Source organism: Sivoneniella epilithica UHCC 1019, from assembly GCF_040830845.1.
In the GTDB taxonomy this organism is placed as follows: Bacteria; Cyanobacteriota; Cyanobacteriia; order Leptolyngbyales; family Leptolyngbyaceae; genus ULC077BIN1.
In genome coordinates this window covers 48,319-159,161 of record NZ_JBFPDP010000005.1, presented here as the reverse complement: position 1 = coordinate 159,161, position 110,843 = coordinate 48,319, and the positions used below count along the sequence as shown (strand labels likewise).

General features: G+C 47.3%; 120 protein-coding genes, 1 tRNA gene and 1 other annotated feature (1 of these 122 running past the window's edge). Of the genes, 59 read left to right on the top strand and 62 right to left on the bottom strand.

The genetic code is table 11. The features are described from left to right. Positions 1 to 315, bottom strand: partial view of a retropepsin-like aspartic protease family protein gene (locus AB3R30_RS05390; RefSeq protein WP_458648119.1) — the 5' end (the start) only. The gene continues 567 nt to the left of window position 1, outside the view; the window shows 315 of its 882 coding nt (coding positions 1-315); it begins with the start codon at positions 313 to 315; the stop codon falls past the left edge of the window. A gap of 140 nt (positions 316 to 455) precedes the next feature. On the opposite strand from AB3R30_RS05390, the gene AB3R30_RS05385 reads away from it, so the two are divergent. Continuing rightward, positions 456 to 1,442 carry a DNA-methyltransferase gene (locus AB3R30_RS05385; protein ID WP_458648118.1) on the top strand — a complete coding sequence of 329 codons (987 nt, stop codon included), beginning with the start codon at positions 456 to 458 and terminating at the stop codon, positions 1,440 to 1,442. Beyond that, complete coding sequence (locus tag AB3R30_RS05380) at positions 1,423 to 2,235, top strand: PmeII family type II restriction endonuclease (RefSeq protein WP_458648117.1); 813 nt, start codon at positions 1,423 to 1,425, stop codon at positions 2,233 to 2,235. Before AB3R30_RS05385 ends, AB3R30_RS05380 begins: the two co-directional genes overlap by 20 nt. Positions 2,236 to 2,276: 41 nt before the next feature. Here the strand turns inward: AB3R30_RS05380 and AB3R30_RS05375 are convergent, their stop codons facing one another. After that, the gene (locus AB3R30_RS05375; RefSeq protein ID WP_458648116.1) at positions 2,277 to 2,627 is read right to left on the bottom strand and encodes a DUF790 family protein; all 351 of its coding nucleotides are present in this window, start codon (positions 2,625 to 2,627) and stop codon (positions 2,277 to 2,279) included. Between the two features lie 237 nt (positions 2,628 to 2,864). Between AB3R30_RS05375 and AB3R30_RS05370 the strand changes: the two genes are divergently transcribed. The 3 genes from AB3R30_RS05370 (at position 2,865) to AB3R30_RS05360 (ending at position 7,138) form a co-directional block, all read left to right on the top strand. Then, positions 2,865 to 3,836 (top strand): LysR family transcriptional regulator, encoded by a 972-nt coding sequence (locus AB3R30_RS05370; protein WP_458648115.1) that lies wholly within the window; start codon positions 2,865 to 2,867, stop codon positions 3,834 to 3,836. Positions 3,837 to 3,849: 13 nt separating this feature from the next. Next, entirely contained in the window at positions 3,850 to 4,917 is a 1,068-nt protein-coding gene (locus AB3R30_RS05365) for an anthranilate phosphoribosyltransferase family protein (protein ID WP_458648114.1), read from the top strand. Between the two features lie 277 nt (positions 4,918 to 5,194). After that, positions 5,195 to 7,138: a PAS domain-containing sensor histidine kinase gene (locus tag AB3R30_RS05360; protein WP_458648113.1), complete on the top strand. Its 1,944-nt coding sequence runs from the start codon at positions 5,195 to 5,197 to the stop codon at positions 7,136 to 7,138. 3 nt (positions 7,139 to 7,141) lie between these two features. On the opposite strand, the gene AB3R30_RS05355 is transcribed toward AB3R30_RS05360, so the two are convergent. Beyond that, positions 7,142 to 8,443, bottom strand: coding sequence for an ABC transporter substrate-binding protein (locus tag AB3R30_RS05355; RefSeq protein ID WP_458648112.1), 1,302 nt, complete (start codon positions 8,441 to 8,443; stop codon positions 7,142 to 7,144). A 240-nt stretch (positions 8,444 to 8,683) separates the two neighbouring features. Here AB3R30_RS05355 and AB3R30_RS05350 point away from each other — a divergent pair, with 240 nt between their 5' ends. Both AB3R30_RS05350 and cysE read left to right on the top strand, forming a co-directional pair. After that, complete coding sequence (locus AB3R30_RS05350) at positions 8,684 to 9,223, top strand: hypothetical protein (protein WP_458648111.1); 540 nt, start codon at positions 8,684 to 8,686, stop codon at positions 9,221 to 9,223. A 158-nt stretch (positions 9,224 to 9,381) separates the two neighbouring features. Then, a complete protein-coding gene (cysE, locus tag AB3R30_RS05345; protein ID WP_458648110.1) occupies positions 9,382 to 10,182 on the top strand; it encodes a serine O-acetyltransferase in 801 nt (266 codons plus the stop codon). Between the two features lie 26 nt (positions 10,183 to 10,208). Here cysE and AB3R30_RS05340 read toward each other — a convergent pair whose 3' ends face one another. Further along, complete coding sequence (locus AB3R30_RS05340; protein WP_458648109.1) at positions 10,209 to 11,261, bottom strand: aromatic ring-hydroxylating dioxygenase subunit alpha; 1,053 nt, start codon at positions 11,259 to 11,261, stop codon at positions 10,209 to 10,211. Between the two features lie 201 nt (positions 11,262 to 11,462). Between AB3R30_RS05340 and AB3R30_RS05335 the strand changes: the two genes are divergently transcribed. Then, positions 11,463 to 12,071, top strand: coding sequence for a hypothetical protein (locus AB3R30_RS05335; protein WP_458648108.1), 609 nt, complete (start codon positions 11,463 to 11,465; stop codon positions 12,069 to 12,071). Here the strand turns inward: AB3R30_RS05335 and AB3R30_RS05330 are convergent. Genes AB3R30_RS05330 through AB3R30_RS05320 form a run of 3 tightly spaced genes read right to left on the bottom strand, consistent with a single transcriptional unit; the run spans position 12,054 to position 14,563 of the window. Next, positions 12,054 to 12,734: an HAD family hydrolase gene (locus tag AB3R30_RS05330; protein ID WP_458648107.1), complete on the bottom strand. Its 681-nt coding sequence runs from the start codon at positions 12,732 to 12,734 to the stop codon at positions 12,054 to 12,056. The two genes, AB3R30_RS05335 and AB3R30_RS05330, sit on opposite strands and share 18 nt — an antisense overlap. Before the next feature lie 37 nt (positions 12,735 to 12,771). Beyond that, positions 12,772 to 13,605, bottom strand: a complete 834-nt coding sequence (locus AB3R30_RS05325) for a carbohydrate ABC transporter permease (RefSeq protein ID WP_458648106.1) — start codon at positions 13,603 to 13,605, stop codon at positions 12,772 to 12,774. Beyond that, positions 13,589 to 14,563: a LysR substrate-binding domain-containing protein gene (locus tag AB3R30_RS05320; protein WP_458648105.1), complete on the bottom strand. Its 975-nt coding sequence runs from the start codon at positions 14,561 to 14,563 to the stop codon at positions 13,589 to 13,591. Before AB3R30_RS05320 ends, AB3R30_RS05325 begins: the two co-directional genes overlap by 17 nt. A gap of 417 nt (positions 14,564 to 14,980) precedes the next feature. Here AB3R30_RS05320 and AB3R30_RS05315 point away from each other — a divergent pair, with 417 nt between their 5' ends. Continuing rightward, positions 14,981 to 15,382, top strand: a complete 402-nt coding sequence (locus tag AB3R30_RS05315) for a fasciclin domain-containing protein (protein WP_458648104.1) — start codon at positions 14,981 to 14,983, stop codon at positions 15,380 to 15,382. 154 nt (positions 15,383 to 15,536) lie between these two features. After that, complete coding sequence (locus AB3R30_RS05310) at positions 15,537 to 17,144, top strand: family 10 glycosylhydrolase (RefSeq protein ID WP_458648103.1); 1,608 nt, start codon at positions 15,537 to 15,539, stop codon at positions 17,142 to 17,144. Between the two features lie 36 nt (positions 17,145 to 17,180). Here AB3R30_RS05310 and AB3R30_RS05305 read toward each other — a convergent pair whose 3' ends face one another. Together AB3R30_RS05305 and AB3R30_RS05300 are read right to left on the bottom strand one after the other, a co-directional pair. Then, on the bottom strand, positions 17,181 to 17,414 hold the full coding sequence (locus AB3R30_RS05305; protein WP_458648102.1) for a hypothetical protein: 234 nt from the start codon (positions 17,412 to 17,414) through the stop codon (positions 17,181 to 17,183). 326 nt (positions 17,415 to 17,740) lie between these two features. Beyond that, the gene (locus tag AB3R30_RS05300) at positions 17,741 to 18,382 is read right to left on the bottom strand and encodes a Uma2 family endonuclease (RefSeq protein WP_458648101.1); all 642 of its coding nucleotides are present in this window, start codon (positions 18,380 to 18,382) and stop codon (positions 17,741 to 17,743) included. Here AB3R30_RS05300 and AB3R30_RS05295 point away from each other — a divergent pair. The 8 genes from AB3R30_RS05295 (at position 18,372) to AB3R30_RS05260 (ending at position 21,315) form a co-directional block, all read left to right on the top strand. Further along, positions 18,372 to 18,500, top strand: coding sequence for a hypothetical protein (locus AB3R30_RS05295; RefSeq protein ID WP_458648100.1), 129 nt, complete (start codon positions 18,372 to 18,374; stop codon positions 18,498 to 18,500). The two genes, AB3R30_RS05300 and AB3R30_RS05295, sit on opposite strands and share 11 nt — an antisense overlap. 164 nt (positions 18,501 to 18,664) lie before the next feature. Continuing rightward, positions 18,665 to 19,165, top strand: coding sequence for an SH3 domain-containing protein (locus AB3R30_RS05290; protein ID WP_458648099.1), 501 nt, complete (start codon positions 18,665 to 18,667; stop codon positions 19,163 to 19,165). A 109-nt stretch (positions 19,166 to 19,274) separates the two neighbouring features. Further along, positions 19,275 to 19,424 (top strand): hypothetical protein, encoded by a 150-nt coding sequence (locus AB3R30_RS05285; protein WP_458648098.1) that lies wholly within the window; start codon positions 19,275 to 19,277, stop codon positions 19,422 to 19,424. A gap of 80 nt (positions 19,425 to 19,504) precedes the next feature. Next, a complete protein-coding gene (locus AB3R30_RS05280) occupies positions 19,505 to 19,750 on the top strand; it encodes an AbrB/MazE/SpoVT family DNA-binding domain-containing protein (RefSeq protein WP_458648097.1) in 246 nt (81 codons plus the stop codon). After that, the gene (locus AB3R30_RS05275; RefSeq protein WP_458648096.1) at positions 19,737 to 20,126 is read left to right on the top strand and encodes a PIN domain-containing protein; all 390 of its coding nucleotides are present in this window, start codon (positions 19,737 to 19,739) and stop codon (positions 20,124 to 20,126) included. Before AB3R30_RS05280 ends, AB3R30_RS05275 begins: the two co-directional genes overlap by 14 nt. A gap of 225 nt (positions 20,127 to 20,351) precedes the next feature. Further along, positions 20,352 to 20,915, top strand: a complete 564-nt coding sequence (locus AB3R30_RS05270; protein WP_458648095.1) for a Uma2 family endonuclease — start codon at positions 20,352 to 20,354, stop codon at positions 20,913 to 20,915. Positions 20,916 to 21,067: 152 nt separating this feature from the next. Next, entirely contained in the window at positions 21,068 to 21,190 is a 123-nt protein-coding gene (locus tag AB3R30_RS05265) for a YqiA/YcfP family alpha/beta fold hydrolase (RefSeq protein WP_458648094.1), read from the top strand. Further along, positions 21,166 to 21,315: a hypothetical protein gene (locus AB3R30_RS05260; RefSeq protein WP_458648146.1), complete on the top strand. Its 150-nt coding sequence runs from the start codon at positions 21,166 to 21,168 to the stop codon at positions 21,313 to 21,315. Before AB3R30_RS05265 ends, AB3R30_RS05260 begins: the two co-directional genes overlap by 25 nt. 227 nt (positions 21,316 to 21,542) lie before the next feature. Here AB3R30_RS05260 and petA read toward each other — a convergent pair whose 3' ends face one another. Both petA and petC read right to left on the bottom strand, forming a co-directional pair. Continuing rightward, the gene (petA, locus tag AB3R30_RS05255) at positions 21,543 to 22,484 is read right to left on the bottom strand and encodes a cytochrome f (RefSeq protein ID WP_458648093.1); all 942 of its coding nucleotides are present in this window, start codon (positions 22,482 to 22,484) and stop codon (positions 21,543 to 21,545) included. Positions 22,485 to 22,670: 186 nt separating this feature from the next. Beyond that, entirely contained in the window at positions 22,671 to 23,210 is a 540-nt protein-coding gene (gene petC / locus AB3R30_RS05250) for a cytochrome b6-f complex iron-sulfur subunit (protein WP_458648092.1), read from the bottom strand. 225 nt (positions 23,211 to 23,435) lie between these two features. Between petC and AB3R30_RS05245 the strand changes: the two genes are divergently transcribed. The 3 genes from AB3R30_RS05245 to AB3R30_RS05235 all read left to right on the top strand — a co-directional run bounded on the left by AB3R30_RS05245 (position 23,436) and on the right by AB3R30_RS05235 (position 26,622). Next, positions 23,436 to 23,750, top strand: coding sequence for a DUF3067 family protein (locus AB3R30_RS05245; RefSeq protein WP_458648091.1), 315 nt, complete (start codon positions 23,436 to 23,438; stop codon positions 23,748 to 23,750). A 12-nt stretch (positions 23,751 to 23,762) separates the two neighbouring features. Beyond that, the gene (locus AB3R30_RS05240; protein WP_458648090.1) at positions 23,763 to 25,136 is read left to right on the top strand and encodes an FAD-binding oxidoreductase; all 1,374 of its coding nucleotides are present in this window, start codon (positions 23,763 to 23,765) and stop codon (positions 25,134 to 25,136) included. A 127-nt stretch (positions 25,137 to 25,263) separates the two neighbouring features. After that, entirely contained in the window at positions 25,264 to 26,622 is a 1,359-nt protein-coding gene (locus AB3R30_RS05235) for a (Fe-S)-binding protein (protein ID WP_458648089.1), read from the top strand. A gap of 143 nt (positions 26,623 to 26,765) precedes the next feature. Here AB3R30_RS05235 and AB3R30_RS05230 read toward each other — a convergent pair whose 3' ends face one another. From AB3R30_RS05230 to AB3R30_RS05215, 4 genes are all read right to left on the bottom strand, one after another. Beyond that, on the bottom strand, positions 26,766 to 26,978 hold the full coding sequence (locus tag AB3R30_RS05230) for a hypothetical protein (protein WP_458648088.1): 213 nt from the start codon (positions 26,976 to 26,978) through the stop codon (positions 26,766 to 26,768). Between the two features lie 53 nt (positions 26,979 to 27,031). Continuing rightward, positions 27,032 to 28,495 (bottom strand): phosphoglucomutase/phosphomannomutase family protein, encoded by a 1,464-nt coding sequence (locus tag AB3R30_RS05225; protein ID WP_458648087.1) that lies wholly within the window; start codon positions 28,493 to 28,495, stop codon positions 27,032 to 27,034. A gap of 99 nt (positions 28,496 to 28,594) precedes the next feature. Then, on the bottom strand, positions 28,595 to 29,419 hold the full coding sequence (locus tag AB3R30_RS05220; RefSeq protein WP_458648086.1) for a TPM domain-containing protein: 825 nt from the start codon (positions 29,417 to 29,419) through the stop codon (positions 28,595 to 28,597). 96 nt (positions 29,420 to 29,515) lie between these two features. Further along, on the bottom strand, positions 29,516 to 29,914 hold the full coding sequence (locus AB3R30_RS05215; RefSeq protein WP_458648085.1) for a single-stranded DNA-binding protein: 399 nt from the start codon (positions 29,912 to 29,914) through the stop codon (positions 29,516 to 29,518). An 86-nt stretch (positions 29,915 to 30,000) separates the two neighbouring features. Between AB3R30_RS05215 and AB3R30_RS05210 the strand changes: the two genes are divergently transcribed. From AB3R30_RS05210 to AB3R30_RS05200, 3 genes are all read left to right on the top strand, one after another. Next, the gene (locus AB3R30_RS05210) at positions 30,001 to 30,954 is read left to right on the top strand and encodes a 50S ribosomal protein L11 methyltransferase (protein WP_458648084.1); all 954 of its coding nucleotides are present in this window, start codon (positions 30,001 to 30,003) and stop codon (positions 30,952 to 30,954) included. Positions 30,955 to 31,346: 392 nt separating this feature from the next. Then, a complete protein-coding gene (locus tag AB3R30_RS05205; RefSeq protein ID WP_458648083.1) occupies positions 31,347 to 32,048 on the top strand; it encodes a pentapeptide repeat-containing protein in 702 nt (233 codons plus the stop codon). Continuing rightward, on the top strand, positions 32,032 to 32,361 hold the full coding sequence (locus AB3R30_RS05200; RefSeq protein ID WP_458648082.1) for a Uma2 family endonuclease: 330 nt from the start codon (positions 32,032 to 32,034) through the stop codon (positions 32,359 to 32,361). Before AB3R30_RS05205 ends, AB3R30_RS05200 begins: the two co-directional genes overlap by 17 nt. Before the next feature lie 42 nt (positions 32,362 to 32,403). Here the strand turns inward: AB3R30_RS05200 and AB3R30_RS05195 are convergent, their stop codons facing one another. Next, on the bottom strand, positions 32,404 to 34,365 hold the full coding sequence (locus tag AB3R30_RS05195) for an ABC-F family ATP-binding cassette domain-containing protein (RefSeq protein ID WP_458648081.1): 1,962 nt from the start codon (positions 34,363 to 34,365) through the stop codon (positions 32,404 to 32,406). Between the two features lie 80 nt (positions 34,366 to 34,445). After that, positions 34,446 to 34,622, bottom strand: coding sequence for a twin-arginine translocase TatA/TatE family subunit (gene tatA / locus AB3R30_RS05190; protein WP_458648080.1), 177 nt, complete (start codon positions 34,620 to 34,622; stop codon positions 34,446 to 34,448). 262 nt (positions 34,623 to 34,884) lie between these two features. Here tatA and AB3R30_RS05185 point away from each other — a divergent pair, with 262 nt between their 5' ends. The 3 genes from AB3R30_RS05185 (at position 34,885) to AB3R30_RS05175 (ending at position 37,660) form a co-directional block, all read left to right on the top strand. Further along, a complete protein-coding gene (locus AB3R30_RS05185; protein WP_458648079.1) occupies positions 34,885 to 36,078 on the top strand; it encodes a chromate transporter in 1,194 nt (397 codons plus the stop codon). Positions 36,079 to 36,220: 142 nt separating this feature from the next. Beyond that, a tRNA-Leu gene (locus tag AB3R30_RS05180) sits at positions 36,221 to 36,302 on the top strand. 221 nt (positions 36,303 to 36,523) lie between these two features. Continuing rightward, positions 36,524 to 37,660 carry a DegT/DnrJ/EryC1/StrS family aminotransferase gene (locus AB3R30_RS05175; RefSeq protein ID WP_458648078.1) on the top strand — a complete coding sequence of 379 codons (1,137 nt, stop codon included), beginning with the start codon at positions 36,524 to 36,526 and terminating at the stop codon, positions 37,658 to 37,660. A gap of 43 nt (positions 37,661 to 37,703) precedes the next feature. On the opposite strand, the gene AB3R30_RS05170 is transcribed toward AB3R30_RS05175, so the two are convergent. After that, entirely contained in the window at positions 37,704 to 37,850 is a 147-nt protein-coding gene (locus AB3R30_RS05170) for a DUF3368 domain-containing protein (RefSeq protein WP_458648143.1), read from the bottom strand. A gap of 333 nt (positions 37,851 to 38,183) precedes the next feature. Here AB3R30_RS05170 and AB3R30_RS05165 point away from each other — a divergent pair, with 333 nt between their 5' ends. Continuing rightward, positions 38,184 to 38,366, top strand: a complete 183-nt coding sequence (locus tag AB3R30_RS05165) for a hypothetical protein (protein WP_458648077.1) — start codon at positions 38,184 to 38,186, stop codon at positions 38,364 to 38,366. Here AB3R30_RS05165 and AB3R30_RS05160 read toward each other — a convergent pair. After that, positions 38,356 to 39,138 carry a DUF4230 domain-containing protein gene (locus AB3R30_RS05160; protein ID WP_458648076.1) on the bottom strand — a complete coding sequence of 261 codons (783 nt, stop codon included), beginning with the start codon at positions 39,136 to 39,138 and terminating at the stop codon, positions 38,356 to 38,358. The genes AB3R30_RS05165 and AB3R30_RS05160 overlap by 11 nt on opposite strands. Positions 39,139 to 39,433: 295 nt before the next feature. Here AB3R30_RS05160 and mtnA point away from each other — a divergent pair, with 295 nt between their 5' ends. After that, entirely contained in the window at positions 39,434 to 40,504 is a 1,071-nt protein-coding gene (gene mtnA / locus AB3R30_RS05155) for an S-methyl-5-thioribose-1-phosphate isomerase (protein ID WP_458648075.1), read from the top strand. A 113-nt stretch (positions 40,505 to 40,617) separates the two neighbouring features. On the opposite strand, the gene AB3R30_RS05150 is transcribed toward mtnA, so the two are convergent. Next, on the bottom strand, positions 40,618 to 42,180 hold the full coding sequence (locus AB3R30_RS05150; RefSeq protein WP_458648074.1) for a hypothetical protein: 1,563 nt from the start codon (positions 42,178 to 42,180) through the stop codon (positions 40,618 to 40,620). Between the two features lie 273 nt (positions 42,181 to 42,453). Between AB3R30_RS05150 and AB3R30_RS05145 the strand changes: the two genes are divergently transcribed. Beyond that, entirely contained in the window at positions 42,454 to 43,527 is a 1,074-nt protein-coding gene (locus AB3R30_RS05145) for a Gfo/Idh/MocA family oxidoreductase (protein WP_458648073.1), read from the top strand. Positions 43,528 to 43,610: 83 nt separating this feature from the next. Here AB3R30_RS05145 and AB3R30_RS05140 read toward each other — a convergent pair whose 3' ends face one another. From AB3R30_RS05140 to AB3R30_RS05125, 4 genes are all read right to left on the bottom strand, one after another. Continuing rightward, the gene (locus AB3R30_RS05140; RefSeq protein ID WP_458648072.1) at positions 43,611 to 44,060 is read right to left on the bottom strand and encodes a pyridoxamine 5'-phosphate oxidase family protein; all 450 of its coding nucleotides are present in this window, start codon (positions 44,058 to 44,060) and stop codon (positions 43,611 to 43,613) included. Between the two features lie 198 nt (positions 44,061 to 44,258). Further along, positions 44,259 to 44,588 carry a cupin domain-containing protein gene (locus tag AB3R30_RS05135; RefSeq protein ID WP_458648071.1) on the bottom strand — a complete coding sequence of 110 codons (330 nt, stop codon included), beginning with the start codon at positions 44,586 to 44,588 and terminating at the stop codon, positions 44,259 to 44,261. 25 nt (positions 44,589 to 44,613) lie between these two features. Further along, positions 44,614 to 45,120 carry a hypothetical protein gene (locus tag AB3R30_RS05130; protein ID WP_458648070.1) on the bottom strand — a complete coding sequence of 169 codons (507 nt, stop codon included), beginning with the start codon at positions 45,118 to 45,120 and terminating at the stop codon, positions 44,614 to 44,616. A gap of 402 nt (positions 45,121 to 45,522) precedes the next feature. Further along, positions 45,523 to 47,295: a YncE family protein gene (locus AB3R30_RS05125; RefSeq protein ID WP_458648069.1), complete on the bottom strand. Its 1,773-nt coding sequence runs from the start codon at positions 47,293 to 47,295 to the stop codon at positions 45,523 to 45,525. A gap of 218 nt (positions 47,296 to 47,513) precedes the next feature. On the opposite strand from AB3R30_RS05125, the gene AB3R30_RS05120 reads away from it, so the two are divergent. Both AB3R30_RS05120 and AB3R30_RS05115 read left to right on the top strand, forming a co-directional pair. Then, a complete protein-coding gene (locus AB3R30_RS05120; RefSeq protein ID WP_458648068.1) occupies positions 47,514 to 47,654 on the top strand; it encodes a hypothetical protein in 141 nt (46 codons plus the stop codon). Positions 47,655 to 47,772: 118 nt separating this feature from the next. Continuing rightward, on the top strand, positions 47,773 to 48,834 hold the full coding sequence (locus AB3R30_RS05115) for a hypothetical protein (RefSeq protein WP_458648067.1): 1,062 nt from the start codon (positions 47,773 to 47,775) through the stop codon (positions 48,832 to 48,834). A 14-nt stretch (positions 48,835 to 48,848) separates the two neighbouring features. Here the strand turns inward: AB3R30_RS05115 and AB3R30_RS05110 are convergent, their stop codons facing one another. From AB3R30_RS05110 to tmk, 6 genes are all read right to left on the bottom strand, one after another. Next, a complete protein-coding gene (locus tag AB3R30_RS05110; RefSeq protein WP_458648066.1) occupies positions 48,849 to 49,058 on the bottom strand; it encodes a hypothetical protein in 210 nt (69 codons plus the stop codon). A gap of 22 nt (positions 49,059 to 49,080) precedes the next feature. Beyond that, positions 49,081 to 49,275, bottom strand: coding sequence for a hypothetical protein (locus AB3R30_RS05105; RefSeq protein WP_458648065.1), 195 nt, complete (start codon positions 49,273 to 49,275; stop codon positions 49,081 to 49,083). 192 nt (positions 49,276 to 49,467) lie between these two features. Further along, entirely contained in the window at positions 49,468 to 49,842 is a 375-nt protein-coding gene (locus tag AB3R30_RS05100; protein WP_458648064.1) for a hypothetical protein, read from the bottom strand. A gap of 150 nt (positions 49,843 to 49,992) precedes the next feature. Continuing rightward, positions 49,993 to 50,190, bottom strand: coding sequence for a hypothetical protein (locus AB3R30_RS05095; RefSeq protein ID WP_458648063.1), 198 nt, complete (start codon positions 50,188 to 50,190; stop codon positions 49,993 to 49,995). A 49-nt stretch (positions 50,191 to 50,239) separates the two neighbouring features. Continuing rightward, a complete protein-coding gene (locus AB3R30_RS05090; RefSeq protein ID WP_458648062.1) occupies positions 50,240 to 51,214 on the bottom strand; it encodes a DNA polymerase III subunit delta' in 975 nt (324 codons plus the stop codon). A gap of 88 nt (positions 51,215 to 51,302) precedes the next feature. After that, positions 51,303 to 51,977, bottom strand: a complete 675-nt coding sequence (gene tmk, locus AB3R30_RS05085) for a dTMP kinase (protein ID WP_458648061.1) — start codon at positions 51,975 to 51,977, stop codon at positions 51,303 to 51,305. Between the two features lie 119 nt (positions 51,978 to 52,096). On the opposite strand from tmk, the gene AB3R30_RS05080 reads away from it, so the two are divergent. Then, positions 52,097 to 52,444 carry a hypothetical protein gene (locus AB3R30_RS05080; protein ID WP_458648060.1) on the top strand — a complete coding sequence of 116 codons (348 nt, stop codon included), beginning with the start codon at positions 52,097 to 52,099 and terminating at the stop codon, positions 52,442 to 52,444. Between the two features lie 18 nt (positions 52,445 to 52,462). Here the strand turns inward: AB3R30_RS05080 and AB3R30_RS05075 are convergent, their stop codons facing one another. The 5 genes from AB3R30_RS05075 to malQ all read right to left on the bottom strand — a co-directional run bounded on the left by AB3R30_RS05075 (position 52,463) and on the right by malQ (position 60,229). Beyond that, the gene (locus tag AB3R30_RS05075; RefSeq protein WP_458648059.1) at positions 52,463 to 52,921 is read right to left on the bottom strand and encodes an FHA domain-containing protein; all 459 of its coding nucleotides are present in this window, start codon (positions 52,919 to 52,921) and stop codon (positions 52,463 to 52,465) included. A 644-nt stretch (positions 52,922 to 53,565) separates the two neighbouring features. Continuing rightward, a complete protein-coding gene (locus tag AB3R30_RS05070) occupies positions 53,566 to 54,063 on the bottom strand; it encodes an FHA domain-containing protein (protein ID WP_458648058.1) in 498 nt (165 codons plus the stop codon). A 121-nt stretch (positions 54,064 to 54,184) separates the two neighbouring features. Continuing rightward, positions 54,185 to 56,764 (bottom strand): heavy metal translocating P-type ATPase, encoded by a 2,580-nt coding sequence (locus tag AB3R30_RS05065; protein ID WP_458648057.1) that lies wholly within the window; start codon positions 56,762 to 56,764, stop codon positions 54,185 to 54,187. Between the two features lie 67 nt (positions 56,765 to 56,831). Next, positions 56,832 to 58,538: an iron uptake porin gene (locus tag AB3R30_RS05060; protein WP_458648056.1), complete on the bottom strand. Its 1,707-nt coding sequence runs from the start codon at positions 58,536 to 58,538 to the stop codon at positions 56,832 to 56,834. Between the two features lie 152 nt (positions 58,539 to 58,690). Further along, entirely contained in the window at positions 58,691 to 60,229 is a 1,539-nt protein-coding gene (malQ, locus tag AB3R30_RS05055) for a 4-alpha-glucanotransferase (RefSeq protein WP_458648055.1), read from the bottom strand. A 263-nt stretch (positions 60,230 to 60,492) separates the two neighbouring features. Between malQ and AB3R30_RS05050 the strand changes: the two genes are divergently transcribed. The 3 genes from AB3R30_RS05050 (at position 60,493) to AB3R30_RS05040 (ending at position 61,969) form a co-directional block, all read left to right on the top strand. After that, on the top strand, positions 60,493 to 60,921 hold the full coding sequence (locus tag AB3R30_RS05050; protein WP_458648054.1) for an NUDIX domain-containing protein: 429 nt from the start codon (positions 60,493 to 60,495) through the stop codon (positions 60,919 to 60,921). After that, positions 60,899 to 61,414, top strand: a complete 516-nt coding sequence (locus AB3R30_RS05045) for a RidA family protein (protein ID WP_458648053.1) — start codon at positions 60,899 to 60,901, stop codon at positions 61,412 to 61,414. The genes AB3R30_RS05050 and AB3R30_RS05045 overlap by 23 nt, the downstream gene beginning before the upstream one ends. Before the next feature lie 84 nt (positions 61,415 to 61,498). After that, the gene (locus AB3R30_RS05040; protein WP_458648052.1) at positions 61,499 to 61,969 is read left to right on the top strand and encodes a DUF4079 domain-containing protein; all 471 of its coding nucleotides are present in this window, start codon (positions 61,499 to 61,501) and stop codon (positions 61,967 to 61,969) included. A gap of 107 nt (positions 61,970 to 62,076) precedes the next feature. Here the strand turns inward: AB3R30_RS05040 and AB3R30_RS05035 are convergent, their stop codons facing one another. After that, entirely contained in the window at positions 62,077 to 62,826 is a 750-nt protein-coding gene (locus AB3R30_RS05035; RefSeq protein ID WP_458648051.1) for a S1C family serine protease, read from the bottom strand. Between the two features lie 284 nt (positions 62,827 to 63,110). Here AB3R30_RS05035 and AB3R30_RS05030 point away from each other — a divergent pair, with 284 nt between their 5' ends. Then, positions 63,111 to 63,794: a hypothetical protein gene (locus AB3R30_RS05030; RefSeq protein WP_458648050.1), complete on the top strand. Its 684-nt coding sequence runs from the start codon at positions 63,111 to 63,113 to the stop codon at positions 63,792 to 63,794. A gap of 271 nt (positions 63,795 to 64,065) precedes the next feature. Further along, positions 64,066 to 64,926 (top strand): peptidoglycan-binding protein, encoded by an 861-nt coding sequence (locus AB3R30_RS05025; protein ID WP_458648049.1) that lies wholly within the window; start codon positions 64,066 to 64,068, stop codon positions 64,924 to 64,926. Positions 64,927 to 65,001: 75 nt separating this feature from the next. Here the strand turns inward: AB3R30_RS05025 and AB3R30_RS05020 are convergent, their stop codons facing one another. Together AB3R30_RS05020 and AB3R30_RS05015 are read right to left on the bottom strand one after the other, a co-directional pair. After that, on the bottom strand, positions 65,002 to 65,829 hold the full coding sequence (locus AB3R30_RS05020) for a S1C family serine protease (RefSeq protein ID WP_458648048.1): 828 nt from the start codon (positions 65,827 to 65,829) through the stop codon (positions 65,002 to 65,004). 92 nt (positions 65,830 to 65,921) lie between these two features. Continuing rightward, complete coding sequence (locus AB3R30_RS05015) at positions 65,922 to 66,683, bottom strand: DUF1997 domain-containing protein (protein ID WP_458648047.1); 762 nt, start codon at positions 66,681 to 66,683, stop codon at positions 65,922 to 65,924. Between the two features lie 261 nt (positions 66,684 to 66,944). Between AB3R30_RS05015 and AB3R30_RS05010 the strand changes: the two genes are divergently transcribed. Continuing rightward, a complete protein-coding gene (locus AB3R30_RS05010; protein WP_458648046.1) occupies positions 66,945 to 67,604 on the top strand; it encodes an SDR family oxidoreductase in 660 nt (219 codons plus the stop codon). Between the two features lie 24 nt (positions 67,605 to 67,628). Here the strand turns inward: AB3R30_RS05010 and AB3R30_RS05005 are convergent, their stop codons facing one another. Continuing rightward, positions 67,629 to 67,988, bottom strand: coding sequence for a metal-sensing transcriptional repressor (locus AB3R30_RS05005; RefSeq protein WP_458648045.1), 360 nt, complete (start codon positions 67,986 to 67,988; stop codon positions 67,629 to 67,631). A 242-nt stretch (positions 67,989 to 68,230) separates the two neighbouring features. On the opposite strand from AB3R30_RS05005, the gene AB3R30_RS05000 reads away from it, so the two are divergent. Continuing rightward, the gene (locus AB3R30_RS05000; RefSeq protein WP_458648044.1) at positions 68,231 to 69,457 is read left to right on the top strand and encodes an HhoA/HhoB/HtrA family serine endopeptidase; all 1,227 of its coding nucleotides are present in this window, start codon (positions 68,231 to 68,233) and stop codon (positions 69,455 to 69,457) included. 146 nt (positions 69,458 to 69,603) lie between these two features. Here the strand turns inward: AB3R30_RS05000 and AB3R30_RS04995 are convergent, their stop codons facing one another. Next, entirely contained in the window at positions 69,604 to 71,100 is a 1,497-nt protein-coding gene (locus AB3R30_RS04995) for a FecR family protein (protein WP_458648043.1), read from the bottom strand. 408 nt (positions 71,101 to 71,508) lie between these two features. Between AB3R30_RS04995 and AB3R30_RS04990 the strand changes: the two genes are divergently transcribed. Further along, complete coding sequence (locus AB3R30_RS04990) at positions 71,509 to 72,873, top strand: hypothetical protein (RefSeq protein ID WP_458648042.1); 1,365 nt, start codon at positions 71,509 to 71,511, stop codon at positions 72,871 to 72,873. Here the strand turns inward: AB3R30_RS04990 and lpxB are convergent. From lpxB to purC, 6 genes are all read right to left on the bottom strand, one after another. Further along, positions 72,870 to 74,117, bottom strand: coding sequence for a lipid-A-disaccharide synthase (gene lpxB / locus AB3R30_RS04985; RefSeq protein ID WP_458648041.1), 1,248 nt, complete (start codon positions 74,115 to 74,117; stop codon positions 72,870 to 72,872). The genes AB3R30_RS04990 and lpxB overlap by 4 nt on opposite strands. 63 nt (positions 74,118 to 74,180) lie before the next feature. After that, a complete protein-coding gene (lpxA, locus tag AB3R30_RS04980) occupies positions 74,181 to 75,005 on the bottom strand; it encodes an acyl-ACP--UDP-N-acetylglucosamine O-acyltransferase (RefSeq protein WP_458648040.1) in 825 nt (274 codons plus the stop codon). Positions 75,006 to 75,072: 67 nt separating this feature from the next. Further along, on the bottom strand, positions 75,073 to 75,609 hold the full coding sequence (gene fabZ, locus AB3R30_RS04975; protein WP_458648039.1) for a 3-hydroxyacyl-ACP dehydratase FabZ: 537 nt from the start codon (positions 75,607 to 75,609) through the stop codon (positions 75,073 to 75,075). A 68-nt stretch (positions 75,610 to 75,677) separates the two neighbouring features. After that, complete coding sequence (gene lpxC, locus AB3R30_RS04970) at positions 75,678 to 76,598, bottom strand: UDP-3-O-acyl-N-acetylglucosamine deacetylase (protein WP_458648038.1); 921 nt, start codon at positions 76,596 to 76,598, stop codon at positions 75,678 to 75,680. Beyond that, positions 76,598 to 78,952, bottom strand: a complete 2,355-nt coding sequence (locus AB3R30_RS04965; RefSeq protein ID WP_458648037.1) for a BamA/TamA family outer membrane protein — start codon at positions 78,950 to 78,952, stop codon at positions 76,598 to 76,600. Before AB3R30_RS04965 ends, lpxC begins: the two co-directional genes overlap by 1 nt. A 166-nt stretch (positions 78,953 to 79,118) precedes the next feature. Next, positions 79,119 to 79,844 (bottom strand): phosphoribosylaminoimidazolesuccinocarboxamide synthase, encoded by a 726-nt coding sequence (gene purC, locus AB3R30_RS04960; protein ID WP_458648036.1) that lies wholly within the window; start codon positions 79,842 to 79,844, stop codon positions 79,119 to 79,121. Positions 79,845 to 79,990: 146 nt separating this feature from the next. On the opposite strand from purC, the gene AB3R30_RS04955 reads away from it, so the two are divergent. Continuing rightward, complete coding sequence (locus AB3R30_RS04955) at positions 79,991 to 80,887, top strand: 4-hydroxybenzoate solanesyltransferase (RefSeq protein ID WP_458648035.1); 897 nt, start codon at positions 79,991 to 79,993, stop codon at positions 80,885 to 80,887. A gap of 87 nt (positions 80,888 to 80,974) precedes the next feature. On the opposite strand, the gene AB3R30_RS04950 is transcribed toward AB3R30_RS04955, so the two are convergent. Further along, complete coding sequence (locus tag AB3R30_RS04950; RefSeq protein WP_458648034.1) at positions 80,975 to 81,760, bottom strand: RNA polymerase sigma factor SigF; 786 nt, start codon at positions 81,758 to 81,760, stop codon at positions 80,975 to 80,977. A gap of 315 nt (positions 81,761 to 82,075) precedes the next feature. Here AB3R30_RS04950 and AB3R30_RS04945 point away from each other — a divergent pair, with 315 nt between their 5' ends. The 7 genes from AB3R30_RS04945 to AB3R30_RS04915 all read left to right on the top strand — a co-directional run bounded on the left by AB3R30_RS04945 (position 82,076) and on the right by AB3R30_RS04915 (position 87,123). Continuing rightward, the gene (locus AB3R30_RS04945; RefSeq protein ID WP_458648033.1) at positions 82,076 to 82,762 is read left to right on the top strand and encodes a Bax inhibitor-1/YccA family protein; all 687 of its coding nucleotides are present in this window, start codon (positions 82,076 to 82,078) and stop codon (positions 82,760 to 82,762) included. 216 nt (positions 82,763 to 82,978) lie between these two features. Continuing rightward, positions 82,979 to 84,092, top strand: a protein-coding gene (prfB, locus tag AB3R30_RS04940; protein WP_458648032.1) for a peptide chain release factor 2 whose coding sequence is annotated in 2 segments (ribosomal slippage) — positions 82,979 to 83,050 and positions 83,052 to 84,092 — 1,113 coding nt in all. Because the reading frame shifts where the segments join, the coding sequence is not laid out codon by codon here. 83 nt (positions 84,093 to 84,175) lie between these two features. Further along, entirely contained in the window at positions 84,176 to 84,376 is a 201-nt protein-coding gene (locus AB3R30_RS04935; RefSeq protein ID WP_458648031.1) for a DUF3285 domain-containing protein, read from the top strand. A 1-nt stretch (position 84,377) separates the two neighbouring features. Beyond that, complete coding sequence (gene ybeY / locus AB3R30_RS04930) at positions 84,378 to 84,932, top strand: rRNA maturation RNase YbeY (RefSeq protein ID WP_458648030.1); 555 nt, start codon at positions 84,378 to 84,380, stop codon at positions 84,930 to 84,932. Between the two features lie 176 nt (positions 84,933 to 85,108). Next, positions 85,109 to 85,597, top strand: coding sequence for a diacylglycerol kinase family protein (locus tag AB3R30_RS04925; RefSeq protein ID WP_458648029.1), 489 nt, complete (start codon positions 85,109 to 85,111; stop codon positions 85,595 to 85,597). 53 nt (positions 85,598 to 85,650) lie between these two features. Next, complete coding sequence (locus AB3R30_RS04920; protein ID WP_458648028.1) at positions 85,651 to 86,253, top strand: anthranilate synthase component II; 603 nt, start codon at positions 85,651 to 85,653, stop codon at positions 86,251 to 86,253. A 90-nt stretch (positions 86,254 to 86,343) separates the two neighbouring features. Continuing rightward, the gene (locus tag AB3R30_RS04915; protein ID WP_458648027.1) at positions 86,344 to 87,123 is read left to right on the top strand and encodes an MBL fold metallo-hydrolase; all 780 of its coding nucleotides are present in this window, start codon (positions 86,344 to 86,346) and stop codon (positions 87,121 to 87,123) included. A 130-nt stretch (positions 87,124 to 87,253) separates the two neighbouring features. Here AB3R30_RS04915 and rplL read toward each other — a convergent pair whose 3' ends face one another. The 7 genes from rplL to AB3R30_RS04880 all read right to left on the bottom strand — a co-directional run bounded on the left by rplL (position 87,254) and on the right by AB3R30_RS04880 (position 91,286). Next, positions 87,254 to 87,646 carry a 50S ribosomal protein L7/L12 gene (rplL, locus tag AB3R30_RS04910; RefSeq protein ID WP_458648026.1) on the bottom strand — a complete coding sequence of 131 codons (393 nt, stop codon included), beginning with the start codon at positions 87,644 to 87,646 and terminating at the stop codon, positions 87,254 to 87,256. 81 nt (positions 87,647 to 87,727) lie between these two features. Further along, complete coding sequence (rplJ, locus tag AB3R30_RS04905) at positions 87,728 to 88,267, bottom strand: 50S ribosomal protein L10 (protein WP_458648025.1); 540 nt, start codon at positions 88,265 to 88,267, stop codon at positions 87,728 to 87,730. A gap of 73 nt (positions 88,268 to 88,340) precedes the next feature. Continuing rightward, positions 88,341 to 88,492: a sequence feature (ribosomal protein L10 leader region), on the bottom strand. A 13-nt stretch (positions 88,493 to 88,505) separates the two neighbouring features. Then, the gene (gene rplA, locus AB3R30_RS04900; RefSeq protein WP_458648024.1) at positions 88,506 to 89,219 is read right to left on the bottom strand and encodes a 50S ribosomal protein L1; all 714 of its coding nucleotides are present in this window, start codon (positions 89,217 to 89,219) and stop codon (positions 88,506 to 88,508) included. A gap of 52 nt (positions 89,220 to 89,271) precedes the next feature. Continuing rightward, the gene (rplK, locus tag AB3R30_RS04895; RefSeq protein WP_171575032.1) at positions 89,272 to 89,697 is read right to left on the bottom strand and encodes a 50S ribosomal protein L11; all 426 of its coding nucleotides are present in this window, start codon (positions 89,695 to 89,697) and stop codon (positions 89,272 to 89,274) included. Between the two features lie 3 nt (positions 89,698 to 89,700). Further along, on the bottom strand, positions 89,701 to 90,387 hold the full coding sequence (nusG, locus tag AB3R30_RS04890; RefSeq protein ID WP_458648022.1) for a transcription termination/antitermination protein NusG: 687 nt from the start codon (positions 90,385 to 90,387) through the stop codon (positions 89,701 to 89,703). Beyond that, positions 90,384 to 90,611, bottom strand: a complete 228-nt coding sequence (secE, locus tag AB3R30_RS04885) for a preprotein translocase subunit SecE (RefSeq protein WP_458648021.1) — start codon at positions 90,609 to 90,611, stop codon at positions 90,384 to 90,386. The genes nusG and secE overlap by 4 nt, the downstream gene beginning before the upstream one ends. A gap of 237 nt (positions 90,612 to 90,848) precedes the next feature. After that, the gene (locus AB3R30_RS04880) at positions 90,849 to 91,286 is read right to left on the bottom strand and encodes a hypothetical protein (protein WP_458648020.1); all 438 of its coding nucleotides are present in this window, start codon (positions 91,284 to 91,286) and stop codon (positions 90,849 to 90,851) included. A 165-nt stretch (positions 91,287 to 91,451) separates the two neighbouring features. Between AB3R30_RS04880 and AB3R30_RS04875 the strand changes: the two genes are divergently transcribed. The 5 genes from AB3R30_RS04875 to sigC all read left to right on the top strand — a co-directional run bounded on the left by AB3R30_RS04875 (position 91,452) and on the right by sigC (position 99,161). Continuing rightward, on the top strand, positions 91,452 to 94,055 hold the full coding sequence (locus AB3R30_RS04875) for a bifunctional diguanylate cyclase/phosphodiesterase (RefSeq protein ID WP_458648019.1): 2,604 nt from the start codon (positions 91,452 to 91,454) through the stop codon (positions 94,053 to 94,055). 90 nt (positions 94,056 to 94,145) lie between these two features. After that, entirely contained in the window at positions 94,146 to 95,363 is a 1,218-nt protein-coding gene (locus tag AB3R30_RS04870; protein ID WP_458648018.1) for a methyltransferase domain-containing protein, read from the top strand. A 149-nt stretch (positions 95,364 to 95,512) separates the two neighbouring features. Next, complete coding sequence (gene lipA / locus AB3R30_RS04865; protein WP_458648017.1) at positions 95,513 to 96,406, top strand: lipoyl synthase; 894 nt, start codon at positions 95,513 to 95,515, stop codon at positions 96,404 to 96,406. 17 nt (positions 96,407 to 96,423) lie between these two features. Continuing rightward, positions 96,424 to 97,386 carry an NAD(P)H-dependent glycerol-3-phosphate dehydrogenase gene (locus tag AB3R30_RS04860; protein WP_458648016.1) on the top strand — a complete coding sequence of 321 codons (963 nt, stop codon included), beginning with the start codon at positions 96,424 to 96,426 and terminating at the stop codon, positions 97,384 to 97,386. Positions 97,387 to 97,910: 524 nt separating this feature from the next. Next, positions 97,911 to 99,161 carry an RNA polymerase sigma factor SigC gene (gene sigC / locus AB3R30_RS04855; protein WP_458648015.1) on the top strand — a complete coding sequence of 417 codons (1,251 nt, stop codon included), beginning with the start codon at positions 97,911 to 97,913 and terminating at the stop codon, positions 99,159 to 99,161. A 76-nt stretch (positions 99,162 to 99,237) separates the two neighbouring features. Here the strand turns inward: sigC and AB3R30_RS04850 are convergent, their stop codons facing one another. Then, positions 99,238 to 100,341 (bottom strand): hypothetical protein, encoded by a 1,104-nt coding sequence (locus AB3R30_RS04850; protein ID WP_458648014.1) that lies wholly within the window; start codon positions 100,339 to 100,341, stop codon positions 99,238 to 99,240. 393 nt (positions 100,342 to 100,734) lie between these two features. On the opposite strand from AB3R30_RS04850, the gene AB3R30_RS04845 reads away from it, so the two are divergent. Both AB3R30_RS04845 and AB3R30_RS04840 read left to right on the top strand, forming a co-directional pair. Further along, complete coding sequence (locus AB3R30_RS04845; protein WP_458648013.1) at positions 100,735 to 100,944, top strand: hypothetical protein; 210 nt, start codon at positions 100,735 to 100,737, stop codon at positions 100,942 to 100,944. Next, positions 100,934 to 101,725: a fatty acid desaturase gene (locus AB3R30_RS04840; protein WP_458648012.1), complete on the top strand. Its 792-nt coding sequence runs from the start codon at positions 100,934 to 100,936 to the stop codon at positions 101,723 to 101,725. The genes AB3R30_RS04845 and AB3R30_RS04840 overlap by 11 nt, the downstream gene beginning before the upstream one ends. A gap of 151 nt (positions 101,726 to 101,876) precedes the next feature. On the opposite strand, the gene AB3R30_RS04835 is transcribed toward AB3R30_RS04840, so the two are convergent. The 4 genes from AB3R30_RS04835 to AB3R30_RS04820 all read right to left on the bottom strand — a co-directional run bounded on the left by AB3R30_RS04835 (position 101,877) and on the right by AB3R30_RS04820 (position 105,071). After that, positions 101,877 to 103,052, bottom strand: a complete 1,176-nt coding sequence (locus AB3R30_RS04835) for a zinc-dependent alcohol dehydrogenase (protein ID WP_458648011.1) — start codon at positions 103,050 to 103,052, stop codon at positions 101,877 to 101,879. A gap of 130 nt (positions 103,053 to 103,182) precedes the next feature. Beyond that, positions 103,183 to 103,662 (bottom strand): SRPBCC family protein, encoded by a 480-nt coding sequence (locus AB3R30_RS04830; RefSeq protein ID WP_458648010.1) that lies wholly within the window; start codon positions 103,660 to 103,662, stop codon positions 103,183 to 103,185. A gap of 21 nt (positions 103,663 to 103,683) precedes the next feature. After that, positions 103,684 to 104,532 (bottom strand): MBL fold metallo-hydrolase, encoded by an 849-nt coding sequence (locus tag AB3R30_RS04825; protein WP_458648009.1) that lies wholly within the window; start codon positions 104,530 to 104,532, stop codon positions 103,684 to 103,686. 158 nt (positions 104,533 to 104,690) lie between these two features. Further along, on the bottom strand, positions 104,691 to 105,071 hold the full coding sequence (locus AB3R30_RS04820; RefSeq protein WP_458648008.1) for a hypothetical protein: 381 nt from the start codon (positions 105,069 to 105,071) through the stop codon (positions 104,691 to 104,693). A 585-nt stretch (positions 105,072 to 105,656) separates the two neighbouring features. On the opposite strand from AB3R30_RS04820, the gene AB3R30_RS04815 reads away from it, so the two are divergent. Further along, positions 105,657 to 106,178 carry a DUF2231 domain-containing protein gene (locus AB3R30_RS04815; RefSeq protein WP_458648007.1) on the top strand — a complete coding sequence of 174 codons (522 nt, stop codon included), beginning with the start codon at positions 105,657 to 105,659 and terminating at the stop codon, positions 106,176 to 106,178. A gap of 67 nt (positions 106,179 to 106,245) precedes the next feature. Then, positions 106,246 to 106,383, top strand: coding sequence for a hypothetical protein (locus AB3R30_RS04810; RefSeq protein WP_458648006.1), 138 nt, complete (start codon positions 106,246 to 106,248; stop codon positions 106,381 to 106,383). Between the two features lie 61 nt (positions 106,384 to 106,444). Here AB3R30_RS04810 and AB3R30_RS04805 read toward each other — a convergent pair whose 3' ends face one another. Beyond that, positions 106,445 to 106,588 carry a hypothetical protein gene (locus AB3R30_RS04805; protein WP_458648005.1) on the bottom strand — a complete coding sequence of 48 codons (144 nt, stop codon included), beginning with the start codon at positions 106,586 to 106,588 and terminating at the stop codon, positions 106,445 to 106,447. 214 nt (positions 106,589 to 106,802) lie between these two features. On the opposite strand from AB3R30_RS04805, the gene AB3R30_RS04800 reads away from it, so the two are divergent. Continuing rightward, complete coding sequence (locus AB3R30_RS04800; protein ID WP_458648004.1) at positions 106,803 to 107,642, top strand: DUF2259 domain-containing protein; 840 nt, start codon at positions 106,803 to 106,805, stop codon at positions 107,640 to 107,642. Positions 107,643 to 107,679: 37 nt separating this feature from the next. Here the strand turns inward: AB3R30_RS04800 and AB3R30_RS04795 are convergent, their stop codons facing one another. Both AB3R30_RS04795 and AB3R30_RS04790 read right to left on the bottom strand, forming a co-directional pair. Then, positions 107,680 to 109,236 carry a glycoside hydrolase family 1 protein gene (locus AB3R30_RS04795; RefSeq protein ID WP_458648003.1) on the bottom strand — a complete coding sequence of 519 codons (1,557 nt, stop codon included), beginning with the start codon at positions 109,234 to 109,236 and terminating at the stop codon, positions 107,680 to 107,682. Then, positions 109,226 to 110,473 (bottom strand): MGDG synthase family glycosyltransferase, encoded by a 1,248-nt coding sequence (locus AB3R30_RS04790; RefSeq protein WP_458648002.1) that lies wholly within the window; start codon positions 110,471 to 110,473, stop codon positions 109,226 to 109,228. Before AB3R30_RS04790 ends, AB3R30_RS04795 begins: the two co-directional genes overlap by 11 nt. Positions 110,474 to 110,843 lie beyond the last annotated feature (370 nt).

The following is a 110,843-nucleotide window of genomic DNA, read 5'->3' as shown; positions in this document are numbered from 1 at the left end:
AGGCAACGATTTGAGTAGGGAGATCGCCTGCTTCCAGCGGCTTGCTACTAGCGTCCAGTCATCTTCCGTCAGCGCAGTTTGACTAATATTTTTGGCACTGCTTGCTTTTTCCAGCGCCAGCTTATAAGCCGCTTGCATCGCCGCCGGGTCGGTTGTCGGAGGATTTGGCGGAGTTGCGGTTGCGATCGGCGATGAGGCAGGTGATGGAAGAGGGGCGATCGGCTGACTCGCTTGCTCACCACGGCATCCAGCAATTCCTGCTATCCCAATAGCCAAAGCAAATAGCACCGTCTGAAACTGAGAACGTTTAAGCATGGATGACTAGAGCCAGAAGGAAACCGAAAGCAGCCACAATTCAGCTATCTCATCCAGTTTAACTCTATTGTCTTAGTTCTCTGCCGCTATGATGAGCTATGTAAAATGGAGTGAGCTTAAACGTTTAGGGGATATCACAAGTGGATTGGAGCCTGGAATCACGAGAAGATAAATTTAGTGTTCAGTCGGCAAATGTCATTTCTAGTGTTGCTTGTAGTAGTTCCACTGATTCAAAATATCCTACTGACCTAGTTGAGCAGAAAGCCAACGAATTTTTAGATCGAATTTATTGCAGCGATTGTCTTGCCTTTCTTCCTTCTTTGCCTGCTCAGTCAATTGACTTAATTGTGACTTCTCCCCCTTATGCAGATCAGAGAAAGAATACCTATGGTGGTATTCATCCTGATAAATATGTTGAGTGGTTTTTGCCAATTAGTAGTGAATTAAAGCGAGTTCTTAAGCCAACTGGATCATTTGTTTTGAATATCAAGGAGCGAGTTGTTAACGGAGAACGTCATACTTACGTTTTAGAACTGATTTTGGAAATGCGTAAACAAGGATGGTTATGGACAGAAGAATATATATGGCATAAGAAAAATTGTTATCCAGGAAAATGGTCAAATCGATTTCGTGATTCTTGGGAAAGATGCTTACATTTCAACATCAATAAAAAATTTGCAATGTATCAGGAATCAGTAATGGTTCCAACAGGTAACTGGGCAAATGCGCGCCTAAAAAAATTAAGTGCCACCGATAAACAACGTGATGAATCAAAAGTTGGCAGTGGCTTTGGCAAGAATATTTCAAATTGGGTCGGTCGCGATTTAGCCTATCCAACTAACGTTTTACATATGGCGACAGAATGTGGCAATAAAAATCATAGTGCTGCCTTTCCATCTGAGTTGCCTATATGGTTCATGAAGTTGTTTACTCAACCCAATGATGTCGTTTTAGATCCATTTATGGGTAGCGGAACAACAGCGATCGCTGCTCAAAAATTATCCCGCTACTTCATCGGGATTGAGATTAATGAAGAGTATTGTGTGCAAGCACAAGAACGACTGGGTACTTTAAAGCAGTTAGAACTTCCCTACAGCAATAAAATTGATGCCACGTCTTTCGATTAATCCTGATGATTTAGAAGATCTCATTCAAGAGCGACTGCGAGTATTCTATGACTGTCGAATTCAAATTCTTAAGAAGTTAAAGCTTGAAGAGCTTCTCTCTAAAAATCTTTACTTGTTTCGATCTATGGGTGTAGTAACGGCTGCACAACTTATTGAAGAGCTAATGAAGTCCCGTCTTATTAAGTCCGATGAGACAATTTTTGGCAAGCAGTTTTTTGAGGCGATCGCACAGAAAGTTGGAGGAGGTGAAGAAGCTAATCAGCTGGGTATGGATGTTGTGATTGAAACCGAGGATACTTATACCGTGATTGAAGTTAAATCAGCTTCTAATTGGCAAAATGCTCGGATGGGTAGAGGTGTAAAAGCTGATTTTGATAAAGCTTATGAGCGGTTTCTGTCTAAAGGTCTTCAAAAACAATTTGTTGGTATGTTGGGTCAGGCTACAGGACGTGTGAATTGTGATGCGGATGTGGATTCTGGCAGAATTTATGTAATTCGCTCTGGACAAATGTTTTGGCAGGAGATCACCGACGATCCAGATTTTTATTTAAAGCTGATTCGTCTAATGAAGGATTACCCATTGCGATTACGTCCTGACTACACAGAAGCTTGGGCAAACACAGCAAACAAAATGCTGAAACAGTTCTCTGATGTCTATATCAATTCAACAGGTGAAATTCATTGGGAATTGCTGATTCAAGTCAATAGTGGCTCTACACCCATTCAGGCTGAGTCTAAGTTGGTTGAGGAACAACTGAAAATTGAAAAATTTGAGGCTGAATCAGAGATATAAATTTGGAGAGAATTTTGTTAGTGCAAATTGCTTTCCACCCGCTATTCTCTACCCACGACTTCCAGTACCGCTTTTAGACTCAATTGATCCTTAAACCAGACTAACCGAGCCGGAGTTTGGCTAAAATTGACTCCGGCTTTTTCCAAATTGAGCCTCTCCGAGATTGCTAACACCAAATCATCTCGCCCCGACTGCTGCACTTGATAGAACTTTTTTTGCAAGTATTCGGGTAGCAAGGCGCTGTAGGGTGGCGGTGGTGGCGATCTGATGGCACGATGCAAATCGAAATGAAGCTCCACAGGCACGGTTACCAAACTTGCATACTCTGCAATCAATTGCGATCGCGCTGAAACTGAAAGTGGTATCAGTTGAGTGGCTTGAACGGGCTGCATAAATCAAATCCTCAGTCGTTCAGAAGGATAATAGACTATCTCTACACTTGGTACTCTTTTTTTAAGGTGAGTCTTTTTAAGGTGAGTTTCGACTGCGTTCAACGTATGCTTAGTCCTGATAATTTGTTTACTGTGCATATTGAACTCATAAGCTGTATCAACTCTTACGGAAGTCGCTGGCAAGAATCCGATAAGGTCACTTCAAGCTTAGAAGTGTGACCCCAGTACACGGATTTCATGCGTTTAGAACAGTTGCAAGCATTTTTAGCCGTGGCAGAAACGGGTAGTTTTCAAAAAGCTGCTCAATGTTGTGGTGTGACTCAATCTGCCATTAGCCGCCAAATTCAGGCATTAGAGGCAGATTTGGGTGCGCCCTTATTTCATCGCACGGCTCAGGCAAAGCTAACGATTTCGGGCGATTTACTGTTGCCCCGTGCCAAAAAAATCTGTCAGGAGTGGCAAAATGCAACGCAGGACGTGGCGCAACTGGTGGCAGGAAAGCAACCAGAACTCTGTGTGGCGGCGATTCACTCTATCTGCTCTCATCACTTGCCTCCCATTTTGCAGCAGTTTTGTCGAGATTATCCCGATGTGCAACTGCGCGTGACGGCGTTAGGCAGCGATCGCTCTCTCAAAGTGTTGAAAGATGGCTTAGTTGATTTGGCGATCGTCATGAACAATCGCTTTCTAACCATGAGTCCTGAGATGGTTGTGCAGGTGCTTTATGAAGAACCGATCAACGTATTGATTGCCGCCGGACATCCCCTCGCTGCCTATGCTGCGATTCCCTGGGCAGAACTGACTCAGTATCCTCAGGTCGTGTTTAAGGATGGCTACGGGATGCAACGCATTGTCCAAGAACAGTTTGAACGGCGCGGCGCAACCCTCAAAGCGGTGCTAGAGTTAAACACCCCCGATGCGTTTAGAGGGATTGTGCGCCAGGGTGAATTGGTTGCGCTGTTACCTGAATCTGCATTAATAGATGCTTACACCGATCCCGCTTTGGCAGTGCGTCCAATTGCATCGGGCTACAGTGGCATTGACACAGAGTCGTTGACTGATCCACCCTTAACACGTCAGGTTGTTATGGTCACTACCCGCGATCGCCTGCAAATTCCACCTATTCAACACTTTTTCAGCTTGGTAGTTGATCATCTTGCCCAATCTGCAACTGTTTTACCCTTAACACCTGTCGGTCGTGACGCTTAATTGAGAGAACACTATGAGCCATGCCTTTAGAGAACTTCTCCGCAAAATTGGCAGCGGTCCTCATACAGGACAGAACCTAACGCGACTAGAAGCCCACGCCGCGACCAGAATGATGTTATTGCAAGAGGCAACCCCTGCCCAAATTGGCGCGTTTATGATTGCCCATCGGATTCGTCGCCCGACTGGAGAAGAACTGGCAGGAATGCTAGATGCCTATGAAGAACTGGGTCCTATGTTGCAGGCAATCGCGGCTTCTTACCCTACCTTGGTGTTTGGAATGCCCTACGACGGCAGAACGCGCACGATGCCAATTGTGCTACTGACAGCGTTGATCTTAGCGGCAGCCGGGTGCCCGGTGGTGCTGCATGGGGGCGATCGGATGCCAACTAAAGAAGGTGAGCCATTGAGTCTTTTTTGGTATGGATTAGGCATCGATTGGACAATGCCCTTGTCGCAGGTGCAAGCCACATTTGAACAAACAGGCATTGGTTTTGTTTATTTGCCAACCCACTTTCCCCTCGCTCAAGGACTCGTGCCCTATCGCGAGCAAATTGGCAAGCGTCCACCGTTTGCGACGATGGAGTTGATCTGGTGCCCGTATGGGGGGAATGCCCATGTTGTGTCTGGGTTTGTGCATCCTCCCACCGAAACCATGTTTCAAAATGCCCTTGCTTTAAGACGAGTTCGCCAATTTACTACTGTTAAAGGGTTGGAGGGAAGCTGCGATTTGCCCAGAGAGCGAACCGCCATCATAGGGTTAGGGACTGTGAATGTTGCAGGTGAAGTAGCGTTGGAACGACTCTGTTTGCCGCCGCGCGAGTTTGGATTTGAGGGAGCCAATGTTCCGTTAGACACACCTGAAACGGCGATCGCTGCCATGCAGTCTGTTTTGGCAGGGCAACCCTCGGAGCTAATGAAATCGGCATTATGGAACGGCGGCTTTTATCTGTGGCGCTGCGGCATTAGCGCTTCCATTCAAGCTGGCATCATGCAAGCAGAACGATTATTCACCACCGGACAAGCCAAGCAAAAACTGCAAGAGCTTCAGCAAGCTACCACCGCGATCGCTGTCATTCGTTAGCTTAACCTCTGCACTCCGTACTCTACCCACTCCGCACTTTTTTTTACACTGTTGCTTGCTTTGTGTAACGCAATGGTTCTCTGTTTTTGGGGTAGGGCATACTGAAGCCACCCAATCGATTGACACCCGTGAAATATTTATTGATAGGCTAGGGTGGCGGGGAGCATTTCTAACCCGTTCTGGCTGCTGGCATTGGACAGCGCAAATGCTTAGTTAGGGCGGGTTAAAGGGACTTTTTATTGATTTAGCAGCTACCATAAATCTCTTTTTTTTAATCATGACAGCCACCTCTTTAGAGCAAGAAATAAAATTTTTACGTCAACAAAATGCTCACTTAAAGCAGCAACTCCACACAATAACGCAGGCGAGTTTAAAGTCGGTAGAGAACGCAGAACATGCCACAACGGAGGTTTTAACTGAACAGTTGGAACTGCGGATTGAAGAACGAACGCAAACCTTGCAGATGGTGATTGCCCAATTACAGGCGGAAATTCGCGATCGCCACGAGGCAGAAATCGCCCTAGCTGCCAGCGAAGCAAAATTTCGTAGCCTGGTTGAACATGCTAATGGGGTGATTTTTGAACTTGCTCTTGATGGCACTTTCACCTATCTTTCGCCCCATTTCACCAATGTTTGGGGCTTTGAAATTTCTGAAGTGATGCACGAGTCGTTTGCCCACTGCATTTATCCAAAAGATTTATATGCCTGCCAATCCTTTCTTAAAAAGATTGCGATTACAGGGGAAAAACAGTCTGGGCTGGAGTTTCGGGCGCAATGCAAAGACAGCAGCACCCCTTGGATGATGAGTAATGCGTCTCCGATGTATGGCAGTAAGCGGCAACTCATTGGATTTCAGGGCATTGCGTTTGATATTAGCGATCTGAAGCAGGCTGAAGCGGCTTTACGTGAAAGTGAACAGCGGTTTCGAGATGTCAGTGAGGCGGCTGGCGAATATCTCTGGGAACTCAGTGCAGACGGCATTTATACCTTTGCCACCGAAAAATCAAAATTTGTTAAAGGATACAAACCTGCCCAACTGATCGGGCGATCGCCGTTTGAGTTTATGCCCACAACCGATAGCGTCAAGGTGAAAGCAATCTTGAAAGATGCCTGTGCCCACAAAAGAAGCTTTACCCTAGAATATCGCAATATCACCCCGTCTGGAGAAATTGCTTGGGAAAAAGTGAATGGACTGCCGCTGTTGGATGAGGCGGGTGAGATTGTTGGCTTTCGAGGAGCAGGACTGAGCATTACCCAACAAAAAGTTGCAGAAGAAGCGTTGCGGTCTAGCGAGCAGGAACTTCGTCAAAAAGCTCAAGACTTAGAACGTACCCTCAAAGAACTCCAGCACACTCAGTCGCAATTGATTCAAAGCGAAAAAATGTCTTCCCTCGGACAACTGGTTGCGGGTGTGGCTCACGAAATCAATAACCCAGTGAACTTTATCTTTGGCAATCTGTTTCACGCCAATGAATATGCTCAAGATTTAATGCGGCTGATTCAGGTTTACCGACAGGCGTATCCCAATCCAGTCAGCAGAGTGCAAGCTGAGGCAGACGAGATCGACCTGGATTTTGTGCTTGAAGATTTGCCCAAACTGCTGTCATCCATGCGGGTGGGGGCTGAGCGTATTCAAAAAATTGTTTCATCACTGCGAACATTCTCCCGCATGGATGAGGCAGACTTCAAAGCGGTGGATATTCATGAAGGGATTGATAGCACGTTGATGATTTTGCAAAGCCGACTGAAAGGACGCAGCGATCGCCCCGAAATTACGGTCACCAAGCACTATGGCACCTTGCCCCAAGTGGAATGCTACGCCGGACAACTCAACCAAGTGTTTATGAATCTCTTAAGCAACGCGATCGACGCGATCGACGAGCAGATTGAAAACCATGCGTCAAGTTCTGCGCCTAATGCCATACAAGCTCTCTCGCCTCTCGCCTCTTGCCCCTTGCCTCTAATCACCATCCACACCGAACTGACCCATTCTAATCACATCCGCATCCGCATTGCTGATAATGGATCAGGCATTCCCGCAGCGGTTCGCGATCGCTTGTTTGATCCCTTTTTCACCACCAAGCCTGTTGGTAAAGGCACCGGCATGGGATTATCCATCAGCTATCAGATTGTGACCGAACGGCATCACGGAACATTACACTGCAACTCGTCACCGGGGCAAGGCTCAGAATTTGTGATCGAAATCCCCGTGAAACAATAGGCGCTAGGACTGACTGTTCCATTCATTTGCCGCATCGTTAATCGCTTGATCTACCGTTTTTTGTTCCAGCATGGCAGCTTGCAAATTGTCGTAAATCACTTTTTGCAATTTTTTGACGTTTTTCATCGCAGGAACTAGGACTTCTGCATCTTTCATCTGCGTCGCACTGATGACCCTGGCTTTGTCAACCGGAGTAGCATTTGTCGGAGTTGTGCTGAAATAGGAATCTTGCAGCGCTTTTACGGTGGAAGGCAAGACATTCGCTGCTTTCGCAAAGGCAAGTTGGTTTACGTCATTGGTGACATAGAGGGCAAATTTGAGCGCCCCTTCCGCCACGTCCGTATCTTTGGGAACAACCAAGTTCATGACTGCAACATTTTTTTTGCCCGTGTCGCCTGTGATTTGTGCGGCTGAGGCAGAGGATTTGGCGATCGTGGGAGCATTTGTGGCAATATTATTCAAAAATTCAGCACCCGATGCCAAAACCGCCGTATCTCCCCGCTGATAGAGGTCGATCGCGTGGCGGTGTCCCTCTGTTAGCACTTCTTTAGGAATCAAGCCATTTTTGTACAGATTCACCCAATACTCAAACGCAGTCTTGCCTTGGGGCGTATTAAATGCCGCCTTACCATTGGTATCAACCAAACTCACACCCATTTGCACAAATGATTCCAGCACTTCTCCAGAATCTCCAGGCACCACTGTGGCAAAAAAGGCATATTTTCCCGTTTTATCCTTCAGCGTTTTGGCAGCGGTTGCCAACTCTGCATAGGTAGCAGGCGGCTGATTCATGCCCGATCGCCGGAAGGAATCCGTGTTATAGATCGTCACTCGCGTCGTTAAGTACCAAGGCAAGCCAAAGGTTTTGCCATTCAGTGTACTCGCCTTCCAAATATTGGGTAAATAAAGCTGCTTCACCTCTGCCGGAATCTTCTCATCCAGTTCCATCCAGGCATTGCGCTCTGCAAGTTGCGAAGCAAACCCAGGATTCAAATTCACCACATCGGGCGCAGTTTTAGCAGAAACAGCAGTCAAAATTTTGCGCTCCATATCCGCCCAAGGCACATCTACCCAGCGCACCGTGTAAGCCGAATTTTCTTGCTCAAATTGGGCAATTAGTGTGTTGAAATAATCCGTAAATTCTGGCTGAAGCTGCATCGTCCAGAATTCAATTTCCTGTTTGCCAGCAGCGGTGTTTGCTGGAGGGCTATTGGAAGGAGTGCCGCCACAGCTTGCCAACCAACTGAGCATAATCCCACAAAGAGCAAACAAAAACGCTTTTTTCCAACGAGAAATCCGATTCATTGTAAGTAGAAATAGGGGACAGAAAATGGGGTAAGGATCGGCAAAGACTGCCCTCACCCTAGCCCTCTCCCGATGGGAGAGGGAACAAGAAACGTCCGAAAGCCCTTCTCCTTGGGGAGAAGGGTTGGGATGAGGGCAAATTAGCTGCACATTGCGTAAAAATCATACTGGCACAAGTTAACTCAAGAAGCAGATAGCAAAGTTCGTAGAATATAACTATTAAACCAAGGGTGAATCTGAATGAATAGCACGATCGCAGTTCTCTACAAAATACTGGGTGGCAAATTAGGAACACTGGCAATCATCACCATAGTTGCAAACCTGACAGTTTCAAACCTGCCCACGATTGCCCAAGAGTCAAACTTTGGCAAGATATCTCTTAGCACAGCCAATCCAGTTGGTAGACTTTCTGGCTCCACAGGAGGCTCCATCTCCTTACCTGCGATTATCAGTAACATGGATTACCGGAACAATCGCTGTCTAGGCTTTGGCGACTCTAAACCAGATCACATCCTCACCTTAGAACAAAACTTTCCTAGTTTGAGTATTCAAGTCACCAGTGGAGCAGATACAACCCTTGTGGTGCAAGGCTCGGACGGAATAGTACGGTGCGGCGATGATACGGGTGCCCAAAAAGATGCCAGCATTGTAGATACCAACTGGAAAGCAGGCGTATATCGCATCTGGGTCGGCTCGGCGGCTCCTGGAACTCAACGCGACTACAGACTGACGATTCAACCAGTTACACCTCAACCATTTCCTTTCACAGTTCAATTTTAAGCCTCACGGTGTAGTCTCAATGATTCAGGACCAATAAGGTATGCTGATTTTTTATGTACCCTTCTAGAGCATTTTCAATCCGCCTTATTGGAGGATGCTAGATAGGGCACGTCCAGCGCTAAAATGAGTAAGTTCATCATTGCCGAGGGGCATCCATCGTGCTTTCGATCCTTCTTGCAGATTTCCGCATCATTTTTGAGCGCGATCCGGCTGCTCGCAACTGGCTAGAAGTGCTATTTTGCTATCCCGGCTTGCAAGCACTTTTGATGCATCGCTTTGCTCATTGGCTCTATCGATTAGGGCTGCCATTCGTGCCTCGGTTGATTTCTCACTTAGCGCGCTTTTTCACCGGAATTGAAATTCATCCCGGTGCCCAGATTGGGCGGGGTGTGTTTATTGATCACGGCATGGGCGTAGTCATTGGAGAAACGGCGATCGTTGGAGATTATGCGCTGATTTATCAAGGCGTAACCCTAGGTGGAACGGGCAAAGAATGTGGCAAACGTCACCCAACCTTAGGCGAAAACGTGGTGGTGGGTGCCGGAGCAAAAGTTTTAGGCAATTTGTTAATTGGCAACAATGTTCGCATTGGTGCGGGATCGGTGGTACTGCGCGATGTGCCGTCAGATTGCACGGTGGTTGGGGTGCCGGGTCGGATTGTTTATCGCTCAGGCGAACGGGTAGAACCTTTGGAGCATGGTCGTTTACCTGATTCGGAAGCGCAGGTGATTCGGGCATTGGTTGATCGCATCGAAAACTTAGAGCAACAGGTACAAAGCTTACAACCGGCTGAACCTAGAGTGCTTGAACCCGCGATCGCGGCGATGTCAGCCTCATTCAATGGTGCGGCATCTAATGGCAAATCTACGATTCCAGCCACTTGGTTACCCACAACCGCTGCCAACTGTCGCATTCGAGATCGCGTTATTGAAGAATTTTTGGATGGCTCAGGCATTTAGATCTGCCAGTTAGATAGATCTGCCAGTTAGATCTGTGCTTGACTTTGAATCAAACGCTGAACACTGATTAGCGCTCGGTTTAATTCGTAAGGGCGGCGATCGGGATTTTCTACATATGCCTGCTGCTCATCTTCAATCATCGGCACATCCTGCAATACCAAGCCATCCAGCAATTTTTGAGCAGAACCAAACAGCCGATTTTTCAAGAAAAGTCGCAATTTTGGAGATAGCTTATGCAAATTTGGGAAAGCATTCAGCGAGGTGAAATGCACTAGGTAAGCGCGGGTATGGGTTTCATCCACGGGGCAAAACAGGCAGTAGATTTTGAAATCGTCTCCCAGGCGAGAAACCCAATGCGGATACACATAACTAACATCAAGTGGTTCTGGATGCAACTGTCGTAGTTGAGGGATAAACAGTTGAGCAACAGACCAAATTTTGTCAATCCGGTAGTAGCTTTGGGCGCTGTAGTGGGCATCAATCCGGCTAGCGGTTTCCTCAATCGTGTCTAGTTCTGCCGATGCCCAAGCTTGCAGATCATGGTGCAAATGCCCATGGTACATGTCCATCAGGTTTTCAATCAGGTAGGAAAAATGGGCGTTGGCATCGATTACCGAAACCGTGGCAATGTAGTTGAGATGATCCCATTCAGGTAGCGCCAGCGGTGGAATTTTTTCTGCCAAACTTGTATCTCCTGGAAACACCCAAACGAAGCCATCTTGCTCTTTCACGGGATAGCGCCGAACACGGGTATTCGGCAATTTTTGATTCGCTTCTAAATAGGGAACTGCGCTGCACTGTCCTTGGGCATTGATCCGCCAACCGTGATAAGCGCACTCTAGCTCACCTTCGACAACACAACCCCGACTCAGCTTGACGAACCGATGCGGACACCGATCTGCCAATGCCTGGATTTGTCCCTGCGAATCTCGAAAAAGCGCGATCGCTTGTTTCCATATCATCACCCCCATAGGCTGGTCAGTAACTTCACTACTCCGGGCAACCCCATACCAATGATTCGGATTGATGCTAGCTAACCGAATATCAAACCGAGGCGATGCTGAAACAGGAGCATTCATAGACCAACTCACTCACACCCAATAAGCTCACACTCAAGATTGTAGCTTTGTAGCGATCGAACCACCGTATTCCAAAATTAAGGAGAAACCCCTGCATAAAGTTTTGCTGAGAGCGCCATAAACTATTCGGAAACTATTCGGACTTATTTGAAGCAGGGTTGTAGATTTTTAAGAGGAACCCTAAGTCGCGAGAGGAGAATCATGAAACAACATCTTTGGAGAATCGGTTTAGGGTTGGGTTTGACAATTAGCACGGCAGCGGCAGCGATCGCGATCGATCCGGCTCCGGTCACCCAATCCTCAAAAGTGGAATGGTCGCAGGTGGTCAGCGATCGCTTTGATGGCAATCTTGTTTACGACAAAAATTTTGATGGCGGCGGCACTTTTGTCTTTGTTAGTAGCTGGTCACCCCAAGGCATTCGCGCTACTTATACCGAATATCGCTCAGAAGTAGTGGACTACAAAACGGTTTGGCGGAGCAAATGGGTGACTGAAAATGGGAAACGCCGCGAAGTGCAATATCGTGAGCGAGAGCCGATCTATCGCAAATATCAAACGGAGCGATCGCCCAAAGCCATTAAGTTTGCCATCAACAACCAGATTTACACTTATGAACAGGGCACCGTTCCCACTGAACTTGCTGCTGCTTTGGCTAGCGCCCCTTTAGAAAATATGACCATTCGCCTAGTCTGGGAAAACGGCGCAACTACTGATACTGCGATCGGCAAAGGCACCGTTGCCGCTTGGAAAACGGTGTTCAAACCAAGCGCGCAGTTTGGCACCAATCAGCCTTTAGCCCCCAATCCCTAGGGGTTGCTCAAAGGTGCAGTTCAAAAAATTATAGAGTGTGCGATCGCTAAAATCAGTCACAACTAAGGTTGCACCGACTGCATACAACTCTTCTGGCAAATGGGTTGAAGCAATGCCCACGGTCAAAATCCCTGCCCCAACCGCAGATCGAATGCCAGAGGGCGAATCCTCAAAGGCGATCGCGCAGTTGGCGGCGGCACCCAAGCGGTCTAATCCAACCTGGTAAGCCAATGGATCAGGTTTAGCACGTTCTAAGGTTTCTGCCAGCACAACGGTTGCAAACTGCTGAGTTAATTCCAACACTTGCAGCATAAACTCAGCGTTTTCCGGCGGCGCATTGGTCACTACCGCTTGCTTCAACTGCCGCTCATTTGCCCATGCCAAGACTTCAGTTAAGCCTGCGATCGGCTGCAATTCACCGGTTGCTTGTCTGCGGAACGCTGCCTCTTTTTGATTACCCAACTGCCGACTTTTTTCAACACTCAAATGGGGCAGCAACTGGTTTAAGATCGCCGCGTTGGTTCGTCCACTAAAATTATTTTCATAAAATGGGCGGTCTATCTCTAGCTCATAGTCCCGCAATATCTCTTTCCAGGTTTGGAAGTGAATCGGATCGGTGTGGGTTAGGGTGCCATCTAAATCAAACAGCAAAGCAGTCAGCATCAAAGGCTCCTTGCATCATCTGCGCCAAGTCTAGCGATTATCCTTTAACTCCGCTAGCGGCTTCGGTCGGCACAATGTAGCGCTGCATCAGCAAGAAAAATAGGATAATGGGCGCAATGGAAATCACCGAACCTGCGGCGATTAAGCGCCAATCAAGCGAAAAGGTGCCTGCTAGGGATGCAACGCCGAGGGGCAGCGTGTAATATTCTGGGCGATCGAGGACGATCAGGGGCCACAAAAAATCGCTCCAAGAACCAATGAAAACAAAAATTGCCAGGGTGACCAAGGCGGGACGAATGGACGGCAGCATCACATACCACCAGATGCCAAGCTCGGTGCAGCCATCAATCCGCGCCGCTTCTTCCAGTTCTTTGGGCACCCCTTGAAACGCTTGCCGTAATAGGAAAATGCCAAAGGCAGAGGCGATCGCCGGAAAAATAATTCCTAAATAGCTATTCCGTAAGCCCAACTGCACCGCCAGCACATACAGCGGAATCATCACAATCTGAAACGGGATCATAATCGTTGCCACGATCGCGGTGAAAATCGTCTCTCGTCCGCGAAACTGAAGCCTCGCCAATGGATACGCCGCCAAGGAACAAAACAGCAAATTCAGCGCCACGGTTAGCACCGAAACAATCACGCTATTGGTGATGTAGCGCCCAAACGGATGGGATTTCCAAACCGTGACAAAGTTTTGCAATGTCGGCTGGCTAGGAATTAAGCGCGGCGGAAACTGAAAAATATCCTCCGTCGGCGACTTCAGCGACGTGCTGACCAGCCAAACTAAGGGAATCAACATCGCGATCGCGATCGTTCCCAACAGGGCATATATCCCCAAAGTTTTCCAAATTTCAAAGCGTTGTTTCATCCTTATCATGTCCATTGGGCTTGCGTCCCTGGCTAAAAACGCCTTGAAAAGCGGTTTGTTCCGCAATAGTTTTACCTTCATTGAGCAAATAATCAAAAAATGTTTGAGCGATCAAAGACAATTGCTTACCAGCAGGATAAATCACATACCAGTACCCTTGAATTGGAAAGTTTTCCACATCCAAAATGGTGAGTTGGCTATTGGTGCCTTCTAAGGCAAGCGTATGGAGAGAAAGCACAGAAACCCCCAGCCCGCCCGCGATCGCCTGTTTAATCGCTTCATTACTGCCCAAATCCAACTTCACTTTCAAGGGCAGACCACTTTCATCAAACACTCTTTGAATAGCTTTGCGCGTTCCAGAACCAGGTTCTCGCATGATGAAGGTTTCCTCTGCCAATCGTTTTAGCGGAATATCTACTTCACTCGCTAAAGGATGATTTCGCCATGCCAGCACGACTAGCGGATTCTCCAAAAACGGCTGAACGGTAACATCCAACTCCTCTGGTAGCTGGCTAAGAATGTATAAGTCGTGGCGATTATTTGCCAAACTGTCAATCACATATTCATGGTTCGTCACCATCAGCGAAACATCGATTCCTGGATAACGTTGACAAAAGGGTCCCAACAGTCGAGGAATCACATACTTCGCAGTAGTCACCACGGCTAGTTTCAGTGCCCCTTGCTTTAGCCCTTTAATGTCCGAGATCGCAGTCTCAAACTGGGACAATCGCTCAAAAATCTCACGGCAAGTTGTATGAAGTTCTTTACCCGCATCCGTCAAATATAGCCGTTTGCCCACTTGCTCAAATAAGGGAAGTCCAACGGCTTTAGAAAGTTGCTTCACCTGCATTGAAACAGTCGGCTGAGTTAAAAATAGTTCCTCAGCAGCGCGCGTAAAACTATTATGGCGAGCGACGGCTTCAAAAACCTTAAGCTGATGGAGGGTAGCTTGCCTCAAAAGTTGATCTCCCAAACACTGTAAGAATCATAGATTAGATTCAATTATTTTAATCGGAAACAATGATTTTTGTTTATGGACTCGCACGTTATCATAATTTTCAAGAGTCTATGCTCCCTTCCAAAACAGCGTTGCACAGGTAGGTAGGCAGCAAAGTTCCTACGAACGCAAGCGGTTTTCTTTTAGAAAAACTAAACAATGCTAATTTCTACTGTGTGCAACGCCTATTTAAACTGTTTAGGGCTACTGACAATACCATTCAATCAGGTGTTTTTGTTATCGAATATTAAACCAGAAACTTACTGCCTCCCAGAATTTTTTTGGTTGCGATCGCACAATGATATCTTTTAATCTAAACAATGAGAATACGCTAATTAAAATCTCCCTTTTTCCTATCACCTATTACCTACTACACCCATGCCCGATATTGTTGATATTGCAGTAGGTGCTGGCTCATTTAGCACACTAGTGGCTGCTGTCCAAGCAGCCGATTTAGTTGAAACGCTCAAAAGCCCAGGACCGTTTACAGTGTTTGCCCCCAACGATGACGCATTTGCTAAACTTCCACCCGGAACCATTCAAACATTGGTTCAAAATATCCCTCAGCTTGCACGTATTCTTACATTTCATGTTGTTTCGGGAAAATTAACAAAAGCTGACTTAGCTCAATTGGGAACCGTAACTTCAGTTGAAGGATCTGCCATTCCGATTGATTGTTCAGACACTTTTGAAGTTAAAAATGCAACTGTTTTAGCAGCAGACATAGAAGCAGATAATGGCATCATTCATGTCATTGATACCGTTATGTTAATGGGATAGCTATCCACTTTAGCAAGCAGAAGGGCTATCTTAACCCATCAAAAAATCAAGTTTGAAAGTAGACTTTTTAGCCTAGCTGCTTGAGTTTTTGTGCCAAATTTGAGATCCTGCATTAGCCTGGTAAGGCAGATTTTTGATCTTCCTGATTTGTGCCATGGCTTCTAGCGGTTCTAACACTGTGCATGTGACAACGCAGTCCTCATCTGAACAACGATCCTTAGCGCGGATGTTTGGTCAGCGATCGCGCCTTATTTTTTGTCGTACTGTTATCACTGGCATCACGGCAGGATTAGTCAGTGCTGCATTGCCATTGCAGCCTGCCGAAGCCGCAAATACGCCCTACTGCCAACAAACGGCTGCCGCGATCGCCCAAAAGGAAAAACTGCGCGTTGAAGCAGTGAAAGGTAACGCAGATGCACAGAAAAAATATAAGGCAATACTGGTGCAACAGGGCGATCGCCTACGGGCTTGCCGCACCCAAACGTGGCCCCAAAATCAAGCCATCTGGATTCGGCTCTATGCCTGTGATACTAAACCCGGTGTTCTAGAGGCAGTGTTAGATCGCATCGTGGATCGCGGCTATAACCAGGTCTACGTTGAGGCATTCTACACGGGTCGGGCGCTGCTGCCTGTTAACCAAAACGCCACTCCCTGGCTGTCTACTCTGGCAGGTTCGGGTGCCGATAATGTAGATTTGCTGGCACAAGCCATTCAAAAAGGACGGGCGCGTGGATTGAAAGTGTATGCCTGGATGTTTGGCATGAATTTTGGCGCAAACTATGTCCGTCGTTTCGATCGCCAGCAAACCTTAGCGAAAAACGGGTTAGGTCAAACGAGCTTAACTGCGAATGTGTTGCCGGGACTCAGCACCGAGCTAGGAAAACTGAATCCCGATGAAGTCTTTGTCGATCCCTACAGCCCGCAAGCCCGACAAGATTATTCATCGCTGATTTCGGCGATCGCCCAGCGCAAACCCGACGGCATCCTGTTTGACTACATTCGGTATCCCCGTGGCAGCGGCGGTGCTTCAGTCGCTAGCAAAGTTCAAGACCTCTGGGTGTATGGCGACGCATCCCAACAAACCCTTTTGCAGCGCGCTCAGAATGCTAGCGGCGTGGAACTGCTCCGGCGTTTTTTGCAATATGGCTTTCTCAAAGCGGATGATTTGAAAGAAACCAATAGCGTTAAGAATCTGACAACCGCCCCACTGCCAGAACAGCGCCCCGTTTGGCAAGGAATTGACACCTCGCGGATTCCTGCCAACCTGCCCACCGCAAAGCAAGCCACGCTGTTTCAAGCAGAGCTTTGGCGATTAGCCGTTGCCCATGCGGGTCAAGGAGTGATTGATTTTGTCAACGAAGCCACTGGCAATGTGCAAAATCGAGGGATGTCAACTGGAGTGGTGTTTTTTCCCGATGGCAACCTGACGATTGGACAGGGCTATGATTCCCGACTGCAACTGTGGGATCGTTTTCCAACTACGGCAGAGTGGCACCCCATGGCGTATGGGGTCTGCGGCAATACTAGTTGCGTGATGCAGCAAATTCAGCGAGTGTTAAGCCGTGCCCCAGTGGGTGTGCAAGTGAAACCCGTATTAGCTGGAGTTTGGCAAAAATCGGTAGGTAATCGTCCGCCGTTGGAAGCCCAAATGCAGGTGCTTTATCGGATGGCACCGCAACTTAAATCGGTGAGCCACTTCGCCTACTCCTGGCAAGAACCCGGCTCAGATCGCGATCGCAAAGCCTGCACCGTTCGTCCTTAGATCGTGCGGCATTGATATTCAAGATCTATAGCTTTACTAGTCTTGCTTGGGCATCAGCCAATCGGTTGTTTCCAGCACTAGCTTTACTTCCGCCGTGCCCGTGTTCACATACTCAATTACCTTAAAGGTGCAGTCATATTCCCAGCCGGTGGCATCGGTGATAACTTTGGCGATCGCCTGCTCCAATGCTTTAGTGTTCACCTCTTTCAGCTTGTTTTCTAGTTCCATAATTCCCTTTTGCGTGAGCCGCCAATCTTCTATCGCCTGCATTGTAGGCTGTTTTGACCTGCTATTTCTGATAGGCTGCGGGTTAGATTACCGTCTCAACCTTTATCGTGCTGATTCTCGGCAAGCCTGCTCTTCTTGAAACGTTGTCACTGGTTGCTACCTATACCGCTGCATTCTTCTTTGCGAAAGCATCCACTTGAATTCACCTGATTAGGTTGGTTGTTCCACAATACCTCCATTACCGCGATCGCCTTTCTTGCGTAATGCGATCGCTGATGTCACAAATGGGTACTTGGTCATAGCCAGGTTAGTAGAACGCTGAAATATATCAATATGACCCTGCCACTTTGGAGTTTTAATTCCCCTATTCACGCCTTTGCCATTTGATTTCGCAGGTTTCGCAGCATTGTGCTGGTTCCCTGCTGAAATGCCTGCTGCACCAATTGAGGGATTATTTCGGCGATCGCTACATCGGGGAAGGTGGGGCTAACGATAGATTCCTGATACTGATCGTTTTGCAACAGGTGAATCTTCAGTTTGCCGTTGTCGTAAATCCATACTTCCGGCACTTGCAGCACGGCATAGGCTTCTAGGGTTGTTTTAGAGGTGACATCGGTTTCAATCGCTAAATCTGGCGGCGGGTCTTGAGCCATATCCATCCGCAGGAAATCGCGCACCCGTTCCGCATTTTGAATGTAAAAGCAAGTATCCGGCTCTAATCCTGCTCGCTTCAATTTCTTAAATGTGGTGGAGCCAAAATCTTCCCACTCCCGCCCCTGCGAATCTAACAGCAGTTTAATAATGTCGGAAATAATCCGATGAGGGCGCTCATGAGCGGGTAAAGGCGACATCAGTTCTAACGTTCCATTGCAATAGTTGATTCGGGGAATGCGGCGTTCTTCCCCCAATTCTGCCAGCAAGTCTTCGTACTGTTCCCAAGTCACATTCGGAATGAGCAGGTGACTGCCAGGAGAGAGCGCAATCGTTTTAATCGGTGTTGTGACCGTCATAGAGTCTCTTCAATTAAGAGCTATTGCTGGGAATGTGCCTAGTTCACGCAGTCGGCGATCGCCTGAATCCCACAAACTGATGATTTCCACCCATTCTACAGCGATCGCATTACGCTAGGAGTTGCGATCGCTGACAGCTATACACATCTGAAATCTGAAAATAGTCGGAAAGATTCTAACTATCTACCCAAAATGGCGTGTTACACGGAAAAAGTCCTGATAATCCCTAGCTCTTGAAAATATATAGAAAAAATCCTGACAATCTCCGATCTGATGGTTATTATGCGGAAACAGTCCGATGAATTAATTGTTCAATCACAAATTAGTTATTTTCCACTAAGCATCACAAAGATGAAAAAACTTGTTGCTTGTATTGCCTGTCTCACAATTGCCCTAAGCTTGAATCCTAGTATTGCGAATGCTCAGCGGGGTAATCGTTCACTTTGGAACGCCTTTGTAAAAGAAGCTTCAAGGCAGTTTGGACCACAAATTACACGGACAATTTTAGATTCATTGTTTGGTTCAAGTGCCAAGGCAGAAGTTGCTCGGAAATCACAAAGACCAATTATCTGTGCTGTTACCGATCCAACTGGCACACCTCTCAACGTTAGAGCAACACCTAATGATCCGGCGGTTCTGGCAAAATTGCCTAATGGAGGGAGAGTAACTCCTTATAGGATTGGATATGATGAGAAAAATCGTTATTGGGTTCTTGTAGGAGATTCTAAACGCCCTTGGGGTTGGGTTTTTAGAAATTATGTATCATGCTCCTTGGATTCTTGACTTTAGCAGATAGTTGGTAAAGTGAGCGGCTAATGCATTCCTTGAAGCGAGTCTAGGATGCGATAGCAATAGATACAATAAACGATGCAGTTGAAACAAGGTCAAGCTAATGACAGTTCGACAACCCCGCTACAGCAAAGAAGAGTTTGCCCATCGAGGTGGTGAGATTTATGAGTTGCGGGTGCGATCGCGTCCAGACTTGCAGACTCTAGCGGATAAGCGCTTCAGCCGTTCCCAAGGCACTGGCACTGTTGTCTAGGACTAGTTGTGTCAGTTTTTGGGGTACTGTGTTGGCTCAGTTAGAATCGTGGTAAAAACTCACTTGCGGCAATCCTAACTATGCTCAGTACAACACTTACCAATACCGGACAAATTACCCTACCTGAAGAAATTCGGCAGCATCTCAAGCTAGTGAGCGGCAGCCGAGTCGAGTTTGTGATCGATGAAGACGGTCAAGTCAAAATTTTCCCCCTTAACGTTGCCGTAGAAACCTTATCTGGCATCCTCTATCGACCCGACATTCAACGAATTTCCCTTGAGGATATGGAAACTGCCATTTCCGAGGGCGCGAATGATTGGACTTGATACCAACATCCTCGTTCGATACCTTACTAGAGATGATGAGCAACAATGGCAACAAGCTGTCAGCGTTATTCAACAGAATCAGCCTTGCTTTATCACCAATATCGTTCTGTGTGAGCTGGTTTGGGTACTCAGAGGGACAAACTATGGCTTTCGCAAAAACGAGATCATCAATGTGCTAGAGGCTATGTTGCATAGTGCAGCCTTTGAATTTGAAAACCGATCGACGGCTGACCAAGCCTTACAGCAATATAAGCAGGGCAAAGCTGATTTTTCTGACTATTTGATTGGGGCGATATCTCGACAGGCGGGTTGCACAGAAACCGTAAGCTTCGATGGCAAATTGAAGAGTGAACGGGGATTTCAGTGCCTGAAGTAGCAGAGCCAGCTAACACTGGGTGGAAGCGGGCGAGCGAAAACTACTGGTGTGGTTCTCAAGGCTGTCTGCCGCCGTTGCACTTCACCGTTGAATCTTCTTCCAGTCCAGTTTAGGGTTAGATTCAGATGGTTATAAGCGGCAGAGTGTTGCTTAGCGGAGATGGGGTGAGTCGGGGCGATCGCGTACCATAAAGAAGCACAATCTCTAGCATCGCCATTGCGTCCTATGACACAAGCTTCTGACCGGGTTCGCTGGACAACCGAAGATTTAAAACTCCTGCCTGATAGCAGCAGTCGCTATGAAATTATTGACGGACATTTGCTGATGACTCGTGCGCCCCACTGGAAACACCAAAAAGCGATCGTCAAGGCTTCCAGAATTTTGGACACTTGGTCAGAGGCAAGTCAGTTAGGAGAAACCGTGGCAACACCAGGGGTAATTTTTGACGATGCGGATAACGTAATTCCTGATGTAGTCTGGATTAGCTACCAGCGATTAGCAGCAGGAGTAGATGAGGAAGGGCATTTCACCATCGCGCCCGAACTGATCGTTGAGGTGCTGTCTCCAGGAACGCAGAATGAGCGGCGTGACCGTGAAACTAAGCTGAAACTTTATGCAGAGCGTGGAGTGCAAGAGTATTGGATTCTAGATTGGCGCACTCAACAACTTGAAGTTTACTTTCGTCAAGATGCTTTTCTAAGGCTTGCTGCAACGCTGTTTTCTTCAGATGTGCTTACCTCTGCTATCCTGCCAAACTTTAGCTGCGCGGTTGCTGAATTCTTCCGTTAATCATCGGCATCTACTTCGTATTCGGCAATTTAGCTTATGAAGCGTTCAAAAAGCGCACTCCGCTTGTCCCATTAACAGATGTAGCTAGGCGAACTGTGCCGCCCTTTCAGGATTGCTAGAGTCAAGCGGTGAGCCGATTGGTTATGGTTTGAATGACCTTAAATAAAAAAACAATGCCCCAATATTTTTATCTTCATGGGTTTGCCTCCAGCCCTCAGTCGGTTAAAGCGAAAAGCTTGAGCGATCGCAGGTGGTACAAACCGTTGAGGAGATGAGTGTGGATGGAGGCAAAGTGCGACTGCGAACCCCGCAAGGAGAGCCGAGTGAATGGCGAGATTACAAAGCTGTGAATCTGCACCAATGCTGTGTGAGTGATTTTTCCAGGAGAATTCAAGCTTAACGGCAAACAAGTTGGGCAACCCATGAAGCTAGCAGGAGCGCAATGGAAAAAGGACAATGTTCCGCAGGTGCTTCTCCAGCATACTGCTTACCTCAATGGGCAATTCTCAAAATAAGTCTTGCAAGACTGGGATACTCTCGGGCGACATCATCAATTCTATGCAAATAAAACAAGGGATCTAATGAACCAGATCCCTTGTTTTACGGATATTTAGAGAGACTGGAAAATCAAAATTCCATTTCCGCCTCTTGCACTCGCTCCACCTGCTTCTTCTTCAAGACCAGCATGATTTGAGCTAAGGTGACGATCGCAAAGAATGCTAGCAATCCAAGAATACGATTTGGATCTTGCAGGACGATCTCAGCATCCACTTGACCAAAGCCGCCCACATTAGGATTGCTAGTCAACGCATCCCCAGCAGCGACTTCTTGTCCTTCAGCTACTAGCAACTCAGGACCCGCCGGAATCGTATCCACTGCGGACTTGCCATCGCTTGACTCAATGGTTACGGCATAGCCGCCATCGTCTGCTTTAGCAACTTGAGTCACTTTACCTGCCAAGGAGGCGTTATAAACTGTGTTGTTGCTCTTGTCACCCGTAGGATAAATTTGTCCACGACCGCGATTGCCACCCACATGAACAGAATATTTCCCAAAATGAATGGATTTATCCTGATTGGGATTGGGCGACAGGATAGGAAACACAATTTCCTGATACTGCTCACCGGGCAACGGACCCACCACAATCATATTTTGTTGGGTGTCGCTGTAAGGCTGGAAGTAAACATCCTGCACTTCTTCTTTAATATCTTCAGGAATGCGGTCTTCAGGCGCCAAGGTGAACCCTTCCGGCAACATCAGCACTGCACCGACGTTGAGCGGACCTTTTTCTCCACCAGCAACCACTTGTTGAACGGTGGTGTCGTAAGGAATTTTGACGATCGCCTTAAACACCGTGTCAGGTTTGACAGATTGAGGCACCTCGACTTCGGTGGGCTTTTGGGCTAAATGACAGTTAGCACAGACAATGCGTCCGGTTGCTTCCCGTGGGTTTTCGTAGGCTTGTTGAGCAAAAATTGGATATGCAGCGGCTGTTTGGGGAAGAGCCAAGCTGCCTGCCAAAAAGATCATAATCGCAGCGATCGCCCCTAGGGAAGATCGTCTTAGCAAATTAGCTCCGAGCAGACGGGTGTTAGTAAAAAAACAATTTCTCATATTTATCAGCGTTAGCAGGGGAATCGGCAGAATGGCAGCTTCACCAAAAGGTTTAGCAGAATTGGTTGAGCGGGATTGTCTTAAAAAGCAACGGTAACGGCTTAACGTTGTGGCTCAGAATCGTGAAAGCCATCACTCGTTTTAAGCCCACCAAGGAGCTTCATCGGTTCGGAAATCGGTCTCAGTCCAAGGAGTAAACGCGATCTTATCCTCTTCAACAGCCGCATGAACGAGTGCCAGAGAGAGCGGTGCCGGACCGCGGACGACCTTTCCTTCACTGTTGTATTGAGACCCATGGCAAGGGCACATGAATTTGTTCTCATTCGGGTTCCAAGGAACAACGCAACCCAAGTGAGTACAAATAGCATTCAAACCAAAGTTCGCGATCGATTTATCTTCCTGCACAATCATATAGGTTGGATCACCCTTAAGCCCCTGAGCCAAAACGTGATCGCCGGGATTGTGGGTTGATAGAAAATCGGATACAACCACTTCATTGCCTAGGGCATCTTTAGCCGTAACACCACCACCCCCGCCACCGCTGGACGGAGGAATGAAATAATTGATAACGGGGTAAAGCATTCCGGCTACTGCCCCACCACCTGCGCCCACTAGCAACAGGTTCATAAATTGACGACGACCCAAATCGGGCACGTCTGAAGATCCAGATAGTTGAGTCATGACGAATACTAAGCGATATTTAGGATCGGTCTTTCAAGGAATTCACAGAGGTTCTACGTAATTATTACATTCTGTTAGCATCCTTAAAAACTGAGAAGTGAATTCAAAATAATACGAAATGTTAAGCTGACTCGATTTGAATGAGGATGAAGTGCAGAGTGCGGAGTACAGAGAGGGAATGATTGGTTCGTGCCTCCGTCCTAGCTGTGGGATACTAAAGCTCTTATGATTGGACAGGATCTTCAGCAGCTTTTACTAATGAAGTGGGGGCGATCGTACGATATCCAGCTACGGCGTACCCAGGGGAAAATTTTCGCTTTAGTCATGTGGAAGTATTTGGAGCAAGCTTCCTTTCCCATGACGGAGGCGGAGTATTTGGAGCATCTCAACGCAGTTGTTAGCTATATCCAGGAATGGGATGCATGGGCGCAGGTGCAGATGTTTGTTTCGCGGACTCGTGAACGTCCGCGCCAAGGAAAGGCGGTCAGCATTCCCTTAGATCTGGGAGAGCGAGCCTCGGAGTGGATTTTGGATGAATAGGACGATTGACTGATGAATACTAACTCGATGCAAAAAGACTCTGCTCAAATTCAGGCGATCGCGCCAAAACTACAGCAGGTTATCGGAGCCGCTTACGTGCATCCATGGAGCCAGATCGAGCAGCCTTGGCAAAATCGGATTTCCCAAGCGATCGCTCCTACATCTGAAGTTGCCTGCCTCGCCTTCCCCCAAACCGCCACCGAACTCGCCGATATTGTCACCTGCGCTCACCAAAACCACTGGGGCATGATTCCCGCTGGTTCCGGTAGCAAACTTCACTGGGGCGGCTTAATCCAGCCCTCATCTCTCGCCCCTCACCTCTCGCCTTTTATCACACTCAGCACCCAGCGACTCAATCAACTCATTGATCATGCCGCCGGAGATTTAACGGTGACCGTGGAAGCCGGAATGCGCTTTGCAGAATTGCAGACCCTTTTAGCCAAAGCGAATCAGTTTTTGGCGATCGACCCTAGCTATCCCCAAGAGGCAACCATTGGCGGGATGGTGGCAACAGCAGACACAGGTTCTTTTCGCCAGCGCTATCAAGGTGTTCGCGATATGCTGCTCGGAATTTCCTTTGTCCGGGCAGATGGGAAAATGGCGAAAGCGGGCGGCAGGGTGGTGAAAAATGTGGCGGGCTATGACCTAATGAAGCTATTCACTGGCTCCTACGGCACTTTGGGCGTGATCACTCAGGTGACTTTGCGAGTGTATCCGCTGCCAGAAGCTTCTCATACGCTGATTCTCAGTGGCGATGATGGCGCGATCGCCGAAGCCACAAGCCTATTACTTAAGTCTGCCCTCACCCCCATCCATGCTGATGTTGTTTCGGGCACTGTGATGGCAGCGTTGGGATTAAAGTCGGCAATGGGTTTAGCAGTGCGGTTTCAAAGCATCTTGCCCAGTGTGAAAGAGCAAATGAGTCGCTTAGCTGAGGTAGGGCGATCGCTCAGCCTATCGTATGCCTCCTATCTAGATGACGAAGATGTCATGCTATGGGAACGATTGCAAACGCGAATGACTGTGGCTCCCCAATCCAATCAAATTGCCTGCAAAATAGGAATACAGCCCTCCAAAGCGATCGCCCTTTTACAGGAACTTCATCAGCTTTCGTTCCCATTCTGGTCTGCCCAAATTCATAGCGCTAGTGGCTTAGGACGATTTATCTGCGCTAGTGACTTCCCGTCCAATCACTTGCTCAAACTGCGCGATAGTTGCCAAACACACGGCGGCTTTCTATCGATATTGCAAGCGCCCACTGCCCTAAAACAGCACATTGAAGTCTGGGGCTACTCCGGAAATGCCTTAAACGTCATGCGATCGCTCAAACACCAGTTTGATCCAAACAATTTGCTGAGTCCCGGTCGATTTGTCGGAGGAATTTAGCAGGAGTTAGGGGCGAAGTGAATGACGAATGCAGAATGGCGAAGGGGGACGGTAAAACGCAAAATTTCCACTCCCTAAACTCAAAATTCAAAACTCAAAACTTAGAACTTTTCCCCAAAAGAGCCGTATGACCACCGATTCCCCATCCGCCGAACTTCAAACTCCGAACTCCGAACTTCTTCTTAGCTTCGACTTCCGCAACCCTCCCGATCCCAAGCTAATTGATAGCTGCGTTCACTGTGGATTTTGCCTATCCACTTGCCCCAGCTATCGAGTAATTGGCAAGGAAACTGATTCGCCACGCGGACGCATTTATTTGATGGATGGGGTGAATGAAGGAACCATTCCGCTGTCGTCTGCCACCGTGGAGCATTTTGATTCCTGTTTGGGTTGTCTTGCCTGCGTCACCACCTGCCCGTCGGGAGTGCAATACGACAAGCTAATTGAAGCAACCCGGATGCAGGTCGAACGCAATCATGGGCGATCGCTGCCCGAAAAACTGCTGCGTCAACTGATCTTCTCGGTGTTTCCCTACCCCAATCGGCTACGACTGCTGCTGCGACCGTTGGGGCTGTATCAAAAAACGGGCTTACAAAAACTGGTGCGATCGCTGGGCGTGATTCAACAAATTTCACCCCAGCTAGCCGCAATGGAAGCCATGCTGCCCCCCATTTCCGCCAGCGCCTTTCAAGATCCTATTCCCGCTGTCATTCCCGCTCAAGGCAAGCAGCGTTACCGGGTGGGAATGCTGCTAGGCTGTGTGCAACGGCTCTTCAACCCGGATGTCAACACTGCCACGGTAAACGTTTTAACCGCCAATGGCTGCGAAGTCGTCGTGCCCAAGCTGCAAGGCTGCTGTGGTGCCCTAACCCACCATCAGGGACAGGAAGAGCAAACTAAAACCTTAGCGCGTCAACTAATCGACAGCTTTGCCGCTGCCAACGTCGAGTTTATCTTAGTCAACGCCTCTGGCTGCGGACATACGCTGAAGGAATACGGGCACATCCTGGCAAATGATCCGATTTACGCGAACCGAGCCAAAGAGTTTGCTGGCAAAGTGCGCGACGTGCAGGAGTTTTTGGCAGACGTGGGGCTAACGGCAAAACTCTCGCCCCTGCAAGATCAGCCGCTAACGATGGTTTATCAAGATGCTTGTCATATGCTGCATGGGCAAAAAATTAGCGTCCAACCGCGCACGTTGCTAAAGCAGATTCCGGGTGTGCAACTGCGTGAACCTGTGGATGCGGCGTTGTGCTGTGGCAGTGCCGGAGTTTACAACATCTTGCAGCCAGAAGTCGCCGCAGAATTGGGACGACAAAAAGTCCAAAATCTCACGAATACGGGTGCATCCCTGATTGCATCAGCCAACATCGGCTGCTTCGTGCAAATTAGTAAACATTTGGAACTGCAAGATAAAACCGTTCCCGTGCTTCACCCAATGCAACTCCTCGACTACTCCATTCGCGGCGTTAAACTTAGCGATTAAAATAGACAATATCCAGGTTGGCGATTTAGAACCTCCCGAAACGGGAATGAACCATTCTCAGGCAATGAACCGTCAGCACCCATAGGCAGAGGTAATCGTTGAAGATATTGAATCGTGGCTATTCTACTCTTCATCCAACAAACTCAAGTCGGCAAAAATTTCGGCGAGAGGAACGGTGAAGCCAGGAATGATGGTTTCACCACACTAGAAAAGTGTCCATGCTCCATGCCTGAGTTGCCCACGATGAACAATTGTTCATTTACCAATTCGTAGCGATCGCCATCCGGCAACGCCATGAACTCCTCATCCGTCCAATTGCGTTTCTCTGAAATGGTTTTATCTGAAGCGATCGCCATACTCTAGCTCCCTATTCCCTATCATCCACTCGCCACTCGCCACTCGTCATTCCCTACGCCTTATTTGCCCATTCTCGCGCCCAATCGAGGGTTTCGTGGACTTGCTCCAAGGTTTTTGCTTCGGAATACAGCCGCAAAACGGGTTCTGTACCGCTGAAGCGAATCAGTAGCCAGCGTCCATCTTCCAGGCGAAATTTGTAGCCATCGATCGCCAAGACATCCACCACTTTTTGTCCGGCGATTTCAGTCAGCGGTTGGCTTTCTAATTGATTCAACAATCGCGCCCGTGCTTCCATGCCAGACAACGGTAAATCAATGCGATCGTAGTTGGAAAAGAAATCAGCGCGGGTTTGCAAGTCATGATAAATGTCGCTGAGGTCGGCGTTGAACTTGACGATCGCTTCTAGGACATACAGCGCTGACAGTAGGGCATCTCGTTCAGGAATGTGATTGCCATAGCCAATGCCGCCAGACTCTTCGCCACCGATTAGCACCGAGGTTTCTAACATGCGATCGGCAATATATTTGTAGCCAATCGGCGTTTCATAAACGGACAAGTTATGCAGTGCTGCCACTTTGGGCATTAGGTCTGAGCCGCTGATGGTTTTGATAAATTCACCCGTGAAGCCGCGATGGATCACGAGATGCTCTAGCAAAATGGGGATGAGAATTTGAGAACTGAGGAAATTTCCTTGTCCATCGACTGCCGCAATCCGATCGCTGTCGCCATCAAACACCACCGCCACTGCTAACCCGGTCGGGTGCTGTTGTCGATAGCTGTGAACCTGATGAAATAGCTCAGACATATATTTTGGCAAGGGTTCCGGTGCGCCACCGCCAAACAATGGATCGCGATCGCTGTTCACTTCATGAATGGCAGTGCCCAACAGTTGCTCCAAGCCACCCGCTGCGGCACCGTGCATCACATCGGCAAACACCGTCAGTTCACCCGTTTCAATCGCTGACCGAATCATGGCAATATCCACCTTCGTCCGCAACCCCTCGCAGTAGCTTGTCCAGGGATTGAAGAGAGTAAGGCTGCCGGGAGTAGGGGCAGGGGTAAAGCCTTGGGGCAAGCGGGCTTCAATTTGTTGGGTAATTGCGGGGGCAACCGATCCGCCAAACGCTCCTTTCACTTTCAAGCCGGAATATTTGCCAGGATTGTGGCTGGCGGTGATTACCAAGGCTCCAAGGGCGTTCTGTTGTTTGGCTGCCCAGCTAAAGGCGGGTGTGGGTGCGTAGCCATCAGACAACAGCACGTCAAAGCCAACCTGCTGAACTGATTCTGCCACTGCTGCCGCAAATTCTTCTGACAAAAAGCGGCGATCGTAACCCACAATAATCGTGCGGCTGTTGTTGGTTTCACTGCTGTAGTTTTCGGCTAGGACTTGTGCCGCGATCGCTGCCACATATCGCACCCGTTCAAACGTAAACTCTGCCGCAATCACACCCCGCCAACCATCTGTTCCAAACTTGATGCCGTCAATTAATGCCGCAGCCGGAGTGGATTGAGTCATAAACCAAGTTGCCTCACGTTTTTGAATAGGATTCCCCTCACGAGTGTATTCGCAACCGAAGGCGATCATCTACCTCTAAATCATGACCTCATCAAATCCTTACCAGCTATCGCCCGCCCCACCGCCATCGCTGCTGCCCCCGCCAAAATCGCTGCTGGAGCTTGAGGAACTAGAGGAACTGTCACTTGAGTTGGATGAACTATTGCTGCTAGGAGTATCGCTGGTAAAACTAGAACTAGAGGAACTGTCAGCCGAATCCCATGACTTGCTGGAACGGTGATCAGTCTTTTTAGGGCTGCTTCTCACACCGATCAAATTTCTCAGCCCTTTTATAGTTGCAGAAACAACGGAATAGATCGTGAAGAAAGAAGTAGTCACAAGTCCTCCCACTAAAATCCACAGGAGGATTCTAAATGCGGCATCCGATAGGGCTGACGGTTGGGACAATTCGACGGGCGATTCTGATAATGCTTGGGAGATCGCTCTCGTTCCTGCCAAAGTCCCTTCGTTAAAGTTGCCCTGTTTATATTGAGGGCTGACTGATTGAGTCAATATTATTTCTACTTTAGAACTGGGCAGTAGCGCTGTTAATCCAGTGCCAGTCTCAATTTCGGTGCGGCGATCGCCCTTGGAGATCAAAAACAGCACCCCGTTGTTTTTACCCTGCTTGCCAATTTTCCAAGTATTAAATAGTTGCGTGGCAAAGGCTTTTGAAGAGGCAGAAGGCTTAGTCGTTGGCACAGTGACCACAGCAATCTCGCTGCCGTTTTTTGCTTCCAGTTCTGTGGCAATGCGATTGATCTCTACTTCTGTTTGGGGTGTGAGCAACTCTGCCGTATCCGCCACCCAACTGTTCATCCGCCGAGGATTGGGCACCTCTTGAACCGTAACCGCAAGGGCGATCGCGGATTGACTGAGAACCATAAAACTCATCCATCCAATCGCTGTTGTTGGTTTAAGCATTTGCGGTTGCGCTCTCAGGTATAAAGCTACTAGTGCCTTCACGCAATCTATCCCATTTTACGGATGGGAAATTGCTCGATTGACTCGCTCCGGAATAGGTTCCACTTCACCGGCTTTTTTGAAGGTGATTAGGCGTTCATAGCGAGTGTTGCCATCGTCATCTTTGCCGACACTGCGGCTAAACCAGATGGCTTCCCCAAATTTGTTCGTGGGCGATCGCCGGGTAAACTGCTGCCCACTCCATTCCACGATCGCCGCTCCCGATGGGTCAGACTGCACCACGATCGCCCCGATTTTTGACCAATCAAAGCCACGAAACTCGTCCAGCGTTTTTTGATAGTTGGGCGCTTGCTGATTAGTCGGGGCTAACCGTTCCAACGATGTAGCAATGCGCTCCAACGCGGTAGTTTGGCGCTGCTGAATCTCTAGCCATTGCTGCCACTGTTCTTGATTCATATCTAGTCGATTGAATGGATAATTCCATTTTCGCGCCTATGGAAGGTGTTTAGTAGGATTGGAAAGGTCTATTGGGCGAAAAAATCATGGCGTGGATTGAATTGAGCTTAAATATGACTTCCGAAGCGGTGGATTGGGTCTGCACACTGTTGTCCGACACTCCGACGGTAGAAGATTTGCATATTGCACCCTATCAGATAGCGCAAAAAGAGCCATTGGATCAAGAAGCAGCGTGGGCATTTACGCTCTGTTTCTACTTGCCTTACGATCGCCAATCTCGATCTCGAGTGGATGCGATCGCCCAACTCCTCTCACCGCTGTATCGCACAGGTTTAACCACAGAATTAGAAACCTCTGTAGTGGAAACCAAATCGCCAGCATCCCAAAATTCCCCAATCCATCGCATCGGACGACGATTTGTGGTGTTGACAACTGATGCCGTTTATCAACCCAGCCCGGATGAAATTCTGCTGCGACTAGAGCCAAGTCTTTCCTTTGGCAGCGGCTTACATCCCGCGACGATGCTAAGTTTGCGCTTGCTAGAACGATACGTGACTCCTGACATGAAAGCGCTGGATCTGGGATGTGGATCAGGCATTTTGAGCGTGGCGATCGCGAAACTAGGGGCGCAGGTGTTGGCGCTGGATAATGACGCGATCGCGGTGCAGGCAACCCAGGCAACCATTCAAAACAATCAAGTGGAAGCTCAAGTTACGTTACAGTGCGGCAGTTTGGGCGACGGCAGCAAGTTAGGACACTGGATGAGCGGCACTCTCACCCAAGAGGTTTCCACCATTCAAGTCTCTGACCTCGATCTAATCGCGGCAAATATTCTGGGACGCATCCACATCAAACTTGCCGCCGATTATCGCAATGCCCTGCGCCCCAATGGACTACTAATCACAGCGGGCTTCACCACCGATCAAGAAGCTGAAGTCGTGGAAGCACTGCAAACCGTGGGATTTGAGGCACTGGAGTATGAGCGATCAGGAGATTGGGTCGCGATCGCTCACCGACTTCTACCCAAGTCTGGCTTGTAGAGCAATGACGTTTAGCTGAACCTCAATCGCAGACTTTGAGGCGGTTTCCTTGAGCAGGCGCAGAGCCAAATTTGTGTAACCCGATTGCATCAACCGCTCCTCAAAATCGATCGCAGGACTGTTTCAAGGGTTTGGTTTCAGGAGAGCCTGAGCAAACTTAACGAAAAGCCCTCAGATTTCAACTGGCTCAGAGTTGGTAATACTGGTCTAATTCTATGAGACAAGGGATGTGGCTGGCTTGTAGACAATTTTTCTGGGCGATGGAAAAATCTCAGTCTAAACTTTAGTAAGTGACAACATAGGCTACCCTAAAATGTATTTGTGATTCTGCCGTTACCTGATTGCAATGCTTGATTTAGACTGAACCTGACAAACCTTGGGAGAACAAAAGCATGGATGCAAACCAACTATTGGAGCGCTACGCCGCTGGCGAACGAGATTTCCATGAAGCAATCCTAAGGGATGTGAACCTAGAAGGGGCAATTCTCCCGGACATTAATCTAATCAACGCAGATTTACGCGAGGCTTATCTCAAAAATACTGACCTCAGAGGAGCAAAATTAGGATTTGCTAATTGCCGGGGCGCTAACCTAAATGAATCCAACCTAATTGGAGCCAACCTAATCAGCGTAGATTTGTCTTGGGCAAGCTTGATTTTGGCAGATTTGTCTTGGGCAAACCTGTACATGGCGATCCTCAAAGGCTCGAATCTGATTGGCACAAATTTAATCGGTTCGACGATGCAATCTGCTAACTTGACCGATAGCAAACTGATTGCAGCAGATTTGCAGGCGGCGGATTTGCAAGACGCAAATCTTAGTGGATCTAATCTGACGGGTGCAAAATTTATTCGAGCAAATCTGGAGCGGGCGAGGTTGATTGAATCGAAACTGATGGGTGCGAATTTCAAGGGGGCTAACCTTAAAGATGCAAGCTTGCGAAATTCCAATCTGCACCTGGCAAACCTCAGTCAAGCAATCCTGATTGGCACAGATTTGAGTGAAGCCATTCTGTGTGAAGCTTGGTTAGAGGGGGTTAATTTAGACCAAGCCATTTTGGAAGATACCATCACAGCTTTTGTGCGGATGTCTTAAACAATATGCCTACCCGGATGTGATGGTGGTTGCAGGTGAGTTGCAACTTCAAGAGGGGCGCACTGACACGATCGCGAAACCGGTGATGATTGCGGAGGTGCTGTCAGGTTCTACTCAAGGGTATGACCGGGGTGACAAGTTTGCTGCCTATCGCACGATTTCAACGCTGCAAGAATATCTGCTGATCGATCAACATACGCTGCACGTTGAGCAGTATGCCAGAACCGATGCGAATAAGTGGATTTTCGCCGAATACGCGATGGACTGGAGACGACATTTTCGCTGGTTTCGGTGCCCTTCAACGTTGAGCTAGCGGACATTTATGACAAGGTGAATTTTGCAACAGAAGCGTAAACTAGCCGATTAGTTCTGCCAGTTCCATCCAGCGTTCGGTTGAGTTGTCAATTTCCTGGGTGACTTCTGCTAAGCGATCGCTGAGCTTACGAACATCGACAAAGCCGCTACTTGAGCCGCCATACAATACTTTTTCGATTTCTGCTTTTTCGATTTCTAGCTGAGGAATTTTTGCCTCCAAGGTTTCATACTCGCGCTTTTCTTTGAAGGAGGGCTTTTTAGAAGAGTTTTGAGTTTTAAGTTTTGAGTTTTGAGTTGTGGATGAGGAGTTGGGCTGTTGGGGTTTGCTTTCGTTAGCGGCGTTTTGCTTTTTCGTTTTTTGAATTCCTGCCTCCGCTTGTTTTTTGTCGTCTGTTTCGTCTTTTTTGAAGTCTAAGTAAACGGAGTAGTTGCCGGGATATTGTTTTAGGGTGCCGTTGGGTTCAAAGGCGAAGATGGTTTCGACGGTGCGATCGAGGAAGTAGCGATCGTGGGAGACGACGATGACGCAACCATTAAAGTCTTCAAGATATTCTTCTAGCACTGCCAGGGTTTGCACATCCAGGTCATTGGTTGGTTCATCCAAAATTAGGACGTTGGGCGCTTCCATCAGCACTTTCAGCAAAAACAGCCGTCGTTTTTCGCCGCCGGAAAGTTTGGAGATCGGGGAATATTGTTGGTCGGGGGGGAACAAGAAGCGCTCTAGCATCTGAGAGGCGGTGATGACGCTGCCATCGGAGGTTTTAACCAGTTCGGCAACGTCTTTGAGATATTCGATTACGCGCTGGCTGTCGTTCATGCCGACATCTTCAGAGTGCTGATCGAAGTAGCCAATATGAATCGTGGTGCCAATCTCAACAGTGCCAGAATCGGGCTGGATGCGTCCGGTGATGATGTCCATCAGGGTCGATTTTCCGGCTCCGTTGCTGCCAATGATGCCGATGCGGTCTTCGGGGGTGAACAGGTGAGTGAAATCTTGGATTAAGGTGCGATCGCCGTAGGCTTTACACACATCCGTAAGTTCAATTACCTTTTTGCCAATCCGTCGCCCGACTGTGGTGATGTCTACTTTGCCATTGGTCTGCTTAAACTCTTGATCTTGCATCTCACGAATGCGATCAATGCGGGCTTTTTGCTTGGTGCTACGAGCTTTGGGTCCCCGTTTCAACCATTCCAACTCGCGCCGCAAGACTCCGGTATATTTGCGCTGGGTACTGGCGGCGGAATCTTCTTCAAGGGCTTTTTTCTCCAGGTAATAGGCGTAGTTGCCGGAATAGGAGAATAAATCGGCGCGATCGATTTCGATGATGCGATTGGTGACGCGATCCAAGAAGTAGCGATCGTGAGTGATTAGCAGCAAGGCACCGCGAAACCGATTCAGGTAGCTTTGCAGCCATTCTACGGAGAGGGCATCTAGATGGTTAGTCGGCTCATCCATCAGCAGCACATCGGGTTCAGAGAGGAGTGCAGTGGCGATCGCGATGCGTTTGCGATATCCCCCCGACAAGCCGCCGATCTTCGCCTCAAAATCGTGAATTCCTAGCTTGGTCAAAATGGCTTTGGCATTGGTTTCTAGTTCCCATGCGCCCAAGGTATCCATGCGCTCGGACACACTCGATAGCTTAGACAACAGCAGGTCAGTGTCGCCGTCGCCATGCGCCAGTTTATCCGAAATGGCTTCATACTGCTTCACTAGCGCCAGTTGTTCACCGCTGTCGGCAAAGACTTGCTCTAGCACAGTCAAGCTATCATCCAGGTCAGGTTGCTGCGGCAAATAAATAATTTTGGCGCTGGAATTGACCCACAGTTCACCGCCGTCGATCGGTTCCAATCCAGCGATCATTTTTAGCAATGTGGATTTGCCGGAACCGTTAGTGCCAATCAGCCCGACCTTATCGCCCTCATCCAGGCTGAAACTGGCATCCCGCAGAATTTCCTTAATGCCAAAGTCTTTTTTGAGCGATCGCAGCGAAAAGAGAGCCATAAATCATGCCATGTCTTGCAACCCTATTGTAACGGAATTGTTAAACATCCTGGCAGTTGCGCCCTCTGGATGAATGCGCCTTAGCGATCGTCTTCGTCGTGATCAAGATCTTCGTCCTCTGGCTTACTCATCTCATCCTTAAAGCCCCGGAGGGTTTTGCCAATAGTGCCGCCCAGTTCGGGGATCTTTTTAGGACCAAAAATCAGCACCGTGACCACACCAATAATAATGACTTCGGGCCATCCTAAACCAAACATAAACCGTCTCCAGAAAGATTCTAAGACCCTCACCCTAGCCCTCTCCAACTGGGAGAGGGAACAAAATTAGGCTTTACTCCCCTCTCCTTCTGGGAGAGGGGTTGGGGGTAAGGGCAATATATTCATACAAAACATAGGGTATAGCGTACAGGCAAATTGGGCACCGTGTCAGAAACCAGGTTAGAACTTGTGTCCAAAACACTTTATTAAAAAATCCTGATTTGATAGGCTCGATGGGCAAACTTAGCCTTCTAGCGACTTCATGGAGAACCGAGACTCTACTTATTCTGAGCTATCTCCTACTCAACAGCGGCAACGCCTTAAAGAACTGGCAATCGTTTTTTTGAAATTGGGCGCGATCGCTTTTGGGGGTCCGGCTGCTCATATCTCCATGATGGATGAGGAGATTGTGGAGCGGCGACAGTGGATTAGCCGTGAGAAACTGCTGGATTTATTGGGAATTACCAATCTGATTCCGGGTCCTAACTCGACTGAACTAGCGATTCACATTGGCTATGAGCGCGGCGGCTTGTGGGGATTGGCGATCGCCGGATGCTGCTTCATTTTGCCTGCCATGCTGATTGTATGGGGATTGGCGGCAGTCTATGTCCAAACTCAGGCAATTCCGCAGGTGGGCTGGTTGCTCTATGGCATTAAGGCGGTGATTGTGGCGATCGTAGTACAGGCACTATGGAAGTTGGGACAGAAGGCGCTGAAGGATACGCCGACAATCGTTGCCGCGATCGCTGTTACGATTGCCTCTTTCTTAGGAATCAACGAAATTTTGCTGTTGCTGCTGGGTGGGATTGCCGTGATGCTGTTTAAGAACTGGAAGCGTCGCCGCAACCTGGGGAATATGGGGGCGTGGATGGTGCCGATGAGCGCGATCGCTCAGGTGACTACTGTTCCGTCCGCTACGCCAGCCCCAACTGGATTAAGCATCTTTTTGTTCTTTCTCAAAATTGGCTGTGTGCTTTATGGCAGTGGCTATGTGCTGCTGGCATTTCTGCAAACTGGGTTAGTGGATCAGCGGCAGTGGTTGACTTCTCAACAATTGCTCGATGCGATCGCCATTGGGCAATTCACGCCGGGTCCAGTGTTCACTACGGCAACTTTCATTGGTTATTTGCTTGGCGGAAATAGCGGCGCGATCGCGGCAACAGTCGGAATTTTTCTACCTGCCTTTGTGTTAGTGGTGCTGGTCAATCCTTGGGTGCCAAAACTGCGCCAATCTTCCTGGGCAAGCGGTTTTTTGGATGGAGTGAATGCTGCATCCATGGGGCTGATGGCAAGCGTTACCTATGTGCTGGCGCGCACTGCTTTAGTAGATTGGGTGACGATTGCCGTTGCGATTCTTAGCGCGATCGCAGTCTTTCGCTTCAAAATTAATTCCGCTTGGCTAGTGTTTGTAGGCGGAATGATTGGCTTTTTGGCGAAACAACTGCTGCCTGTTTAAGGAAGTTTCGGGTTTAAGAGGGCGGGTTTCAGGTTTAAGAGGCGGTTTCAAATTGACTCTCACAAAACTTTTTTATCCAATCACAGTTGCTGAAAAATTTGCTCCCTGCCTAATTTACCTGATATACTCAATAAGCGAATCTGGGCGGGTGGCGGAATTGGTAGACGCACCGCACTCAAAATGCGGCGAAGAAATTCGTGCGAGTTCGAGTCTCGCTCTGCCCATATCTCAATCTAATCAAGCAGGCATCAGAATGAATGATGGCTGCTTTTTTAATGGAACCCGTCTATACTGCATTTTTTGGCTCTTTGCGATCGCTTTTCGACTATGCACTTCTCAAAAAGATAGCCGAGAACACTTTCAATTCCGTATGCGTCAAGCCAAAAAGGTTCCATTTCAGGACATAATCTAGTTTGATTGATGACAAAACTTACGGTGTCGGTGAGTGAACAAGATTCCACCCTTTGATTTATCCGAACAATTTAAGCAAATTGGTGAAACAATTAATGCCGCAGTCTTGGAAGTGTTGGCTTCGGGACGGTATATCGGCGGCTCTGTGGTTGAAGAGTTTGAACAGCAATTCGCTACCTATATTGGCACATCAGACTGCGTGAGTTGCAACTCTGGCACAGATGCCCTATTTCTAGCACTAAAAGCCTTGGAGATTGGTTCAGGCGACGAAGTGATTACGACACCCTTTACATTCGTGGCAACGGCTGAGGTGATTAGTGCAGTTGGCGCAACCCCTGTTTTTGTCGATATTGAGTTAGATACTTTCAATCTTGACCTGACTCAAGTTAACGCAGCAATTACCGATCGCACTCGTGCAATTATTCCGGTGCATTTGTTTGGGCAACCCACCGACATGACCCGACTGATGGCGATCGCCCAAACCCATAACTTATTTGTCGTTGAAGATTGCGCTCAATCCACGGGTGCAGAATGGCAAGATAAACGAGTTGGCAGCATTGGGCATATTGGCTGCTTTAGCTTTTATCCCACCAAAAATCTGGGCGCGTGCGGCGATGGTGGCGCAATTGCCACAAATGATGGTGCTTTGCGCGATCGCTTGCGTCGCCTGCGCGATCACGGTCGTCGAGGTGCCTACTATTACGAAGAGTTGGGCATAAACAGTCGCTTAGATGCAGTGCAAGCTGCTATTTTGCAAATCAAGCTCCGCTATTTAGACCAATGGAATCAACAGCGTCAGGCAATCAGCGATCGCTATCAACAACTTTTGAGCCTTGTTCCAGGTATCGTTTTACCTCAAGAAATCCCTGGCGGAAAAAGCGTCTGGAATCAATACACCATTCGCGTCACTCAGCAATCTGAGCTAGGAAACACTGAACCGTTTCGGGACACCTTGCGAAGCCGCTTGCAAGACAGAAATGTCCTATCAATGGTTTACTATCCGCTTTGCTTACACCTACAAGCTGCCTACAAAGAGTTGGGCTATCAACCGGGTCAGTTGCCCAACAGCGAACAGGCTTCTCAAGAAGTTCTGTCTCTGCCCATGTTTCCAGAACTCCACCCCGATCAACAAGCGCAAGTCGCCTACACCCTCAAAGATTGCTTAGTTTAAAGGACTCAGATCGCTTATTAGAGTTTAAGCCTACGCCTGCAAGTTATGAGACGTTATTTTTACTCGCTAACTTTAATACTGACTGACGAGTTGCAATATCAATGTGAAAGCGAAGTTCGTTTAGTTCTTCGAGAATAGGAGCGATCGCCCCTATAAAACCAAGTTCTTTTGCGTTGAACAATACCTCCAACGTGCCTGTAAAGCGTTTTTCTAGCTGATGGGCATATCTTCTTGCCAGTCCATCACCCCTCAACAGTTTGGGGAATAATCCAGGATTACGTCAGGCAATCGTTGCTCGATGTCTTCAAGTTGCCTGCGATCGCAATACCAGTGCTGCGATTCGAGACTTTAATTCGAGACTTTAAACAGCGCTTAGACAAAGAAAATTAGAGTAAGTAGCGGCAAATCTACTCTAACCATCTCCGATTTTTTATCATAATTCTGAAAAAATTGATCCAATCTGCATAATCTTGGGTCGTTCAGCCGTAAAGGTCAATAAGCCCCCAAACAGGATATTGACATCATGAACGCCATTGCCAAAGTAACGCTTAACGCCTTGATGATTGTTGCAGTTGTTTCGCCTTTTGTTATTGCCACCTTTTCACCTACCGCAGAAGTTGCTCGTCCTAGCGGCAAACCTGGACGTTTGGACCCTGGTGGATCTCGTGCGGTGACTCAGAATTGGCTCCAGGAATTTAAGGGCTAGGGAAAACAGAAGGTTGTGCATTGATTGGAGCGATCGGGTTAGGAGCCATAGATTCACCCGGTTGATTGATTGAAGCCAAACAGTCACTTACTGGAACAGGCAAAGCCTCAACAGTCACCGCTTTATAGCCTGCGGTGTTGAGCAACTGGGTAACTACAAACTTGGCGCGATCGCTCGCTTTTTGCAAGATGCCTTCTTCGCAAGCTGCCTGCACAATTTTTTGAAGTGCTTCTTGTTGCGCCTTGGTTTGCAAATCCGGTGCAACATCAGGTCCCAAGCCTAAAAATCCCCGATTATAATCATAAACCTGAGATTTATTGACATCAATTTTGCTATTCAATAGTTTGGGCGGCGGTAGCTGAATTTGCATCGTATCGCCGCTAGCCTGCACACTTTGCTCAGTCAGTTGGCTGAGATCCACGCCTGCTTGCACTTCGCCATAGGCAACATAAAGCAGTTTGGTCGTGCCAATGGTGAAACCACTCAAGGTGGCATCTTGCTCAGTCGGCACAACGGCTTGCATGGTGAAGGATGCTGTGGTCAACTCACTAGCTTCCCGCACTTTTTGAATCATGAGCGATCTCACATCCACTTTAGGCGCAGGTTGGGGTGGATTGATCAAGATCTTGAAGACGGAAAGCAAGCGATCGCCCCATTGCCACTGACTAAACCCAATCAGCAATGCGGCAGTCAAAGCGCCGCCCGACAGCATCCACAGCAAACCGCTGAGCCAACTGTCTCTACGGCGATAGTGAGGCTCATCCTGTCTCATAGGGGACAACTGGACCTAAAGTAATACAGTTCCTAAGTACTATTTTTAAGTACGACGTTAGTATTCAATACTAACTTTGACACTTGCCTGAAGAAAAAGATTCCATGAAAAAAGCCCTTGGGCGTCTGTCCGTGTTTCGACTCCAAGGGCTTTTTTCTTTCGATTCAACTCCTCACATCGCTATAATCCTACAAATCGTTTGAAATGTCTAGTCCTTTGTGCCAGATCCAAAAGTGCCTAAATGATTGGGGACAAATTCAGGGATAATTTCTTTAGTTTCTAGCGTATGTTTCCGATGGCTCAAGCAAATCCCGTTTATCCGGTTATCTGGCAAACCGACCATGTGCTACTGATTGACCAAACTCGTCTGCCCAACGAATACGATAGTGTGGAGGTTCACCGCTCTGAAGAAATGGCGATCGCGATCGAAACGATGATTGTGCGTGGTGCCCCAGCAATTGGAGTTGCCGCCGCCTATGGCGTGTATTTGGGCGCACGGGACATTGAAACGGGCGATCGCGCTGAATTTTTGACCCAATTGGAGCAAATCGCCGAACGCCTCCGAGCCACTCGCCCCACAGCGGTCAATCTATTTTGGGCGATCGACCAGATGATGAAGGTTGCCTATTACACTGAAGGTTCTGTGGATGCCATCAAAACAGTTCTGCTAGAAACAGCGCGCACGATCAATGCAGACGATATTCGCACTTGTCAGCAAATCGGCGACCACAGCTTAAGCATTCTGCCATCGACTCCTGCCAAACTGCGAATTTTAACTCACTGTAATGCTGGCGCGTTGGCAACTGCGGGCTATGGCACTGCTTTGGGCGTAGTGCGATCTGCATGGACAGCAGAACGACTGGAGCGAGTTTACGCTGATGAAACCCGTCCTCGCTTGCAAGGTGCAAAGCTGACCGCCTGGGAGTGTGTGCAGGAAGGCATTCCCGTTACGGTGATCACTGACAATATGGCGGCGCACTGCATGAAGATCGGCATGATTGATCTGGTCATCGTGGGAGCCGATCGCATTGCAGCAAATGGTGACGCAGCCAATAAAATCGGCACCTATAGCCTGTCCCTCGTTGCCAAAGCCCACAATATCCCGTTCTATGTCGCGGCTCCGCTCTCCACCATTGATTTTGCGATCGCCGACGGTGCCCAAATCCCAATCGAAGAACGCAACCCCAACGAAGTCTACCAAATCGGTGACACCATCCTCTGCCCTACCACCGGAGTCGAATTCTACAATCCCGCCTTTGATGTCACGCCTGCTGAATTGATCACCGCAATCATTACTGAACATGGCGCGATTGCTCCAAGTGAACTGCGCGATCGGCTAAAAGCAAAATCGGCTATTGAGATCTAGCCGTCCACTCAATCTAACAGTGATTGATTAGGGACTACATCAACTTGAAAAACTGGATTATAGCGATCGCTCACCCATCGTTTACTGACCAACAAATGCGAGAGGAATTTACCCTAATAGGAAAGCGGGATTGGCGTTAGGGGATCGATCGCAGGAGTCTGTAGTTTCGGCTGATTTTTTGAAGAGACGGGCTTGAGCGACTGCACAGAATTTGAACGTTTCACCATGGCTGCCCGTACCAAGGGACTCTTTTTCTTCATCGGGCGATTGGCAACCACGGTTTCAAGAGTTTCCAGCGAGATCGGCTTTTTCTCATCCCCCGGCACATCCACCACAATCAAATAGCCTGCAAAGTTTTTGCCGCCCACCATTTGCAATGTCTGCAAGATTTTGGGCATATCCGCATGAAGCAATTTTCCCTTTTCGTTATAAAGTTCCTGAGCAGACAAACAGCCCAATGTGGGGTTCCAGTTATAGCTATCGGGATAGTTTTTGTCTTTACCTCTAAAAAAGTCAGCAGATTCGCCAGAGCCATGAATCCGGAATAAACTGCGTCCTGCTTTACCTGCCCAATAGCTTTGCTGGAGGGGACGGTAGGTGCGCCATGACGGAGGTAACAGCGCTCGATACTGGTTTAAACTGCCACTAAATGTTCCAGGTGTGCCAGGGATAAACTGTTTGGCACCCGCTTCAAAGGGCACAAACAAATTAACTAAGTCAAACTGCCCATAGGCGCGAAAGAATTCATCCTCTGCGGCGGGCACGACACTTTCAACCCGGTAGATGCCTTGAGGAGTTTGCCCCCGCGTAAAATTCCAACTCAATCCATGAATAGATTCTAGAAGTAAAGGAACTGACCAAAGTTTTCCCTCTTGCCTCACCCATTGCCCGTTACGATCTTTGAGGACGGCGCGGCATAAAATCCGGCGATCGCGGCGGCAAAGCGCATAAAGATGTAACTGCTGATCTGCCACTTCCCATTTTAATAAATCCTTGAGGGGCGGCAAAGATTGAGCATCTGTAGAGTTGGCAATATCCATCAACGTTGTTTGCAGAAAGATATTGTTTGCCCATTGAGGAAACCGAGCTTTAGTTTTCTCTGCAAGGCGTTGGAGTTCGCTGGGCTGCATTCCTCCTTTTGCCAGAGAGGAAAGTGATTTGGCAACCCATTCAGGATCGGGACTCTGCTCAATGGTGTCCAAAAATCGTTGTCCTAGTGCGCTATAGAAGGCAGGATTTCCTAGATAAAGCTGGTTTCCTACTTTCATTGCCATATCCACCGTGCGAGTTTGAGCATCCGTTAGCCCCGATCGCGTGGTCATTGCCAAAATCTGATTCAGCGCTTCCACCACAAAAGGCTGTTTCGGTTCAACGATCGCAGTTGTCCACAATAAATGTTTCCAGTGCTGTTCGTGTTCTGCACCGACTGGAAACTGCTCAAAATTGTAATTTTCAGGACGAACTTGGCGCTCTTGCTTGTGACGCTGCAAAATCCGAGCGGTAGAGGTTGCCTGCACTTTTTTTAGCTCATTTGGGATAGTGCTGATGCTGCGAGCATTGGAGCGAGTCGCAGGTTTGAGCGTCAATCCAGCTAGAGAAAGTAAGCTAACTAGGGCGATCGCTTCAACTTTTTTGCGAGTTGAAACATCCTGCCAACGAGATAAAAAGCGTCTCATGTTTAACTGCTAAAACTCATAAGAAAGAACAACCCTCCTAAGATGGTTCCCTACTTTCTAGCATTCCTAAACTGACTAGCCAACTTCTGATGAAACCGAATTAAAAACGTAGAAACATGACTCAAAACAGTTTGCGCTTACAGGAACATCTCCTGCACTTTGGAATTCTTTATAAAGATAGTCACTGTGGTACTATCTGGGTGGCTAATCAGGCATATGGCAACGAACTAGCCCTTTTTGGTGGTGGAGGAGATGACAGGAGTGCAAAATAGTATGTCGGCAGGTTCCCAAAACTCCCAGTTACAGCGGAACCAGCCTGAACCAATTCGTGTGGGAGTGATTGGGGTCGGCAACATGGGACAGCACCATACTCGCGTCCTCAGTATGTTAAAGGATGTTGAGTTAGTCGGAGTGTCTGACATTAACATGGAGCGCGGCATCGATACCGCTAGTAAGTATCGAGTTCGTTTTTTTGAAAACTATCACGATTTACTGCCACACATTGATGCGGTCTGTGTGGCGGTGCCAACGCGCCTCCACCATTCTGTCGGTCTAGCGTGTCTCCAAGCAGGGGTGCATGTATTGATTGAAAAACCGATCGCCGCTAGCATCATTGAAGCGGAATCACTTGTGAATGCCGCCGCAGAATCGCAGTGTATCCTTCAAGTGGGGCATATTGAGCGCTTTAACCCGGCATTTCAAGAACTCAGCAAAGTCTTAAAAACAGAAGAATTGTTGGCGTTAGAAGCCCATCGCATGAGTCCCTACAGCGATCGCGCCAATGATGTGTCCGTCGTCCTGGATCTAATGATTCACGACATTGACTTGTTATTGGAACTGGCAGCGGCTCCGGTGATCAAGCTAACTGCTAGCGGCAGCCGAGGATCAGGTGGTTCTAGCTATTTAGATTATGTAACCGCCACGCTCAATTTTGCCAATGGCATTGTGGCAACGCTGACCGCCAGCAAAGTCACCCATCGGAAAATTCGCCGGATCGCCGCGCACTGTAAAAATTCGTTGACCGAAGCCAACTTTTTGAACAACGAAATTTTGATTCATCGTCAAACCACCGCCAACTATATGACCGAGTATGGTCAAGTGCTATATCGGCAAGATGGCTTGATTGAAAAGGTGCATACCAGCAATATTGAGCCGCTGCACGCCGAGCTAGAGCATTTTGTTAGCTGTGTTCGAGGTGGTAATCAACCTTCCGTGGGCGGTGAGCAGGCATTAAAAGCACTGCGACTTGCCAGCATGATTGAGCAAATGGCGCTAGATGGTCAACCCTGGTTGCACAATCAATCACTGGAAGCGAATGCTGTCAACCCTTCTGTGGTTACAGTTTAGGGGTTGCGGTTTAGGAATGAGTTCGCCGGGTAAGGGTAAGTTTTATCAGAGGCGTATACAACAACCCTAATTATTTCTAAGCCTCACTGACTGCTGACCCCATCAGTCGTCCGTCCGCTCATCTCACGGGGATGAATGCGGTAGATTACGACTACTTCCTCTCGTCCCCAAGCGTCAATCCAGGTTCGGTTGATGGCAGGTGAAAGCGTCGGATTCTGCTTTTGGATAAATTGCCGCGCATGATCGATGTCCGGCTGCTCCGTAAGCTGTTCAGCTTGACCCGTCACAATGACGCTGCTCCAGTGAAGCGGATCGTCAACTTTTTCGACCTGCAAACAGACTTCTGGATTTACATCTATGTCATGAGTCTTCATGCCTTTAGTTGTAAACAAATAAATGTCTGAATCTTCGAGATAATAGTGCATTGGCATCACGTAAGGCTTTCCTTCATGTATGTAGCCAAGATGACCAAACCCTACGTTCTGTAGGACTTTGTGTATTTCATCGTGTCCCATTTCATCAATGTCTAACATCACCGATCTCCTTCTAAAAATTCAAAAGACAAATTCCATTTCATATGCTTTAATTTCTGCGGTAACAGTTAGCGAAACTTCAGCATTCGCGATCGCCAAACCTCAACATTGAGAACACCGAGATAGAAAGCAGCGCAGTAATCCGCTTTGTACCGTCAGGTAGACAACACCTAAAGGTCAATGCTCAGAGTCAGAAGCTCATTCAGAAAACGTCAATAAAAACGTTAGGTTTGTCATTGCTTTGAGGGCATGAGGTGTGGCAGCAGGCATGAAAACAAAAACTCCTGATTCGAGGACAATCTCTTTACCTTCAAGGGTTAACGTTCCCTGTCCTTCGATCACATTTACCGTGGCATTCCGGGGAGATGTATGTTCAGCAATCTCCGTTCCGGCTGCCAAAGACAGTAGCGCATATTGACAATTAGCATCTTCTAAAAGAATTTTGCGCTTCAATCCGGTTTTGGGATATTCAATCACGTCGGCTAGATGAGTTACGATCGCCTTCAACGGCGGTACAGTTATAGACATAGGATTACACCTGAGTATTGGCAAATCATGGAAAAACGATTTTGGCGATCGGTGAATGTCCCAGAAAAAGATAGGCAGCCGATCTCAGTACACTTTCGGAGTAAAGAATCTTCTGAACATCCAAGCTGGGCGCACGTTTGGCGGTGGCATTATAGGTTGCGATTTCTCCTTCCAAACTAAAGTCACTATTGGTCAGATAGTGATCATCATCGTGAACTGCCTGAAAAATAAAGTTGTAGATAGGATTGAGTCCTAGGGTGGTGTCGTAATTTTCGGCAGACACCCAAAGATGATTTTGCTTAATATCCGCAAACATCTCTGCGACGCTGCTGTAGCGCTCATACCATGAGAACTCTAGGTTTAATGAGAGACTCTGGAACTCCTCCCAAAGCCAGTCGCAGAATTGGGAGATCGTGGTGTCTGAGATCTCAGCAGGATTGCCGTCTATGTAAAGCTTGGCAAGAATCTCGACTTTAGCTAGTTGTACGCTTGCTGGGATGCTCTGAGGCGGATTATCTACGTTGAGAACCATATCGCGACCTTCATCGACCCGTGTACTTTAATACTGACATGTCTTTGTAATAGGTGCCTTGATCTAGCTCAGATCTCATCCTTTTGATGAACAGTACCGACATTCCTAACTATCAGGCGAGGGGCTTAATGGAGATAGTCACGGCTGAGCAATAACCCCAGTGTTACAGACTCCTATAACCTAATCAATGAATGTGTAGCAGATGACCCGGAATTTAGGGCGTTGCTGAATCGAGATATGAAATTCGTAGGGGCAATCCCTTGTGGTTGCCCTTCATCTCCGTCAGGGTAGACACAAGACCTACCCCTACAGTCAAAAATCATGCTTCTATTCAGCAACGCCGAATTTAGACGCGATCGCCTTGGTTAAATCGTAAATCTGACATAAATTGCCTGGACTTTCCTAATCTTGAAACACTTGGATGCTGCCAGAGTAGGCGGCAACCCAAATTTGCTGGGTGTCGTTGTCGTAGGTGATGCCGATCGGGGCTGAATTGACCGCGATCGCTTGCACCACTTGCATATCTGCGGTACGAACTTTGCTGATGGTGTCTGAGTCGTAGTTGACCACGTATAAAAACTGTCCGTCGCCCGAAATAGTCATGCTGCGAGGAGCGTTACCCGTCGCGACTTTGGCAACCACTGATTGAGTGGAGAGATCAATTTTGGCGACTTGTCCTTCGCCATTCAACGTGGCGTAGAGATACTTTCCAGCCGGATCGAGGTTGAGGTGGCGAGGCGCATTGCCAACATTCCGCAGCCAGTTTACAGAGAAATCAGTCAAATTAATAGCTGCCACATCCGAGGAACCCATCACCGCGACGTAAGCGATTTGATTGTCGGCGATCGCGATTCCCCGTGGATAGGGACCCAACTCAATCCGACGAACTTCTTTGTTTTGCGTCGGATCAATTACGCTCACATCCCAACTGCACCAATTGCTTGCCAACACATAGCGATTGTTGGGCGTGGTTGCCACATATTTCGGCACTGCCCCCACTTGCACTGCTCGGTCAATCGTTAACCCTTGGGTATTGATGCGATATAGAAAGCTCTGGGCGTGGTTTTGCTCTGGGCTGCACACATCATCCGCTGTGCCGCTAAAGCCATCGCCAGACATTTCATAGTTGGAAACCCAGGCGGTTTGACTATCGGGGCTAAAAGCAGCTTCTACCGGAGATCCTTGCTGAGTGCCTAGGTAGCGCGTATAGCCGAAATCTGCCAGCTTTACCTGATCAGGAATCGTTTTGACTAATTTAAACTGGCGATCGTAGACCGTGATGCTGTGGCGATACATCATATTTTGGGCAAAAAATAGCCCTTTACCCGAATGGACAATTGATTTAGGCGAAATATCTCCGGTAATAGTTTTCACTAACACCATTCCCTGAGAAGCAAGCCTATCCTGCATCACGTAGCCCAATTGCTGTTGATATTCAACGAGCTTTGATTGAGCGATCGCGGCTTGAGCATCAGACTGAGGCACTGTTTTCAGGAGCGAGATCGCCTGCTTCCAATGAGTCGCCGCTTTTTGCCACTCTTGCTTAGACTGTGCCGTTTTGCCAATCAGATACGCTTGGTTTGCCTGACTCAACGCTTTATTTAAAGAGTCAGAGGTTGGCTGAGAGCTTGCTTTTAGGCTTGGAGCCAGCGTAGGAGTTGTCACGCTAGTCATTGGGTCGGATGCTAGATAGCGAAACCAGATCACGCCATTACCGAGCAGGAACACCAGCGGCAGACTCACTAGCATTGATAGCGTAAACGGGCTAACGCGCCATTGAGGAATTGGAAATCCCCAATCTTGACTGCCCGTTTTTGTGCCAATTGCTGCGCCAATGTTGGAGTTGGGGGCGATCGCAAACGGATTGTCAATGACTTCCGCAGTCTCAAAACGAACTTCCTGTATCCAAATTGGAGAGCTTTGCCCTGCCAGCCGACCATAAACAATCGCGGAAGATAACCAGCCTAACCCCAACCGAGCGATGCCGCGCCGGATAAATTCGATCGCCGGGGAGGGAGCTAACGTGCGTTCCGACTCCAACAGCACATGTAGATTGCCCTCTCGAAAAACTGCCCGTGCCGATACCCCAATCGCCTGCAAACTAGCATTCATCAACAGCGCGATCGCGTCCGCATTTCCGGATTGAGCAAGCTGTAACACATTTGCCTGAGTCATTTGTCATTCTCAACCACACTGAGCCACGATAGTCGAAGATAGGAGCTTTGGAGCAATTGAATGGAGTGGGATGAAGGAGCAGAGGTGTGGAGGGGTGGAGGAGTGACTAACTCTTCACCTTTTCACAGTTATGTGATGAATCCCTTACTAAGAAAGGAATTTGCTGATTAATTCGCTAGAATTATGGCGGTGTTAAGCTGACCAGAGGAAACTCAACTATGTCGGATTTCAATCGTGGAATTATGAAGTTCGATGGAGCAGACAGTCCAGCGGCGATCGCACTCTCGGCGATCGTGGTTTTGGGCGGGATTGGCGTTCTGATTGTTTGGGCGCTTCGGTCTGCCTATGTTTTGGGCTAGCTTGTTTTGAGCGGCTAGTAGTCGGCGATCGTTCATTTCAATCAAGATTATTGACAGGGGTGCAGTTTTGGCTGTGCCCCTTATTGTTGGCGGTTTGATGTGATAATGGGTCGGCTGTTTGTCTAGTGAGTTGGGAATGGAGCAAGTATCTGATGTGGCTAAAGTGACTCCTGAAACGTTGGGAAATGGAGCTAGCCTCGAATTTGAGCTTCCCGATCCTGAGGATGATCTGATCCCAGAGTTTGAGTTTCAGCAGCAGATTGACCAAGCGTGGCAGGTCTGCGATCGCTTTGACCTGCAAACCGATATCTGGCGAGGACGAATTTTGCGAACCGTGCGCGATCGTGAAAAACGCAACAGCGATGGGCGGGGGGCAGGCTTTCTCAACTGGTTAAAAGATCGCGAAATTAGCAAAAGTCAGGCATACGCGCTGATAGAAGTTGCGACCAGCGCTGACACCTTACTAGAAGGTGGTTTTTTAGAACCGGATGATGTTCACCAGTTCAGCAAACGTGCCTTTGTTGAAACTGCCCAGTCTGCTCCAGAAGTGCAGCAGTTGATCAGCGATGCCGCTCGCCGGGGCGATCGCATTACTCGTCGGGAAGTGCGCCAGCTATCCGATGATTGGACCGCTGTCACCTCTGATCTGCTGCCACAACAAGTGAAGGAAAAAGCCGCCGATCACACTCTGCCGACCCGCTACTTGGCTCCCTTGGTGAAAGAAATGCAAAAGCTGCCCACTACGCACCAAGTGGTTCTGCGGGATACGGTAGCAGAAACGCCCGATGTAGACACGATCAAACAAGTGACCGCAGAAGCACGTTATTTGGCAAAATATCTGGAAGCTGCGGCTCGTGTGCAAGCTTTGACCAATGAATCCTTAGATTTAGAACTGGCGCTAGAAGAAGCTCTGCGGGTGGGTTGCCTTAGCGCCACAGCGGATCTGGTGAGTCAAGCCTCTCAACTTGAACAAACTGCCGTCAAACTATTCCTTACCTGGAAACGCTTGAATAGCCTGTCGGAACGGGTATATCTCGATAGCGGACAAAGTACGCCCCATCTCCGCACCTTGCTAAGCTGCTTAGGTACTCTTTCGAGCGAAATGATTCAAACGCCGCTGGATGACCTGGGCGATCGCGTTGTCCGCCTTCAGATCTTTCCAGACGAAGAGGAATTCTAAAAAATAGATTGACCTTAGTAATCGCTTGCCAAGTCTTTAAGAGGAAGACCCGTTTTTTCAACTAGAGACTGACAAAATGCATGAGCATTCTCGTAAGATTTATGGGCGCTAATAAATCGAGCAGTATCGCAATCTTGAGAGCCGCTGTGTAGCTCGATCGCGTCCTGAGTGCAATAAATCGAGAAAATAGCACTTTCTGGCTTTGGCAAAGAATTCTGATTCATAAAATCACTTCCTAAAAGGACATTAGCCGCTGATTTGATAATTCCTTAACATCCGATGGGCTTCTGCTTCTGAAGAAAGTCGATAGTTTGTCTTAAACAGAAAGGGCAGGATACGAGATTCAGTTATCTGAGCAGGCTCCCAAACACTAAGGATAATCTCAGTGCCGCTAGCGATAAGGCTATAGGTCATGCCGTTGGGGAGTTGTGATGATTTCATGGGGAACATAACATCTAAGGGATTTTTGTACTTCAGGAATTTCTTTTTGCAGCGCGCATTCCATTTATTGTTAAATAAAAGCGATCGCCTTTCCATCTATCTAAAGACACGATCGCCACAAAGTGTTGAGAAGATTGAGCTGCACCCATGCTCAGATAGTAGTACGCGATCGCCAGTTGCTAGATCGAGAGCTTATAGCTTGACTGCCTCCTTCTGTGAACTATCCTGGTTTATTCCTTGTAGAAGCGAGATGACACCTTCTGGATCGATAAAAAATTCTTCTGCTAAGTGCTTAAAATTTGCTGCATTCCGAAGCGCCTTCTCAATTTGCTGAATTAAGGAACGGTAATGACCCTGTTGAGAACCATTCGAGCGTGAATCACTAGGAATTTTCGCCAGTCGGCGCAACACTTGGGTTTTAACTGCCTTAAGGTGCTGTTCAGCAGTCTCGATTCGATTAATCTGTTGCTGGATCGATGCTTGATTAGCAGGAATCTTTAAACGAATTTGAGCATCAAGCTGATTAACTTGTGCCAAAACTTGCTGAAAAACCCGTTGTTCATTCATGAAGAGGCTACCTGTTTGTCTTCAGCTAAGCTTAACTCTACAGGCAGAATTTAATGTAGGTGAAAAGACAGCAAAAGGTCAGGAAAAAGTCAGGTTTTTCGTGAGTTTGACAATCAGGGGCGATCGCCCCCTAGCTGTTAGCCCGAAAGCTCATAGCTTGACTGCCGTCTTCTGTAAACTGTCTTGGTTTATTTCTTTCAGTAACGAGATGACATCTTTTGGATCGATAAAAAATTCTTCTGCTAAATGCCTAAAATTCACTGCATTCCGAAGCGCCTTCTCAATTTGCTGGATTAAGAAACGGTAGTGACCCTGTTGAGAACCATTGGAACGTGAGTCAATAATCATACTTATATTCAGCAACACCCCCACTTCATGATTTTTATAGCAAAGATTTTCAACTGCTGACCCTTGCCATTAACGTGACTTCCCACACAAGCCGGGGCTGGACATTGCGCCGTAAATAAGTTCGAGCTTTCTCTAGGTGTTGGAGGGGCGATAAAGCAGATTGAGTTGTTCCTTGCATTCCGTTGGTGATCTGTTGCCACCAGATCTGCTGCAAGTAATCAATCAGCCACAGTTGCGCTTCAGTTTCTAGGGTTTGGGCAATCTGACGGGCAAGGCTGAGGGCATCTCGGTGGGAGGGAATCGGTTGATGAAGCGCTATCAATAAATCGGCGGGAAGCTCTTGAAGCTTTTGCCAATGGGCGATCGCTGCGCCTGGGCTACCTTGTGCCAACTGCAAAATCTCCGGCTGCTGCAAAATTTCTGCTTGATTGGTTGTTTGTAAAATCTGAAGCATGTCTTCCGAGGCGAGGCGAAAAAACGGAATCTTTTGACAGCGAGAGATTAGGGTGGGCAACAGCGATTCCGTTCCCGGTGCAATCAAAATCAAAGTAGCTTGCCCTGGTTCCTCTAGGGTTTTAAGCAAGGCGTTGGCGGGTGCTTCTGCCATGGTTTCGGCTTGCTCAATCACCACGACGGATCGCTCGGCTTCCAGGGGCGATCGCCCTAAGAAACGGGCAATTCCTCGGATTTGCTCCAGTCGAATCGATGGCGCTGTTTTGCGCTTCAACCCAGCGGCTTCTACTTCCGCTGACGAAAATAACTTTCCCTGATGCGTATAAGTCGGCTCTACCCAGAGTAAATCGGGATGATTGCGCTGCTGAATCCGGCTGCGGAGAATCGCTTTTTGCTCCGCAGATTTGGCTTGACCCAGCACCAACTCGATAAAACACTCTGCTGCCAACCCCCGCCCAATTCCAGCCGAGCCAGCAAACAGGTAAGCAGGGGCAATTTGCTGTTTAGCTACTGCCTGAGTCAGAAGCTGTACCGCTTGGGATTGTCCAATCAAGGAAGAAAAAGGAGACATGGCGAATTACGAACTATGGATTACGAATAGCGAATTACGAATAGTAGAGCTTTAAATTCTTCACTCGCCACTCGCCACTCATCATTCGTCACTCTCTAACTCCATACCATTCTGTTAGCCGATCGCTTAAAATCACTTGAATTTCTTGAAAAACGGCTACTTCGGGTTGAGCAGCATTAATTCTAGCAATGCGGTGGGGATTGGCTTCGGCAAGCGCTGTGAAACCTTGCTGCACACGCTGGTGAAAGGTGAAATCGGCTTGTTCAATGCGATCGGCTTTGCCCCGTTGGTGGGTTCTGGTAAGTCCGGTTTTTACGTCAAGATCAAGCCAAAGAGTGAGGTCGCTTTGTAACCCGTTCGTGGCAATGTGATTCAGCTGCGCGATCAGGGTTTGGTCTAACCCGCGCCCATAGCCTTGGTAGGCAATGGTGGAATCGGTATACCGATCGCACAAAATTAAACTTCTTTGGGTGAGGTGGGGGCGCAAAAAACCTTCCACATGCTGGGCGCGATCGGCAGCATAGAGCAATAGCTCGGCGCGATCTTGAATGGGTTCCTGGGTTGACTGTAACAGCAGTTGCCGCAACCCGCGTCCTAGATCAGTGCCACCCGGTTCACGAGTGATTACTAGCTGCTGCACCCATCCTTTAGCTTGCAGAAAAGTCAGCCAACCGCTGTTGATTAGCCACTGACGCGATCGCTCCAGTTGAGTCGTCTTGCCGCCACCCTCAACCCCTTCAAATACAATGAATCGACCCAGCATAGTTTTCGGATTACGTTTGAAGAAAATTCACTTAAATAGAATTTAGTCCATCTACCATTTCGTTAGCGACGAATGAACGCTATCATGGCAGGGTCTAATTGTTGAAAGTCCAGGAATATATGGCTCGCTATACTGGCATATTCAAAATCTTGACTCCGGTTAGTGTCTTTCAACCCTTAATGAAAGAGACATTGGAATCCTGTCGTTTTAACGTCATCTATCAGACTGGCGATTATCTCATGGCACGGGAGATACCAGGTAATGTTGCGTTTCACCAGCTAGTCACTGTCGAAGTACTGGTTGACAAAACTGTGATCACCGATCGCGAAATTCATATGAATATTGTGGTTAAAAATGAAGAGTTGCCTCTCCATCTCGATAATCATTGCCAGCAAGTATTTAGCCGAATTACTCAAGCGATCTCAGACGCGAATCATTGGCAAATAATTGAAACCGTTGCAGGCTAGTCATCAAACGCTTTACCACTAGTCGTCATCTTCTGGATCGCTATCTTCTGGGTCATCATCTTCTGGATCACCTACCATGTTTGGGCTGATTAAGGTAATATCCCATTCATCTGGCGGCACAGTCACCACAGCATCTCGTTGAAGCGAATAGTAAATAGCCCGAACTTGAGGACCAAATACCACTTCATCTTCGTTCTTCAAATCTTGAGCCTGTAACTTGCGCCCATTAATTAATAAACCATTCGCACTCACTTTGCCCTTAGCGTTTCCATCCACAATCCGGTAATAAAAACTGTCGTCTTCAGTGGGTAGCTGCACTAAAGTTGCATGACGACGAGAAACAAACTGGGAAACCAGTCGAATATCACACTTTGGATCTCGACCAATTGAGTAAAGTGGCGCAGTCAGGATAAACTCGCGCCGCCCTTTGTCATCTTCAATAATCAGGAGATGATTTTGATTGGGTTCAGAAGGCATTGAGGCTCGGAGCGACACAACATTCTCTTCAAGAAACAGCAAAACTAATAAAATGGACTGTTGAAAATTTTAGCTTGAAACAGCATAAAAGCTAACAAGTACACTGCTCTAGCTTGGGTAAATGCAACGTTATGGATATTCGACCTAGCCTACATGCTGTCATACTTAAAAAGCTGTATGGCAGGCTAAGACAGCACTGTTAGGGCGGAGAAAATATTTGAATTAAAAAGAATATGAGCAGCAATATCCAAATTAGCGGCAGAGCGAAATCTTACTCGGCTCACCTATGGCAAAACGTAAGAAATTGCAAAAAGTGTTTATTTAAGCACTCAATAACGCGATGTGCAACTAAGAACCCTCACCCCAAACCCCTTTCCCGCAGGAGAGAGGCTTTCAAGAGATCTCTGGTTCCCTCTTCTGCGGGAGAGGGCTGCTTTTAGGCGGTTTCAATAAAGTCGCACATTGCGTTCTGCTGAATAATTAGAATTTAGCGCAAATAATTTTTTGAATAGGAAAATTTTAAGTTAATGAAGAAATAGAATATCGCATTTTTTGCTATCGCGAATTATAAAGGCTGACCCAGTGAGCATCTTAAAATAATTAAGATTCTCTCAGGTAAAGATTTCAGCATCCAACTGAGTTTCTTATTTAACTTGTTTATATTGGTTCAACATCGCGGCGCTAAACTTGCTTTGAGGCAGGTTGTCGCTATTGGTCTCTCCCTCTTCTGGATGTCCCATCATATTGGGTCCAATTAGCGTAATGTCGTATTCGTCAGGTAGTGCGGTAATAACCTCCTCTCGTCTTAACAAAAGGTAGGTTGCAGTCACATTAGGACCAAATACTATTTCATCTTCATGCTCTAAAGTGTGAGCGCGCAGTCTATGACCATTGATCAGCAAACCATTGGAGCTTGATCGACCTGCTGGGATGCCATCGACAATGCGATAGCAATAGGTGCCATCGTCGTTGCTCAACTGCACTAGCGTGGCGTGGCGGCGTGAAACAAATTGAGACACTAAGCGAATGTCACAGTCAGGATCACGACCAATCGTATGAAGTTCACGGTCAAGGGTAATCTCTGCACGACCCTTATCGTCTTGAATAATGAATAGATGACTTTGATAGGCAGCAGTAGGCATTGGGAGATGCAAACAAACAATAAAGGAAAATTCTCATATAGCCGATGATCATACATTGTATTATTCGCGATCGCCTTTCGGAAAATGCTGATCAATCATCTCAAGTATAAGTTTATGTCCTTTAGAAATCTAGAGAAGCGTATTTTTGAGGAGGAATCGTCCAATACAGCAGGAGTGAATTAGTCACTACACTGACTGAGCTAAAAGCCATCATGGCACCCGCAGCAGCGGGACTCAGCAAAATGCCGTAGCTCGGCAACAATAGCCCAGCCGCAAGCGGAATGCCGATTAGATTATAGGCAAATGCCCAAAAAAGATTCTGACGAATTTTATTGAATGTGGCTCGACTGAGATGGATGGCTTCTGCGACATCGCCTAGGCGATCGCGCATGAGAATAATGCCAGCGGTTTCGGTCGCCACATCGGTGCCAGAGTGTAATGCGATCCCCACATCAGCTTGAGCTAGGGCTGGGGCATCGTTAATTCCGTCGCCCACCATCGCAACAGTGTAACCCTGGTTTTGCAGTTGAGCGATCGCGTCTGCTTTCCCATCCGGTCGGATGTTTGCCATAGTATCAGCCGGAGCAATATCCAGCAATTGGGCAATGGCGATCGCCGTATCGGACTGATCGCCCGTCAGCATTTTCACGGTCATTCCCATTTGCCGAAGTTTCGCTACTGTTGCGATCGCGTCAGGACGCAATATGTCCGCAACGGCAATCAAGCCAACGACGGTTTCTGCTAGGGCAACATAAACCACAGTTTTACCCGCAGCCGACAGTGTTTTCGCTTGAGCTTGAACGGCTTTGGCGATCGCAATCTTATTTTGTGTCAGCCAGTCAGCCGTTCCCAATAGCACCCGTTGCGGCGACTGAGTGCCATCGTCAGCACACTGCACCATTGCCGATACTCCAAATCCTGGCACAGTCAGAAAATCTTGGGCGGGTAACAGGGCGATCGCTTGCTGCTGAGCGTGTTGCTGAATTGCCAGAGCTAGAGGATGACGGGTGCCGCTTTCGACGGTGGTAGCCAGTTGGAGAAGGGAGGAGGAGGAAATGGCGAGTGACGGATGGCGAATGTCGAGTTGATTGGGGGGTGTAGTGTTTGGGTTGATGACGAGGCAGTCGGTGACGGTGGGTTTGCCGCTGGTGAGGGTGCCTGTTTTGTCGAAAACGATTGTGTCTAGGGCGTGGGCACGTTCTAGAATATCGCTGCCTCGAATTAGTAAGCCGCGCTCGGCACCAATGCCGGAACCGACTAGGATGGCGGTGGGGGTGGCAAGTCCGAGGGCGCAAGGGCATGCGACGACTAGAACTGCGATCGCGATTTTGAGGCTAAGCAGCAATGGCGACGGGGTGCCGGAGTGGTGCAACATATGGCTGGGCACTGTAAACAAATGGGTCAGCACGGAATGTCCATGATCCAAAACAGAATGCCCCATGCCAGCCAATTCTGCTGCCCAGAGATGAGCGCCGATGAAATACCAAAACAGAAAGGTGAGGGTGGCGATCGCCAGAATGCCGTAGGTGAAGTATCCGGCAACCGTGTCCGCTAGCTTTTGAATCGGAGCTTTGCGAGTTTGAGCCGTTTCGACTAAGGCAATAATTTGAGCAAGGGTGGTGTCGCTGCCGGTGCGGGTGGCTTGGATGGCGATCGCGCCCGATTGGTTGAGCGTGCCAGCGATCACGCGATCTCCCGTTTGTTTGATTACGGGCACGGGTTCGCCCGTCACCATGGATTCATCCACCAAGGTTTGCCCTACCACAATTTCCCCGTCTACCGGAACTTTATCTCCCGGCAACACCTGTAGCCATTCCCCTACCCGCACTAATTCAGCGGGAATTTCCAGCGGTGAAACGGACTCCTGAATTTTTTCTGACTCCTCCTGCAATCCTAAGTTTTGAGCCGGAATTAAGCGGGCGATCGTCGGTTGCAGGGCTAGCAGAGATTGAAATGCGGAAGCGGCTCGGTTCCGGGCTTGTTGTTCCAAGTTTCGCCCTAGCAAGATGAAGCCCACCAACATCACGGGTTCATCAAAAAAGCATTCCCAGCCGAGTTGCGGAAACAGGAGCGCAATCAGGCTGGTGAAATAGGCGGTGAGAGTTCCCAAACTGACCAGCGTATTCATGTTGGGGGCATTCCGGCGCAAGCCTCGCCACCCATCGATTACCATGGCGCGCCCCGGAAACAGCAGAGCAAGGGTTGCCAGTCCGCAGTGAAACCAAATGTTGCTCAGTCCCGGCAGTCTAATGTCTGCAAGCTGTTCTAAGTGTCCTAATGCCGACAGGAACAAGAGCAGAGTTGCGATCGCCAAGCGTATAAGCTGTTGCCGCGTTTCTTGCTGTCGTCGTTGTTGCAGATCAAACTCTGGAGAGACTGCTTCAGTACGATCGCGATCGCCCTTTAGTAATCGCGGTTGAGAAGGAAACCCGGCTTCGGTCAAGTGATTTGCCAGAGCGATCGGGGTAGTGGTTTCCGGGAGATATTGCACTGTCGCCACTTCTGTTGCCAGATTCACCGTTGCAGCAATCACGCCGGAGCAGCGAGTTAATGTTTGCTCAACGGAATGCACACAACCCGCACACATCATACCCGTCACGTCGATCGCGATCGTTTCGGGATTCGGCGAACTTTCTAATGGCGATCGTTCTAATCCTGTCGCTGGCACAACTTCTAGAGACTGAGAAACAGACTGGGACACGCTCACTTTCTTCCATAAACCCTATCTTGAGAGTAGATGAATTTTGGCAGAAGTGCTGATCAAGCCATCAGAAAGAATAGGTGGTTCGCATAATGGTGATAAAAACATCATCATTATTGGCACGTTGATTCAGGGCAGGTAGCCAAATGATCCCTGGTGTGATCGAGATATTGTCATTGAGGCGATAGCGATAAAACGCTTCCACATGAACGGCATCATCGCGATCTACCACGGTGCGCTGCTGTCCGGCGAGTTCTACTCCCTTTAGAGTTGGCTCAGCCCCAGCGATGATACCCGCTAAACTACCGCGCTTGAACAAGTCGGGAAACAGCAAGGCTCCGGCATAAGACCAAATATCGCCTCTGCCGCCACCGCCGCTCAAAAAGGTAGCGCGGGTGTAAGTGCCCCAACCGCTCAGCACAATGCGATCGCTGAGTTTGAAATAGCCCGCGACCCCAAAAGAATCGGTAACAGTGGGACGACTAGGCGGCGATGGGAAAGCGCCTTGGGAACCGGGCAGCAGATTACCCAGAAAAGTTCCGGTTGCCGTGCCAGACCCACCATAGCGAAATGCGCCTGCGTTATTGTAGGCATGAACGTAGGTTAGCCCTAGTCCAACGCGATCGCTCGGTTGAATCGAAATCTGCGCCAACGCTGAATAGTTACCATTAAATAAGCCTGCCTCTTGGCTCGGATCATTTGCCCGATTTGCCAAATAACCCGCGTCGATCTTAAAAATATTGCCCAGCTTGAAGTTAATTCCAGCACCGGCTCCATTTCCCCCAATCCGGTAGATTGGATTAAATTGCCCAAAGCGACTGAGCGCCCCGTTGCCGCCATCCTCATCATCCAAATAAGGACTCAATGTTTCCGCATAGTGAAAATGGGAGCCACCACTGGCAAATGCCGTCACCGTGGCAAAATTGCCAATCGGAGCGCGATAGCTCAGCAAACTGAGATTCACTGAATTATTGGCGATCGCCACGCTAGAGTTGTCATAGGCAAGCCGCCCTTCGTTGGAATAGAGCAAATAGGCAGAATTCGCGCCGCCTGTTGTGCCGCCTGTTGCCAAGGTGGGAATAGCATTTCCGGCTTCTAAACGAGTGGTGAGCAAATCTTGCCCCGTAAAACTGGTGAGTAAGTTCAGCCGCACCCGATTCTGCTGAACTCCAGAGCCTCTGCCTGCATCGACCGGAACTCGCCCAAAGCCAGTGGCATCCTCGCCCCCATAGGCATCACTCCGGGAAAAGATGACTTCTCCAGCCAGCCGCGTGGTGGTGGAAAACTGCTGTTTTTCTAACGTGGCAGTTCGGACTTCTAAAGTGTCTACGCGACCCCGTAAAGCGCTTAGCTCAGTAGCAAACTCTTCTTGCAGCCTTTTGACGGTTTCTAAATCTTCTTTGGTAACAAAATCAGCCGTCGCGGCAGCAAGCAAGGTTTGAATTTTGTCGAGACAGGCATTTAATCCGGCGGCAAATTCATACCGCGTTGTCCCACGATCGCCACGATACGTTTTGTCAGGGTAGCCCACAATACAGCTATACCGCTCTACTAAAGATTGCAGTGCTTGAAACGCCCAATCGGTCGGCTTAACATCAGTCAATTGCGAGACAGAGTTAACTTGCTCCATGCCAGTTGTTGAAGTAGCGGGGGTTATTATCTCTGCCGCGATCGCTCCATTCGCCAAAAAAACACTTGCCGTAGTTCCTAGAGCCAGCGCTGCACCAACAGTCACCCAATAGCCCGCTGCATTGTCAATAAAAGCCTTTTTCATACCATTTTCCTACAAAACACCTCACGCACGTCAGTAGGATAGGCATCTTTTAAGAGCAAGATAATAGACTCTAGGCACAGTTTAATCACTGTCACAAGAGGAGTTGAAATTTTATGTTGAGCAGAATTAACCGCTACAGCGCTGCCCCATTGTCACTCTGGCGTGCCTTTGGGTTGAGGCGCACGCCCAAAGGTTTGAGTCAGGTTTTTGATCCGTTCTGCCAATTCAGGAGTAATTAAGCCACCCCAATATCGCCATTCCCAGTTACCAGTAGGCTTGCCGGGGTAATTCATGCGGGCAGGGGTGCCAAATCCAAAAAAGTCTTGCAGTGGAATAATTGCTAAATTGCTGACAGAGCTAAAGGCAAGCCGAATCAGATCCCAATGAATTCCTTCTGGGCTGATCTGCCCAAAAAAGCGAAGAATCGCCTCATTTTCCCACTCTTCGCGGCTTTCATACCAGCCTACAGTAGTGTCGTTGTCGTGAGTACCAGTATAAACAACGCAGTTTCGAGGAAAATTGAACGGCAGAAAGGGGTTGCCAGGATCGGAACCGAAGGCAAATTGTAGGATTTTCATGCCGGGAAAATCAAACGTATCTCGCAGCTCTTCGACTTCTGGAGTCATCACGCCCAAATCTTCTGCCAAAATCGGCAGTTTGCCTACCTTATCTCGCAGGGTTTCAAAAAATTCCTTTCCGGGTGCTTTGACCCATTCTCCCTTCTCAGCAGTACGGTCTTCAGGTTTAACCTCTGGGTCTAGTTCTACAACCCAAAAGGACTCGAAGCCGCGAAAGTGGTCAATCCGAATCACGTCCACATAGTCCAACATGGCTTCAAATCGCTGAACCCACCATTTAAAGTTGGTTTGTTGGAGATGCTCCCAGTTATAAACCGGGTTGCCCCACAGTTGCCCAGTGGAACTAAAGTAGTCGGGTGGAACGCCTGCCATCAGGTCGAGTTCGTAGGTTTCTTTGTTGAGGCAAAAGTTTTTTGGGTTTGCCCAAACATCAGCACTGTCATGAGCGACATAGATAGGAATGTCACCAATAATTTGAATGTCGCGATCGCCCGCATATTGTTTAAGCTGCGACCATTGGGAGAAGAAAGCAAACTGCAAAAATTTGTGGAAGGTGATTTCGGAATTAAGTCGCTTTCCCCACTGTTCCAATGCTTCGGGCGATCGCGTCACCAATTCTGGTTCCCATTGATACCAACTTGCGCCGCCATGAGCTTCTTTCAGCGCCATAAAGAGAGCATAGTCATCTAGCCAGTAAGCTTTGCTTTCACAAAACCCAGCAAATTTGGTGCGCTGAACTTCCGAGGCTTTTTCCTTGAAGGTGTTGCAAGCTTTATGAAACAGCGGCATTTTGTAGGCGACTACTTTTTCAAACTCAACGCGATCGCCCGAAAATTCTGGCACATGCCATAAATCACCATCCTCCAAAAAGCCACTGTCTTGCAGGAGTTCCAGACTAATTAACAGTGGATTGCCTGCCAAAGCGGAATAGCACATGTAAGGAGAATTCCCGTAGCCAGTCGGTCCTAGGGGTAATACTTGCCAATATTGTTGTCCGCTGGCGGCTAAAAAATCAATAAATTGATACGCCTCTAAGCCTAAATCACCTGTACCATAGCGACCGGGAAACGATGTGGGATGGAGTAAAACGCCGCTGGCTCTGAGTGATGACATGATAAACCTATGTAGTTAAATGGCGGAAAGCGCCAGTTTTCTGAAAGACTATTGAGGAAAATATAACAGTAGTCAGAATGGCTAGGATAAGCAATAGGACGTGAGCCTGAGCATATAAACCACTTCACCCCTAACCCCTGATATCTGCTACATCTATCCTGATTGAGGGCAATGTATCAGCAAGCAGTCTCAAGATAGAGATTTACGAAAATTCAACCACTCGACTGTATCATGCTCAAAACTAACACCCAATCACTCTTTGCATGTCCTATCACAATCCTACGCCCACGGTTGATATCATTATTGAACTAGGCGATCGCCCCCATCGCCCCATTGTATTAATCGAACGACTGAATTTACCCCTAGGCTGGGCACTTCCGGGAGGATTTGTGGACTACGGCGAGTCGGTAGAAACAGCAGCGCAGCGGGAAGCGGCGGAAGAAACTGGATTACAGGTAAAATTGGTGGAGCAGTTTTATGTCTATTCTGACCCAAACCGTGATCCGCGCCAGCACACCTTGAGCGTAGTATTTTTGGCAACGGCGATCGGGCAGCCAACCGCTGGCGACGATGCAAAACATTTGGAATTATTTGAACCCTGGAATATTCCAAGCAATCTTTGCTTTGATCACGATCGCATCTTGCAAGACTATCTGCGCTACCGCAACTATGGGATTCGCCCTAGGTTATGACGAATGGCGAACGGCGAACTCAAAACTCAAAACTCAAAACTCAAAACTCAAAACTCAAAACTCAAAACTCAAAACTCAAAACTCAAAGGTTTTTCTTATGTCTCGTGAAGTAATTCATACCAATTTGGCTCCGGCTCCAGTGGGTCCTTACAACCAAGCGATCGCGGCTTTGGGTCGAATGATATTTGTAGCAGGGCAGATTTCCCTCGATCCTCAGACTGGCGACATTGTGGGATCAGGAGATGTGACGCTGCAAACCGAACAGGCGATCGCCAATCTGAAAGCAATCTTAGTAGCAGCAGGCGCAACGTTGGACGATGTAGTCAAAACGACAGTATTTCTGAAAGACCTAAATGATTTTGTCCCAATGAACACGGTCTATGCCCAGTACTTTAGTGAAACGAATGCCCCGGCTCGTGCCTGTGTGGAAGTGGCTCGGCTGCCCAAAGATTTGCTGGTAGAAATTGATTGCATTGCTGTAGTTGAAGGCTAGATGGGAGTCGATGCGTGGGCTGAATAGGCTGAAAGCGATCGCCTATGCTACTTTTTATGAAGATCCTTTTCTTCTGCCGTTCCTATGACACCTGAAATTCTTAAATCCATCAAAGTTTGGAGCCAATTTATTCACCCTATTTTAATGTGGGTGCTGCTGGCATTGACTGTCTATGCCCTTTATCTGGGGATGAAAGTTCGCAAGACTCGTTCCGCTCAAGGCGACGAGAAGAAAGAATTGATCAAAGGAAAATTTAACCTAAAGCACTATCAGGTCGGTTCCTTATTGCTAGCGCTAATGGTGGTGGGTGCTGTGGGTGCAATGGGCGCAACCTACATTAACAGTGGCAAGCTGTTTGTGAATCCTCATTTAATTGTCGGGTTGAGCATGACTGGAATGATTGCTGTTTCTGCTTCCTTATCGCCGCTGATGCAAAAGGGTAGCGATTGGGCGCGATCGACTCACATTGCTTTGAACCTAGTACTAATGGGTTTGTTTGCGTGGCAGGCAATCACAGGCATTGGCATCATTAAAAACGTCATTAGCCGGATGTAACTGCCGTTAATTTCGTTAATTTACAAAGCTAAAAATTCACAAAGTCCAATGTGGGGCACTTTTTGAGGGTTCCCAGCTTTCTGGTAAGTACCTATTAAGAGATACCCTTACCGCTTTGGGCGATCGCGAATAGCATCATAGCGAGTTAGTAATTCTTTGATGGCAACCACGCTGGTGGCAAGTCCAGTATTATCTTCCAAAACCCCTTTATTAATCCCCACGACTTCACCAGCAGCATTGAGCAATGGACCGCCAGAATTGCCTGGGCTGAGCAGACCTGAACTGAGTTGCAAACTACCCTGCTCAGTCGTGCGAAGAAAGGTTCCAGTTGTCATTGTTCCCGCTTCACCACCAGGACTGCCGATCGCATAGATGCGATCGCCCGATTGCAATCGCCAAGCATTCGTTAGGCTAACAGTTGGCAAAACGATTGGTGCAGTGTTTTTTGTTTTTAACCGCACGATCGCCAAATCGTAGCGCAGATCAAAATCCACAATTTCAGCGGCATAGACTTCCCCTGTGGCAGTTTTTACGGCTAGCGAAGTGGAGTTTTCAACCACATGTTTATTGGTCAAAACTAGTCCATTTGTTCGGATAATCATCCCAGATCCCAACTCTTTCGCTCCATACACTGTCACGATCGCTCTATTTACTTTTTGAAAGATGGCATTCTCCTGGTTTTTTTGGGATTTTAGAGGAATAAATGGTTTATGATTCTCAGCTTGAATTGCGTTGTCCTGATTCAGATGATTTTTTTCTGCCTCTGCTGAAACCAAAATTTTTAGAAAAGTGGCAGTTATAGAGGCTAAACCTAACAACACTAAACCACCGCTAATCATCAAATAGTTCGTTTTCATGCCTCAAGATCCATCAAAATTCATACTTTTGCGATCGCTTGGATTGAGCATAATTACTCAAACGGCTACCAGAAAAAATAATGTGTGCTGCTTGATTGGGTCTACAACTACTGATCCAACCCAATCAGCACTTGGGTTCAACACTTGAGTAAAGTATTCTCCATCTGAATGCATTCAATTAAAACCTTGCTGCTACTATGATTCTGCTGAGTTTCTAACAGTTAAAAGACCATTAACATTGCGCGTCGGTCATCTTCTTCAGAACAGTGAACCAGGAAATGATTGTGAATTTTAAAGATAGATTTATCCAGCTTGCTAGTGGACTTGCAATTAGCATCAGCCTAGCAGGATGTAGCACCGTTCAAACTCAAGATCAATCTGCTCCCTCTAATAGTGCTTCATCGCCTAATTCTTCTCCAAAAATCAGTCAAACTTCTGAAGCAACTCCTAGCCCTACAGCCTTAAAGGTAACGCCCAGATCAACCCCTCAACCCATTCAAGCATCTCCACAATTGAATCCGCCCTTGACGGTAGAAAAATTAAAAAATGCGGAATACTTCTTCCTAGCCAAAGGACCTATCAAGTTAACCAATGGCAAATATACAGATAAAAACACCCAACGAACTATCTCTTTAGATGATGTTGTAGCCTATGGCGATCTAAACAAAGATGGTGTAAAAGATGCGGTTGCATCGCTCAGGGTAACAATTCCCAACTCTGGCGATGTCACTTATTTGATTGCCGCAGTAAACGAGCAGGGAAACCCTAAAAATATTTCTGCGGAATTTGTGGGATCTCAAGTCAGAGTAAAGGCGATCGCAATCAAACCCAATGCCACAATCGAAGCAAAAATCCAACAATTTCGACCCGGCGATCCAGAATGCTGTCCTAGTTTAGAACTGTTGCGAACCTACAAAATCCGTGATTCAAAAGCATCCATTGAGACGAAGGCTGCCCCTAAAAAATAGAGAGCAATCGGCTTTGATTCAAAGTAAGAAAAAATTAACAATTAACTCTACCAATAATTCTATTAAGAAGCGTATGGTAGACTAAGTTGTCATTTTCCACTATGTAAAGTTTATCATTTTCGACGTTTTGATAAAGTTTGCAGATATGGATAAATGCGATTTTTGTACACTCAACACTGCAAGTCTTCAAAAGTGCATTGCATCGCTTTATTAGTAATGCGATCGCTGTTTGGAAGTCTGAGCAGGTGAAGATTAAGCGATCGAGGAGCTTATGGAATTACTAGCTTTTGTTCATACGGCTGTCCATTATGAAGATCCCACCCCTGATCCAGAGGTGACATTGTTAAATCAAGCACATCTCAAGGCTTCGGGTTCTACCCTGATGACGTTAGCAGGTGCGGCTGTAGTAGCGGCATCTATTAGCAGTGGAAATGCAATGGCTGCAACCGAGTCCTATGGTGCGGGGGCATCCGGCGATGAAGTGACTCACATTCAAAAAGCCCTAGGCATTGAAGCCGATGGCTCATACGGTGCAAAAACCGAAGCATCGGTCATGGATTTTCAAGTGCGTCAAGGCTTGAAGCAAGTGGATGGAATCGTGGGCAAAGAAACCGCAACAGCTTTGGGCTTAAACGAAAAGTATAAGCCTGTAGATTGGGGCGTTGTTAACACCAACAGCGGTATTGGCTTAAATATTCGCAGTGGTCCAGGGCTTGACTACCGCCGGATTGGAGGTCTGGAAGAAGGCGAAATTATCGATACCTATGGTGAAGTTGTTTCCTATGATCACCATGGATATAGTTGGCAACGCAGATCTAACGGCGGATGGGTCGCTACAGAGTATGTGGACAATTATTATGAACCCACCAGCTACGAAGAAGTGAGTTATCACGGAGGTCATCATTACGATGACTACTACTACAGCCCGTCTTCTTATAGCGGTGGTCATGTCAGAACCAACACTGGAATTGGCTTAAATATTCGCTCCGGTCCAGGGTTAGGTTACAGCATTAGAGATGGTGCTTATGAGGGTGAGCATCTTTCTACAGTCGATGGACCCGTTTACCGAGATGGATACGCTTGGGAAGAACTTCCCGATGGTAGCTGGGTTGCTTCGGACTATTTAGAGTAGTTCCTAGTTCTACATAGGGCTGCAAAGTAAGGCTAATTTGACTAACAGGGATGCAGAAGTTCACGTCTGCATCCTTTAATTTTTAGGCTCACCAAATAAGTAGCTTAAGCGATTTTGCTGAAGAAATTCTTTAACTACGTTGATGCTGGTGGCAAAACTGTTGCGATCGCCCCCATTACTCTCAGGCTGTTTGGCAACTCCTTTATTCACGCCAATCATCTCTCCTTGAGCATTGAGCAACGGTCCACCAGAACTACCCGGTTTTAGCAAAACATTGGACTCCAAATCTCCATTGGAGCGAATTTTGAGCAACTGCCCTTCAGTCAAAACTCCTGCCTGACCTAAAGGACTGCCGATCGCGCAAACAGCCTGACCCACCTCAGCACTCCTTTTAGAAGTCAGCCGCACAATGGGTAAAAGTGCCTGAGTTTCAAGTTGAACCAACGCTAAATCATTGCGGCGATCGGTGGCAAGCACCCGCCCATCATAGCGATCGCCCTCTAAGGTTTCGACATAGAGCGATCGCTGTCTGAGGCGACTGACTACATGATCATTGGTTAACACCAACCCACTAGGACTAATAATGCTACCAGAACCAACCTCTCGCCCCGCATAAACGGTGACCACTGCCTCCCCTGCTGACTTGCACCCGGTAGTAACCGAGGACTCAGCAGAGAAAGGAGCTTGCGCCATATCGGGTTCAGCCTGAACTGGATTATGCCCATTCGCATCAGGTGAAACCGGAAAAATAGCAGAGGGTAAAGAACGGTAGGGCTGAGTTGATCCCGACTCAGTACGCAGCATTATGCCAAAATCAGACGCGCCCTGAGTTGGCAAAAAGACTGTAAAAATACGGGCTACTGAAATAAGAACCGCTGCCCAAAGTAAACCTTTCAACCCCATTCAGTCTGAAACCCGCAAAGAACAGTGCCATTGTATTAAAACAGCAGCTTTAATCTAACAATTTTTCAGCGATCGCCAGTGGATCTATTCTTTTACAGATCTTTTACAGAGTGGCTATCCAAATCCATCTCCGACTTGTGAAAAAACCAGCGATTGGAGCGCTTTGGAATCGTCAGTCCGTAGGTCTGGTGAAAATCTTCTAAGACTTTGCGAGTCAGCCGAGTAGAAACCTGGCGGACAATTTGGCACAGCAGGCGATCGCCCGTGCTTTGAATCAGCGCCTTTGGCAACGCATAAATAAACCGAGGAAACTGAATTGTCACTGTCAAATCTAGCTGCCATTGCACACAGGTAATCACCGATTCAACTCCGCGATCGCTGCGAACTTCTTCATCCTCAGATGGCACTTCCACTAGTTCCATCGCTGCCCGAAAATCAACATCGTATCCCGCTGCACTGTATCCCGGCACTGGCACAGTCACAATCCGATAAACGCCTTCCTGTTGTGGCAACAAATCTAGCCCGATTTTTGGTTCTACCTCATAGCCAAACGAGCCAAAGCGACCAATCAATAAGGCGTAACTATTGGTGCCAATTGGCTCAACTTTCATGGGATGGGCACATCGACGAAACCATTCATGATGCTGATCTAAATAGTGGGAAACCGTGGGCACATGGGCGCACATTTCCATGCGATCTTTAAACTGACTATTAAAACGAATTGGCTCATTCACAAGCTGAGCAGCATCCTTTGTAACTGAAACTGAATAGTCCGCATTCGATAAGACCGACGCAGCGTTGATTACGCCATTAGGCACTTCAGCAGGTTGTTTGGTAAAACGATATGACTGCATTCGCTTCGGATTCCCAAGTACTGACAACTTTATTTAAGAGTTCCCTCATAAGCGGGATTTCTATCGAATCAATGAACCACTATCTTAAGCATAGCTAGCAGAAATTGGTGAGGCGATTTAGATATTTTTTCAATCGTCGGCGCATTCTTTTTGGGTCAATTGACTATAGCGATGATTAACAACGATATCAGCCCCTTATAAAGTAGCGCCGATCATTGCTGCAATAATCAGTAACATATCATTCTAGTTGAGGGTTTATTTATGAAAGCGTTTGTGGCTGGAGCAACAGGTGAAACTGGTCGCAGAATTGTATTAGAGCTTGTTCAGCGGCAAATTCCAGTCCGAGCGTTAGTTCGGGAATTAGAATCCGCCCGCTCAATTTTGCCTGCTGAAGTAGAACTAGTCGTGGGAGATGTGCTAAAGCCAGAAACACTCAGCAACGCGATCGCCGATTGTACGGTGGTGCTATCCGCAACAGGCGCTCGTCCTGGTTTTGATCCAACAGGTCCCTATCGCGTCGATTTTGAAGGCACCAAAAATCTGGTTAATGTGGCAAAAGGGAAGGGAATTGAGCAATTTGTCATGGTTTCCTCTCTTTGTACCTCTCAGTTTTTTCATCCCTTAAACTTATTTTTTCTCATCTTAGTTTGGAAAAAACAGGCAGAAGAGTACCTACAAGCTAGTGGAATCCCTTACACAATCGTGCGACCGGGTGGCTTGAAAAATGAAGATAACGCGGATGGCATAGTCATGTCTGGCGCAGATACTTTATCGGAAGGCAGCATCCCTCGAACCAAAGTTGCTCAGGTCTGTGTGGAAGCACTGTTTTTGCCTTCATCTCGCAATAAAATCGTTGAAATTGTGGCAAAATCGGAGGCTTTATCACAACCTTATGAACAATTATTTGCTGGGGTTAGTTGAGCAAATTTTTCTGTAAGAGTTTGATTACAGCAAGAAGCGATCGAGGGCTGCCTTTAATTCCTGAATTTCTGTTTCAATACTGCCGTCACGAGCGGCACGGGCAATACATTCGGTCAAATGATCATCCAAAATAATCCGGGCTACCCGGTCTAAGGCTCCGCGAACTGCTGCCACTTGAACTAGCACATCGGGACAGGGGCGATTTTCTTGCACCATTGCTTTGATGCCGCGAATATGCCCCTCAATACGAGACAACCGATTGACTACTTTCCTTAGTGATTCCTCAGTATGAACATGGGGATGGCTTTTAGATAAATGGGTTTGAGAATGACCACTCTCTTCAATTTCTACATCATGTGTGTGAGGAGGCTTAGAAGTGGTCATGCAGATTGCTGGAAATGAACGTATCTGTCGATTTTAGCTTAGGTGTTCCTGGAAATCGCATAGGAAGCCTCTACTATCAAATGCACAGACAAACGCATAGACAATTTTTCTAGGACGGTAACCCCTACTCAGCCGTATCTCCTCTAGATGGATAGAACCATTCTAAGCCTGTCAAAATGGTGAAAAGGTTTGGCAGCGTTCGCTTTCGCTTAATAGTGGGCTGCCAATTCCTAATTTGAGCAATGTCGAAGGTATGTGATATGCATGTTGTCAACCTTTTTGAGTTTCTGCGCCGTTTTGCTTATCCTACGATCGCCTTTGGAATGTCAGTGCTTCTGATCTTTCAAACCTTGCCTAGTGCGGCTGCGGCGAGTTTAGAACCTGCCCCCCTCAAGGCGGAGGATGTGGTGAGTGCGGCTGTGTTACCTAAAGTGGAATTGAGTAAGGGAAGTTTTGTTGCCGCCGCCGTAAAAGCAGTCGGTGCTTCTGTGGTGCGAATTGACACAGAACGCACGGTGACCCGGCAACGCTCTAGTGATCCGCTGATGGATGATCCCCTATTTCGCCAATTTTTTGGAGGCGACTACTATTCACAAATTCCCCGCGAAGAGCGAATGAGAGGGCAAGGATCGGGGTTCATTGTGGATCAAACTGGGGTAATTTTGACCAATGCTCATGTTGTGGACAAAGCCGATCGCGTCACCGTGACTCTGAAGGATGGGCGAGTTTTTGATGGCACTGTGAAAGGGGTTGATGAGGTGACTGATTTAGCCGTCGTTAAAATTGATGGTAAGGCGTTGCCAATTGCGACTTTGGGCAATTCGGATAGTATTCAGGTGGGAGATTGGGCGATCGCGGTTGGCAATCCTTTAGGGTTAGATAACACGGTCACTTTAGGAATTGTTAGCACCCTAAAGCGTTCTAGCGCCCAAGTGGGCATTCCCGATAAACGCTTAGATTTTATTCAAACAGATGCCGCCATTAATCCAGGAAACTCTGGGGGTCCGTTACTGAATGACCAAGGCGAGGTTATTGGGATTAATACAGCAATTCGGGCGGATGCTATGGGCATTGGCTTTGCAATTCCAATTAATAAAGCGAAGGAAATTGAAACCCGTTTGGCAAAAGGAGAGCGAATTACACATCCTTACTTGGGCGTACAGATGACGACCCTTACACCAGAACTGGCGAAGCAGAATAATACTGATCCTAACTCAGCCTTTTTAGTGCCCGAAATTAAGGGAGTCGTCGTTGTGCGGGTGTTGCCAAACACTCCAGCCGAAAAAGCGGGATTACGCCGGGGCGATGTGGTCACCAATATTGATGGACAAGCGATCGCAACGGCTGAACAGCTACAGCAACTAGTGGAAAGTAGCCAAGTTGGGCAAACACTGAAACTACAAGTGCAACGCGGCAATCTCAGCAAGCAGCTACTTGTAAAAACGGCTGAACTGGATAATGCCGCTTAGTATCGATGAGTGAATAGGTGGGGGAGTTATCCAGCATATCCATCTACTCACCTATTTTTCCTTATCTCGTTTCGTTAACTTGCATCTCAGCTTATAGGTGCACACTTTTAGCGAAAAGAAATGGCGAAAAGAAAAGTAGACAATAGCTAGGGAACCAGAGGAGCAGGGGGATCAGTTATGGCACCCAAACCAGGCTGCACGGATGGTAAGTCCAAATTAGGCGTAACCTGGGGCGCTGTAACAACATTTGCCGCTGGAACTGCTGGAACTGCTGGAACTGCTGGAACTCCTGCCCCTCCTGGAACTGCCGGAACTGCTGGAATTGCCGGAACTGCTGGAATTGCCGGAACTGCCGGAGGCGTGATAGTAGGAGTAATAACGACTGGTGTTGGAAGAGGTGTTACGACAGGTGGCGCAATTACTAAAGCGGGTGGCGTTACGGGCGGAATTGCGGCAGGTACGGGTGCCGGGGGGGCAGGTGCAAATGCGGGTGGCGTGATTAGTGCCGGGGGGGCAGGTGTAAATGCGGGCGGCGTAGTTGGGTTTCCTATAGCCACAGGCGGGGTTACAGGAGCAGGAAGATTGTTGGGGGGAATAATTGGCGGAGTGGCAACTTGGGGCGGGGGTGTTGCAGGAGCAGGAAGGGGACGAGGCGGGACAATCGCAGGGGGGCTAACCTGAGCAGGGATTCCTGGATTTGTAGGCTGCACAGGTAGAGACGGTAGGATGGTGGGCTGCGGTTGCAGTGCCCCAGTAGGGACTTGGAATGGTTGATCCGGGTCACTATACTGCTTTAAGGTAGCGAGTACAGAAGACCATTCATAGGCGTTTTTATTGGGATCAAAGGCTGGGACAGGAGAGATTTGGGAAGTTACAGAAGTTGCGATCGGCAAAAGACTACCAGAACGATTTTCTGCCGACAGTGCCCAAGGTGGAGTATTTGACACGCTTTCCGGCTTATTGTTTGCAAATATCTGAGCTTTTCGAGGGGCTGCCATTTCCTGCCCAACCGCCTCTAAGCCCTGCATATCAATGTCTTTGACTAATGGGCTAGTGTCGTAAAACGCCTTTAAATCAAAATCGTAGATACCTATTTGATTTTTATGCACCGTCCCTAGTTGTCCAGCTTTCAAAACATAGGTTTGAGAGCCATCTGCATTAGAAATTTCGATCGCACTATCCGTTAAAGCTCCAACGATAGTTACGCCCGTATCTTCAAGGTAGCGAACAAATAAAGCAGAACCGCGAATTCCCGCCACTGCGTTAGGGGTGTTCACCTGAGTTCGTCCTCGACCCGGTGGAATCAAAAGCAGCACGGTTCCTTTTTCCAAACGCAGGTTGCGCGTGTTTGGAATGAAGCGGAAAATAGCTCTCTCCCCAATTCTGGCAAGGGAGTTATCGTTAAAGCGAAGCTCTGCCATTGCCTGACGATAAGTCTGTAGCGAATCGCCTGGAGTCATGTTGTCTGCTTTTTTAGCAGGGCGCGACTTGGGTTGCTCTTTCAAGAAAAGCTCAACCTGATTCCGTAAATCCCGAACTGTTGCACGAGTTAAAAGAGTCTGAGCATTGGCTGTCAAAGGGAATGACGCAATGCCAGAACTGCAAAGAGCGACTGCAAAAGTGGTGAGAAGTTGCTTATGCATAAAACTCCAAGCGTTTAGGCTGATCCATACAAACTTTAGCCTAATTATAGAATTAGGCAATATTCATAAAGGTACACCTATGATAGCTACGTAAATTTTCTGAGAATTCTCAGGGATAGAAACTTGATGAAATCTTCATATAAAAAAGAAAGAGTTCTTAATAAAAATTTGTGGAAATCAATCAAATGCCTATGAATACTACTTTTGAGTGATGCGATCGCACCGAGTTTTCTGGACTAATATCGCTATGTGCTTACAAATAGAGAAGACATCCACAGGTTGGCAACGGGTTGGCATTAATCCTTTGCTTAAACAAATGATTGCCTAGTGGGTAGTCTCAGTAGTTTCGCGGGTTCCAAATTGTCACTTTGTCTCAGTGCGAAGCCTTTCATCTCACAGATTTCGCTGTTGCGCCTTAAACAAGGGCAGCAAGCCCTGCTCTGGTTAATTAGCTTGTTAGGATTAGGAGCCTATCCTGCTGACTGTGCCCCACCTAGAAACTCCCTGCCGAGTGATGCGGCTGAAATTCAACCTACATTAAATTTTCTACCTTTTGTGCAGCCCAATTTACAAGAGGCTAAGCCATCCCTCTCTTCAAGTTCCTTTAAGGTTCTTGCCGAATTGCATCCGATGAAAAAAGACCTGGAAAGCGCTATTCCCTCAATGAACCCTACTACAAAAGCTGCTTTTGGGTTAACCAGGTCTTCTTATAGTGCAGCCAGTCTAAAACTATCTTCCAAATTGCCTTCAGTCGTTTTTACTGCAAGTAAGCTCAACGCTTTAGAACCTACTGACGTTGAAGTCCTCCTACTTGAAGGGGCAGACGATCTCGCGCCTGAATCTTTACAAAAAAACACAGTAACTCAACCCATTTTGGCGATCGATCCCGATTTAGGAAATCTGCAGCTGCAAGAATCATCGGATCGTCCTATTGTTCCCGGCAATCCATCCGATCCCAATAGTCCATTTGTCCCCCCGATTCCCGTTGGTTGCGATCCAGAATTAGGGTGTTTGCGGTTACAAAGTCCCAAAACCACTGCCGCACCCGCGCCAGTCATGTATCTGCTGCCACGGCTAGACATTTTTAGGAGCAGCAATATTTTGGCTGGATTAGACCCTGTTGAAGACAGTTTAATCAGACCCGCCGTCTCTTTACTGGTTTTGCCTGCTTTAGGATCTAGCACTTACCTTAATGTTTCAGCAGAAGGGGCGCTCAATCAGTATTTCAATTTAACCCAATTTAATTACAGTGAACTAAAGTTGAAAGCTGGCATTTTTCAGCGCTTATCACCTTCCATGTCAGCAGAAATTGGCTGGACGAATCAACAATTTTTCATTTCAAATGATCAAATTTTTGGATTGTCAGCCGGGACTCGGTTCTTGAATGATCATTCAATTCGGTTTGAGCTAAGCCGTCAAGATCGACTTACTAAAAACCTATCGCTTAATTCGTTTTATCAGTTTCGCCTTAGTTTTGCTGAACCGAGCGATCGCTCTCGGATCATCAATGTGGTGTCACTTTCCTTGAACTACACTCTAAATCCGCGCCTTCAACTTGGGTTAGATTATCAATTTGCATCCGCTAACTTTACGACGCAGCCCCGAACCGATTTATACCATCAAGTGCTAGGGAGGGTGAGCTATAGCGCTTTCCGAACTGCACAAATTAGTCTATATGGCGGCATTAGTACAGGAAGTTCAACCGAATCTACAATCAATTTCAATAGTTTTTTGCTCGGAATTAGCGTGAGTTTTAACCTAGTTCTTTTCTAATTTGACTCAGATTGGGGTAATAACTCTAAAATTTCTTGAGCCGCGCGATCGCAGGCTCCAGGTTTACCCAATGCTTCAGCCATTGCTTGATAGTTTTCTAGCATGGTTTGCCGACGCTGAGCGTTTAAAAGCAGGTCGAGCGATTCTTGAATCAGGTTTTCTGCGGTTGCGTCCTCTTGCAAAAACTCTGGCACAATTTGCCTCATTAACACGAGGTTTGGAGGGGATACGAAAGGCACTGCAAACTTTAGCACTCGGTTTAAGATCCAAGCGGTGACTGAGTTCACTTTATACAAAACTACCTGCGGCACATTTAATAAGGCAATTTCTAGATTGACGGTGCCTGATTTTGTGATGGCTAAATCCGCTGCGGCGATCGCGCGAAGGGTGGTAGACGCATCGCTGCGAGGATCAGGATGTTGGGTCTGGTGCGACGAATCCTCCAGCACGGTTGCCCGGAGTCCGTAGGTTTGAATTGCTTGCTCGATCGCAGGACGATATTTTTCTAGGGCTAAGGGAATCCAAAAATGAATCTTGGGTAGCTTGGTTTGAAGGGCTTGAGCCGCTTGGCAAATGACGGGCAATAGATAGTGAATTTCTTGTTGACGAGAAGCGGGTAACAGCACTACTGCGATTTGGTCAGGGGGAATCCCTAATGCTGACCGCGCAGTTTCACGATCGGGTGCTGTTTGCAGGCGATCGATTAAGGGATGTCCTACCCACCTGACCTGCGCTCCTTTTTTTTCAAAATAGCGCGCTTCCTCTGGAAAAATTGCTAGCACCCGCTGGGTTGCCCGAACAATCAAATCGGATCGAAAAAATTTGACTCCCCAAAACCAGTCATCTCCCCACACCCATTCTTGAGGCGCAATATAGTACACCACGGGCACTTGCGGAGAGTGGGTTGATAAATAGTCGCAGAACGCAAGATTGGGTCCCATGTAGTCGATTAAAACCACTAGATCCGGGGGATGCCGTTTGAAATAGTGTTTGACTTGACGCTGCACTTTTAGCACTGGCAAGATAAACCGCAGGGATTCGATAATACCAATTGAGCCGATCGCGCTGGTATGTCCCAGAAGTTTTGCTCCGGCAGTTGCCATGCGATCTCCGCCCAACGCCAAAATTTCTAGCTGCACTCCGCTTGCTTGAGCGTGTCGCTGCAATGCTTCGATTAAAAGTGCCCCCTGCATGTCACCAGAAACTTCACCCGTGCTGATAAAAATGCGTGCAGTGTTGCTCATTAGATAGGGAGAAACCAGTAGGGGCAGGGGCGATCGCCAGATTGAGTGGGCATTACTTCGCTTTTATTCCTCAATTTCATCCGATTTTGCGCCCGGAGTAGAGCCGCGTCGTCCTTCTTGTTTAGAGAGTTTCAGAAACCGATGCAGATGGTGAAGTGGGTCATTATCGGGTAAAGTTTCTAATTTTGCGATCGCATCGCTGAGGGGTAAATCAGAGCGATAGAGTATCCGAAAGGCTTGCTTTAAAGATTGGAAAACTTTTCCGTCTTCCACATCCATCAGCCCTGCGCGTTTGAGACCGACCAAATTGAGCGATCGCACCCGTGCAGCATTCCCTTCCACCAACATATAAGGCGGAACATCGCGGGTGATGCGACTCATCCCGCCAATCATTGCCAATCGCCCAATCCGAACGCCTTGATGAACTCCGGTCATGCCCCCAATCCGAGCCTGCGATTCAATATGAACATCGCCGCCTAAAGAGACCGCATTGGTGATAATCACCTCGTTTTCAATCACGCAATTATGGGCAATGTGAGTATATGCCATCAGCAAATTGCCGTTCCCAATCAGCGTGATCTCATCGGCATAGGTAGCGCAGTTAATCGTGACATATTCTCGAATGCGGTTGTCGTTGCCAATTTTAACTAAGCTTTCTGTGCCATCGTATTTTTTATCTTGAGATGCCAGACCGATCGCGGCTCCTGGGAAAATTTGATTTCGTTCTCCAATTTCTGTCCATCCATCCAACACCACATGCGAACCGATCACAGTATCGGCTCCCACTTTCACCTTGGCACCAATTACAGCGTAAGGTTCCACCGTCACAGTTGGGTGTAGCTCGGCTCCGGGGTGAATAACTGCGGTTGGATGAATCAGAGTTGCCATAGAAGTGATAAATGGTAAATGATGAGCTTCTGGATGATGAGTTGCAAAACCCGAAGCTCAAGTCGCTTTAGTCTACCAGCGAAAACATGAATTCACCTTCGGCGGCGAGTTGCCCATCGACTTCAGCCCGACCTCGCATTTTGCCAAACCGACGGCGTTTGACGCTTAATAGTTCCACTGTCATGATCAATTGATCGCCTGGAACCACAGGACGGCGAAACCGAACGCCATCAATGCCTGCGAACATAAACAACCCCCCCTGGAGGTCAGCCATTTGAGTGAGCACGATCCCGCCAACCTGCGCCATTGCTTCCACAATTAGGACACCCGGCATAATTGGACGATCCGGAAAATGCCCTTGGAAATGGGGTTCATTAAAGGTGACGTTTTTAATGCCAACCGCGTACTTTCCGGGGAGATAGTCAATAATGCGATCGACTAAAGCAAATGGATAGCGATGGGGCAAAAGCTTTTGAATGTCTTCAAGCGACAAAATATTGCCAGAGGCTATAGCATTCGTTGAAACGTCTGTTTCAGGCTGGGTAGGAGCCTGCCGATGGGTGGGGGCTGTATCAGCAGTATTGACATCAGTAAGAGTTGACATGGGCGAAGTTTAATAAGCGTGCGATGTAGAGACGTGGAATACGATTGGGTACTTAGTCCCCGACCTTATCATGATTGTGGTGTTACGGGCACCTTGATTCGGAGTGTATTCAGCGATCGCGCCAGTTGGGTATGCAAAGAATGGCTAGCTTTATATGCCATAAAATGAGCCGTTGGCATGTCCAATAAACTTAAATCTCCTATCAAATCTAAAAGTTTGTGACGCGCCGGCTCATTTGGAAATCTTAATGGTGGGTTAAGCCATCCTTCAGCACTACAGACCAAAGCATTTTCTAAACTACCCCCTTTAATCAATCCATTCGCACGCAGATACTCAATTTGGTGCGCTAAGCCAAAGGTGCGGGCTGGGGCAATTTCAGCGGCGAAGGATGAATGAATGGTTAAATAAGCCGCATTGGGTGACCAGCTATGCCACTGATTGCCGATCGCCCCTAGGTCAAAATCAATCCCATAGGTAAACCGCAGTTCGGCAGCAGGAATCGCCGCAACAAAAGCATCTGCTTCCTGAATCCAAACGGGTGACTCCAACGACCAGATGGAGCGCAGTGCGGCTTGGGCAACAACTCCAACTTGGGCGATCGCGGCTGTCCACTCCTGCGCTGAGCCATCAAGCAATGGAGCCTCTGCTCCATCGATTTCAATTCGAGCATTGTCTACTCCCATGCCCACCAAGGCTGCTAGCAAATGTTCCACGGTGCGAACCGTTGCCTTACCAACAGCAAGCTCTGTTGACAGCATTGTTTGACCCACCGCATCGATATGAGCAGGAATTTCAGGAAAATTTGGCAGATCAACGCGGACAAACCTCCGTCCTGAGCCTGGGGGTGCCGGCAATACGCGAACCTGCGTCAGTGAGCCAGTATGTAGCCCAATCCCTGACAAAGTAAGCTCCCCCCCCAAGGTATGCTGAACTGGCTCCGTTAAGAATTTCAACCTCTGATTGTCTTGCCCTCTGACTCCTGCCTCCATTAGAACCGTTCTCCAATACCAAAGTTTATCCGAGTGTCGCCCTGGTCGTTTATACCAAAGTCTACCCGAATTGGACCCAGTGGAGATTGAACCCGAACACCCGCGCCATATCCATACCCACTGCCAGGTTTCCCCCGAACTCCCCCCGGATTGCCTGGAACTAGACCCTGAGAGCCGAACCCGTAGGCTCCATCAACAAAAAGGGCACCCGAAAAGATAGAGACAATGGGAAAGCGATATTCAATCGTTCCCTGAACGAACGATCGCACGGCGGCTAGATCTCCTTCATCGTAGCCTCGAACTGAGTTTGCGCCGCCCAACGGAAACGCTTCATAGGGGGGCAAATCTCCAATGTAGTTGCCGCCTTGGACATTAAAAGCAAACGTTTGTGGACAATCGCTCGGTCTTGGATTCACAACCCGACAGCCTTTGGAAATGCGAAGGAACTGCACTGGAATATAAAAGCTGTAATTTCCGCGAAGACGATTAAACAAAATATTGCCTGACCCCAGCGGAATCGATTGCTCCGTTCCTAGTCTTAAAAATGAGCCGCTAGTCGGTCTAGTCGGATCATTACGGCGATCTTGCACTACTCCAAATTGCAGCGCCAACAAGTCATCCCGTCCAGTGCCGCTAAAGCTCAAATTATTTCCAAGCTCATCCAATGGGCTTAAGTCGCCATCGCGATCGCGAATCGAAACTCGCTGATATTGCAACCCTAACGATGCAGTCCACTCAGCCCGTTTAAACACATTCCGACTCAGAGGGCGCGTAAAGCTAATAAATCCGCCTGAGCGCAAAATCCGGGGAGTTTCACCATTGGGTAAGTTCACCTCCGGATCACCCCCATCAAAGATTAGCGAAATCGTGCGTCGCCGAAACAGATTGATAGTGTAAGAAGTGCGGAATGGATCGCCCCCAATCCAAGGATCGGTAAAACTTAAGTCAAATAGGAGTTCTCGTTGCCCCACTTGAACTTCAGCCGAGAGCTTTTGGTTATTGCCCCCTAAGTTCTGCTGTTGATAGCCCACTGAGCCAAACAAACCGCTGGCAGAGCTAATCCCGGCACTCGCAAAAATTGATCCGGCATTCTTCTCCGCCACATTAGCAACAACAACGACTTTGCGGGGATCGGTTTCGCTTGGCTGGAGCGATAGCCGCACGTCTTCAAAAATTCCTAACCCAAAAGCGCGCTGTAAATCTTGTTCGACAATTGCCCGATTAAAAATGTCTCCAGGCTTTGTTTGAAATTCACGCTTAACGATGAAATCGCGAGTGCGTCCTCGTATCGGATTGCCCTTGGCATCTTTGTCATCCCCGTCTTTATTAATGAAGCGAACTCGAATCTCTTCGACTTCACCTTCAGCCACTTGTAAGGTGACAATGCCTTCAGGGGAAACGGCTGGAGCATCTAAAACCTGTGCCAGAACGTATCCGTTCTTTTGATACCATTCGTTGACCTTTTTGATGCCGTCTTGGAGACGATTCAGGTTCAACACTTGACCGTATTGTTCGCTGAAAGTCTCAGTTAGAATCGCCTCTGGCAGAACCCGATTGCCTTCGACCTTAACGGATTGCAGCACCGGGTTGACCTGAACTTCGAATGTTACCCGCACTCCCAAAGGGGTATCTTCAGGCACCGCTTTTACATTTGAGAAATAGCCAGTCGCAAAAATAGCATTGATGTCTTCTTGAAGCTGCGATCGCGTCGTGGTGCGTCCAGGCTGCGTTTTTATGACTCCATACACCTCGTCTTGCAGAGTTTGGTCGGCTCCCTTAATTAAGACTTCGCCAACCAGAACCCTAGGCTCAGGTTCAGCAGAGCCAGCAGGGGCGGTAGGTGCAGTGGGGTCGGCGGGTGTAATAGGATCAATAGGGATGGCAGGATTAGGATCACCGGGAGTCACTTCTGGATCAGGAGGAGTGATGGGCGCAGTAGGGGCAGTAGGCAGTTGAAAGGTGGGTGCAGTTTGTTGAGGTGCAGTGGGTGAAAGCGGATTAACACGGATTCGATCAGGCGACTCTTGCTCTGCATTTTGGGCAACAAGAGGCGGCGTAGTCAGCAAATCTACCGGGGAGATCTGGGATGAATCGGGAGTAGACGAATCGGGAGTAACAGCGGTTTCGGTTTCGCTATCAATCGGCTGGCTCAAACTGGCATCTAAGTTTTCTGAGGGCGCAGGCGCGATCGCTTCTTTTAGCGTTGCCAATTGCAAAGATGGATCAGTCGCGATCGCTTCTGCCCCAGACTGATCTGGACTCGCTTGAGGAGCAGCTTGCGCTTTGACAGAGTGTGATAGTCCAACGGTTGCAGAAGCCGCCAGGAAAGCTACCAATAAGGGAGATAACCGCATCTTGTTCACGCTATATTGCACAACCACACACCAAATCCTGTTAAAGCAGGCTAGAAAGGACACAGTCAATCACTCAAACAGCGAGGATAGGCTGTAAAAAGTCAGCCGTCAAATTTTACCGCATCAATGCGTACCAATACTTAACATACTCGCTAAGTTTGAATTTCTATATTGAATGTGCCAATACTCGCTGCATGACTAGCTGATAAGCAGACTCAATTTCGCCTAAGTTATTGCGGAATCTATCTTTATCCATGACGCGCCGAGACGGATCGGTTTCTGATTGATTCCATAACCGACACGTATCAGGACTAATTTCGTCTGCAAGGATTACCTGTTGCTGGTGATCTAGCCCAAATTCCAGTTTGAAATCGACTAAAGTGATGCCGCATTCTTGAAAGAAATGAGTCAAAATATCGTTAATTTTAAGCGCCATGGCAGCTAGCTGATCGACTTGTTCAGGGGTAGCAAGTTTCATGAGCAACAGGCGATCGCGCGTGAGCAAGGGATCACCCAACTCATCGTTTTTATAGTAAAACTCGACTAAAGGGGGTGAAATCAAAGTGCCTAACTCTAACCCAGTTTGTTTGCAAAGGCTGCCCGCTGCAACATTGCGAATCACCACTTCTAGAGGAATAATAGTGACTGCTTTCACCTGCATCTCAGCGTCACTCACCTGCTCAATAAAATGAGTTGGGATTCCGGCTGTTTCTAGCTGCCGAAATAAATGGCTAGCAATGGTACAGTTCATAGCTCCTTTACCTGGAATGGTGCCGCGTTTTTGAGCATTAAACGCAGTAGCATCATCCTTAAAAACAGAGAGCAATATATTCTCAGTCTTAGTTGAATAGAGGATTTTTGCTTTACCTTCATAGAGTTTTTGATGGGTCATGCAATGGCTACCTGGATGAACGGAAGAATAGAGTTAGGCTAACAATTTGGAAGCAAGGTTGTTTAGGCGATCGCGTCCTGAGACAATCATCCCTTACAGTAGAAGAGGTTGTCGGTACAATTGTCTCACTCTATTTCTTAATTCTGATGTCTTCGCCTGACTCTGCCCAACCCCTTTGGCTTAGCATTTTACGGTTGCTTCGCTGGGATAAACCCGCTGGACGCTTAATTTTAATGATCCCGGCGCTGTGGGCTGTGTTTTTAGCTGCACGAGGAACGCCACCGCCTTTGTTGGTCGGGGTGATTGTGTTGGGTACGTTGGCAACGAGTGCTGCTGGATGTGTGGTAAATGACCTGTGGGATAGAAATATTGATCCCAAGGTCAAGCGAACCCGCAATCGTCCATTGGCATCTCGTGCGTTGTCGATTTGGGTCGGCGTGGGAGTGGCGATCGCGTCTTTTATCTGTGCCTGGGTTTTATCTCTTTACCTGAACCTGCTTACATTTTGGCTCTGTGTTGCTGCCGTGCCGGTTATTGTGCTGTATCCCTTAGCAAAGCGAGTTTTTCCGATTCCTCAATTGGTGCTGGCGATCGCCTGGGGTTTTGCTGTACTCATTAGCTGGAGCGCGGTGAGTTGCGGATCTACGCCAGCGGCTACTGCCTGCTTAGGCACGCCTACTTGGTTGCTGTGGGGCGCAACGGTGCTGTGGACATTGGGATTTGATACGGTCTATGCTATGTCCGATCTCGAAGACGATCGCCGATTGGGAGTAAACTCCAGTGCCCTATTTTTTGGTAAGTCCGTGTCTCATGCGGTTGGCATATTCTTTGCAGGCACAGTCATTTTGCTGGCGGCGCTTGGTATTAATATGGTGCTAACGGGCTTCTACTGGCTAACATTGGCGATCTCAACAGGGCTATGGATCTGGCAATATTATCGCCTTTGTCAAAAAAACATTCCCCATGCCACTTATGGACAACTCTTTCGCCAAAATGTATGGATCGGTTTTATTTTGCTTGGAGGCATGATTGCTGGCAGCTAAAAATTAATTCCCAAAAAGAAGGCTAACTCAAATTGAATCAGCCAAAAAAATAGATGTAAAGTGAAAAGCTCATTCCCTTTACCTTGTCTAAGGATCGGTTTGCAAAACTTGAGGATGTAAGCACGCCATCATCTGCTGGATACCGCGATGCAGCCGACGAGTCACCGTCATAGGGCTGACACCAATTTTTTCTGCAACTTCTTTTCGAGACAAATCTTTGATAAAAACAAACTCGATCGCCTGACGAGTTTTTTCTTCTAGCTGATTCAATGCCCGTTGAATTTGCTGCCGATCTTCCTCCAAAATTTGCAAGTTTTGGTAGTGAGCATCAGGCAAAGTATCGCCCAAGGTCATTGGCGAATCAATTTGCTGGCTAATGGTGGCATCTAAGCTCAAAGGTAAGCGGTTTCTAGTTGCCAGTCTGCTCTCGCGCCACTCATAGACAGAAACTCCCAGTTCGGTGGCAATCTCATCATCGGTAGGCTGGCGACCATAAGCTTCTGATAGTTCCTCACGAACTTTTTGTCCTGCTTTGTTGAGTTGTTGCCAACGACGGGGAATCTTAACAGTAGAACTGCGATCGCGGAGAAAATGGAGCATCTCACCGCGAATGTAGGGAACCGCAAACGAGCTAAATGCACATCCCTGATTCGGATTAAACCGCTCAATCGCTCGAATTAATCCCAAATAACCGATTTGCTCCAAATCTTCGTAAGGCTCAGCACATTGATGACTGACCCGATGAGCAATCTTTCTCACCAAACCTGCATTCATTTGAACAAGTCGATTCCGGAGCCTAACTGAGGGATTGTGGTGGTACGAAACTAACAATTCCATTCCGTGAGAACGAACGCAGGGTTGAGTAGCTATCATTGCAAATCACCTTTCACATCAGAGTTAAGCTCATTCTCTTTAGACTGGGGGGTATAAACCATCGTCGATTTACGGTACTGTCGCTAGGTGCCCTTTTGAGGATTCGGCATAAATACGCAAATAGGGTCAGAAAAATACAATTCAGGTCTGATTTAGAATTTGCTTCTTAGCCTTGTCAAATCCCATTAAAAGTAGAATTTGAAGGTTGCCAAAACTAGTCTTAAAAGGTTGAATTACCAGTATTAAAGGCTTTTCGAGTATGTTTTTGCTAGGATTGCAGGGGAACGTTCACAGCCTAATTTAAGGAGAAGTTTTATGGTTACTGCTGCTCAAGCCCGCCCAACTGAACGCGCCAAGTTCATCCAAAAAACATATATGCATTTGGCAGGCGCAGTTCTTGCATTTGCCTTAGTATCGGTTTTCTTATTTCAGTCAGGGATTGCAGAGGTTTTAACCAGAGTAATGACGGGCAGTCGGTTTAGCTGGATTGCCGTTTTGGGAGTGTTTATGATCTTGGGCTGGTTTTCTAGAAGCTTAGCCGCCAAAGCAGATTCTATCGGCGCTCAATACGCCGGACTAGGGATTTTTGTTGTCGTTCAGGCAATTCTGTTTACGCCTCTGCTCTATATCGCGGCGGTTTTCTCCGATCCCAGCGTGATTCCAACTGCCGCAATCCTGACACTTCTAATGTTTGCGGGTTTAACAGCGGTTGTTTTTATTAGCCGAAAAGATTTTTCGTTTTTGGGCAGTATTCTCGCGATCGGCGGGTTTATTGCCTTGGGCGTAATTATTTGCAGCGCAATTTTTGGCTTTACCTTGGGTCTGTTCTTTTCATTCATTATGGTGGTGTTTGCATCGGCGGCAATCTTATACGACACCTCAAAAGTGCTACATAACTATTCAACCGATCAGTACGTGGCGGCATCATTGGAGTTATTTGCTTCCGTTGCGCTGCTGTTTTGGTATGTGTTGCAAATTGTTATGTCTTTTTCACGCCGTTAATTTTTGGCGATCGCCTTTCTTACAAGGGCATTTCTAAGTTACTTACCGAGCTACAGCTACAAAGCTGTGGCTTTTCTAATTTGAAGGTGGATTGAATAACGGGATTACTGAATGAATGTAAAGATGACTATAGGGAATTAGACTGGTGCATTACTGTTAGTTATTACAAATAGTTATTACAAATAGTTATTACAAATCGATTGAGAGTCAATAGCCATGGAAGTGCTGGAAGTTAAGCGTGAAATCGGAGTGCTAAGCGATCGCCTGGGCAAAGCTCAGGACTATCTTTGACGTGGCTGCCCTAACCGCCAAAATCAAGGATTTAGAGCAGGTCGCAGCCCAACCCAGCTTTTGGGATGATCAAGCCAATGCCCAAAAAATTTTGCAAGAACTGAATGACTTAAAAGCTAACTTAGACCAGCTTCATCAGTGGCAAACGAGTTTGGAAGATGCCCAAGCCGTGCTGGAATTGCTGGCAGCAGAACACGATGAGTCCTTGCTAGAAGAAGCAACATCCAACGTGACGCAATTAAGCCGTGCGCTAGATCAATGGGAACTGGAGCAGCTTTTGTCGGGTTTATACGATCAGAAAGGAGCCGTGTTAACCATTAATGCTGGAGCGGGTGGTACCGATGCTCAAGATTGGGCAGAGATGCTGCTGCGGATGTATACCCGTTGGGCAGAAGCCCGTCGCTACACCGTTCATCTCTCGGAAATGTCGGAGGGAGAAGAAGCAGGAATTAAATCGGCAACGCTAGAAATTGAAGGACGCTATGCCTATGGCTATTTGAAGGCAGAAAAGGGAACACACCGCTTAGTGAGGATTTCTCCATTCAATGCCAACGACAAGCGACAAACCAGTTTTGCTGGGGTTGAAGTGATGCCGTTGCTAGATAACACCGTGCAGCTTGATATTCCTGATAAAGATTTGGAGATTACAACCACGCGAGCGGGCGGCAAAGGCGGACAAAACGTCAACAAGGTGGAGACAGCGGTGCGGATTACTCACTTGCCGACTGGGTTAGCGGTGCGATGTACGGAGGAGCGATCGCAACTGCAAAACAAAGAGAAAGCGCTGACTATCCTAAAAGCAAAACTGCTAATCATTGCCCAAGAGCAAAAAGCAAAGGAGATTGCCGATATTCGCGGCGATATTGTAGAAGCCTCTTGGGGAAACCAAATTCGCAGCTATGTGTTTCACCCCTATCAAATGGTTAAAGATTTGCGAACGGGGGAAGAAACCACCGCGATCGCCGATGTAATGAATGGCGACCTGGATGCATTTATTCAGGCATATTTACGCCAAGAAACTCAGATGGCTAGCTCTTAAGGGTTTGCTGACGATCAGTCCAGTCTTGAGCAAAACGATCTATCCTAATCAAAGAGATGTAAAGATAAATCAAGATCAAATTCATGGAAACTCCTCAAGTAATCCCTGAAATTCCTGAAATTCCTGAAACTGCGGAATCAACGGTTACCGAACCAAAGCCAAGCTATGTCAAGCTAGCGATGCGGAACATGGTTCGTAAAAAGGGTACTTCCCTCAAGCACTTTTTCCTAACGATGTTTGGATTGCTAGCTGCTTTGGTCGGTCTGTCCTATTTGACTCGCTGAAATGGGAATTATTGTAGAAGTTTGTGTTCAAGACTGCATTTTTGAAGATCAAGATTACAAAACGCCTGTAGGTTCAGATGGTGCTTTAGAACCTCTACCCGTTTCTTGCCCTGTTTCTGAAACAGTTTGGAATAAATGGTTTCAGAAATGGCTAGAGGTAATGGAGCCAGATCTATCCCCGATTCAAGCCTATGAACTGAGTTTGAGACTGACGGGCGATCGCGAAATTCAAACCCTTAACGCCCAATATCGCCACCAAGATCAACCTACGGATGTATTAGCATTTGCTGCTTTAGAGGACAATTCCCCACAAAACGACGAAGTTCATAACTCCCAACCTCTCTACTTGGGCGACATTATCATTTCAGTAGAAACGGCTCAACGGCAAGCTAACATACAAAACCATTCCCTCCGCGTGGAACTATCCTGGCTCGCTACTCATGGCTTGTTGCATCTTCTCGGTTGGGATCATGCTGATGAAGAAAGTTTGAGCCAAATGTTGACGAAACAAGAATTTCTGTTGAACACGGTGGGTCTTTTATCTGAAAACCGCTAAAGTTGTGACGATGGTAAAAATCCTGAACATAAGCTATGAGTAAGCACTCAATAAATCACAGGATTGATCAAAAACGATAAATTTCCTTGTCGGTGCTGTATTCAGCCATCAATTTCAGATAAACTATCTCAGATTCTTCTGTCTAAACAGTAGTTGTTTCACTTTTGTTGCAGTCTATGACCTCTGAACTCAAAACTCCAGATCCTGACGGTTCAAACGGCAAGGTGACAACTCAACCGACAAAGATAACTAGAGAATTAGCGTGGCGAATCGCTCCCAGTCTTCTAATTAGTTTTAAGTATGCTTGGGCAGGCATTAGCTATGCTTTTCATACTCAGCGAAACTTTCGCATCCATGTTATTTTAGGTGGCTTAGCGATTGGCGTAGGTGCTTTTTTACATCTTTCTGCTGTGGAAATGTCTGTAGTAGGCTTAACCATTGGTGCAGTTTTGGCAATGGAGTTGCTGAATACTGCGATCGAGTCTGTGGTTGACCTGACTGTAAAACAGAACTACCACGAGCTTGCTAAAATTGCGAAGGATTGTGCCGCCGCTGCGGTTTTGATTTCTGCACTGGCTGCGATCGGAGTAGCTGGTTCATTAGTTTTGCCAAGACTGTTTATTAAACTCTGGCAAATTTCCCAAACATCCGTTTTTCTGCACTAATTTTTGTGGTTTTTCGTTCAGATTGAGATAATTTAAGCAAGGAGTCAATCCATTTGATTCTCGTTATTGATAATTACGACAGCTTTACCTATAATCTGGTGCAATATCTGGGCGAATTAGGCTCAGAGTTTGTAACAGCCCAAGAAATTCAGGTCTACCGTAACGATCAAGTAACCCTCTCCCAAGTTCGGGAATTGAAACCCGATGGAATCGTGATTTCTCCGGGACCAGGTCGTCCTGAAGATGCTGGAATCTCCCTGCAACTGATTCAAGAACTAGGAATGAAATATCCCATACTAGGAGTTTGCTTAGGACATCAAAGTATTGGTCAAGTATACGGTGGAAAAATTGTCTCAGCCCCGGTTTTGATGCATGGCAAAACTTCACAAGTTCACCATAAGGGCATTGGGATATTTGAGGGACTAGAAAATCCGTTGACTGCCACTCGCTACCATAGTTTGGTCATTGAACAGCAAGAGTTTCCAGAGGTTCTAGAAATCACAGCGTGGGTGGATGATGGCACTATTATGGGGGTAAGACACCGGCAATATCCTCACATTCAAGGTGTGCAGTTTCATCCAGAAAGTGTGTTAACCATCTCTGGCAAGCAAATTCTGCGAAACTTTTTAATGTCTATGAACATCTCGTTGAAATGAGTGCAGCTTTCAGCGAATTCAATTTTGATAAGGCGAAGGTTACTGCTTTTGTTTTAATTTTCTAAATTATTTTGGCTTAGTGAGGAGATTATGAAACGACGCACGTTAATTCGTTACGCAGGAACAAGCATATTGACTGCCTGTGGGCTAGGGTTGACCTCTAGTTTTGAGGGTTCTCAAGCTCAAACTTCAAGTCCTTTATCCATCCAATGGTTTGGACACACTTGTTTTTTGTTTGTTGGGGGTGGCAAGCGAATTTTGGTCAACCCTTTTCGCACTCTAGGGTGTACGACTGGCTATCGGCTTCCTAAAGTAAATACGGATCTCGTATTAATTAGTAGCCAGTTGCTTGATGAAGGAGCCGTAGAAATTGTGCCGGGTAATCCTCGATTGCTTTATGAACCGGGTGCTTATCAAGTAGATGGTACTAAAATTCAGGGCATTCGCACGGCGCACGATCGCCAAGAAGGTAAGCGCTTTGGCATAAACGTAGTTTGGAAATGGAAACAATCGGGGATTGAATTACTGCATTTGGGAGGTGCAGCAGCCCCAATCACTCCAGAACAAAAGATTTTGATGGGAACCCCAGATATCCTGTTTATTCCAGTAGGAAACGGTCCAAAAGCCTATACGCCTGAAGAAGCCAAGCAAGCGATCGCGGTTATCAATCCTAAAGTCATTGTTCCAACTCACTACCGAACCCAAGCTGCTGCTAATTCTAAAGAGGCTTGCGATATCGTACCAGTCGATAATTTTTTAACGTTAATGAGCGGTACTCCTATCCGCCGTCCAGGAACTTCGATCGCCATCCGACCCTCAGATTTACCTAGAAACGGCATGGTCGTGAATGTAATGAGCTATCGATTCTAGTCAATCTCTTTAACTCCACAATTTATCTCTGCAAAAAAGGGAGATGTTATTAGAAAACATCTTATCTCTGCAAAAAAGGGAGATGTTATTAGAAAACATCTCCCTTGTGCGATTTGAAATTAGCTCAGTGTTACTTGATCGAAACCTTGCCCCCCGCTTCTTCAAGCTGTTTCTTAGCATCTTCAGCCGCTTCTTTGGCGATCGCTTCTTTGACAGCTTTAGGCGCAGCTTCTACAAGATCCTTTGCTTCCTTCAAACCCAGACCCGTTAAGGTTCTCACAACCTTCAGAATCGCGATCTTCTTATCAGCCGGAACTTCATCTAAAACAACATCGAATTCAGTTTTTTCTTCTACTTCCTCAGCCGCTGCTGCCGCACCAGGAGCAGACATCATCATCATGCCACCAGCCGGAGCCGCTGCGCTAACTCCAAAAGCTTCTTCAATTTGTTTAACAAGCTCAGATGCCTCTAGCAAGCTGAGGGTTTTCAACTTTTCTAAAATTTCATCGGTAACTGCGGACATGGTAATCTCCTTGAGTTTGATTGTTGATAAAGTTTGAACCAGCAAAATTGAAATGATGAACTAACTTCATTTGCACTTTTTTTAGGCTGCTTCTTTTTCGTTTTCTTTTTCGGCAACGGCTTGAATCGCACGAGCCAAACCAGATGGAACTTGGTTGATGCCCACTGCCAACTTGGTTGCCACGCCGTTGATAGCGCCAGCAATTTGAGCAATAAGCTGTTCTTTGGACGGGAGGTCAGCGATCGCCTTAACATCTGCCTGCGACAAAGCACGACCTTCCATCACGCCACCGCGCAACTCGGTTTTCTTCGAGGCTTTCTGGAAGTCTTGGTATGCCTTTAAAGCACCACCCACATCCTCTTTAATAAAAAGCAGTGCAGAAGAGTCTTTGAGAAACTGCGTCATAGGTTCCCAAGTTGGATCACCCGCGATCGCAATTCGCATCAATGTGTTTTTTGCAACCTTGCACGTTGCGCCTGTTGGCAATAACCGTTGACGCAAATCAGTAATTTCAGCGACTGATAATCCTTTAAAGTCAATCACCACCGCAAGCTGAGATTGGCTCAACGTTTTCTGAAGCTCTGCAACAATTTCCTTCTTATTCTCTAGTGTTTTTCCCATTCGTTCTCACCTCCTTTTAGCGGGTCTATGAAAAATTGATTTGTATCTGTGGGCTTGGGTATTTTTGGGCGCAGCTTCAAACTAAAAACCCCGACTAGAGAGCCAGGGTTTTTAGAACATTCAATTCCTCTATGTTTGGTAACACGAGTAGTGAAAGATAACTAACGCCTCGGCAGGAGATTAAGTGATAACGCCTGCTGTCTCTGGTTTCGCACGATTTAGTTGTAGATAATGCTAATTAAGCGGCTTCTCCAAGCTTTAGGTCACGCAATGCGCTAATGTCAACTTCAATGGAAGGTCCCATTGTTGAGCAGAGGTACATTGTACGCCAATAGCGTCCCTTTGCACCAGAAGGACGATTTCGATCAATGGTTTCCTGGAGCGCTTTTAGGTTAATAAGTAAATCTTCCTCGGTGAATGCTGCTTTACCAAACAAAACATGAACAATTCCAGTCCTATCCGCACGGAATTCTAGCTTGCCTGCTTTAAATTCCGCGATCGCTTGAGCCAAATCAAAGGTGACAGTTCCACCTTTAGGAGAAGGCATTAAGCCACGAGGACCCAATAACTTACCGAGCTTAGCAACCTTAGGCATCATGTCAGGGGTAGCAATTAATAGATCGAAATCCATCATTCCCTTTTGAATGTCCTCGATCAGTTCTTCGGAACCTGCCAGATCTGCCCCTGAAGTGGTTGCCTCGTTCACTTTTTCACCCCGCGCAATCACAGCAACCCGAACCGTTTGTCCCGTGCCTTTTGGCAGGGCTACAGTAGTCCGAAGTTGTTGATCGGCATATTTGGGATCAATTCCTAAGCGAATATGTGCTTCGACAGATTCAGGAAATTTTGCTGTAGCTGTTTCTTTTAGAAGCTGCACCGCTTCTAAAGGATCATAGGGACGATCCTCAACCTTTGCTTGCAAATCTCGTAACCGTTTTGAAATCTTACCCATTTTTTAATCTCCTGGGGTGATAACGAGAATTTCTCTCCCCCAATAAGGTGAACTAGTCTTGAACAGTAACGCCCATATTACGGGCAGTTCCTTCTACAATCCGCATTGCTGCTTCAATGTCGTTTGCATTAAGGTCTGGCATTTTGGTCTTCGCTATTTCTTGTAGCTGCGATCGCGTAATTGAGCCAACCTTCTTACGATTGGGTTCACCAGAACCGGTTTCAACGCCTGCCGCTTTTTTGATCAAAGTAGAAGCAGGAGGAGTTTTGAGAATGAACGTGAAACTACGATCTTCAAATACTGAAATTTCAACAGGAATAATCATCCCCGGCTGATCAGCCGTTTTAGCGTTATATTCCTTGCAAAACATCATAATATTGACCCCATGCTGCCCAAGAGCAGGACCAACTGGGGGAGCGGGGTTGGCTTTTCCTGCTGGAAGCGCCAACTTAATCATTGCAACGACCTTTTTTGCCATTAGTTAACTCTGCTTTTGAACCTGATTAAACTCTAATTCCACCGGAGTGTCACGCCCAAAGATAGAGAGCAACGCTTTTAGTTTGCTGCGCTCTGGACTGACCTCAATCACCTCACCTTCAAAATCCTTAAAAGGACCCGAAAGAACTAAAATCTTATCACCCGGTGCCATATCTATTTTAACGACTGGCTCTTGCTCCTGAGCTTGCTTGAAGATGCGTTCAACTTCTGAAGGACTCAGCGGCATCGGCTTTACATGCCCTCTTCCTCGACCCGGTCGTCTTTGCTCTGCCCCTACAAAATTAATGACATTGGGGGTATTTTTAACGACTAGCCATGCTTCGTCGTCCATTTCCCATTGTTGAAGGTCGTTATTCCAAAATCGTGTAACTCGAATTAACACGTATCCAGGAAAAACTTTTTCTTCAGTATTTTGACGGCTGCCATCCTTACGAATTCTCACGGCAGGAGTCTGAGGAATTTCAACTTGTAGGATTTTTTCTACAACGTCCAAAGTTTGGATGCGTTGCTCTAAATTAGCTTTAACTCTTTTTTCGCAACCTGATGCAACCTGAACGGCATACCAGCGAGATGACTCAGGGGATAGAGAAGCTGAAGAGTTTTCGCTTTCTGCCGCTTCACGCTCGTCAAACCGAGTAGCACGCTGAAATTCGTCTGATGTAAAGGTCATTTAAACACCTCCCTTGCTGCCCAACCAAAGAAGTTGTCTACTAGATAGATCATAGTTGTGGAGAGGACGACCATGAGAATGACAGCTAGCGATTCACTAATAAGCTGCTGCCGACTTGGCCAAACAACCTTGTCGAATTCTTCTCTTGTCTCTTGGAGAAAAACGCTAGCTTTAAAGCCGGTTGATGCGGGTTGTTCTACTTGCGCTTCATCTTTCTTAGCCACAGTTCTCCAATCTCCTACTGCTGTGCATTCTTAGCGTGAATGAAAATTGTCTTTTGACAGTGATCCTGTTAACGCATAAGCAGCGCTGGCAGAATTCGTGCTTGCCTAGTATAACACTACAAAGCTATTTCTAGAATGCTTCTAGCTGTCTACGATCGCGCCTACTTTCGACTGCAATCTGCGGCTTTTGCCCCATGTAAAGCTATTTTCACTAAATGATTTTATCCAGCGATCGCATTAATTTTGCTTCGGTGATGAATGATTCAACACTTGGTCTAAAAGATCTCTTGCGGGTTGCGCTTTTGTCAAAGCAGTTTGGTGATCACTATAAGCTCGAATCAAACGAGATAAACCGCCAACTCCCGTTTTGAGTTGTTCCAACTCTTCTCCCAACATCACCTCTCCATCTAGCATCCTGATCAGAAAGGGCTTAATATCACCCACTTCAAGGCGCACTTTCTGAAGCTTTTCAACGGTGCTTAATAATGCTTTGAGTGCATTCAAGCAATCATCAATTGTTTGAGTGTCTGCCGTTTGAGTGTCTGCCGCTTGAGTCTCTGCCATAGGAGCAAAAGATTCAGATAAATCTGTAGATACTTCCGTCCCTTCCAAATCAGCGATCGCAGGCGATTCTAATACAGGGTGGTCAGTTTTGCCGCCGTTTGAGCGTGCCATCTAAAACTCTCTAATCAACATTCTCAGTGTATCTCACATGCACTGTAACCTTTCTTGAAGCTTACGGAAGTTTGAAGCTGAATCTCAGGTATACAAGTATCGTTCACTACATTAATTGGGCACTTTGAAAGAAAGGTTTAAATCATTCATCGGAACCCTGTCACTATGAAACGCAGAAATCGAACTCAGTCGCCTCAAGCAACCTTTGACTATCAAGGTGTACTTAATCGCATGACGAATCGCATTCGGCGATCGCTCGAATTGCAAGAAATCTTAAGTACAACGGCGATCGAAACTCGTGCGTTTCTTGACACAAATCGAGTTAAGATTTATCGCTTTCATGCCGACGGCAGCGGTGAAGTTATTGCTGAAGCCATCAGTGGAAATCAGTTGCCCTCTCTACAGGGTCTTAATTTTCCTGCAAGTGATATTCCTCCCTATGCCCGTGCCCTATTTATCAAGGCGCGATCGCGAGTGATTGTCGATGTTGCCTCGCAGCGTAAAATGTTGAGTCACCTTGATGATCCAGATACCGGAGTAAGTTTAGGCATAGGACATGTTCGCTATGCACCTGTGGATACCTGCCATGCAGAATATCTTGCAGCCATGGGGGTTTGTTCCTCGCTTGTTGTCCCGATTTTGCATCACAATCAGCTTTGGGGCTTGTTAGTATCGCATCATTCAGAACCCCGTCAATATTCTCAAGATGAGTTGCAAGTCGTGCAGCTTCTAGTTGATCAGGTCTCGATCGCCATTGCTCAAGCCAACCTCTTAAGCCAAACACGGCAACAAGTTCATCATGAAGCCACGATTAATCATATTAGTCGCCTGCTGCATACCCCTTACGACATCATTAGAATTCGACAATCGGTATTAGACGAAACAGTCAAAGCCTTTGAAGGAAATGGTGGCAGACTTTATATCAACGCTGATATTACAGGTAATGCCGCTCAACTATATGTAAATGGAGTTCAACCTACTCTTGCTCAAATTGAAGAGAGTCATTTTTGGCAACAAGTGATGGGAATTTCTTTCGGGAAAACATTTGCATCCTGCGATCTGCTTTCGGAAACGCCAGAACACTATGATGAAGGTTTCGTCGATCAGTCCACTACACTACCGCAACTTCACAGCATTCAAGATCTCTACAAAAATTCTCAACTTCAGTTTTTAGCGCCCGCTTTTGAAACTACGTCAATTCGCTCCATTTTAATTGTGCCGTTGCAATATCGACAGCAATGTATTGGTTGTCTCAGCATTTTTCGCCAAGAAATTGATACAGAAACGCTTTGGGCAGGGCAATGGGATGAAGATGAGCGCAATATGCGTCCCCGACAATCATTTGAAATGTGGCGAGAGGTTAAGAAAGGATTAGCCCAAGAATGGACTGCTAATGAAATTAAGCTAGCTCAGACCTTAGGCACCCATCTCTATATGGCAGTGATGCAGCGGCGGGTTGAGGATATGATTCGACATCAAGCCTCGCACGATCGCCTAACCGGGCTACCCAATCGACTGTTATTTGATGAACGGCTATCGCTAGCCTTAGCCTATGCTTATCAACAGGGCGAAATGCTGGCAGTGATGTTTCTGGATCTCGATCGCTTTAAAGTAATCAACGACACATTAGGACATGCCATTGGCGATCAACTGCTGCAACAAGTGGCTCAGCGGATTGCTGGATGCCTCAAAAAAAGTGATACTATTGCCCGCTGGGGTGGCGACGAATTTACATTAATCTTGCCCCAAATCAACTCCGCGAATGATGCAACCAAAATTGCCAAACGGATTATCAGGACTTTGAATGAACCCTTTACCTGCGGAGAACAAGAGTTTCACGTAACCACAAGCATTGGGATTGCGCTTGCCCCTTACGATGGTGAAGATGCGGAAACACTGTTGAAGAACGCCGATACTGCCATGTATCGAGCAAAGCACCAGGGCAAGAATAGTTTTCAACTCTATGCGGCGGATATGAATACTCAAGCGCTAGAGCAACTGGTGCTAGCCAATGATCTCTATAAAGCGCTAAATCGAGGCGAGTTTTTGTTGCACTATCAACCCCAAGTAGACCTCAAAACGGGAGAAATTGTGGGCACAGAAGCCTTAATTCGTTGGCAACATCCAGTTCGAGGGCTGATTCCGCCCAACCAATTTATTTCACTCGCTGAAGAAACGGGACAAATTGCGGCGATCGGAGAGTGGGTTTTACAAACAGCATGTGCCCAAAATCAAGCATGGCAGGAAGCGGGATATCCGCCGATTCGAGTTGCTGTTAACCTTTCAGCCCGACAGTTTCAGCAGCAAAACTTGGCTCAACTGATTAATCGAGTGCTTGCTGAAACGGGATTGGAAGCTCGATATTTGGAAGTTGAAATTACTGAAAGTATTGCAATGCAAGATATTCATGTCACGATCGCAGTCTTAGATGAACTGCGGGCAATGGGTGTGCATATTTCAATGGACGACTTTGGCACCGGATATTCTTCGCTCGCAACCCTTAAACGATTTCCTTTGCACACCCTTAAAATAGATCGAGAGTTTGTTAAAGATCTAACAACTAGTAGTAAAGATGCTGCTTTGATCCAGGCGATCGTTACTTTAGGACATGGATTAGATTTAGATGTGATTGCCGAAGGAGTAGAAACAATAGACCAACAAGAGTTCTTACACTCCATTGGTTGTGATGCAATGCAAGGATATTTATTTAGCAAACCCTTACCCGCAGCGGCAGCGGCACAACGATGTTTTAATGCTATTGCAGACTGATTTCCGGCACTTGAGACTTGCATTCCCTTGACTGAGCGTGTCAAGAATAGACATACACCGTTCGCAATGTTACAGAAGGATTCCTGATTCATGACTGAACTCGTGTCAAGCAGTGTTGCACCGACTCAAGCAACTGCGATCGCATACAACATTGAGCAAGCCGTTCGGGAACGCTATGAAGCTGGAGCGCAACAATCAGAAGCGTTATTGTGTTGCCCAACGGATGGTTATGACTCTCGCTATTTGGAACTACTCCCTCCAGAAATCATCGAAAAAGATTACGGTTGTGGAGATCCTACTCGCTATGTGAATCTAGGTGAAACCGTGGTCGATTTGGGGTCGGGAGCCGGAAAAAACTGCTACATCTTGTCGCAACGGGTAGGCGCATCGGGGCGAGTGATTGGCGTAGATGTTAACGAAGAAATGCTAGCCTTATCGCGCAACTATTTAGAAGATATGGCTACCAAACTGGGTTATCGCAATCTGGAATTTGTCAAAGGCAAAATTCAAGATTTAGCGTTGAGCCTCGACAGCCTGGAGTTTTGGTTACAGCAACATCCGATTACAACACTGGAAGGGGTTACTGCCTTTGAAGCCGAGCGCGATCGCCTCCGTAGTCAAACCCCGCTCATTGCCAGCGATAGTATTGATGTCGTTATCTCCAACTGTGTGCTAAACCTTGTTTGTCCTCAAGATAAACAGCAGTTGTTTACCGAAATTTTTCGCGTGTTAAAACGAGGCGGACGGGCAGTCATTTCAGATATCGTATGCGACGAAGACCCTACTCCAACTATTCTCAACGACTCCAAACTGTGGAGCGGCTGCATTGCCGGAGCCTTTCGTGAACACACTTTTTTGGAAATGTTTGAACAGGCTGGCTTCCACGGTATCGAAATTTTGACGCGGCAAGAAGCACCTTGGCAGGTGATCGACGGCGTTGAGTTTCGATCGCTTACAGTCCGAGCTTATAAGGGGAAGCAAGGTGTCTGCTTAGAACGGAATCAAGCGGTGATTTATAAAGGACCTTGGAAAGCCGTCCAAGATGATGATGGTCATACGCTTTATCGGGGTCAACGGATGGCAGTTTGCGACAAAACCTTTCAACTTTATACTGACCCACACAGTCCTTATTACCAGGACATGATTCCCGTTTCACCTCATGCCACCATTCCACTCGAATCCGCTCCGATGTTCGATGGTTCACGAGATTCTTTGCGTCATCCCCGCGAAACTAAGGGTGCAAACTATCGCGATACCATTACAGACAGCAGCAGCGACTGTTGTGCGCCATCCACAAGCTGTTGTTAAATACTGTAAGGTAAGCGCGATCGCACTCTTTCCCCTGCCAAAGTCAGCCACCTATTGATCGCTAGCCTCTAACGCTTGATCCTTAACACCTGCCTCCTAGCCCCTCTCCTTGATACACTAAACCCATACACAGCAGGTAGGATTAAAACGTGGTTGTTAAGCCGGAGTGGTTACGAGTCAAAGCGCCGCAGTGGGAACGGGTCGGCACAGTTAAAGACGTTCTGCGGGATTTAGGTCTGAACACAGTCTGTGAAGAAGCCTCCTGCCCCAACATTGGCGAATGCTTTAATCAGGGCACTGCTACCTTTTTGATTATGGGACCTGCTTGCACTCGTGCCTGCCCCTACTGCGATATTGACTTTGAAAAGAAACCGCAACCGCTCGACGCAACAGAACCCGATCGCCTAGGTGAAGCAGTTCGGCGAATGCGCCTAAATCATGTAGTGGTGACTTCAGTGAATCGGGATGACTTGCCCGATGGCGGTGCTTCCCAGTTCGATCGCTGCATCCACGCCATTCGCACTGCATCCCCCGGCACGACGATCGAAGTGCTGATTCCTGACTTATGCGCCAACTGGAATGCACTGGAGATTATCCTCAATGCGAATCCAGACGTGTTAAACCACAACACCGAAACGATCGCCCGCCTTTATCGTCGGGTTCGTCCGCAGGGAGACTATGGGCGATCGCTGGAACTGCTGCGCCGTACCCGTGAACTAGCTCCCTGGGTGTATACCAAAAGTGGCATTATGGCAGGCTTGGGCGAAACCGACGACGAAGTAAAAGAAGTCATGCATGACCTACGGCAAGCGGATTGCGATATTCTGACGATTGGTCAATATCTCCAGCCCAGTCAAAAGCATTTAGAAGTGCAAGCGTTCATCACGCCTGAGCAGTTTGATGCATGGCGTGACTATGGCGAATCCATTGGCTTTCTGCAAGTCGTATCTTCTCCGCTCACCCGCAGTTCCTACCATGCCGAACAGGTACGCGCCCTCATGGAACGCTATCCACGTAGTAAAGTTTTGAGTGATAAGTTTTGAGTGGTAAGTTTTGAGTGATGAATGACCCAATGCTTCCCCAGAAATCCTTGACGATCGCCATTCTCGGTGCTGGAGCGTGGGGTGCAACTCTGGCAATGTTAGCTTCACAGCAAGGGCATTGTGTGCGGCTGTGGTCACGCCAAGGGCATCAATCCTTGCAAGCCGTTTTGGCAGATGCGGAGGTGGTGGTTTCGGCGGTGTCGATGAAAGGAGTGCGGCAGGTGGCAGAGCAGGTGCGATCGCTGCCAATCGCGCCAAACACTATTCTTGTTTCTGCCACTAAAGGGCTTGACCCCGATTCAGGCAGCGAAACAGAGTTGCCTTGTTTACCCTCTCAAATTTGGCAGGCAGCCTTGCCCGATCATCCCGTCGTGGTTCTATCGGGACCCAATCTCTCGGCAGAAATTCAAAAAGGCTTACCCGCTGCTACGGTCGTTGCCAGCGCGAATGAAACGGCGGCAGAACAGGTACAGCAAGCATTGTCTTCGACCAGCTTTCGGGTTTACACCAATGCCGATGTGCTGGGTGTGGAATTGGGTGGTATTTTGAAAAATGTGATCGCGATCGCGGTGGGTGCGTGCGACGGTTTGCAACTGGGCACCAACGCCAAATCCGCCCTTGTCACTCGTGGGCTGGCAGAAATTATCCGCATCGGCACCGATTGGGGCGCTCAACCCGAAACCTTTTATGGTCTATCTGGACTAGGCGACTTACTCGCTACCTGCAACAGCATCCTCAGCCGCAACTATCAAGTTGGATATGGCTTAGCTCAAGGAAAATCCTTGTCTGCTGTATTGGAATCGTTGCAAGGCACCGCTGAAGGCATCAACACAACCCAAGTGCTTATGCGTCTTGCCAGTCAGCAACAGATCGCTTTACCTATTTCCCATCAGGTTGATCAACTGCTCCAAGGAGAGATTACACCCCAAGCTGCTCTGGAAGCGTTAATGCGGCGCGATCGCAAATCTGAAAATTGCTAAAAAACCGTGAGAGGCAAGAGGTAGTTTGAAACTCAAAACTCAAAACTCAAAACTCATTTCTTCCCACTCAGCCTTCGTACTTTGTGCCTGGATGCAAGCCCTATTCTCAATCCTTTACGGTTTCCTAATCAAACAAACTAGGATTCAAAGCCTTGGTAAAGATGCCGGATTATGCTTCCAAAGTCAGGAAAGAAGCAAGAGGGTGATGTAGGTTAGCGTATGCCTTGATTCAAGTCACGACCTTTTGCAGGATAGCTTCCTATACTAACTGAAACGTGAAACCAATGGTAAAAGTCAGTTTTTCCTGACCCGAACCCATTTCTACTTTGTTAGGTATTGGATGCATCAATTTACGAGTGGTTATGAGACTGAAGCGATCGCATAATTCTGACCGTTTATGTTGATAGCTTCAAAAAGGGATCATTACGGAACCCTAAGCCGTGTTCATCAGTCCCCCCTGAAGGGAACACTACTTTTACTTCTGACTGAAGCTAATTCTTATCTGGAGCAACCGAGACGAGACTATGCCAGCAACAACTTTCTACGCTGAAGCAGACTATGACGAACAACAAGTCTATTCACAACGTTTTCAGCCGAGTAGCCCTAACGCTGAAGATCATCCTGTTGAAGCCCTGATGGATTTAGACATCGATGCTGTTGACTCTGACAGTTTTTATCGAGCCACCTCTCGCCGCACAACAGATCTTGTTCGTTTATATCTCCAAGAGATTGGTCGTGTTCGCTTACTAGGACGAGACGAGGAAGTCTCAGAAGCTCAGCGAGTCCAGCGCTACATGGCGTTACTAGAGTTGCGCGCAGAAGCAGTAAACAAAGAAACGGGAGCGATTCAGCACTATGTCAAATTGGTGGAAACCCACGATCGTCTTGCCTCTCAGCTAGGACACCGCCCGTCCTTAGAACGCTGGGCAACTGAAGGCGGCGTAGATATTACCGAACTAAAGCCAACTTTGGCAGCCGGAAAACGTCATTGGGCAGCGATCGCCAACCTACCAGTCGATGAGCTAGAGCGCATCCAGGCTGAAGGGAGCCGCGCCAAAGAGCATATGATCAAGGCAAACCTTCGCCTAGTCGTCTCCGTTGCCAAAAAGTATCAAAATCGTGGCTTAGAACTCCTAGACTTGATTCAAGAAGGCACTTTGGGTTTAGAGCGCGCCGTAGAAAAATTTGACCCCACCAAAGGATATCGCTTTAGCACTTACGCCTACTGGTGGATTCGTCAAGGGATTACCCGCGCGATCGCCACCCAAAGCCGCACCATTCGCCTACCCGTCCACATCACCGAAAAGCTAAATAAAATCAAAAAGGCGCAGCGCAAAATTTCCCAAGAGAAAGGACGCACTGCCAGCATTGAAGATATTGCCCTTGAACTAGACATGACTGCGGCTCAAGTGCGGGAAGTATTGCTGCGAGTGCCCCGCTCCATTTCTTTAGAAACTAAGGTAGGTAAAGAAAAAGATACGGAACTGGGCGATTTGCTAGAAACAGACGAAATCACACCAGAAGATACCTTAATGCGAGAGGCACTTCGTCGTGATCTTCAGCAACTATTAGCAGACTTGACTACTCGCGAACGAGATGTGATTCAAATGCGGTTTGGCTTAGGCGACGGACAGCCCTACTCCTTGGCTGAAATTGGTCGAGCGCTGGAGTTGTCTCGTGAGCGAGTTCGCCAGATCGAAGCAAAGGCGCTGCAAAAATTGCGTCAACCCAAACGCCGTAACCGCGTCCGCGACTATCTCGAAGCTTTGGGCTAAATTTTCTCTTTCCTAACTGTAAGAACAACGCCAGGGATAGTTCGCTATCCCTTTTTTATTTGGAACACTCTAAGTTCTAGAGATTGCTTTCTATCAACAACGCTGGCTGTAAACTCACAGACTGGGTGGTTTCCGTAAAGCTAACTTGGGCAGTCTGCATACTTGAGGCGATCGCTTGCTCAAACGACACCTTCCATTCCGGTGAGATTTCCATCCAAATCGACTGGATCACTTTTGCGCTCAATAACGCTATTCCCACTTCTGGGCACAGTAAAATAACAGGCACAATCACGGCAGCGGTAAATGATCTCAGCCCAACTTGCGTTACTGCTTGCTGCATCGTCATCTCAAACTGCAATACTTTAACCAAAGCAGGTAGGGCTTCCTTACTAACCGTAAAGCCTAGCGAGGCAAACGCACTACTTCCGGTTAGTTTTTGAATCACTTTAATTGCAACTCCTCGAACAAAGCCCTCTTGCATACTTGCAATGGCAATTTTTAGAATTTTATCGACTTCTGCTTGAGCAAGGTCTTGCTCACCTCGGCAATAGGCTCCAGCAATTTTAATCGACTGTAATAACAATTCAATTTCAGTGCTTATAACGGCAACTTCTACCCCAGCCCCAACCACTTCTAAGCTTGTTGCTGTTGCCTGAATTAAAGTTGCTGCTGAGTATGGGTTATTCGCTGTCCAAACTGCAAAGCTTTTAGGGATTGTCAAACCCTGTATACCCTCCACCTCAATTACAGTAGTTGTGTTTTCGATACCTGCATTTTCAACATTCGTGAGAATTGCATCTTGGTAATTTCCAGAGTTAGCGTGGCGCTCAACATAGTCAGCACTGCCGACTTTCGCTTGAATTTCGACAATAATTTGACCAATTTTCTCAACGTAAATATCTGGACTAAATTTAGTTGAGCCATCAGGAGGCACTTGATAAGCCCGTGCTTCAGACCCTTGCATTGCAGCTTTGATGTTGAACCCGATCGCCTGTAAATGTTCAAAGGCGAAACCAAACGACTGTGGATTTTTGCTAACGTCTTTTGCCTGGGTGATTAAACCTGCTCCACTGGTCAGCATGGTTTGAGTCCCATCACAAGCCGCCTGAGCAGCCATGGATAGATTGTTTGTCACTGTTGGAACCAAAGCATTCAAAACCCAATCATTGAGGTGTGCCATAAATTACATTTAAATGTAGTTGACTGCTTGTATTTTTTCCAAAGTAGTCTATACCTAGAAGATTGTCAGTCGTAAAATCCACACCCTACAAGTCAATACACGTCAGGCAATTGCGTCTTATACGTAGCAAATAGAAAACCAACAGCCCCCAACATTAATAAAATTCAGTGGGTCGGTCTACTCGCATCATGATCTGGCTATTTAAATATTTCCGGGGAATTCTAAGATGACAATTTCCGGGGAATTTTGAGATGACCCAAAATCAGAAAACTCTTCAAAAGGTATAGCCAACAAATTACTTTTTCCCTAAAAAGATACAAGCGATCGCAAAGAGCTTTTGTTACTGTTAAGAACAGTTAAGCCAATTGAAACAAATCAATTTGTGGAGTGTTTATGACTACAACTCTAGTTCAGTCGCCTATTTTTCGTCAGGCTCAAAAAGTGATGTTTATTGGTGGAGAAGGCATCGTGCAAAGCTGCAAACACGAAGCCGGACGTTGGACTTACTTAGTCAAAATGCCACTAGGAGTTGACCCAAACTTCGGCAGAATTGGCGCAGAAACAATGGTGCTCCTCCAAGAATCAGATCTTTATGCAACATAAACCAAGAATAAACTTGTGGGTAGGACCTCTAGTTGCTTCAGCGATCATTCTTCTATGGATTAGCAGTTTTACCTTTACTTTATCTACTACTCTTACTCTCTCTCAATGGAGAGCAGTCTGGGCTTTGCCTGCTATTTTAGGACGTACATTTATTCAGACTGGACTGTTTATTGTGGTTCACGACGCAATTCATGGCAGCGTATTTCCTAAAAGTCGCAGATTGAATGATTGGGTTGGATCTCTAGCAATCACGCTATATGGTTTTCTGCCCTACAAGAAGCTCTATTCTAACCATTGGAAACATCATCGATCGCCCGGTCAACCCGGTGATCCTGATTTTCATGATGGCGTACATCAAGGCTTTTTTGCCTGGTATTTGAAGTTTATGACCAAAGAATACATGGATACAGAAATACGGCGAAGACTATTTCTGTGTATGGCTATTGCATTTATTAGCCTACGATTTGGGTTGCATGTTGCAGACCCGAACCTATTCTTATTTTGGCTTCTGCCGCTAATTCTTAGTTCATTGCAGCTATTCTTTTTTGGGACTTATCTACCCCATGGTTCAGTTGATATGAGCAGCCAAAATCGACATCATGCCGTTAGTAGTCACTATCCTTTAATCTGGTCATTCTTTACCTGCTATCACTTTGGTTATCATTGGGAGCATCATGAGTATCCAGATATCGCTTGGTATAACCTGCCGCAAGTTTATCGAGGTAGAAAGTATCAGGAGACTGTCAACTTAGTAAACCGCCAAACTGCTCTCACTCCCTAGGTTTCGCTTCGCACGAATGGAAGAAACGAGGCGAAAAAGAATTACTTGAATGAAGATTTCAACCTCAATAAGAAAATAAGCTTAACTAGAGAAGTTCATCTACCAGTTGAGCTTATTTTCAGTAATAAGAATGGTGCTAAATTAGCTGGCTTTAAGGCTTGAGAACGATCTTGATGCAGTTATCTTTTTTGTGCTTAAAGATCTCATAGCCATGAGGGGCTTGGTCAAGGGAAAGCCGATGAGTGATGACAAATGAGGGGTCGATATCGCCGTTTTGAACATGTTCAAGTAGAGGACGTAGATATCGATGTAGATGAGTTTGTCCTGTTTTCATGGTTAGCCCTTTGTTCATAAAAGCGCCCATGGGTATCTTGTCTACGAAGCCAGTATAAACACCAGGAACGGAGACGGTGCCGCCTTTGCGACAGGCAACGATCGCTTGACGGAGTACATTTGGGCGATCGGTTTGCATCCGCACTGCTTGCGTCACTTTGTCATATAGTCCTTCTAAGCCCATACCGTGAGCTTCCATCCCGACTGCATCCATCACTGAATCAGGACCTCGTCCCCCGGTCATTTCCTTTAAAGCTTCACCGACCTCTACTTCTTCATAGTTCAAGATTTCTGCTTTGCCTTGTTCTTTAGCCATTTGCAAGCGTTCAGGAACGCGATCGATGGCAATAACGCGCCCTGCTCCTAGCATGTAAGCACTGCGAATAGCAAACTGTCCAACAGGACCGCAGCCCCAAATTGCCACCGTATCACCCGGTTGAATATCACAGTTTTCTGCTGCCATATATCCTGTTGGGAAAATATCAGTTAGAAACAAAACTTGCTCATCTGATAAACCCTCTGGGACTTTGAATAATCCTGTATCTGCAAAAGGGACACGGGCATATTCTGCTTGACCGCCTGCATAGCCGCCTGTGAGGTGAGAGTAACCAAACAAACCTGCGGGTGAATAACCCATTATCTTTTCTGCCATCCAAGCATTAGGGTTGGAATTATCACAGAGTGACCAGAGATCACGGTTGCAAAAGAAACAGCTACCGCAAGAAATGGTGAAAGGAACTACGACGCGATCGCCCACTTTAAGATGCTTATTTTGGATGCCACTACCCAGTTCAACAATCTCACCCATAAACTCATGACCCAAGATATCGCCTTTTTGCATTGTGGGGTTGAAACCGTCGTATAGATGAAGATCAGAACCACAGATCGCGGTTGATGTAATTTTTACGATCGCATCTCGTGGATTAATCAATTTAGGGTCAGGGACAGTTTCAACTCGTACATCATTAGCACCATGCCAGCATACTGCTTTCATCGCTTGAAATCTCCTACATTGAAGGTGGTTTATATCCGTTAAATTTGAACGTGAAACAAGGGGCTTAAGCCCCCATATAGACTCGACCTCAAAGAATCGCTTAATCGTGAAAGCTTATTCGTGAAATCTATTAATTGCCGCGTGACTGTCCTTCAGTAGTCGCCATTTCACCGGCTTCCATCAACATTTTGAAGCGACGCAAATCATCGCCTATCTGTTGTTCTGGCGCTTTGCCAAAAAGCTTTGCAATCACAGAACCCAGTTCATCCATAGGCGGATTATATTCAGTAACCACTTTCACCTCAGTTCCACGATTGTCAGGAGCGGGCTGAAACTGAATAAAACCAGAATTATCAACATCTGCACCAGGCGTAGATTTCCAGGCAATTAACTCGTTTTCGCGCTCCTCAATAATATCTGCATCCCATTCGATGGTTTTATCTAAGGGAGCGCTAGCAACCCAATGCGATCGCTTAGAATCCTTCACAGTCACCGATTTAAGATGCTTCATGAAATGTGGCAAGTTCTCAAAGTTATGCCAGAAGCGATAAAGCTCTGCGGCTGGTTTATTAATGGTTAGTGTTTTTTCAACCTTGATGGGTTGGCTCATACTCAATACCTCTAGTGGTAATTATTGAAGAATTAGTGATTGATTAATCGATTCCGTGAACGCTTTGAACTCAATGGCATCATGACTACAAAAAAGTCGAACATCTTTATCGCGATCGCACGATAGCTCATAAAGTCGATCTTGATTCAATAATCGAGTTTTGCGATCAACCTCCATCATCCATTGATAGAACTGTAAACCTGGCGTACAGTGGCGGTTATCCACATTCATTTCATGACGATAAAAATAGGCATCTCCAGCATGAAGTAGCCAACCTTCAGAAGTGTCGATTGCCACACCCGCATGACCTCGTGTATGTCCTGCCAATGGAATTAAAAGAATCTCTGGTGGCAATCCCTCTAAGTCACGAACAGCCTCAAACCCAAACCAGTCCTCTCCTCCAGCTTGATAAAATTTCCAGTGCTTAACCTCATCCCACTGCTCAGATCGATAACGCTGACTGTCGATAAACCCCTGTCGATCTTTGACGGCATCCATTTCAGATTGCATCACATGCACGATCGCGTTTGGAAAATCCTCTAATCCTCCAGCATGATCAAAATCAAGATGGGTTAATACAATATGACGGACATCGTTTGCCGAAAATCCACGCTGCTCAAGCTGCGCGACCGCTGTGTATTTTTGCTCGAACTGGATATTGTTTAAAGCGATAAAGAAAGGACTCAATCGCGATTTCGGCGATCGCCCATCGCGTAAACCAAAGCCAGTATCGACTAACACTAATCCTTGTTCTGTCTCAATTAACAGACAATGACATACAAGATGAGCGATCGCCCCAAGGCTAAATCCGTCGAAAAACGCGCCACCAAATGGGCACATACAGCCGCAGTTAAGGTGATGAATTTTCATACAATCCTCTACAGTTTGGCTTAATTAAGCGATGTAGAGCATACCTCAGTACGCCCTACATACAATTAGAGATCAATGAGCTTTCGATAGATGGGTTTGAGCTTTGCCTAAGATTTCTCAATCAACGTATACACAATGGTTTCAAGCCTATTGTTTGATTACTCATGCTCAAGTCGTGCTGTGCCACCTTTGATGTCATTTGCCGTTTCTTGAGCGCCTTTCACATAACCAGACCCAAACTGTTTGAATGCTTCTCCTGATTCTTTAGCAATTCTGCCTAGCCGTTCACCGGGATTCCCTTTAGTTTCCCTGGCTTCTCGGTTCCATTCACCTGTTGTTTTAGGTCGATCTGCCTGATCGGTTTGTTCGATCCGCTCACGAACTTTTGCTCCTAAAGCATTATTGTGAGGTATAGCATTCGCATTAGTGGTAAGGAGTACAACGCCAACTAAAACCACAGCAAAAACTTGTTGAAGTTGTAGATCTTTAAGTAGAGAACGAATATAAGCGATCGCCTTAGACAATAAAAAAGTTGTCATGATACTACTCCTTAAGGATTCTTGATATTTTTCACGTAGCTCGGTGAACAAAATAGCGATTTTTAGAAGTACTAGTTAGAAGTACTAGTTAGAAGTACTAGTTAGTCACCTAATTAAGCTTCTTAAAATTACCTAAAACTTTTGAACGACTATCCAAACTTATCTGCAAAAAAACAATAGTCCATCTGGCAAAAGTTATAGTTTGCGAAACAAAGGTGAGGCTTACTTTCAAATTTCCTGGCTGCAAATCTCCTTCAAGCTATAACTAAGCACTTGACACATTCCTTCATAAGCTTATTATTTCTAGAATTGTCCTCCTTTAGATAGATTAAGTTTTGGAGTATCTCTGCATTTATTTAGTAAGTATTTGTAAGTGTTTGTCTCTCTTCAGATAGATTTATTTTCAATCTATCTCTGCTGGAGTATGAATGTAAGTCAAAAATAGGATTACCCAGTCTTTTGATTGAGTAATTGAAGAAGGTGAAGTGCAACACAAAGACTACATTAAGCAATTTTGTAGTTGGTGAATTATCACTAATGAGTATCAATTAAGTCTTGTTTTACTATGAATCTTTAGGAGAGATCATGACACAAACCCCTAACATTCCACCCTTTATTGAAAGTGACGAGCGTGAATATCGAGATAGTGGTATTCCTAGCACTGTTGCGATCGCAGGTCACCCGCTTCATCCCTTGATTGTCACTTTTCCGATCGCCTTTCTCACGGGCGCATTTGCTACTGATCTGGCTTACTGGTTTACTCAAGATCCGTTTTGGGCACGCGCCTCTTTGTGGCTCATTGGTGCCGGATTTATTGCAGGCTTAGTCGCAGCGCTCACAGGCATGTTGGATTTCCTGAAAATTGATCGCGTCAAAAAGCATAGTGCTGGCTGGATTCATATGACTGCTAATGTAGCCGCAATGTTTTTGACGCTCGTTAATTGGGTATTGCGCTGGAACAATGTGACAGGGGCTATTTTACCGATTGGATTGATTATCTCGGCAGTTGTGGCAACGCTGCTAGGTATTTCAGGTTGGTTTGGAGCAGAATTGGTTTATCGACATAAAGTTGCAGTGATTGGCTATAGTAGCCGCCATGAGCCGTAATTAGTTCTCTATAAAAGTAAGTTCCAAGTACGTTGTAGTAGTACGGGCATTGGCAGGGTTAGGCAATATGCTATGTGTTGCTCTAGCCCTGCGATGCGATCGCGGTATTTCAACGAAGCACAGGTGGGCTGTCAAAGGCTACCAAGCTCAGCTATTTGTTGACTTGCCACTAGCTGAACGCTGCCATCTTTATATCGAAGCGTAACCCGTATTTGACAAAGGTATCGGTCGTGGTTGGTTGGTTACTTACCACATACCAGCGCTCCTCAGTGGGATACATGGTGGGCGACGGCAACATGCACCAGACAATTGATGCTCGTTTTTTTGAACACAAACCACGCTTTTGCGTCCTCCACGCTCACCGCTGCGATCGCTTTTTGGCGTAGATCTTCACTGTAGGGGGCAGGCATTGGTGTTATCGAATGGTTTTCTTGCCTCTATACGTCCTAGCATAAATGTTTAGGGCTATAGAATCGCTGGGATTCTACTTATTAGCAAGCCCTTAGCTATTAATCCGTTGCCATCAACCCAACAGAGCGCTGAAAGATTTTGAGGCAGGCTTGGAACGAAAAATCAGCCTCAGCCGTCTCAAGATCTCAATACAGTTGCGTGACGTTCAATACTATGCCACCAAAAGATATCAATACTCGGAGTTTACTTTTACCTGTGCTGATGGTAAGCATTGCTTGTGCAATTGGCTCGATCTCTGCGGTGAATGCAGAACTGACTCAAACTAAACCGTTATCCAATGAGCCAGTTAATCAGGTTAAATCTAGTTCAATTCCGACCTCTGCGCCAACGGCTGCGATCGAATCAGTTGATTTTTCTGCCCCTTCTCAACGAACGCTACCCAAAAAGGCAGGTTTTTCAGCCGATGGGCGCTACTACTTATATCTAGAAAGCTGGCGAGATTTGGGAGCGGGCATTCCCAAGTCGGCGCTGCAAGTGGTGGACGTAGCAAAGAATGCGTGTGTTGAGACAGGCTGCACTGAAACCCAGTACGGTGAAGTAGATGCGGGGCTAAGTTTGGATGTAGCGGAGAAGAATGTATTGCAGCAAACCCAAACTCTGCGGCAAAATCTTCAGCTAGAGACTCCTGCGGCTGGCACAAATTTAACGATTACGCAGCGATCGCGCACCCCGGATGGCACCGAGACCGCTACCGTAAACCTGGGAGCAGGCAAACCGACGATGCAAATTCGGTTACAGCAAACCGCTACTGTTTCATCCATGTTTGGGGGCACCGCGCCAAAAGATCAGGCATCGATGCAAATGCAGGTGAACTATGGCGCAAAAACAAGAGCGATCGGGTTGAATATGCCCCAAGATTGGATCGTCGGTTTTTCTATCCGAGAAGTGATACTGTCTCCCAACGGCAAAAACATTGTGGTGCTGCTAACCTCCACTCAACGCATTTTTGAGGGCACATTGGGTAAAACTCTAGTTCAGGGATTTGAGTTGTAAAAACTCAAAACTCAAAACTTCTATCTAAACTTCGCGCTCACTTAGTGGACAGACTGCCTTTCATTTCGCGGATCAGTTGAGCGTAAGTTTCGGAGGGGCAATCGCCTAAATGATCTTCCACAATGCGATCGCTGCCTTGGGTAAAGTCAATAGAAAACAGCCCAAATCGTGGCGTATACGATCCCCACTCGTAGTTATCCGTCAGCGACCAATGCATATAGCCCACCATCGGCACTCCTTCTTTAAGCAACCGCTCAACCTGAAACACATGGGCTTTCAAAAACTCGCTGCGCTGTAGTTGATCCCCGCGCTGAGATGCCACGCTGTTATCCGGTTTACGACGTAACGCCATGCCATTTTCGGCAATCAAAATTGGGTAGTTGCCAATTTCTTGAGCGTAAAACTTACAGAAAAAATGCAAGCCTTCTGGCAAACTGCGCCAATCCCACCATTTGCTCGTGATGCCGCTCATCAGCCAGCCGCGAAAATTTTTCGTCTCAAACTCAAAATCAGAGAACGAGGGCAAACGAAACACATGGGCAATAAAGGGATCGTAGTAATCAATCCCAATGAAATCGAACACTTGGACGCGGGGTGAGGCTTCCAGTTCTTGCAAAAAGCTGCCTAAGTGACGGGCATCAAAACTGCGTCGCCCTAGCCGATTGCTAAACCAGTGAGCGAAGCGCCCTAGTTGATAGGGCAAATCTCGCCGAAACGAAAGATTGGCGGCTTTCAGGGCGGCTTCCATCCGTTGAGCGTTGGCATAGACATAGGTTTGCAGGTCGGCAGGATTGACCGATCGCAGCCGTAAACTCAACAGATCCCAAATCACTTTTTCAGACCAATAGAGATCACTGCAATAGGTGTTGAGCGACACGCGGGGAGTTGCCCAGCCTTCGGCTTCATACAGGTCGTGAATCAGATTGTAGGCACGTACATGAGCCGCCAGCAAATGGTTATAGGCGGGAAACACAGACCCGATCCCCAGCATAGAATCGGTGGGAAACTGCCCACTGAGATAGGTGTTGGAAACGAGAATGTTAGGCTCGTTGAGGGTGATATACCAGTGGATTGGGTCAAGCTGATAATGGTTGATTAGGCGATGATTAATGTGAGCCACAGTGGTTTGGACATACTCGCCAAAGTGATCTATCGTGTCTTCGGCAAGCCATGCATCTAATCCCAACCAGGCAGGATGGGTGAAGTGATGCAGCGTAATTACAGGTTCCAGTCCATGACGACGACAAGCAGCAATGCGATCGGCATATCCATCTAGCGCATTGAGATCAAATGTTGGCGTTGAAGTTGGGGATAGTTCTGTGGAGGGCTGAATTCGTGCCCATTCCAAGCCGAGACGAAAGGCAGTTAGCCCCATCTTTTGGCAAGCTTGAAAATCTTCTTCATAGCGCGTCCAAAATTCTGCTGCCGCACCGGTTTTCATGACGCTGCCGCGCTGCTCACTGAGAAACCAGTTGTTTTTAGGATCACCTTCGCCGTTATATCCCCCTTCAATTTGATAACCGGATGTTGCGACTCCCCAAAGAAAGGATTCTGTTGCTGAAGGGGAAAGGGGACCGTTGGAATTACTCTGCATGGGCGGTACGTGAAACGATCCCTGCGGGAATCGCACTTGTTTCTAATGAGCCTGCTTCTACTGCACTGGTTTCTAATTCGCTGGTTTCTAAAGTCTGCATCACTCGACGAGCGTGAAGATCAGTGAGGATATGTTCTACGATGTTGAGCGCAGCCCGTGGTTGCCCTAGTTCCAGTGCCGACTGATGCATCTCTGCAAGGCGATCGGGGCGCTTCAACAAATATTGCACAGCAGGTGCCACCATTTCTGGTAGTCGTAGCTGCACTCCAGCCCCCGCCGCTGCAATCACATCTGCATTTTGCTCCTCTTGCCCTGGAATAGGATCTACGATTACCATTGGAGTCCCTCGCGCTAAAATTTCGCTGGTAATTAATCCGCCTGCTTTCGTAATCACTAAATCACTGGCTACCAACAAATCATCCACATAATCAATCTCTGCTAACTTACGTAATTGCACCTGAGCGCTATCAGTGACCTCTTCTAAGGCTTCTACCAATTTTTCATTGCGTCCAGCTACCACAATCAGCAGAATCGGTAATGGGCTGGCTAGTAAATCAACCACCATTGACTTGACCCGGCGAGCATTTAAACCGCCCCCAAATAGGGTAACTATGGGCAGGGTATGGGGCAAAGACTGACGCGATCGCGCCTCTTCCTTGGTTTTTGGCTCCATAATCTCCAACTTCACAGGAATCCCCGTTACATGCAGCACTGCCGGATTGACCCCCCGCTGGATCAGCAAATTGGCGCTGAGAATATTGGGTAGAAAATAGCCATGCACGCCGTGATTAATCCAAGTGCTGTGGGCAATTACGTCCGTGACTACGACGTATTGCGGTTTTGCCATGGGAGCATCCTGTTCCAAAATTTGCAGTAATCGACTAGGAATTTGCTGCACACAGACGATCGCGTCCGGATCAAACTCTTTAAGCAGTTGTTCTAAGTCTGCAAAAAAAGGACGTTCCAGTTTTGCCCAAGTCAGGTTGTTGTCCAGAGATTTTTCCAGATCGCTGATATCGCTCCCTTCATAAAACGCTTTATAAAGCTGCGGAGCCTTTTCACTCAGTTGCTTATAGGCTTGCGTGACTGCACTTCGGTAAAGAGAATTGGCATAGCTTAACGCATCTTCACTGCGAACTTCCACCTCGGAAATGCGCTCAAATGCATTACAAAGCGCCTTCGCTGCGTTTAGATGTCCGGCTCCTAATGAAGCATGTAGTATCAAAATTCGCGTCATAAATTCCCTTGCAGCATTAAGTGTGGGAAAAACCGTTGCTAGTGTTACCGCGATTTTTACATGCTCTACTGAGTTTCTCAAGTGAATTGGATCATCCAATAGGCAGATTTGCGATCGCAAGTCACCATAGTTTTTAACGAATGGAAGCCAATAGCTTTGCTTTTAACACACTCTTTCACAAGAAAATTGGGCGTTGCTGAATCTGGAGATGAAATTTGTAGGGGCAATCCCTTGTGGTTGCCCTTCATCTCGGGCAGGGTAAGTCTTGTGCCATAGCTGTCAACTTAGGCATTGCTGAATCTGGAGATGAAATTTGTAGGGGCAATCCCTTGTGGTTGCCCTTCATCTCGGGCAGGGTAAGTCTTGTGCC

What these genes read in the sequence shown, in the direction of transcription:
- AB3R30_RS05380 (WP_458648117.1), top strand. Translation starts at nt 1,423, where the DNA reads ATGCCACGTCTTTCGATTAATCCTGATGATTTAGAAGATCTCATTCAA.
- AB3R30_RS05375 (WP_458648116.1), bottom strand. Translation starts at nt 2,627, where the DNA reads ATGCAGCCCGTTCAAGCCACTCAACTGATACCACTTTCAGTTTCAGCG.
- AB3R30_RS05370 (WP_458648115.1), top strand. Translation starts at nt 2,865, where the DNA reads ATGCGTTTAGAACAGTTGCAAGCATTTTTAGCCGTGGCAGAAACGGGT.
- AB3R30_RS05365 (WP_458648114.1), top strand. Translation starts at nt 3,850, where the DNA reads ATGAGCCATGCCTTTAGAGAACTTCTCCGCAAAATTGGCAGCGGTCCT.
- AB3R30_RS05360 (WP_458648113.1), top strand. Translation starts at nt 5,195, where the DNA reads ATGACAGCCACCTCTTTAGAGCAAGAAATAAAATTTTTACGTCAACAA.
- AB3R30_RS05355 (WP_458648112.1), bottom strand. Translation starts at nt 8,443, where the DNA reads ATGAATCGGATTTCTCGTTGGAAAAAAGCGTTTTTGTTTGCTCTTTGT.
- AB3R30_RS05350 (WP_458648111.1), top strand. Translation starts at nt 8,684, where the DNA reads ATGAATAGCACGATCGCAGTTCTCTACAAAATACTGGGTGGCAAATTA.
- AB3R30_RS05340 (WP_458648109.1), bottom strand. Translation starts at nt 11,261, where the DNA reads ATGAATGCTCCTGTTTCAGCATCGCCTCGGTTTGATATTCGGTTAGCT.
- AB3R30_RS05335 (WP_458648108.1), top strand. Translation starts at nt 11,463, where the DNA reads ATGAAACAACATCTTTGGAGAATCGGTTTAGGGTTGGGTTTGACAATT.
- AB3R30_RS05330 (WP_458648107.1), bottom strand. Translation starts at nt 12,734, where the DNA reads ATGCTGACTGCTTTGCTGTTTGATTTAGATGGCACCCTAACCCACACC.
- AB3R30_RS05325 (WP_458648106.1), bottom strand. Translation starts at nt 13,605, where the DNA reads ATGAAACAACGCTTTGAAATTTGGAAAACTTTGGGGATATATGCCCTG.
- AB3R30_RS05315 (WP_458648104.1), top strand. Translation starts at nt 14,981, where the DNA reads ATGCCCGATATTGTTGATATTGCAGTAGGTGCTGGCTCATTTAGCACA.
- AB3R30_RS05310 (WP_458648103.1), top strand. Translation starts at nt 15,537, where the DNA reads ATGGCTTCTAGCGGTTCTAACACTGTGCATGTGACAACGCAGTCCTCA.
- AB3R30_RS05305 (WP_458648102.1), bottom strand. Translation starts at nt 17,414, where the DNA reads ATGCAGGCGATAGAAGATTGGCGGCTCACGCAAAAGGGAATTATGGAA.
- AB3R30_RS05300 (WP_458648101.1), bottom strand. Translation starts at nt 18,382, where the DNA reads ATGACGGTCACAACACCGATTAAAACGATTGCGCTCTCTCCTGGCAGT.
- AB3R30_RS05290 (WP_458648099.1), top strand. Translation starts at nt 18,665, where the DNA reads ATGCGGAAACAGTCCGATGAATTAATTGTTCAATCACAAATTAGTTAT.
- AB3R30_RS05285 (WP_458648098.1), top strand. Translation starts at nt 19,275, where the DNA reads ATGACAGTTCGACAACCCCGCTACAGCAAAGAAGAGTTTGCCCATCGA.
- AB3R30_RS05280 (WP_458648097.1), top strand. Translation starts at nt 19,505, where the DNA reads ATGCTCAGTACAACACTTACCAATACCGGACAAATTACCCTACCTGAA.
- AB3R30_RS05275 (WP_458648096.1), top strand. Translation starts at nt 19,737, where the DNA reads ATGATTGGACTTGATACCAACATCCTCGTTCGATACCTTACTAGAGAT.
- AB3R30_RS05270 (WP_458648095.1), top strand. Translation starts at nt 20,352, where the DNA reads ATGACACAAGCTTCTGACCGGGTTCGCTGGACAACCGAAGATTTAAAA.
- AB3R30_RS05265 (WP_458648094.1), top strand. Translation starts at nt 21,068, where the DNA reads ATGACCTTAAATAAAAAAACAATGCCCCAATATTTTTATCTTCATGGG.
- petC (WP_458648092.1), bottom strand. Translation starts at nt 23,210, where the DNA reads ATGACTCAACTATCTGGATCTTCAGACGTGCCCGATTTGGGTCGTCGT.
- AB3R30_RS05245 (WP_458648091.1), top strand. Translation starts at nt 23,436, where the DNA reads ATGATTGGACAGGATCTTCAGCAGCTTTTACTAATGAAGTGGGGGCGA.
- AB3R30_RS05240 (WP_458648090.1), top strand. Translation starts at nt 23,763, where the DNA reads ATGAATACTAACTCGATGCAAAAAGACTCTGCTCAAATTCAGGCGATC.
- AB3R30_RS05235 (WP_458648089.1), top strand. Translation starts at nt 25,264, where the DNA reads ATGACCACCGATTCCCCATCCGCCGAACTTCAAACTCCGAACTCCGAA.
- AB3R30_RS05230 (WP_458648088.1), bottom strand. Translation starts at nt 26,978, where the DNA reads ATGGCGATCGCTTCAGATAAAACCATTTCAGAGAAACGCAATTGGACG.
- AB3R30_RS05225 (WP_458648087.1), bottom strand. Translation starts at nt 28,495, where the DNA reads ATGACTCAATCCACTCCGGCTGCGGCATTAATTGACGGCATCAAGTTT.
- AB3R30_RS05220 (WP_458648086.1), bottom strand. Translation starts at nt 29,419, where the DNA reads ATGGTTCTCAGTCAATCCGCGATCGCCCTTGCGGTTACGGTTCAAGAG.
- AB3R30_RS05215 (WP_458648085.1), bottom strand. Translation starts at nt 29,914, where the DNA reads ATGAATCAAGAACAGTGGCAGCAATGGCTAGAGATTCAGCAGCGCCAA.
- AB3R30_RS05210 (WP_458648084.1), top strand. Translation starts at nt 30,001, where the DNA reads ATGGCGTGGATTGAATTGAGCTTAAATATGACTTCCGAAGCGGTGGAT.
- AB3R30_RS05205 (WP_458648083.1), top strand. Translation starts at nt 31,347, where the DNA reads ATGGATGCAAACCAACTATTGGAGCGCTACGCCGCTGGCGAACGAGAT.
- AB3R30_RS05195 (WP_458648081.1), bottom strand. Translation starts at nt 34,365, where the DNA reads ATGGCTCTCTTTTCGCTGCGATCGCTCAAAAAAGACTTTGGCATTAAG.
- tatA (WP_458648080.1), bottom strand. Translation starts at nt 34,622, where the DNA reads ATGTTTGGTTTAGGATGGCCCGAAGTCATTATTATTGGTGTGGTCACG.
- AB3R30_RS05185 (WP_458648079.1), top strand. Translation starts at nt 34,885, where the DNA reads ATGGAGAACCGAGACTCTACTTATTCTGAGCTATCTCCTACTCAACAG.
- AB3R30_RS05165 (WP_458648077.1), top strand. Translation starts at nt 38,184, where the DNA reads ATGAACGCCATTGCCAAAGTAACGCTTAACGCCTTGATGATTGTTGCA.
- AB3R30_RS05160 (WP_458648076.1), bottom strand. Translation starts at nt 39,138, where the DNA reads ATGAGACAGGATGAGCCTCACTATCGCCGTAGAGACAGTTGGCTCAGC.
- mtnA (WP_458648075.1), top strand. Translation starts at nt 39,434, where the DNA reads ATGGCTCAAGCAAATCCCGTTTATCCGGTTATCTGGCAAACCGACCAT.
- AB3R30_RS05150 (WP_458648074.1), bottom strand. Translation starts at nt 42,180, where the DNA reads ATGAGACGCTTTTTATCTCGTTGGCAGGATGTTTCAACTCGCAAAAAA.
- AB3R30_RS05145 (WP_458648073.1), top strand. Translation starts at nt 42,454, where the DNA reads ATGTCGGCAGGTTCCCAAAACTCCCAGTTACAGCGGAACCAGCCTGAA.
- AB3R30_RS05140 (WP_458648072.1), bottom strand. Translation starts at nt 44,060, where the DNA reads ATGTTAGACATTGATGAAATGGGACACGATGAAATACACAAAGTCCTA.
- AB3R30_RS05135 (WP_458648071.1), bottom strand. Translation starts at nt 44,588, where the DNA reads ATGTCTATAACTGTACCGCCGTTGAAGGCGATCGTAACTCATCTAGCC.
- AB3R30_RS05130 (WP_458648070.1), bottom strand. Translation starts at nt 45,120, where the DNA reads ATGGTTCTCAACGTAGATAATCCGCCTCAGAGCATCCCAGCAAGCGTA.
- AB3R30_RS05125 (WP_458648069.1), bottom strand. Translation starts at nt 47,295, where the DNA reads ATGACTCAGGCAAATGTGTTACAGCTTGCTCAATCCGGAAATGCGGAC.
- AB3R30_RS05120 (WP_458648068.1), top strand. Translation starts at nt 47,514, where the DNA reads ATGTCGGATTTCAATCGTGGAATTATGAAGTTCGATGGAGCAGACAGT.
- AB3R30_RS05110 (WP_458648066.1), bottom strand. Translation starts at nt 49,058, where the DNA reads ATGAATCAGAATTCTTTGCCAAAGCCAGAAAGTGCTATTTTCTCGATT.
- AB3R30_RS05105 (WP_458648065.1), bottom strand. Translation starts at nt 49,275, where the DNA reads ATGAAATCATCACAACTCCCCAACGGCATGACCTATAGCCTTATCGCT.
- AB3R30_RS05100 (WP_458648064.1), bottom strand. Translation starts at nt 49,842, where the DNA reads ATGAATGAACAACGGGTTTTTCAGCAAGTTTTGGCACAAGTTAATCAG.
- AB3R30_RS05095 (WP_458648063.1), bottom strand. Translation starts at nt 50,190, where the DNA reads ATGATTATTGACTCACGTTCCAATGGTTCTCAACAGGGTCACTACCGT.
- AB3R30_RS05090 (WP_458648062.1), bottom strand. Translation starts at nt 51,214, where the DNA reads ATGTCTCCTTTTTCTTCCTTGATTGGACAATCCCAAGCGGTACAGCTT.
- tmk (WP_458648061.1), bottom strand. Translation starts at nt 51,977, where the DNA reads ATGCTGGGTCGATTCATTGTATTTGAAGGGGTTGAGGGTGGCGGCAAG.
- AB3R30_RS05080 (WP_458648060.1), top strand. Translation starts at nt 52,097, where the DNA reads ATGGCTCGCTATACTGGCATATTCAAAATCTTGACTCCGGTTAGTGTC.
- AB3R30_RS05075 (WP_458648059.1), bottom strand. Translation starts at nt 52,921, where the DNA reads ATGCCTTCTGAACCCAATCAAAATCATCTCCTGATTATTGAAGATGAC.
- AB3R30_RS05070 (WP_458648058.1), bottom strand. Translation starts at nt 54,063, where the DNA reads ATGCCTACTGCTGCCTATCAAAGTCATCTATTCATTATTCAAGACGAT.
- AB3R30_RS05060 (WP_458648056.1), bottom strand. Translation starts at nt 58,538, where the DNA reads ATGAAAAAGGCTTTTATTGACAATGCAGCGGGCTATTGGGTGACTGTT.
- malQ (WP_458648055.1), bottom strand. Translation starts at nt 60,229, where the DNA reads ATGTCATCACTCAGAGCCAGCGGCGTTTTACTCCATCCCACATCGTTT.
- AB3R30_RS05050 (WP_458648054.1), top strand. Translation starts at nt 60,493, where the DNA reads ATGTCCTATCACAATCCTACGCCCACGGTTGATATCATTATTGAACTA.
- AB3R30_RS05045 (WP_458648053.1), top strand. Translation starts at nt 60,899, where the DNA reads ATGGGATTCGCCCTAGGTTATGACGAATGGCGAACGGCGAACTCAAAA.
- AB3R30_RS05040 (WP_458648052.1), top strand. Translation starts at nt 61,499, where the DNA reads ATGACACCTGAAATTCTTAAATCCATCAAAGTTTGGAGCCAATTTATT.
- AB3R30_RS05035 (WP_458648051.1), bottom strand. Translation starts at nt 62,826, where the DNA reads ATGAAAACGAACTATTTGATGATTAGCGGTGGTTTAGTGTTGTTAGGT.
- AB3R30_RS05025 (WP_458648049.1), top strand. Translation starts at nt 64,066, where the DNA reads ATGGAATTACTAGCTTTTGTTCATACGGCTGTCCATTATGAAGATCCC.
- AB3R30_RS05020 (WP_458648048.1), bottom strand. Translation starts at nt 65,829, where the DNA reads ATGGGGTTGAAAGGTTTACTTTGGGCAGCGGTTCTTATTTCAGTAGCC.
- AB3R30_RS05015 (WP_458648047.1), bottom strand. Translation starts at nt 66,683, where the DNA reads ATGCAGTCATATCGTTTTACCAAACAACCTGCTGAAGTGCCTAATGGC.
- AB3R30_RS05010 (WP_458648046.1), top strand. Translation starts at nt 66,945, where the DNA reads ATGAAAGCGTTTGTGGCTGGAGCAACAGGTGAAACTGGTCGCAGAATT.
- AB3R30_RS05005 (WP_458648045.1), bottom strand. Translation starts at nt 67,988, where the DNA reads ATGACCACTTCTAAGCCTCCTCACACACATGATGTAGAAATTGAAGAG.
- AB3R30_RS05000 (WP_458648044.1), top strand. Translation starts at nt 68,231, where the DNA reads ATGTCGAAGGTATGTGATATGCATGTTGTCAACCTTTTTGAGTTTCTG.
- AB3R30_RS04995 (WP_458648043.1), bottom strand. Translation starts at nt 71,100, where the DNA reads ATGCATAAGCAACTTCTCACCACTTTTGCAGTCGCTCTTTGCAGTTCT.
- lpxB (WP_458648041.1), bottom strand. Translation starts at nt 74,117, where the DNA reads ATGAGCAACACTGCACGCATTTTTATCAGCACGGGTGAAGTTTCTGGT.
- lpxA (WP_458648040.1), bottom strand. Translation starts at nt 75,005, where the DNA reads ATGGCAACTCTGATTCATCCAACCGCAGTTATTCACCCCGGAGCCGAG.
- fabZ (WP_458648039.1), bottom strand. Translation starts at nt 75,609, where the DNA reads ATGTCAACTCTTACTGATGTCAATACTGCTGATACAGCCCCCACCCAT.
- lpxC (WP_458648038.1), bottom strand. Translation starts at nt 76,598, where the DNA reads ATGGAGGCAGGAGTCAGAGGGCAAGACAATCAGAGGTTGAAATTCTTA.
- AB3R30_RS04965 (WP_458648037.1), bottom strand. Translation starts at nt 78,952, where the DNA reads ATGCGGTTATCTCCCTTATTGGTAGCTTTCCTGGCGGCTTCTGCAACC.
- purC (WP_458648036.1), bottom strand. Translation starts at nt 79,844, where the DNA reads ATGACCCATCAAAAACTCTATGAAGGTAAAGCAAAAATCCTCTATTCA.
- AB3R30_RS04955 (WP_458648035.1), top strand. Translation starts at nt 79,991, where the DNA reads ATGTCTTCGCCTGACTCTGCCCAACCCCTTTGGCTTAGCATTTTACGG.
- AB3R30_RS04950 (WP_458648034.1), bottom strand. Translation starts at nt 81,760, where the DNA reads ATGATAGCTACTCAACCCTGCGTTCGTTCTCACGGAATGGAATTGTTA.
- AB3R30_RS04945 (WP_458648033.1), top strand. Translation starts at nt 82,076, where the DNA reads ATGGTTACTGCTGCTCAAGCCCGCCCAACTGAACGCGCCAAGTTCATC.
- AB3R30_RS04935 (WP_458648031.1), top strand. Translation starts at nt 84,176, where the DNA reads ATGGAAACTCCTCAAGTAATCCCTGAAATTCCTGAAATTCCTGAAACT.
- ybeY (WP_458648030.1), top strand. Translation starts at nt 84,378, where the DNA reads ATGGGAATTATTGTAGAAGTTTGTGTTCAAGACTGCATTTTTGAAGAT.
- AB3R30_RS04925 (WP_458648029.1), top strand. Translation starts at nt 85,109, where the DNA reads ATGACCTCTGAACTCAAAACTCCAGATCCTGACGGTTCAAACGGCAAG.
- AB3R30_RS04915 (WP_458648027.1), top strand. Translation starts at nt 86,344, where the DNA reads ATGAAACGACGCACGTTAATTCGTTACGCAGGAACAAGCATATTGACT.
- rplL (WP_458648026.1), bottom strand. Translation starts at nt 87,646, where the DNA reads ATGTCCGCAGTTACCGATGAAATTTTAGAAAAGTTGAAAACCCTCAGC.
- rplJ (WP_458648025.1), bottom strand. Translation starts at nt 88,267, where the DNA reads ATGGGAAAAACACTAGAGAATAAGAAGGAAATTGTTGCAGAGCTTCAG.
- rplA (WP_458648024.1), bottom strand. Translation starts at nt 89,219, where the DNA reads ATGGGTAAGATTTCAAAACGGTTACGAGATTTGCAAGCAAAGGTTGAG.
- rplK (WP_171575032.1), bottom strand. Translation starts at nt 89,697, where the DNA reads ATGGCAAAAAAGGTCGTTGCAATGATTAAGTTGGCGCTTCCAGCAGGA.
- nusG (WP_458648022.1), bottom strand. Translation starts at nt 90,387, where the DNA reads ATGACCTTTACATCAGACGAATTTCAGCGTGCTACTCGGTTTGACGAG.
- AB3R30_RS04880 (WP_458648020.1), bottom strand. Translation starts at nt 91,286, where the DNA reads ATGGCACGCTCAAACGGCGGCAAAACTGACCACCCTGTATTAGAATCG.
- AB3R30_RS04875 (WP_458648019.1), top strand. Translation starts at nt 91,452, where the DNA reads ATGAAACGCAGAAATCGAACTCAGTCGCCTCAAGCAACCTTTGACTAT.
- AB3R30_RS04870 (WP_458648018.1), top strand. Translation starts at nt 94,146, where the DNA reads ATGACTGAACTCGTGTCAAGCAGTGTTGCACCGACTCAAGCAACTGCG.
- AB3R30_RS04860 (WP_458648016.1), top strand. Translation starts at nt 96,424, where the DNA reads ATGAATGACCCAATGCTTCCCCAGAAATCCTTGACGATCGCCATTCTC.
- sigC (WP_458648015.1), top strand. Translation starts at nt 97,911, where the DNA reads ATGCCAGCAACAACTTTCTACGCTGAAGCAGACTATGACGAACAACAA.
- AB3R30_RS04850 (WP_458648014.1), bottom strand. Translation starts at nt 100,341, where the DNA reads ATGGCACACCTCAATGATTGGGTTTTGAATGCTTTGGTTCCAACAGTG.
- AB3R30_RS04845 (WP_458648013.1), top strand. Translation starts at nt 100,735, where the DNA reads ATGACTACAACTCTAGTTCAGTCGCCTATTTTTCGTCAGGCTCAAAAA.
- AB3R30_RS04840 (WP_458648012.1), top strand. Translation starts at nt 100,934, where the DNA reads ATGCAACATAAACCAAGAATAAACTTGTGGGTAGGACCTCTAGTTGCT.
- AB3R30_RS04835 (WP_458648011.1), bottom strand. Translation starts at nt 103,052, where the DNA reads ATGAAAGCAGTATGCTGGCATGGTGCTAATGATGTACGAGTTGAAACT.
- AB3R30_RS04830 (WP_458648010.1), bottom strand. Translation starts at nt 103,662, where the DNA reads ATGAGCCAACCCATCAAGGTTGAAAAAACACTAACCATTAATAAACCA.
- AB3R30_RS04825 (WP_458648009.1), bottom strand. Translation starts at nt 104,532, where the DNA reads ATGAAAATTCATCACCTTAACTGCGGCTGTATGTGCCCATTTGGTGGC.
- AB3R30_RS04820 (WP_458648008.1), bottom strand. Translation starts at nt 105,071, where the DNA reads ATGACAACTTTTTTATTGTCTAAGGCGATCGCTTATATTCGTTCTCTA.
- AB3R30_RS04815 (WP_458648007.1), top strand. Translation starts at nt 105,657, where the DNA reads ATGACACAAACCCCTAACATTCCACCCTTTATTGAAAGTGACGAGCGT.
- AB3R30_RS04810 (WP_458648006.1), top strand. Translation starts at nt 106,246, where the DNA reads ATGCTATGTGTTGCTCTAGCCCTGCGATGCGATCGCGGTATTTCAACG.
- AB3R30_RS04805 (WP_458648005.1), bottom strand. Translation starts at nt 106,588, where the DNA reads ATGCCTGCCCCCTACAGTGAAGATCTACGCCAAAAAGCGATCGCAGCG.
- AB3R30_RS04800 (WP_458648004.1), top strand. Translation starts at nt 106,803, where the DNA reads ATGCCACCAAAAGATATCAATACTCGGAGTTTACTTTTACCTGTGCTG.
- AB3R30_RS04795 (WP_458648003.1), bottom strand. Translation starts at nt 109,236, where the DNA reads ATGCAGAGTAATTCCAACGGTCCCCTTTCCCCTTCAGCAACAGAATCC.
- AB3R30_RS04790 (WP_458648002.1), bottom strand. Translation starts at nt 110,473, where the DNA reads ATGACGCGAATTTTGATACTACATGCTTCATTAGGAGCCGGACATCTA.